At 58.5% G+C, this 115,343-nt stretch carries 86 protein-coding genes and 2 tRNA genes (1 of these 88 running past the window's edge); 38 read left to right on the forward strand and 50 right to left on the reverse strand.

Features of this window, described 5'->3' with window-relative positions; all coding sequences use genetic code 11:
* Positions 1-735, forward strand: partial view of a SulP family inorganic anion transporter gene (locus AC5S26_RS16505; RefSeq protein WP_494186004.1) — the 3' end only. The gene continues 810 nt to the left of window position 1, outside the view; 735 of the gene's 1,545 nt are visible here — the last part of the coding sequence; the start codon falls outside the window, past its left edge; it ends in the stop codon at positions 733-735.
* Between the two features lie 279 nt (positions 736-1,014).
* Here AC5S26_RS16505 and AC5S26_RS16510 read toward each other — a convergent pair whose 3' ends face one another.
* The 5 genes from AC5S26_RS16510 to AC5S26_RS16530 all read right to left on the reverse strand — a co-directional run bounded on the left by AC5S26_RS16510 (position 1,015) and on the right by AC5S26_RS16530 (position 5,361).
* Positions 1,015-2,025, reverse strand: a complete 1,011-nt coding sequence (locus tag AC5S26_RS16510) for a tagatose 1,6-diphosphate aldolase (RefSeq protein WP_494186005.1) — start codon at positions 2,023-2,025, stop codon at positions 1,015-1,017.
* A gap of 166 nt (positions 2,026-2,191) precedes the next feature.
* Positions 2,192-3,418, reverse strand: a complete 1,227-nt coding sequence (moeB, locus tag AC5S26_RS16515) for a molybdopterin-synthase adenylyltransferase MoeB (protein ID WP_494186006.1) — start codon at positions 3,416-3,418, stop codon at positions 2,192-2,194.
* Between the two features lie 184 nt (positions 3,419-3,602).
* Positions 3,603-3,923 carry a MoaD/ThiS family protein gene (locus tag AC5S26_RS16520; RefSeq protein WP_494186007.1) on the reverse strand — a complete coding sequence of 107 codons (321 nt, stop codon included), beginning with the start codon at positions 3,921-3,923 and terminating at the stop codon, positions 3,603-3,605.
* Positions 3,920-4,387, reverse strand: a complete 468-nt coding sequence (locus tag AC5S26_RS16525) for a M67 family metallopeptidase (protein WP_494186008.1) — start codon at positions 4,385-4,387, stop codon at positions 3,920-3,922. The genes AC5S26_RS16520 and AC5S26_RS16525 overlap by 4 nt, the downstream gene beginning before the upstream one ends.
* Before the next feature lie 5 nt (positions 4,388-4,392).
* Positions 4,393-5,361, reverse strand: a complete 969-nt coding sequence (locus AC5S26_RS16530; RefSeq protein ID WP_494186009.1) for a PLP-dependent cysteine synthase family protein — start codon at positions 5,359-5,361, stop codon at positions 4,393-4,395.
* 85 nt (positions 5,362-5,446) lie between these two features.
* On the opposite strand from AC5S26_RS16530, the gene AC5S26_RS16535 reads away from it, so the two are divergent.
* Positions 5,447-5,860, forward strand: coding sequence for a hypothetical protein (locus AC5S26_RS16535; protein WP_494186010.1), 414 nt, complete (start codon positions 5,447-5,449; stop codon positions 5,858-5,860).
* Positions 5,861-5,963: 103 nt separating this feature from the next.
* Here AC5S26_RS16535 and rsmI read toward each other — a convergent pair whose 3' ends face one another.
* Both rsmI and AC5S26_RS16545 read right to left on the reverse strand, forming a co-directional pair.
* Complete coding sequence (rsmI, locus tag AC5S26_RS16540; protein WP_494186011.1) at positions 5,964-6,857, reverse strand: 16S rRNA (cytidine(1402)-2'-O)-methyltransferase; 894 nt, start codon at positions 6,855-6,857, stop codon at positions 5,964-5,966.
* Positions 6,858-6,859: 2 nt separating this feature from the next.
* On the reverse strand, positions 6,860-7,975 hold the full coding sequence (locus AC5S26_RS16545) for a CBS domain-containing protein (RefSeq protein WP_494186012.1): 1,116 nt from the start codon (positions 7,973-7,975) through the stop codon (positions 6,860-6,862).
* Positions 7,976-8,013: 38 nt separating this feature from the next.
* Between AC5S26_RS16545 and rsmD the strand changes: the two genes are divergently transcribed.
* On the forward strand, positions 8,014-8,583 hold the full coding sequence (gene rsmD / locus AC5S26_RS16550; protein WP_494186013.1) for a 16S rRNA (guanine(966)-N(2))-methyltransferase RsmD: 570 nt from the start codon (positions 8,014-8,016) through the stop codon (positions 8,581-8,583).
* Between the two features lie 84 nt (positions 8,584-8,667).
* On the forward strand, positions 8,668-9,462 hold the full coding sequence (locus AC5S26_RS16555) for a double zinc ribbon domain-containing protein (protein WP_494186014.1): 795 nt from the start codon (positions 8,668-8,670) through the stop codon (positions 9,460-9,462).
* Here the strand turns inward: AC5S26_RS16555 and AC5S26_RS16560 are convergent.
* The 3 genes from AC5S26_RS16560 to thiL form a co-directional block, all read right to left on the reverse strand.
* Complete coding sequence (locus tag AC5S26_RS16560) at positions 9,459-10,028, reverse strand: hypothetical protein (RefSeq protein WP_494186015.1); 570 nt, start codon at positions 10,026-10,028, stop codon at positions 9,459-9,461. The two genes, AC5S26_RS16555 and AC5S26_RS16560, sit on opposite strands and share 4 nt — an antisense overlap.
* A gap of 14 nt (positions 10,029-10,042) precedes the next feature.
* Positions 10,043-11,164, reverse strand: coding sequence for a cystathionine gamma-lyase (locus AC5S26_RS16565; protein WP_494186016.1), 1,122 nt, complete (start codon positions 11,162-11,164; stop codon positions 10,043-10,045).
* 175 nt (positions 11,165-11,339) lie between these two features.
* The gene (gene thiL / locus AC5S26_RS16570; protein ID WP_494186017.1) at positions 11,340-12,365 is read right to left on the reverse strand and encodes a thiamine-phosphate kinase; all 1,026 of its coding nucleotides are present in this window, start codon (positions 12,363-12,365) and stop codon (positions 11,340-11,342) included.
* Between the two features lie 259 nt (positions 12,366-12,624).
* On the opposite strand from thiL, the gene AC5S26_RS16575 reads away from it, so the two are divergent.
* Positions 12,625-13,704 (forward strand): M23 family metallopeptidase, encoded by a 1,080-nt coding sequence (locus AC5S26_RS16575; protein WP_494186018.1) that lies wholly within the window; start codon positions 12,625-12,627, stop codon positions 13,702-13,704.
* A gap of 68 nt (positions 13,705-13,772) precedes the next feature.
* On the opposite strand, the gene AC5S26_RS16580 is transcribed toward AC5S26_RS16575, so the two are convergent.
* The 5 genes from AC5S26_RS16580 to AC5S26_RS16600 form a co-directional block, all read right to left on the reverse strand.
* Positions 13,773-15,014, reverse strand: coding sequence for a vWA domain-containing protein (locus AC5S26_RS16580; RefSeq protein ID WP_494186019.1), 1,242 nt, complete (start codon positions 15,012-15,014; stop codon positions 13,773-13,775).
* Between the two features lie 128 nt (positions 15,015-15,142).
* Entirely contained in the window at positions 15,143-16,231 is a 1,089-nt protein-coding gene (locus AC5S26_RS16585) for an alginate lyase family protein (protein ID WP_494186020.1), read from the reverse strand.
* 56 nt (positions 16,232-16,287) lie between these two features.
* Positions 16,288-17,808, reverse strand: a complete 1,521-nt coding sequence (locus tag AC5S26_RS16590; RefSeq protein WP_494186021.1) for a sigma 54-interacting transcriptional regulator — start codon at positions 17,806-17,808, stop codon at positions 16,288-16,290.
* Positions 17,809-17,856: 48 nt separating this feature from the next.
* Positions 17,857-18,348: an MgtC/SapB family protein gene (locus tag AC5S26_RS16595; RefSeq protein ID WP_494186022.1), complete on the reverse strand. Its 492-nt coding sequence runs from the start codon at positions 18,346-18,348 to the stop codon at positions 17,857-17,859.
* 91 nt (positions 18,349-18,439) lie between these two features.
* A complete protein-coding gene (locus AC5S26_RS16600; RefSeq protein ID WP_494186023.1) occupies positions 18,440-18,751 on the reverse strand; it encodes a tetratricopeptide repeat protein in 312 nt (103 codons plus the stop codon).
* A 65-nt stretch (positions 18,752-18,816) separates the two neighbouring features.
* Here AC5S26_RS16600 and AC5S26_RS16605 point away from each other — a divergent pair, with 65 nt between their 5' ends.
* The 7 genes from AC5S26_RS16605 (at position 18,817) to AC5S26_RS16635 (ending at position 26,990) form a co-directional block, all read left to right on the forward strand.
* Complete coding sequence (locus AC5S26_RS16605) at positions 18,817-19,338, forward strand: acyl-CoA thioesterase (protein ID WP_494186024.1); 522 nt, start codon at positions 18,817-18,819, stop codon at positions 19,336-19,338.
* 19 nt (positions 19,339-19,357) lie between these two features.
* Positions 19,358-20,191 (forward strand): Mrp/NBP35 family ATP-binding protein, encoded by an 834-nt coding sequence (locus AC5S26_RS16610; RefSeq protein WP_494186025.1) that lies wholly within the window; start codon positions 19,358-19,360, stop codon positions 20,189-20,191.
* 142 nt (positions 20,192-20,333) lie between these two features.
* Positions 20,334-21,413 (forward strand): heat-inducible transcriptional repressor HrcA, encoded by a 1,080-nt coding sequence (gene hrcA, locus AC5S26_RS16615; RefSeq protein ID WP_494186026.1) that lies wholly within the window; start codon positions 20,334-20,336, stop codon positions 21,411-21,413.
* Positions 21,414-21,512: 99 nt separating this feature from the next.
* Entirely contained in the window at positions 21,513-22,082 is a 570-nt protein-coding gene (locus AC5S26_RS16620; RefSeq protein ID WP_494186027.1) for a nucleotide exchange factor GrpE, read from the forward strand.
* Between the two features lie 32 nt (positions 22,083-22,114).
* The gene (gene dnaJ / locus AC5S26_RS16625) at positions 22,115-23,272 is read left to right on the forward strand and encodes a molecular chaperone DnaJ (protein ID WP_494186028.1); all 1,158 of its coding nucleotides are present in this window, start codon (positions 22,115-22,117) and stop codon (positions 23,270-23,272) included.
* A 660-nt stretch (positions 23,273-23,932) separates the two neighbouring features.
* A complete protein-coding gene (gene lon, locus AC5S26_RS16630) occupies positions 23,933-26,377 on the forward strand; it encodes an endopeptidase La (protein ID WP_494186029.1) in 2,445 nt (814 codons plus the stop codon).
* Between the two features lie 76 nt (positions 26,378-26,453).
* Positions 26,454-26,990 (forward strand): DUF488 domain-containing protein, encoded by a 537-nt coding sequence (locus tag AC5S26_RS16635; protein ID WP_494186030.1) that lies wholly within the window; start codon positions 26,454-26,456, stop codon positions 26,988-26,990.
* Positions 26,991-27,023: 33 nt separating this feature from the next.
* Here the strand turns inward: AC5S26_RS16635 and AC5S26_RS16640 are convergent, their stop codons facing one another.
* Positions 27,024-27,647, reverse strand: coding sequence for a hypothetical protein (locus tag AC5S26_RS16640; RefSeq protein WP_494186031.1), 624 nt, complete (start codon positions 27,645-27,647; stop codon positions 27,024-27,026).
* A gap of 163 nt (positions 27,648-27,810) precedes the next feature.
* Between AC5S26_RS16640 and moaD the strand changes: the two genes are divergently transcribed.
* The 4 genes from moaD to AC5S26_RS16660 all read left to right on the forward strand — a co-directional run bounded on the left by moaD (position 27,811) and on the right by AC5S26_RS16660 (position 30,668).
* Positions 27,811-28,062: a molybdopterin converting factor subunit 1 gene (gene moaD / locus AC5S26_RS16645; protein ID WP_494186032.1), complete on the forward strand. Its 252-nt coding sequence runs from the start codon at positions 27,811-27,813 to the stop codon at positions 28,060-28,062.
* Complete coding sequence (locus AC5S26_RS16650) at positions 28,059-28,646, forward strand: molybdenum cofactor biosynthesis protein MoaE (protein WP_494186033.1); 588 nt, start codon at positions 28,059-28,061, stop codon at positions 28,644-28,646. The genes moaD and AC5S26_RS16650 overlap by 4 nt, the downstream gene beginning before the upstream one ends.
* Positions 28,643-29,623 carry a VWA domain-containing protein gene (locus tag AC5S26_RS16655; protein ID WP_494186034.1) on the forward strand — a complete coding sequence of 327 codons (981 nt, stop codon included), beginning with the start codon at positions 28,643-28,645 and terminating at the stop codon, positions 29,621-29,623. The genes AC5S26_RS16650 and AC5S26_RS16655 overlap by 4 nt, the downstream gene beginning before the upstream one ends.
* 169 nt (positions 29,624-29,792) lie before the next feature.
* Positions 29,793-30,668 (forward strand): inositol monophosphatase family protein, encoded by an 876-nt coding sequence (locus AC5S26_RS16660; protein ID WP_494186035.1) that lies wholly within the window; start codon positions 29,793-29,795, stop codon positions 30,666-30,668.
* 49 nt (positions 30,669-30,717) lie between these two features.
* Here AC5S26_RS16660 and AC5S26_RS16665 read toward each other — a convergent pair whose 3' ends face one another.
* Positions 30,718-31,275, reverse strand: coding sequence for a sugar O-acetyltransferase (locus tag AC5S26_RS16665; RefSeq protein ID WP_494186036.1), 558 nt, complete (start codon positions 31,273-31,275; stop codon positions 30,718-30,720).
* A 202-nt stretch (positions 31,276-31,477) separates the two neighbouring features.
* Here AC5S26_RS16665 and AC5S26_RS16670 point away from each other — a divergent pair, with 202 nt between their 5' ends.
* Positions 31,478-31,831 (forward strand): PadR family transcriptional regulator, encoded by a 354-nt coding sequence (locus AC5S26_RS16670; RefSeq protein ID WP_494186037.1) that lies wholly within the window; start codon positions 31,478-31,480, stop codon positions 31,829-31,831.
* Positions 31,832-31,878: 47 nt separating this feature from the next.
* Positions 31,879-34,530: an ABC transporter permease gene (locus AC5S26_RS16675; protein WP_494186038.1), complete on the forward strand. Its 2,652-nt coding sequence runs from the start codon at positions 31,879-31,881 to the stop codon at positions 34,528-34,530.
* A gap of 6 nt (positions 34,531-34,536) precedes the next feature.
* Here AC5S26_RS16675 and AC5S26_RS16680 read toward each other — a convergent pair whose 3' ends face one another.
* The 12 genes from AC5S26_RS16680 to AC5S26_RS16735 form a co-directional block, all read right to left on the reverse strand.
* The gene (locus tag AC5S26_RS16680; protein WP_494186126.1) at positions 34,537-36,342 is read right to left on the reverse strand and encodes an ABC transporter ATP-binding protein; all 1,806 of its coding nucleotides are present in this window, start codon (positions 36,340-36,342) and stop codon (positions 34,537-34,539) included.
* A 97-nt stretch (positions 36,343-36,439) separates the two neighbouring features.
* Positions 36,440-37,132 (reverse strand): FKBP-type peptidyl-prolyl cis-trans isomerase, encoded by a 693-nt coding sequence (locus AC5S26_RS16685; RefSeq protein WP_494186039.1) that lies wholly within the window; start codon positions 37,130-37,132, stop codon positions 36,440-36,442.
* 137 nt (positions 37,133-37,269) lie between these two features.
* Positions 37,270-39,639: an LPS export ABC transporter permease LptF gene (lptF, locus tag AC5S26_RS16690; RefSeq protein ID WP_494186040.1), complete on the reverse strand. Its 2,370-nt coding sequence runs from the start codon at positions 39,637-39,639 to the stop codon at positions 37,270-37,272.
* Between the two features lie 66 nt (positions 39,640-39,705).
* Positions 39,706-42,354: an ABC transporter permease gene (locus AC5S26_RS16695; RefSeq protein ID WP_494186041.1), complete on the reverse strand. Its 2,649-nt coding sequence runs from the start codon at positions 42,352-42,354 to the stop codon at positions 39,706-39,708.
* A complete protein-coding gene (locus tag AC5S26_RS16700; protein WP_494186042.1) occupies positions 42,351-42,695 on the reverse strand; it encodes a PadR family transcriptional regulator in 345 nt (114 codons plus the stop codon). The genes AC5S26_RS16695 and AC5S26_RS16700 overlap by 4 nt, the downstream gene beginning before the upstream one ends.
* A 114-nt stretch (positions 42,696-42,809) precedes the next feature.
* A complete protein-coding gene (locus AC5S26_RS16705) occupies positions 42,810-44,528 on the reverse strand; it encodes a phospholipase D-like domain-containing protein (protein ID WP_494186043.1) in 1,719 nt (572 codons plus the stop codon).
* Between the two features lie 89 nt (positions 44,529-44,617).
* Positions 44,618-45,394, reverse strand: a complete 777-nt coding sequence (locus tag AC5S26_RS16710; protein ID WP_494186044.1) for a response regulator transcription factor — start codon at positions 45,392-45,394, stop codon at positions 44,618-44,620.
* Positions 45,391-46,365: a sensor histidine kinase gene (locus AC5S26_RS16715; RefSeq protein WP_494186045.1), complete on the reverse strand. Its 975-nt coding sequence runs from the start codon at positions 46,363-46,365 to the stop codon at positions 45,391-45,393. Before AC5S26_RS16715 ends, AC5S26_RS16710 begins: the two co-directional genes overlap by 4 nt.
* Positions 46,366-46,524: 159 nt before the next feature.
* Positions 46,525-47,250: a DUF3011 domain-containing protein gene (locus tag AC5S26_RS16720; RefSeq protein ID WP_494186046.1), complete on the reverse strand. Its 726-nt coding sequence runs from the start codon at positions 47,248-47,250 to the stop codon at positions 46,525-46,527.
* 244 nt (positions 47,251-47,494) lie between these two features.
* Positions 47,495-48,490 carry an acyl-CoA desaturase gene (locus AC5S26_RS16725; protein ID WP_494186047.1) on the reverse strand — a complete coding sequence of 332 codons (996 nt, stop codon included), beginning with the start codon at positions 48,488-48,490 and terminating at the stop codon, positions 47,495-47,497.
* A gap of 214 nt (positions 48,491-48,704) precedes the next feature.
* Positions 48,705-49,421, reverse strand: a complete 717-nt coding sequence (locus AC5S26_RS16730; RefSeq protein ID WP_494186048.1) for a nuclear transport factor 2 family protein — start codon at positions 49,419-49,421, stop codon at positions 48,705-48,707.
* Between the two features lie 130 nt (positions 49,422-49,551).
* Entirely contained in the window at positions 49,552-50,748 is a 1,197-nt protein-coding gene (locus AC5S26_RS16735; RefSeq protein WP_494186049.1) for an L-rhamnose/proton symporter RhaT, read from the reverse strand.
* 133 nt (positions 50,749-50,881) lie between these two features.
* Here AC5S26_RS16735 and AC5S26_RS16740 point away from each other — a divergent pair, with 133 nt between their 5' ends.
* From AC5S26_RS16740 to AC5S26_RS16760, 5 genes are all read left to right on the forward strand, one after another.
* Positions 50,882-51,622, forward strand: coding sequence for a (Fe-S)-binding protein (locus AC5S26_RS16740; RefSeq protein WP_494186127.1), 741 nt, complete (start codon positions 50,882-50,884; stop codon positions 51,620-51,622).
* On the forward strand, positions 51,619-53,076 hold the full coding sequence (locus tag AC5S26_RS16745; protein ID WP_494186050.1) for a LutB/LldF family L-lactate oxidation iron-sulfur protein: 1,458 nt from the start codon (positions 51,619-51,621) through the stop codon (positions 53,074-53,076). Before AC5S26_RS16740 ends, AC5S26_RS16745 begins: the two co-directional genes overlap by 4 nt.
* On the forward strand, positions 53,066-53,737 hold the full coding sequence (locus AC5S26_RS16750) for a LutC/YkgG family protein (RefSeq protein WP_494186051.1): 672 nt from the start codon (positions 53,066-53,068) through the stop codon (positions 53,735-53,737). Before AC5S26_RS16745 ends, AC5S26_RS16750 begins: the two co-directional genes overlap by 11 nt.
* A 316-nt stretch (positions 53,738-54,053) precedes the next feature.
* Positions 54,054-57,221, forward strand: a complete 3,168-nt coding sequence (locus tag AC5S26_RS16755) for a hypothetical protein (RefSeq protein ID WP_494186052.1) — start codon at positions 54,054-54,056, stop codon at positions 57,219-57,221.
* Positions 57,218-58,282, forward strand: coding sequence for a VWA domain-containing protein (locus tag AC5S26_RS16760; RefSeq protein ID WP_494186053.1), 1,065 nt, complete (start codon positions 57,218-57,220; stop codon positions 58,280-58,282). The genes AC5S26_RS16755 and AC5S26_RS16760 overlap by 4 nt, the downstream gene beginning before the upstream one ends.
* A gap of 20 nt (positions 58,283-58,302) precedes the next feature.
* On the opposite strand, the gene AC5S26_RS16765 is transcribed toward AC5S26_RS16760, so the two are convergent.
* A complete protein-coding gene (locus AC5S26_RS16765; protein ID WP_494186054.1) occupies positions 58,303-59,070 on the reverse strand; it encodes a zinc-binding dehydrogenase in 768 nt (255 codons plus the stop codon).
* 44 nt (positions 59,071-59,114) lie between these two features.
* Here AC5S26_RS16765 and AC5S26_RS16770 point away from each other — a divergent pair, with 44 nt between their 5' ends.
* Positions 59,115-59,285 carry a hypothetical protein gene (locus AC5S26_RS16770; protein WP_494186055.1) on the forward strand — a complete coding sequence of 57 codons (171 nt, stop codon included), beginning with the start codon at positions 59,115-59,117 and terminating at the stop codon, positions 59,283-59,285.
* Between the two features lie 39 nt (positions 59,286-59,324).
* On the opposite strand, the gene AC5S26_RS16775 is transcribed toward AC5S26_RS16770, so the two are convergent.
* The gene (locus tag AC5S26_RS16775) at positions 59,325-59,501 is read right to left on the reverse strand and encodes a hypothetical protein (protein ID WP_494186056.1); all 177 of its coding nucleotides are present in this window, start codon (positions 59,499-59,501) and stop codon (positions 59,325-59,327) included.
* A gap of 167 nt (positions 59,502-59,668) precedes the next feature.
* On the opposite strand from AC5S26_RS16775, the gene AC5S26_RS16780 reads away from it, so the two are divergent.
* Positions 59,669-60,610 (forward strand): alpha/beta fold hydrolase, encoded by a 942-nt coding sequence (locus AC5S26_RS16780; RefSeq protein ID WP_494186057.1) that lies wholly within the window; start codon positions 59,669-59,671, stop codon positions 60,608-60,610.
* A gap of 15 nt (positions 60,611-60,625) precedes the next feature.
* Here the strand turns inward: AC5S26_RS16780 and AC5S26_RS16785 are convergent, their stop codons facing one another.
* From AC5S26_RS16785 to AC5S26_RS16800, 4 genes are all read right to left on the reverse strand, one after another.
* On the reverse strand, positions 60,626-63,169 hold the full coding sequence (locus AC5S26_RS16785; protein ID WP_494186058.1) for a glycoside hydrolase family 95 protein: 2,544 nt from the start codon (positions 63,167-63,169) through the stop codon (positions 60,626-60,628).
* Between the two features lie 207 nt (positions 63,170-63,376).
* On the reverse strand, positions 63,377-63,499 hold the full coding sequence (locus AC5S26_RS16790) for a hypothetical protein (protein ID WP_494186059.1): 123 nt from the start codon (positions 63,497-63,499) through the stop codon (positions 63,377-63,379).
* A 58-nt stretch (positions 63,500-63,557) separates the two neighbouring features.
* A complete protein-coding gene (locus AC5S26_RS16795; protein ID WP_494186060.1) occupies positions 63,558-65,027 on the reverse strand; it encodes an ATP-binding protein in 1,470 nt (489 codons plus the stop codon).
* Positions 65,028-65,049: 22 nt separating this feature from the next.
* Positions 65,050-66,696 (reverse strand): FAD-dependent oxidoreductase, encoded by a 1,647-nt coding sequence (locus tag AC5S26_RS16800; RefSeq protein WP_494186061.1) that lies wholly within the window; start codon positions 66,694-66,696, stop codon positions 65,050-65,052.
* Between the two features lie 244 nt (positions 66,697-66,940).
* Here AC5S26_RS16800 and AC5S26_RS16805 point away from each other — a divergent pair, with 244 nt between their 5' ends.
* A complete protein-coding gene (locus AC5S26_RS16805; RefSeq protein ID WP_494186062.1) occupies positions 66,941-67,597 on the forward strand; it encodes a response regulator transcription factor in 657 nt (218 codons plus the stop codon).
* A gap of 158 nt (positions 67,598-67,755) precedes the next feature.
* Here the strand turns inward: AC5S26_RS16805 and pruA are convergent, their stop codons facing one another.
* Positions 67,756-69,348 (reverse strand): L-glutamate gamma-semialdehyde dehydrogenase, encoded by a 1,593-nt coding sequence (pruA, locus tag AC5S26_RS16810; RefSeq protein WP_494186063.1) that lies wholly within the window; start codon positions 69,346-69,348, stop codon positions 67,756-67,758.
* A gap of 231 nt (positions 69,349-69,579) precedes the next feature.
* Here pruA and AC5S26_RS16815 point away from each other — a divergent pair, with 231 nt between their 5' ends.
* Entirely contained in the window at positions 69,580-70,014 is a 435-nt protein-coding gene (locus tag AC5S26_RS16815; RefSeq protein ID WP_494186064.1) for a YybH family protein, read from the forward strand.
* A gap of 25 nt (positions 70,015-70,039) precedes the next feature.
* On the opposite strand, the gene AC5S26_RS16820 is transcribed toward AC5S26_RS16815, so the two are convergent.
* From AC5S26_RS16820 to AC5S26_RS16830, 3 genes are read right to left on the reverse strand one after another with little or no spacing between them, the layout of a single operon-like run.
* Positions 70,040-70,534 (reverse strand): hypothetical protein, encoded by a 495-nt coding sequence (locus tag AC5S26_RS16820; protein WP_494186065.1) that lies wholly within the window; start codon positions 70,532-70,534, stop codon positions 70,040-70,042.
* 3 nt (positions 70,535-70,537) lie between these two features.
* Entirely contained in the window at positions 70,538-70,999 is a 462-nt protein-coding gene (locus AC5S26_RS16825) for a hypothetical protein (protein ID WP_494186066.1), read from the reverse strand.
* A gap of 47 nt (positions 71,000-71,046) precedes the next feature.
* Positions 71,047-74,574 carry a glycosyltransferase gene (locus tag AC5S26_RS16830; protein ID WP_494186067.1) on the reverse strand — a complete coding sequence of 1,176 codons (3,528 nt, stop codon included), beginning with the start codon at positions 74,572-74,574 and terminating at the stop codon, positions 71,047-71,049.
* Between the two features lie 117 nt (positions 74,575-74,691).
* Here AC5S26_RS16830 and AC5S26_RS16835 point away from each other — a divergent pair, with 117 nt between their 5' ends.
* The gene (locus AC5S26_RS16835) at positions 74,692-76,116 is read left to right on the forward strand and encodes an ArnT family glycosyltransferase (protein WP_494186068.1); all 1,425 of its coding nucleotides are present in this window, start codon (positions 74,692-74,694) and stop codon (positions 76,114-76,116) included.
* On the opposite strand, the gene AC5S26_RS16840 is transcribed toward AC5S26_RS16835, so the two are convergent.
* The gene (locus tag AC5S26_RS16840) at positions 76,056-77,441 is read right to left on the reverse strand and encodes an FAD-containing oxidoreductase (RefSeq protein ID WP_494186069.1); all 1,386 of its coding nucleotides are present in this window, start codon (positions 77,439-77,441) and stop codon (positions 76,056-76,058) included. The two genes, AC5S26_RS16835 and AC5S26_RS16840, sit on opposite strands and share 61 nt — an antisense overlap.
* 117 nt (positions 77,442-77,558) lie before the next feature.
* Here AC5S26_RS16840 and AC5S26_RS16845 point away from each other — a divergent pair, with 117 nt between their 5' ends.
* The 4 genes from AC5S26_RS16845 to AC5S26_RS16860 all read left to right on the forward strand — a co-directional run bounded on the left by AC5S26_RS16845 (position 77,559) and on the right by AC5S26_RS16860 (position 81,525).
* Positions 77,559-78,278 (forward strand): SDR family NAD(P)-dependent oxidoreductase, encoded by a 720-nt coding sequence (locus AC5S26_RS16845; RefSeq protein ID WP_494186070.1) that lies wholly within the window; start codon positions 77,559-77,561, stop codon positions 78,276-78,278.
* A 320-nt stretch (positions 78,279-78,598) separates the two neighbouring features.
* Positions 78,599-79,294, forward strand: coding sequence for a lipid-binding SYLF domain-containing protein (locus AC5S26_RS16850; protein WP_494186071.1), 696 nt, complete (start codon positions 78,599-78,601; stop codon positions 79,292-79,294).
* Positions 79,295-79,487: 193 nt separating this feature from the next.
* Positions 79,488-81,017, forward strand: coding sequence for an aldehyde dehydrogenase (gene adh / locus AC5S26_RS16855; RefSeq protein ID WP_494186072.1), 1,530 nt, complete (start codon positions 79,488-79,490; stop codon positions 81,015-81,017).
* Positions 81,018-81,132: 115 nt separating this feature from the next.
* Entirely contained in the window at positions 81,133-81,525 is a 393-nt protein-coding gene (locus tag AC5S26_RS16860; protein ID WP_494186073.1) for a DUF779 domain-containing protein, read from the forward strand.
* A gap of 69 nt (positions 81,526-81,594) precedes the next feature.
* Here AC5S26_RS16860 and AC5S26_RS16865 read toward each other — a convergent pair whose 3' ends face one another.
* Together AC5S26_RS16865 and AC5S26_RS16870 are read right to left on the reverse strand one after the other, a co-directional pair.
* Complete coding sequence (locus AC5S26_RS16865) at positions 81,595-81,837, reverse strand: anti-sigma factor family protein (RefSeq protein ID WP_494186074.1); 243 nt, start codon at positions 81,835-81,837, stop codon at positions 81,595-81,597.
* A complete protein-coding gene (locus AC5S26_RS16870; protein WP_494186128.1) occupies positions 81,834-82,460 on the reverse strand; it encodes an RNA polymerase sigma factor in 627 nt (208 codons plus the stop codon). Before AC5S26_RS16870 ends, AC5S26_RS16865 begins: the two co-directional genes overlap by 4 nt.
* 236 nt (positions 82,461-82,696) lie before the next feature.
* Between AC5S26_RS16870 and AC5S26_RS16875 the strand changes: the two genes are divergently transcribed.
* The gene (locus tag AC5S26_RS16875; protein WP_494186075.1) at positions 82,697-85,129 is read left to right on the forward strand and encodes a lytic transglycosylase domain-containing protein; all 2,433 of its coding nucleotides are present in this window, start codon (positions 82,697-82,699) and stop codon (positions 85,127-85,129) included.
* Positions 85,130-85,404: 275 nt separating this feature from the next.
* Positions 85,405-85,668 carry a hypothetical protein gene (locus AC5S26_RS16880; protein ID WP_494186076.1) on the forward strand — a complete coding sequence of 88 codons (264 nt, stop codon included), beginning with the start codon at positions 85,405-85,407 and terminating at the stop codon, positions 85,666-85,668.
* Positions 85,669-86,443: 775 nt separating this feature from the next.
* On the opposite strand, the gene AC5S26_RS16885 is transcribed toward AC5S26_RS16880, so the two are convergent.
* The 4 genes from AC5S26_RS16885 to AC5S26_RS16900 all read right to left on the reverse strand — a co-directional run bounded on the left by AC5S26_RS16885 (position 86,444) and on the right by AC5S26_RS16900 (position 89,710).
* Complete coding sequence (locus AC5S26_RS16885; protein WP_494186077.1) at positions 86,444-86,668, reverse strand: hypothetical protein; 225 nt, start codon at positions 86,666-86,668, stop codon at positions 86,444-86,446.
* A gap of 60 nt (positions 86,669-86,728) precedes the next feature.
* Positions 86,729-86,851 carry a hypothetical protein gene (locus tag AC5S26_RS16890; RefSeq protein WP_494186078.1) on the reverse strand — a complete coding sequence of 41 codons (123 nt, stop codon included), beginning with the start codon at positions 86,849-86,851 and terminating at the stop codon, positions 86,729-86,731.
* 341 nt (positions 86,852-87,192) lie between these two features.
* Complete coding sequence (locus AC5S26_RS16895) at positions 87,193-88,449, reverse strand: ABC transporter permease (RefSeq protein WP_494186079.1); 1,257 nt, start codon at positions 88,447-88,449, stop codon at positions 87,193-87,195.
* A gap of 4 nt (positions 88,450-88,453) precedes the next feature.
* Complete coding sequence (locus AC5S26_RS16900; protein WP_494186080.1) at positions 88,454-89,710, reverse strand: ABC transporter permease; 1,257 nt, start codon at positions 89,708-89,710, stop codon at positions 88,454-88,456.
* Positions 89,711-89,826: 116 nt separating this feature from the next.
* Between AC5S26_RS16900 and AC5S26_RS16905 the strand changes: the two genes are divergently transcribed.
* Together AC5S26_RS16905 and AC5S26_RS16910 are read left to right on the forward strand one after the other, a co-directional pair.
* Positions 89,827-89,915: transfer RNA gene (locus tag AC5S26_RS16905), tRNA-Leu, on the forward strand.
* 231 nt (positions 89,916-90,146) lie between these two features.
* Entirely contained in the window at positions 90,147-91,547 is a 1,401-nt protein-coding gene (locus tag AC5S26_RS16910) for a DUF2252 domain-containing protein (RefSeq protein WP_494186081.1), read from the forward strand.
* 200 nt (positions 91,548-91,747) lie between these two features.
* Here AC5S26_RS16910 and AC5S26_RS16915 read toward each other — a convergent pair whose 3' ends face one another.
* The gene (locus AC5S26_RS16915; RefSeq protein ID WP_494186082.1) at positions 91,748-94,495 is read right to left on the reverse strand and encodes an MGH1-like glycoside hydrolase domain-containing protein; all 2,748 of its coding nucleotides are present in this window, start codon (positions 94,493-94,495) and stop codon (positions 91,748-91,750) included.
* 76 nt (positions 94,496-94,571) lie between these two features.
* Positions 94,572-96,104: an alpha-amylase family glycosyl hydrolase gene (locus tag AC5S26_RS16920; protein WP_494186083.1), complete on the reverse strand. Its 1,533-nt coding sequence runs from the start codon at positions 96,102-96,104 to the stop codon at positions 94,572-94,574.
* 594 nt (positions 96,105-96,698) lie between these two features.
* Between AC5S26_RS16920 and AC5S26_RS16925 the strand changes: the two genes are divergently transcribed.
* Positions 96,699-96,932 (forward strand): SulP family inorganic anion transporter, encoded by a 234-nt coding sequence (locus AC5S26_RS16925; protein WP_494186084.1) that lies wholly within the window; start codon positions 96,699-96,701, stop codon positions 96,930-96,932.
* A gap of 102 nt (positions 96,933-97,034) precedes the next feature.
* Positions 97,035-97,121, forward strand: a tRNA-Leu gene (locus AC5S26_RS16930).
* 381 nt (positions 97,122-97,502) lie between these two features.
* Here AC5S26_RS16930 and AC5S26_RS16935 read toward each other — a convergent pair.
* Both AC5S26_RS16935 and AC5S26_RS16940 read right to left on the reverse strand, forming a co-directional pair.
* Positions 97,503-106,727, reverse strand: a complete 9,225-nt coding sequence (locus AC5S26_RS16935; protein WP_494186085.1) for a Tc toxin subunit A-related protein — start codon at positions 106,725-106,727, stop codon at positions 97,503-97,505.
* A 53-nt stretch (positions 106,728-106,780) separates the two neighbouring features.
* Complete coding sequence (locus tag AC5S26_RS16940; protein WP_494186086.1) at positions 106,781-114,766, reverse strand: SpvB/TcaC N-terminal domain-containing protein; 7,986 nt, start codon at positions 114,764-114,766, stop codon at positions 106,781-106,783.
* Between the last annotated feature and the right edge of the window lie 577 nt (positions 114,767-115,343).

The raw sequence follows: 115,343 nt of genomic DNA on the forward strand, positions 1-115,343 counted from the left end.
TTGCTCTCGGCGGCTGCGGTCGAGCAGATGCAGACGCGCTGGAAGACGAATTACGATCGCGAACTGACCGCGCAGGGTGTCGGCAACATGCTGTGCGGATTTCTTGGCGCGCTGCCTATGACCGGCGTGATCGTTCGCAGCTCGACCAATGTGCAGGCGGGCGCGGAGACGAGGCGTTCAGCGATCCTGCACGGGATGTGGCTGCTGATTTCGGTGCTTGCCCTTGCTTCGGTGCTGCGCATGATTCCTACCGCCAGCCTCGCGGCGGTGCTGATCTTTGTCGGCATCAAGCTGGTGAAACCGGCGGAGGTGAGGAAGCTGGCGCGCTTTGGAAAAGCTCCGGTGGTGATCTATTTCGCCTCGATGATCACGATCGTTGCAACCGATCTGCTGACCGGCGTGATGACTGGCGTGGCACTGTCGTTGCTTCGGCTGCTGTACACGGTTACGCACCTTGAGGCTCGCGTCGTTGAAGAGGGCGGCGATACGCATGTGCACTTCTCCGGAATAGGGACGTTTATCTCGATCCCGAAGATCACCCATGCGCTGGACAAGGTGAAGCCTGAAGGCGCTGTCCATGTTCACTGTGCTCATCTCCGCTATATCGATCATGCCTGCATTGAGGTGATCGAAAACTGGACGGAGCGTCTCGAACAAAACGGACAGGTTGTCTATGTCGACATGAACAGGCTCCATTTGCGGTATCGCGCGCGTGTGAGCGAGACCCTGAGCTAGAGATTGATTTTTCGCAGGAGCGGGGCTGCAATCCCGTCGGCCCCGCTCTTTTTTTTACAAGTTTTCGAGGTTGTACGAGAGCAGTAGCTTTACAGACGATGCAAATGTAGTCCAAGTAAAAATAAAAGAGCGGCGGACCCTTGATGGGTCCGCCGCTTTTATATTTCGTCTACTGCGAAAAGACTGTATTTGCTTTCGTTGGAGTTCTTCGCCGGTGCGAGCGAAATACAGGGGATTCCTCGGCTTCGCTCGGAATGACGGCAATTGCTATACGCGATGCTATCCGAGTTCTTCGAGGCTCTTGGCTCCGAACTTCAGGTACCAGGGGCTTGCGGCTTCGAGAGCCTTGTTGACGTTGTGGATGTTCTCGACTCCGGTGGTCTCGAGCCAGTCGCGGAAGGCCTTCGTGCCCTGCTTGGCGTAGATGGGAATGCCTTCCTTCCAGGTGGCGCGGCCGCAGAGCACGCCGTTGAACTTGGTTCCGGACTCCCCGGCCAGCTCGAGGGTTTCGATGAAGACGGGGTTGGAGACGCCTGCGGAGAGATAGATGAAGGGCTTGTGGCTCATGGTCTCGGCATCGCGGAAGTGCTGCAGGGCCTCGGCGCGGGTGTAGGCTTTTTCGCCCTTGAAGGCCTTGGTGCCTTCGACGAAGGACATCTCAACGGGAACTTCGACCTTGAGGACATCGATGTTGTAGCGGGCCTTGCCGAACTCGGCCATGGACCCGGAGACGACCTCGGGTTTCTTTTTCGCGTAGGCGAGGGACTTCTCGTCGCCGCCCTCGGTGTCGTAACCGACGAACTCGGCGAAGAAGGGGATATCTTCGGCTAGGCACTCGTCGCCGATGCGCTCGATCCAGGCATGTTTGAGGTCGTTGACGGCGGTCTTTTCAAAGGGCGAGTAGTAGAGCAGGATCTTGATGCAGTCGGCTCCAGCCTCCTTGAGGCGGCGTACGCTCCAGACGTCGAGGAGGTCAGGGAGGCGGCCGGGGGTGGCGGCGTCGTAGCCGGTCTTCTCGTAGGCGAGCAGGAGGCCGGCGTTGTTGCGCTCCTTGGAGGCGGGAAGGCCGTACTCGGGGTCGAGGAGGATGGCGGAGGCGTGACGGGTGAGGACCTCAGTCACGTTGAGCTTGAACTCTTCGAGATCGTGCGCGTTGGCAGCGGCGCCACGCTCTTTGGCGAGGGATTTCTGAAGCGAGCCGCGCTGGTCCATGGCGGCGGCGGCGATGACGCCACGCGAGTCGGATACAGCTTTAAGTCCGGCGAGTTTCCCTGGGGTCAGCTTCGACATTGCTCTTATTCTCCTGAATTTAGATCTTAGAGGGCCATTTTACACAGCGAGGTTAAGATCTGGCTCAAGGCGCTCGTTAGACTCTTCCCCGTAAATCCATGGTTAGACTGACCGACTAAAAAACCGGACCCTGAGGTCCGGTTTTTTGATGAAGCATACTGTGAGTTTAGTACTTCGGCATCGAGGGGTCGATCTTGTCGGCCCATGCGAGGATGCCTCCGCTGAGGTTGAAGACGTTGGTGAAGCCCGCGGCCTTGAGGGCGAGCGCGGCCTTCTGGCTGCGGGCGCCCGAACGGCAGTGAACGATGACTTCGTCGTTCTTGTGCTCAGCGATCTCCGAGAGGCGCGACTCGATGGTGCCAACAGGAATCAGCGGAGCTCCGAGGTTCGCGATGGGATATTCGTGAGGCTCGCGCACGTCGAGGACGAAGATGTTTTCCTTCGCGTCCAGCTTCTTCTTGAGGGTTTCGACGGTGATCTGCGGGATGCCCTCGACAACAGGCGCATCGACGACGGCCTTATCGCGGGAGATCTCGAGCGGGCCGACGGAGGTGGGCTTCTCGATGCCGCAGAACTGGTCGTAGTCGATCAGCTCGGTGACGGTGGGATGCGTACCGCAGACCGGGCAGTCGGGATTCTTGCGCAGCTTGAGGGTGCGGAAGTTCATGCCGAGCGCATCGACGAGAAGCAGGCGGCCGATCAGCGGCTCTCCTAGCCCGAGGATGAGCTTGATCGTCTCCGTAGCCTGAATGACGCCGAGCAGGCCTGGAAGAATTCCGAGGACTCCACCTTCCGCGCAGGAGGGAACGAGGCCAGGCGGTGGCGGCTCGGGATAGAGGCAACGATAGCATGGGCCTTGCTCGGTGCCGAAGACGCTGGCCTGGCCTTCGAAGCGGAAGATGGAGGCGTAGGCGTTTGGCTTCTTGAGCAGGACGCAGGCATCGTTGACGAGGTAGCGAGTCTGGAAGTTGTCGGTTCCGTCGGCGATGACGTCGTAGTCCTTGAGAATTTCGAGCGCGTTGGCCGAGGTCAACATCGTGTTGTGCTTGATGACGTTGACGTTCTTGTTGAGGCCCTTGAGCATCTGCTCGGCGGAGTCCACCTTGAGCATGCCGACGGTGGATTGCGAGTGGATGATCTGGCGCTGCAGGTTGGACTCGTCGACCACGTCGAAGTCGATGAGGCCAATGGTGCCGACTCCGGCTGCGGCGAGATAGAGCGCGAGCGGAGCGCCGAGGCCCCCGGTTCCGACGCAGAGAACCTTCGCGGCCTTGAGCTTCTGCTGGCCCTCCATGCCGACCTCGGGAAGGATGAGGTGGCGGGAGTAGCGGGCGATCTCTTCGTTGGAGAGTTTAGGGAGCTGGACGGCTTCTTCGAGAGTGGCTGTTGGCATGGCTTTCCTTCGGTGTTGCCTTAATTCTAGATGCTTTCGCGGGTGGAAAGGGCTCAGAGCCCTGACCTGCCGGGAAGTCGTTGGTGCTGGAGGGATTGCCGCTACTGGCTTCCTGCAAAGAAATACAGGGATTCCTCGGCTTCGCTCGGAATGACGACTCTAATTTTTTGCGGGAAAGGAGAGGCTAGAGGAGGGGACAACAGCTACAACAAAGATCTTCGCGCGAGCTGCAGGCGCCGCCGGCGATGGAGGGGATGATGGTAAGTTCGTCGGTCGTGGCAACGGTGGTGGCTTCCTTGGAGGGAAGGTAGCGGAGGTCTTCGTCGTTGAGGTAGACGTTGACGAAGGAGCGGAGCTTGCCCTCGGTGGTGAAGAGCTGCTGCTTCAGCTCGGGAAACTGCGAGGTGAGCTCGGTGAAGACCTCTGCGACAGTGCCGCCGGGAACGGCGACCGTCTCAGCTCCGCCGGTGTACGTCCGGAGCGGCGTTGGGATGTGAATGTTCATGCCTGACCTTTCTGTTGGGAGATTTGTTCGGCCACGTCGATCTCTACGGCCTGATCTTCAAACTTCTTGTCTTCCTCGCCGGTTCCGGTGAGAAGGAAGGAATTGGTGATGGCGGCCTTGCCTTTTTCGACCGCGGTGATGATGTAGGAGCAGCCGATCCAGTGGGCCTCAGCGAAGTCCGTGGGGGACCACTGCGCGGGATGGTCGGGGTGGGAGTGGTAGAAGCCCACGATGTCGAGGCCGAGGCCTCGGGCCTGGCGCTGGATTTTAACCAGCTCCTGCGGGGCGATGTTGTAGCGGTTGTGCGCGGAATCGGTGCGGGTGTTTCCGGCGCGCACGATCTGATGGACGTGATTGCCCTCGGAGGTGGATTTGCCGAGGAGCACGCCGCAGCATTCGTGCGGGTACGTCTCTTCGCCGTGAGCGCGGAGGACTTCGTAGTCGTTGTAGTGGATATGCAGCATGTGTCTTAGTCCTGTTCCTGCCAGAAGCGATCGCTCATGTATTTCTCTGCTGAGTCGGGCAGGATTGTGACGATGATGGCTTCGCGGCCTGCGCGGGCCTCCTGCTCGGCCACCTGAACTGCGGCCGCTACAGCTCCCGCAGCCGAGATGCCGACGAGCAAGCCGTGTTTGCGTCCCAAGGTGCGGGCGGTGCGGTAGGCGACCTCAGTGTCCATGTCGATGTTGGCATCGGCGAGGGCGGGATCGTAGATGCGGGGAACGATGGCTGTCGCCATATGCTTGAGGCCCTCGAGGCCGTTGAAGGCGGAGTCGGGCTGCATGGATACGCAGCGAATGGCGGGGTTCAGCTCCTTGAGGCGGCGCGTGGTCCCCATGAAGGTTCCCGAGGTTCCGAGGCCGGCGACGAAGTGGGTGAGCTGGCCTTCGGTCTGCTGCCAGATCTCGTTGGCGGTCGTGCGGTAATGGGAGCGCCAGTTCTCGTCGTTGGAGTACTGGTCAGCATAGAAGTAGCGCTCGGGCTCTGCGGCGGCGAGCTCGCGGGCCTTGCGGATGGCGCCGTCGGAGCCGTCGGCGGGGTTGGTCCAGACGATGTTGGCCCCGTAGGCGGCGAGATATTTCTTGCGCTCGGGGGAGACGTTGGACGGCATGCAGAGCGTGACCGGGAAGCCGAGTGCAGCACCGAGCATGGCATAGGCGATGCCGGTATTGCCGCTGGTGGCGTCGAGAAGTCCCTTTGTCTCTTCTGAGCCGCGCGCGCCACCGATGAGGCCGCGCTCGAGAGCGTCGGCGACGATGGCCGAAGCGGCCCGGTCCTTGACGGATCCACCGGGGTTGGCCCACTCGGCCTTGCCGAGGATCTGGATGCCTGAAGCTGCCTCACCGAGGTGCGCGGTAAGGCCATCGAGGCGGATCAGCGGCGTATTGCCGATGCGTTCGAGGATGGTCGAGCCAAACGGTTTAACGGTTGTGATCATGGTTTCCCAGTGCGTTGCGCAATCGCAGATTGAAGCATGTCCGCGGATATGCGACAGTTAACTTCGAGTCTAAATGATGGCACTTATGGCGAAAAAGTCCCCGCGGCGCAGCTTCAACGATGTTCTCTCCGTCCTTGGCAGTCAACGATTTGATGTAGCTCCGGCCCAGGATGGTGCAAAGCGTACCCCGAACGCATTTCAGGTGAGGAAGTACGGGTGCGCGGCGGAGATCGCGGCGGCGCCAGACGGAAGCCCGGAGATTCTTGCGCGGCCGGGAATCCTGCTGAACGGCGAGATCGCGCGTCTGCTGGATCGCGGCTACCAGAAGTTCTTCAAAACGAGCAAGCTGGAGGTTCCTGCTACGGCGGATCATCTGCGCTCGCTGCACGAGTTCAGCGAAGAGCTGAAAAAGGCGATGGGGGCGACGAGTCTCTATAACGAGTCTCTGGGGACGACCAGCGACGTGTACCAGTACGACCGGGTGAAGGGTCGGAAGTAGCAGGCTATCTTCGCCTCGACCTTTTGGTTTCCTGTGAGATATTCGGTGTCACAGGCGAAATACAGGGATTCCCCGGCTTCGCTCGGAATGACGAGCTTACGGATCAGCGCAGACGGTTCTGTTCACGTTGCAGCTCACGGTAGGCTTCGCTTTTGCCGATGCCTCGTTCCCGGGCTACTCGCTTGAGTGCGTCTTTCTCTGACAAGGATTCGGATTGCATGAGCGCGGCGACTTCGGCGGCGATGCTGCGGGTTGCGGCTGAGGATTCGCCCTGCGAGGGAGAGAAGAGAAGCACCATCTCGCCGCGGATGGAGGGGCGCGCGGCCAACTGAGAGCGCAGGTCGCTTACGGCGCCGCGAAGGAATTCTTCGTGCAGCTTGGTGAGCTCGCGTCCGATGACGACAGGCTGCGTCACCCCGAAGGTGGCTTCGAGGTCGGCGAGGGTATCGAGAATGCGGTGTGGGGCTTCGTAGAAGATGTGCGTGGCGTGGTCCCGCGGGAGCTGTTCGAGAGCGGTGCGCCGTTGCCCCTCTTTGGCCGGAAGGAAGCCATGGAAGGTGAAGTGTTCGGTTGAGAGGCCGCCGGCGATCAAAGCGCTGATGGCCGCATTGGCTCCGGGGATGGGGTACACGGGGATTCCGGCGGCGATGGCGGCGGTGACGAGTTCATGGCCAGGGTCGGCGATGCCCGGGGTTCCGGCGTCCGAGACGACGGCGATGCGCGCGCCCTGTTTCAACTGCGCTACAAGTTCTTCGGCGCGGGGGCCTTCATTGTGGAGGTGGTAGCTGACCGTGGGGGTGGATATGCCGAAGTGGTTCAGGAGTTTCTGGGTCTGGCGGGTGTCCTCGCAGGCGATGCGGTCGGAGGAGCGAAGAACACGCAGGGCGCGGAGGGTGATGTCCTCGAGATTGCCGATGGGAGTGGCGACGAGGTAAAGGCCGGGGGCCAGGGGTGGGTTGTTACCGGAGGCCAGAGATTCGCGGTCGGAGGAGGACATCGCTAGTCGGTGGATTCCTGCTGACGCAGGCGGCGGCGGGCGTTGAGCAGGCCCATGGAGTGAGCGAGGTTCTGTGGCGTGATGATGCCGACGATGCGATTGCCTTCGAGGATGGGGACGAGTTGCGCACCCTGTCCTGCCATGATGCGGCGCAGCGTCTTTACGAGCGAGTCATCCGACTGGGCGATCTGGAAGGAGCGGGTCATCAGGCCCTGGACATAGCCGTTGCCCTCGGCCTGGAGAGCTTCGACGATACCCTGGCGAGAGATGGCGCCCACGAGATTGTTGCCGCGCACGACCGGGAAGACATCCTGCAGAGTATGGACGGATCGTTGCAGCGCCTCCTCCAGGGTGTCGGAGGCGGAGAGGGTGCTGTAGTCGGTCAGCATGACGTCGCGCATCACCAGAGGGTCGTTTTCGGAGTTCAATATGGTGTTTGAGTCATCCATGTGGGCGCCGATGAAGACGAAGCCGCCGATCATGAGGAGCCACATATTGGGCAGAACGCAGCCGGCGATGGCGAGCAGGATGCCGATGACCTGCCCGAGGCCGATCGCGGCGCGACTTCCTTTGAGCACGCCGTGGCTGCGTGAGAACTCGCCGCGGAAGATGCGGCCTCCGTCGAGCGGGGCGGCGGGAAGCAGGTTGATGGCGGCGAGCAAAAGATTGATCCAGACAACGGCTCGAAGCAGATGCGACGGGGTAAGCCAGGGGCGCTCCAGCAGATTGATCTCGGGAGCGACGGTGAGGACGACGGCGCCAAGAAAGAGGCCGAAGAAGAGATTGGCGAGTGGCCCGACGAGGCCAAGGCGCTTGCCGATTGATGGGGTCGCGGCCCGCTCGGTGGCCTCGTTGGTGGCGTACTGCTGCAGGCCCCCGGTGGGCAAAAGCAGAATGGTGCGGAGGCCGAGGTTGTACCAGGCGGCGGCGATGGCGCGGGCGATCTCGCGAACGATAACCGCGAGCAGCAGAACCATCCAGAGCGCAAAGCCGCGAGCCCCGGTGGACCCGGAGACGGACGAGTAGCTGATGGACAGGCCGAGCAGCAGAAGGAAGAAGGTGTGGATACGTATCTCCACTCCAAGAAGCCTGCCGATCGAGAAGGACCACGCGCGCATGCTTATCATTGTATGCGCTGGCTTTGTGCAGGAGTGAGATGCGCGTTATTGCAGGAAAATTTCGGTCGCGGCCGTTGGCTGCTCCCAAAGGAATGAAGACACGGCCCACCAGTGACCGGCTGAGGGAGACGCTGTTCAACGTGATCGCTCTACGGATCGCTGGAGCGCGGTTTGTGGACCTGTACGCGGGTTCGGGGGCGGTGGGGATCGAGGCGATCAGCCGCAATGCGGAGTTCGTCTGGTTCGCCGAGCGAGTGCCGGCCGCGGTGAAGGCGATCCGAGAGAATCTTGCCGCATTGAAGATTGCGGACGGCTATGTGCTTGAAGGACGAGGAGCGGCGGTCCTGCTTGAAGACCTTGTGCGCCGGGATGAAAAGGTGGATCTGGTGTTTCTTGATCCGCCGTATGAGGCAGAGGAGGAGTACTCGCGCACGCTGGAGTTCCTTGGGAGGCGAGGATCTGGCGTGCTGGCCGAGGATGCTCGTGTGATCGCGGAGCATCGGAGCAAGCTGGACCTGGCTGAGCAGTACGGTTCGCTGGAGCGAGTGCGGGTGCTGAAGCAGGGAGATGCGGCGTTGAGCTTTTTTGCGGTGAAGCCGGAGAGATGACGCTGGTAACCACAGTAAATTTCTGGACTTCTGAGAGAATGAACGAAAACACACGACCCTTATCTGGAGGCTGTAAAACCGAAAATGGCGATGATCGAGTTTGTCCGCAACTACTCTGACCACTCCACCGACCGTGGCTATCAGTTCGAGTTTCATTGTGACCATTGCTATAGCGGCTACATGTCTTCCTTTGCTCCCTCGATGATTGGCGCCGCTGGCGGCCTTCTTGAGGCGGCAGGCAGCATCTTCGGGGGTCTCCTTGGCTCGGCAGGCAATACCGCTTATGACATTCAGCGAGCGATCGGCGGCCCTGCCCATGACCGTGCCCTGCAGACGGCTGTTACCGAGGTCAAACAGAAGTTCCGCCGTTGTCAGCGCTGCGGCAAGTGGGTCTGCGCCGAGATCTGCTGGAACGAGAGTGCCGCTCAGTGCACAGGTTGCACTCCAAAGTATGAGCAGGAGGTGATCTCCATGCGCACCCAGGCACAGATCAGCGCCACCCAGGAACAGCTCCGCGAGAAGGCTTTGGGGACCGACTATGTCTCTGAGATCGACATGAACCCCGATGCCCAGGTTCGGATCAGTCCCGGTTCTCAGGCTCCACCTCCACAGCTGCAAGCGCAAAGTCCATCGGGGGATGGCTGGCAAACCGTGCCTGTCCAGCCTTCGATTGCCGTGTCCTCCGTCGGGCAGACCACCCCGACTGCCAACATCTCCGCATCCTCGCACTGCACAGATTGCGGAGCTACGCTTACGGGGGGCAAGTTCTGCGCTGGTTGCGGAGCGGCTGTAGCTGCTCCCAAAACCTGCGCAGGGTGTGGACATGTCTCTCCGCCTTCTGCCCGATTCTGCGAAGACTGCGGGAAGAAGCTTTCCTAGGAGAAGGCTCCGCCCTCGTGTTTGCCGGTGGAGAGATCGACGGAGAAGGGGACTTCCTTGTCGGTGAGGAGGTTCCAGCCGGTTCCCTGAAGGGTGTCGCCTTCAACGCCGGTGATGCGTATTCCCTCCCAGCTCAGACGCGACGTTTGCCAGGCTTCTCCGTTGGCTCCCCAGGCAAAGAGAGTATGGAAGCCTGCAAAGACGAGAAGGTGATGCGAGGGGATGGGAAGGACCTCGACCACTGGCTTCTGGGGTATGTGGGTCGAGCGATCGGGTTGCAGCGTGTCAACGATATAGGCATAGCCTCCGGCGACAGAGCAGAGCTCGTCAGGGTTGGGGCAGGAGAACAGACCCGTGGGCACAGAGGGATCGGTGAAGCCCAGGGCGCAGGTTGCGAGAAAGGTGCCTCCTGCGGGGGGGTGGACCATGAGCAGAAACGCGCCGCGGGCCAGAGCATCTTCTTCACCGGCGATCTGTTGTGGATAGGTGAATTGGCGCGCCGGGGCGATCAGCGGAGGCGTCTTGAGGATCTCGGCGGTCCAGTTGTGCAGGAAGCTGCTTTCCATAGTTAAGTCAGTAGTTAATGGGTTGCGTCGAGAGCCTGGGCGAGGTCTTCGAGTAGGTCGTCGATGTCTTCGCAGCCGGCGCTGAGGCGGATGAATCCTTCGGCGATCTTGTCGCCTCCCCAGCGAGCGCGACGCTCGGCGGATGAGGTGACGCCGCCAAAGCTGGTCGCATCGGTGAGGAGCTTCGATTTCGCAAGAAAGGTCTCAGCCGCTGTCTTATCGCGCAAGATGAAGCTGAGGACAGGACCGAAGTAGCGCATCTGCTGTTTTGCGATGGCATGGCCGGGATGAGAGAGCAGGCCGGGGTAGAGAACCTGTTCCACTTCGGAGCGCCTAGAGAGGAACTCGGCGATGCGCTGGGCGTTCTGGCAGGAGCGTTCGAGACGCAGCGGAAGCGTGGCGATAGAGCGGAGCGCGAGCCAGGCCTCCATGGGCCCGAGGACGCCGCCGGTGAGCGTGCGCCACTGGTCGATCTTCTGGCGCAGTTCAAGGTCGCGAACGGCGACGTGGCCGACCAGGATGTCGCTGTGGCCGGTCATAGCCTTGGTGTCGGAGGCGACGGAGAGGTCGGCTCCAAGTGCGAGCGGAAGCTGGCCGAGCGGTGTAGGGGTGGTGTTGTCGACCGCTACAAGGGCTCCGACGCGATGGGCGGCCTCGGAGAGCGCGGCGATGTCGCAGACGTCCATAGTTGGGTTGCTGGGAGTCTCAATCCAGAGGAGTCTTGCGCCTTCGAGGTGTTCGGCCTGGGCGTTGTTCGCCGTTGATGCGAGACGGATTTGAACGCCCATCTGGGCGAAGTATTCCTGTGCTAAGACGCGGGCGGCGAAGTAGGCATTGGAAGGGAGCACGACGACATCGCCGGGGCGTAGGAAGGCTCCGAAGACGGCAGTACAGGCGGCCATGCCGGAGGCGAAGACGAGGGCGGAGGCGCGGTAGCCTTCGGCAGATTCCATCTGAGCAATAGCTTTTTCAAGATGGGTCCAAGTGGGATTGTGCGAGCGCGCGTAAGTGTAGGGAATCGAAGAAGGGTCTCCGGGCGCGTGATAGGGAGCCGCAAAGACGGGGCCGGGATGGAGAGGCTCACCGGCCGCGGCTCGAGTGAGAGTGGAGCGGATGATCTTGGTCGCTTCGCGCATGGATTGATTGTATTGGGATGTGCTGGCGTGAAGCAGACTTGGGATCGTCGATGCTCGCAGGATGTGTTGGTAGAGAAGCAGATCTCTCCGCTCCGCGCTGCGCGCTCCGGTCGAGATGACAGGCTGCGGGATGGCTATGCTTCGGGCGGATTGCGGGATGTTGTGGAGTGGCGAATCAGGAGAAGTGCTGCCAGCCAGCGGGCTTCAACTTCGAAGAGCCTTTGCCGGGGTGATGGAGAGAGACGAGCGGCTTTCCCGGACGAGTGCGATGAAGTGTGCCGATGCGGGTAATGGGGACGCCCGCGATCTGACGAGGAATGCGTGTGGCAGAGGGTGCAGTGAAGAGAAGCTCGTAGTCCTCGCCTCCATGGAGGGCGGCGTGAAGCGCGTCTTCAGGGGGGAGAGGATGCGTAAGCGGGTGAAAGGGGATAGAGCCGCCGTCGATTTCGGCTCGGACGCGTGAGGCTTCGCAGAGGTGAGTGAGGTCGGTGGAGAGGCCGTCGCTGAGATCGATGCAGGCAGAGGCAAGGCGGCGGCGAAGAAGAGTAGAGCCGATGGCGAGCCGGGGTTGAGGGAAGAGATGCGGATGGTGTTGCGAGGAGGTAGCGCGTGATGGGCGATTTGCGGCTAGCAGTGCGGACAACTCGGCGTGGGCCCCGCCAAGCGCGCCGGTGACATAGAGAGCATCGCCAGGACGGGCTCCAGAGCGGCGAAGGGAGCGCCCTCGAGGGGCGGAGCCGATGAGAATGATGTCGGCCAGGATGAGATCAGCAGGAGATTCCGAGGTATCGCCTCCAGCGAGAGGGGTGCGATGTTGTTGGGCGAGCGAGCGAAGTCCGGCGAAGAAGCCGTCGATCCAGCTTCTTCCTTTTCGGCTGTGGAGCAGATCGGGGGGAAGAGCCAGGGAGAGGAAGGCTGCTATCGGCGTAGCTCCCATAGCTGCAAGGTCGCTGAGACCGCGGGCAAGGCAGCGATGCCCGACTGAAGGGGAAGGATGGAGATTGCGGCGGAAGTGCCGGTTCTCCAGGCTGAAGTCGGTAGTGACCAGAATCTCGTGTCCGGAGGGAGGGCGAAGAATGGCGCAATCGTCGCCAATACCAAGGGCGACCGTGCGGCTGCGGTCGGTCCCTGTGGAAAACGTTCGACGGATCTGCTCAATCAACGCGAGTTCGCCGATGGGTTTGTGAGCTTGGCGGGGCATCTTGAAAGAGAATAGCGTGCGTGCCAAGTGGGGCGGGAAGTTCAAAAAGTTGGCGATGCGCAAACTTTTGCAGCTTCAGACGTTATCCGGGGGTAATTGGTTGCATGGTAATCCCCCGTTTGTTACCCTCGATAGGACGCTCAAGAGAGTCTGTGATTCCGAAATGCCGATTAGTGAATTTGATTTGCTTGCCGGGATTGTGGGTTGCTAACTCTCCGTGTCGCCGTTTGGCGGCCATATTCTGAGCCCGGGTCGTAGATTGAAGCTTAAGAAGCGCTACTACATCATGTTCGTGAGTCGCGATGAGGATGGCAGCCTGAACAAGGTTCCAGTGCCATTGCACTACGCTTACCTCTTCGTTGCCGCGGCAGTGATTGGCATGTTTACGATCACCGGGTTGGCGGGTTCGTATTCGCGGATGCTGATCAAGACGGCTCGCTTCAATCAACTACGCCAGGACCACAACGCCCTGCAGAAGGATTATGCCCATCTGGAAGAGGCGGCGCATGAGAAGGACATCCAGGCAGCCTCGCTGGGATCGCTGGCGAGCGAAGTCTCAGCGCTCTATGGGCTTACGGCGAGCAAGCTAGCTATCCCGATGGGCAGGATGACGGGTAAAGCAGGACATCGGCACGCCGAAGCAGTGGCCGAGGCAGTTGCAAATGCTCCGCTGACCGAAACCGCCAGCCTAACGAACGATGGCTACTACAAGTCGGTGGATGCGTTTTACTCTTTACGGAACCAGGCGTTGAGCGGTGCGGCGACGCGCTCTTTAGGCTCAATGAATCGTCCAGGCTATGGTGTGGCATCGAGCCTGTTCGGCGGACTTTCTCCGCTGGATCAGGAGGCTTCTGCCTTTGCCCCGACGCTATGGCCGGTGATGGGACCGATTACGAGCAGCTTTGGGCAGCGGGAAGACCCTGTCCTGGGCAACGGCGAGGGCGAGTTCCACAAGGGACTCGACATCTCGGCGGTGAATGGAACCCCGATCCGGGCGACGGCAGACGGTGTGGTGAAGTCGGCCCAGGTGGAAAATGGCTATGGGCGCGAGGTTACGATCGATCACGGCCATGGCGTGGAGACGCTTTACGGGCACATGTCGGGCTTCGCTGTAATGGCGGGGCAGACGGTGACACGTGGAGAGGTGATCGGTTATGTGGGCCACAGCGGCCGCGTAACCGGGCCGCATGTCCACTACGAGGTTCGTATTCGGAATACCCCGGTGAATCCGCACAAGTATCTGCGAATGACGTTGGCGGAGCTGGGTGGCGAGGCTGCTCCGGCGCCGGCGGCATCGGTTCCGGTAGGTCCGGCTAAAGCAGCCGGGCTGGACAGATAAAAGCGAAAGTATTGAATAAGCGAAAAGAGAGGCGAAGTTCGCCTCTCTTTTCTTTTTGTGCAAGGACTCTAATGGACTGTCTTCATACGGCGTGACATGAAGTCCATCAAGAGGTAGTTGCCGAGCGTCTGGGGCGTGGTGAAGTAGGCCTTGCCCCGGCACATCGCGCTGACCTTCTGGACGAACTGCATGAGCGCGAAGTCGTTGGCAAGCATGAAGGTGTTGATCATGATGCCGGCACGTTTGCATCGCGCAACCTCTTCCAGAGTCTCTTCGATGACAAGCGGATCCAGGCCGAAGGCGTTCTTGTAAATGCGACCGTCGGGCAGCGAGAGCGCCGAGGGTTTGCCGTCGGTAATCATGACGATCTGCTTCATGTCCTTGTTCTGCTTGGCCAGGATTCGCTGTGCGAGGCGAAGGCCATCTTTGGTGTTGGTGTAGTGCGGGCCTACTTTGACACGCGAGAGCTGCGAGACCGGAATCTCTTCGGCGGTGTCATGGAAGAGGACGAGGTTCAGCGTGTCGCCCGGGAACTGCGTGCGGATAAGGTGTGCCAGAGCCATGGCAACGCGCTTGGCCGGAGTGAAGCGGTCCTCGCCGTAAAGGATCATGGAGTGGGAGCAGTCGAGCAGAACGACGGTGGCGCAGGAAGATTGGTAGTCGGACTGGTGGACGTGAAGGTCGGAGTACTCGACGTTGAGCGGCGTATGCTCTTCCCCTTCGACGGCGGTGCGGATGCCCTCACGGGCAAAGACGCTGGAGAAGGTTGCGGTGACATCGAGATTGAATGTGTCGCCAAATTCGTAGAGTTTAGACGAGCCGTTGATTTCGACACCCGCGGCTTCGTGACGCGTATCGTGTCGCCCGAAGTTTGATTTCCCAAGCGGTCCCAGCAGGTCGCGCAAAGCCTTGTAGCCGAGGAAATCCATGCCTTTGTCGGTGACCTCGAAGCGGGCGTTTTCGTTGCCTTCGCCGAAGTCGCCTTGACCCTGCTGAGGAGCCTCGGCGTTGATGAAGTTCTGTTCCTGCATCTTCTGAATGATCTTGTCGATCAACTCTTCGACCTGATCTTCCGGAAGCGTGTCGTACTTTTCCTGTGCCTCTTCATCGAAGAGCTCGCCCGACTCGAGCGCCTGTCGGATAGCATCGCGCAGGTTCTCAAGAGTCTGATCGCTGAACTCGTTGAAGTTGGAGTAAGGATCGTTGAAGCCGGAGTCGAGCAGGAAGTCCGACAGGGCCTGCATAAGATCTTCGAGGCCAAAGCTTGAGGAGAGGTCGCCGGTGAATTTTGTATAGCGGACGCGTTTCATCGATGGGGACCCTCCAGGCCGGGACGATGCGACTCCTGATCCTGATTCTGATTAGAGTGTAGACCCTGCCGTTTAGATTCCGCTGGCCTTGTAGGTCGGCTCTGTTGGCATGGCGTCGAAGACCGGCGCTAATGTTTGGAGGGCACGTACCCGTCGATCACCGTGGTACTGCCGCCGATGCGTGTGGCAAACGTAGGCTGTTCGAGTCCTTTGAGAATCGCGGGCGGTAAAGGAGAGGCCTTTGGGGAATGGGAGTAGAACTCCGCGAAGGCGAAAAAGTCCGAGCCTGCGTCATCGACGATCTGGGTCTCCGGGGTATACGCCTTGAGAATCTCAAGATCTCCGAGAGCCTCACCAAAGAAGTGGACCGCGTCGCCGATCGTACGGCCGGATGGTGAATGGTACTGGAAGAGCGAAACATTTTGCCGTTCGGCGAAGGCGGCGAGAGGGGTAAGTGGCTGCAGGGCGAACGATTGGTAGTGGATGGCGCGTTCGTGGCGTGCCATCTCTTTCGGAAACGCGCCACGTTGATCGAGTTCATCGATACCCTGTTTGTACACTCCAACGCCCCAGGTGAAGAGATCGTCATCCGACGAGACAACCCCGGTCGCGACGGCCGCAAGTCCTCGCCAGTAGTGATGATTGTTGAGCTGATCGCGGATCTTGTCGAACTCGACCGTGCGGTGCGCAACCTTGTTCATCCACTGGATATCGCGTTTGACCTGGACTGGGTCGAGCGATCTCTCGTTGAGCAGCACGGATTCGCTGATGGCAATGGAGCTGAGGGTCCACTCCACCTGAAACCATGCCTGGGTACTCTCTTTGGGGTCGTAGTCCAGCAGGGTGCCGGCTTGTGCCCAGACATCGATCTGCTGCTGAGCGCACTGCGCTTCCTCTTTCGAAGAGGTGACGAGCCACTGGTTCATTCCGGCAGTCACGCGCCGCTCAAAGTTTCCGTAGATGCGGGTGACCGGGGCTTCCGCGGGATTGATCGGCCCATGGCCTCCGCTCAGGTAATGCGGCGGGATGATCATGTGGCCGGACGGCGGCTGCACGACGGGCAGTTTGCTGCAGAAGCCAAGCGACGCGATTGCCTGTGCGACTCGAGGGTCTTTATTGTGGGCCAGCTCGGAGTGACGCTGCTTGACGTCGATATAGGAAGCTTTGGGGTTGGAGACGTGTTCCGCATGCGCCGTGGCTGCGACCGCAAATGCCATAGCCGCACACCATGCCCGAGATTTAAGCCACATCAGGTCGGTGTTCCTTTCGAGTTTTAGTTGAAGCCGCGACGGGTGCGGTTCCTCGGGTTGAATTCTTCCTGCTCGCGTTCGCGCATTCGCTCAGCATACTGGGCAGCCTGATCGACGCGCTGCTTCTTTTCCGCAGCCGTGAAGACTCGTTCCTCGGCCCGGCTGATGCGTTTGTGGGCGGTCATTCCCTCGAGTAGAAATTCAGCTGCGCTGACGGTGGTCTCCGACGCGGATTTGCCGTTAACATTGAGCGGCGTAAGTTTTTCGAGCAGACCCTGGATCTGCTTCAGCTCTGCCAGAGAGGCTGCGGCCGGCTGAGTGTCGTTCAACTGCACTGTGCCGCCAAGATTGAACCACTCTTCGATCTGCTGGGTCTCGGTTCCGGCGAAGTACTTGTCGAAGACGGCGGCGACGGCCGTGCGAATGATCTCGCGGACGACGGTGTCGGCCCCGCGCATCTCACCCTCATACTCGAGCTCGATCTTGCCGGTGATGCCGGGAAGCGCGGCGTAGATGTCGCCGACACGAGGAACGACGAGCGGCTCGCCGTGGATGAGGGCGCGGCGCTCGGCGTTGGAGAGCACAAGCTCCATCGTGGAGATGGGGAGCCGCTGCGAGACGCCGCTGCGTTTGTCGACCTTCTTGTCTTCACGAGCCGTGAAGGCGATCTGCTCGATGATCTGGCGGATGTAATGGGGAATCTCGATCGTCGCGGCGGGGCGGTTGGACCAGGCTTCCTGCGTGGTGATGCGGATGCCTTCTTCGATGTCCTCAGGGTAGTGCGTGCGAATCTCCGAGCCGATGCGGTCTTTGAGCGGGGTCACGATCTTGCCGCGCGCCGTATAGTCCTCGGGGTTCGCGCTGAAGACGATAGCGACGTCGAGAGGGAGGCGCACCGGATAACCCTTAATCTGCACGTCGCCCTCCTGCATGATGTTGAAGAGCGCGACCTGGATCTTTCCGGCGAGATCGGGAACTTCGTTGATGGCGAAGATGCCGCGGTTGGCGCGGGGAAGAAGGCCGTAGTGCATGGTCAGCTCGGAGCCAAGGTCCTGGTTGGAGCGCGCGGCCTTGATGGGGTCGATATCGCCGACGAGATCCGCGACCGTCACGTCGGGTGTGGCAAGCTTCTCGACGAAGCGCTCATCGGGGGAAAGATATGCGATCGGGGTTTCATCGCCGAGCCTCGCGATCAGGTCGCGAGAGTATTTGCTGATGGGCGCGTAGGGATTGTCGCGAACTTCGGAGCCGGCGATGTACGGCGTATGCGGGTCGAGAAGCGTCGTCAGCGCGCGCAAAATGCGCGACTTCGCCTGGCCGCGCAGGCCCAGCAGGATGAAGTTATGCCGCGACAGAATTGCGTTGACGATCTGAGGAACAACCGTGTCTTCATAACCGACGATGCCGGGGAAGATCGTCTCTTTCGTGCGCAGTCGGCAGATGAGATTTTCGCGAAGCTCGTCCTTCACACTGCGGGCGAGCCGTTCAGGAGTGTATTCGCTGTTGCGGAGAGCGCCTAGGGTGTTGGGAAGTGAGTTCGCCATGTCTAAGTATAGATGTTGGATGGTTGGCGATGGGCTCAAGCAGGAATTTCATCCGCGCCAGAGAAGGGAAGAAACAGAGGGAAGCGTTGAGAGCTCGTGGATTCGCGCCGTAGTCTCCGGCTGAATATGGCCGCGTATAGGCCACTCCAGTTCGCATTGAATGGAATGCAGCCGGGCATCGGAGTAATGGACGGTCCAGTCTTTAACGGCGAATCCGGCTGCCTGCAGGCGCTGACGAAACTCGATCTCGCTGAGAGGCTCGACGGGGGAGCCGGACTTCTTGAATCGGACGGAGAGAGAGCCGGTGCGATGGGTCGGCATATTGTTCTCGACCCATCTGAGGCTCCAGAGAATGAACAACGCGAGCGCCGTGCTCACAATCCCAAGCTTCAGCTGGCCGCCGTCGAATAGCAGTCCCAGAATCGTCACGAACCACATCGTTGCCGCTGTCGTAACTCCCCGAACCATGCCGTCTTTATGCAGGATGGCGCCAGCGCCGATGAAGCCGATGCCCGACAGGATGCCGAGGGGAAGTCGCATCAGGTCGAGCTCGACGAACGAATCGGACGGCTTCCGGTCGTGTTCATCAGCAGGTTGTCAGGGTGACCGGCATGGAGGTTTATATGTGGATTCAGCGGCTAAGGTCTTCCCGGAGAGCCTCCATCTCGGCCAGCGCGTGCTGATTTCCCGTGCGGTTGGCGGCGGCGATGCCATTGTGCAATCGCTCCAGTGCCTCGTCGGTGCGGCCTTGTTTTGCCAAGGTTTGAGCCGACATCTGGAAGGCGGGGACGTAGTCCGGATTGTGCTGGATCAACGTCGTGAACTCGGAGAGCGCTGCATCGATGTTGCTCTCGGCAAGATGCGCCATGGCGAGGCCGTAGCGGGCAAAGGCATCGGAGGGATTCTGTTCCAGCACCTGGGTGAGGAGGGCAATTCTGTCCATGCGTTCGATGTTCCGATGATGCACCGCAAGTTGGCAAGCTGTTTGAAGATTTACACTGGTAAGACATGAGCGAAGTCGTCCTGGCAAGAACCGTGTGTGAGTCGCAGTCCGAGCGCAGCGAGATTATCTTTCCCTCCGACGCCAACGCCTTGGGGAACCTCTTTGGGGGCAGGCTGATGCAGTACATTGACCTGGTTGGTGCAATGGCGGCTAGCCGTCACGCCCGCGCCATCACGGTGACCGCGAGCATGGACCATCTGGACTTCGTCGCTCCGGTCCGCGTCGGCGATCTGCTGATTCTGAAGTCCAGTGTCAACCGCGCCTATCGAACCTCGATGGAGATCGGAGTGAAGGCAATGGTAGAGGATGTGCGGCATAACCGGATGCGCCATGTCTCCTCGGCCTACCTTACGTATGTGGCGGTCGATAAGGAAGGAAGTCGGCTGATGGTTCCGCAGGTGATCCCGGAGACCGAGCACCAGAAACGACGATACGAAGATGCGGGCCGTCGCCGCGAGATGCGCGCTGGCGAGACCCAGCGCAAAAAAGAGATACGTGCAGCGCTCGGCGACGAGTGGCACGTCTGACAGGTTCAGGAGAAAGATTATGGGACACATGGGAGCAGGAACTCCTCCGGCGCCGCAGCCTTTGCCCGGAGTAGCGCATGTCGTAGCAGTCGGAAGCGGTAAAGGCGGCGTAGGCAAGACCACCGTCGCGGTCAATCTTTCGGTTGCGCTGGCGAAGCTTGGGTACAAGGTCGGGTTGATCGACGCAGATATCTACGGCCCCAACGTGCCGACGATGTTGGGTGCAACAAGGCAGCCAAACATCGTGGGCGAGAACCGCATTGAGCCGATTCTGGCTCATGGCGTGAAGTTCATCTCGATCGGATTGATCTCCCCGGGAGACAAGCCGTTGATGATGCGCGGCCCCATGCTGCACCAGATCATCCGCCAGTTCCTGCAGCAGGTGGAGTGGGGAGAGCTGGACTTCCTGATCATCGACCTTCCTCCCGGAACCGGCGATGTGGTGATCTCCCTGGTGCAGACGGTTCCGCTGACGGGAGCGATCGTGGTCTCGACAGGGTCCAGCGTGGCGCTGGAAGATGCTCGCAAGGCGCTGGAGATGTTCCATCAGGTGAAGGTCGAGGTCCTGGGGATGGTCGAGAATATGTCGCAGATGACGCTGCCTTCGGGAGAAATCATCGACGTCTTTGGAGCTGGAGGAACGGAACGCACTGCGGCGCAGTTCGGGCTGGATTTTCTGGGGGCGCTGGAGTTGAACCCTTCGATCCGTGAAGGTGGAGACAAGGGATTGCCGGTTTCGCTTGCGGGGCCCGATTCAAAGCTTGCCGCGGAGTTCTACGCGGTCGCTCATCGCGTCGCGGACAAAGCCAAGGAAGTTGCGTCTAAAAATCAGGATGTCTTCGAAATCAGCTAGGAGATCCGCTAGCGAGATTCTCAGGAGAAAAAGGAGAGTTCTGTCCTGAATTGTCATCGCCGGGTTTATCCGAAGCGTTTTGTTTTTGAAACAGGAACATCTTGACGCGAAGGGTAGACTGGTTTCAATCAGGGAGGGCGAGATGGCGGATGCATGGCGGATTACAGCACGGCAGCGGGCCATTCTGACAGCCATCATTGAGAGCTATATCGAGACGGGCGAGCCTGTGGGGTCAGGCACGATCGCTCGATTGCAAAGCCGCGAGCCCTCGGGAATGAGCTCCGCGACGATACGGAACGAGATGGCTGAACTTGCTGATGCGGGCCTTCTGGAGCAGCCACATACCTCTGCCGGGCGTGTTCCTACAGCTCAGGCGTTCCGGATGTATGTGGAGCAGTTGAGTGGCGGGACACACCCCAGGGTCGACGCGAAGCGCCTTACCGCCCGGTCGCGTCACCAGATTGACTCAAGTTTTGTTGGAGTTGCGGGCACGCAGGCCGTTCTGGAACGCACCTCGCACGTGTTGGCGACGCTCTCGAGCGGCGTTGGGGTGGCAGTGGCGGCGGTGGCGGAGGGAGATTTTCTGGAGCATGTTTACTTCTCCCGTCTGGCTCCCGCAAGCGTTCTTGCTGTTGTAGTGACCCGGTCGGGAATGGTGCGTGATCGCGTTCTGACGCTGGATCGGGACCTGACGTCCGTGGAGTTGAACACCGCCGGCAATTTTCTCAATGAGCACTTCCGCGGGTGGAGCGTGGAACAGGTGCGCCTGGAGCTGGCGAAGCTGGTAGAGCGGGAGCGCAGTGAGTATCAGCGCCTGTTGAATGCTGTGCAGCAGCTTTGGGTGAAGGCGGTTCCTTCCACCGATTCCTCCACGCCATCGGTGTACGTGGAGGGCGTGGCAAACCTGGTCGGAGTGAATGTGGATGGTGAGCGTCTACGGGAGATGTTGGCGGCGCTTGAGGCCAAACAGCGTCTCGTCGACCTGCTGAACGCGTATATCGACGCGCACCAGCAAAGCGTGCGCGTGATCTTCGATCTTGAGCAGCAGGCTCCGGAGATGGCAGGTCTGGTTCTGATTGCGGCCCCGGCGCGGATGGCGGGCGAGAGCCGCGGAACGATCGGCGTGATTGGGTCGACGAGAATGGACTATGAAAACACGATGAACGCGGTGAGCTACCTCTCCCGCGTCTTCGATCGGATCGCGCCGCATCCGAATGAATAAGCGGAAGCTTGGCGCCGGCCCCGGTGAAATTGCTCCGTAAGGCCTTTCCGGCGGAGTGCGGGCTTGCGCTATCGGCGATAATAGAAGAGGAAAGCAACGATGAGGAGACATAAATCCATGCAGGACGAGACGACTGTACAGGCCGTGCAGGAGGGAGAAGTTGTGACCAGCCCTTGCGAGGAGCCAATACAGGACGCAGCCTTCGCAGGCGCGGAGCTGGAGCAGGTGAAGGGGGAACGCGACCAGTTGCTGGATAGGCTGGCACGACTCCAGGCAGAGTTCGACAATGCGCGGAAGCGCGAGGCCAAAGAGCGCCAGGATGCCCGCGATTACACGGTTTCAAGCACCGTAGAGCCATTTCTGGGCGTGATGGATAACTTCCAGCTTGCGCTGAAATCCGGCGGGTCGGCCGATCAGCTCAGGACCGGTGTCGAGCTGATTCTAAAGCAGATGGAAGAGGCTCTTCGGGGATTGAACGTGGTCGCGGTTCAGAGCGTGGGGGCCCAGTTCGACCCCAGAGTCCATGAGGCGCTCGGAAGCGTTGAAACCAAGGAGTTCCCCGATCATCAGGTACTAGAGGAGATTCGTCGCGGGTACAAGGTCCGCGAGAAACTGCTTCGTCCAGCGCTGGTGAGGATTGCTTCGAATCCGGCGATGGTGAGTGATTAACCGTCTAAACGGCGATTGAAGGTTAGTGAAAGATGAGTGCGACGGCAAACGTGACCAAAGTTGATTTCTATGAAGTGTTGAGCGTCTCCAGGGACGCCTCCGATCAGGAACTGAAGACGGCCTATCGCAAGCTGGCGATGCAATATCACCCGGACCGCAATCCGGGCGACGCAGCTGCCGAGGATAAGTTCAAGGAGTGCAGCGAGGCCTACCAGGTGCTGAGCGACCCGGAGAAGCGCGCGGCCTACGATCGTTACGGGCATGCGGCGTTCAACGGCAGCTCGAGCGGCGCTGGTGCAGGACCGTTCGGCGGCGGCTTTGGCGGAGCGCAGGACCTGGGCGACATCTTTGGCGATCTCTTCGGCGAGATGTTCAACATGGGCGGCTCGGCTCGCGGCGGCAAGGCTTCGCGGGTCCAGCGCGGGCGCGACCTGCGCTACGACCTGACGCTTGAATTCGAAGAGGCGGTCTTCGGGATCGAGCGCGAGATCAAGATCCGGCGCAGTGAGACCTGCACGGAGTGCCATGGGAACGGCGCCGCGCGAGGCAAGCAGCCGGTGACCTGCACCCAGTGCGGAGGGCGTGGACAGCAGAGATTCCAGCAGGGCTTCTTCTCTGTCGCCCGCACCTGCTCCGTATGCGGCGGAACCGGAACCCTGATCGTCGATCCATGCCCGACCTGCCATGGGGAGACGAGGGTGCAGACCGAGCACAAGATCCTGGTGAAGGTTCCCGCGGGCGTCGAACAGGACACACGAATCCGTTACCAGGGCGAGGGCGAGGCCGGCAAGTTCGGCGGACCCTCCGGCGACCTGTATGTCGTCCTGAACGTGAAGGCGCACAAGTTCTTCGAGCGTGACGGCGACGACCTGCACTGCGTGATGCCGATCTCGTTCCCGCAGGCGGCGTTGGGGACCGAGCTCGAGATCCAGACGCTGGAGAGTGTCGAGACCATCAAGATCCCCGAAGGCACGCAGAGCGGGCGCGAGTTCAAGCTGCGCGGCAAGGGTGTTCCGCACCTGAACGAACGGGGCAAGGGCGATCTGATCGTCGAGATCCGGGTTCAAACTCCCAACAAGCTGAACAAGCAGCAGAAGGAGCTTCTGCGTCAGCTTGGAGAGACGATGGAGGTGGAGAATACTCCTACCTCACGAGGGATCCTCGACAAGGTGAAGGAGATGTTTAACTAGCCCCTCTCCCCTATACTTTTTGGTGCAAAGTCTTGGAAAGTAATGAGTTAGGTTCGGACCGCAGTCTGGATCGTATCGATTTGAAGCAAAGCCCCGGATCTCTCCGGGGCTTTGCTTTCTACTTCCATTCTAGCAAGGTGGCGGAAACTGATCGGCAGGGATATTCCATTTAGTTTGTTCGTGTTATGGGATTAATGGCTTGACAGCTTCCTTTTGGAATCGGTGGTGGCTCGAGGGAAAATACAGGGATTCCTCTGCTTCGCTCGGAATGACGCTGCATGTGGGGCTTCAGTTGGAATGACGCTATATATGGGGCTATGGTCGGAACAACACTTCGGGAGGTTGTGTTTTCCTGGGGAATTCTGTGGTGCTTCGAGCGAAATGCAGGGATTCCTCGACTTCGCTCGGAATGACATTGTGTTTGGGGCTTCGATCGGGGTGACGCGTCATGCGGAGCGGATGTCATCTGTCACTGAGTTAAGAAAATAGACTTTTGGGCCGATGACACGAAGGATAAAGCAGGCGTCTTACAACCCAAACCGGTTGCCTGCGGATGCTCTTTTAAGTTGAGAGTCCGCTTTCTGGGGTTGATTTTGATGTTTGCGACTTATACAAGAGTTGCTGCATCGAATAGCTAATAATTTGATAGAAGGACACTCAATGGCAAACGACTTCGTTAGTGTAATCAAGCCGACAGCAAAGAATACCGAGGGTGGCGAGGGCGCGGACGGCAAGCTGCCGGTTCCGGTGTTGCCAGTCCGTGATACGGTTCTCTTTCCCCACGCGGTGCTTCCTCTGACGGTGGGCCGCGAAAGCTCTATTCAGCTGATTCAATCCCTGGGCGAGGAGAAGTCGATTCTCGTAGTGGCCCAGAGGGATGCGCGTCAGGATACTCCGCAGGGTACGGATCTCTATGCGGTAGGAACGCGTGCGACTGTTCACAAGGTCGTGAAGATGCCGAACCAGAGCCTTTTTGTGTTTACAGAAGGTAATGAGCGTGTGCACCTGGGCGAGTTCACACAGCTGCAGCCGTTTATGACGGCCGAGTTCGAGGTGATCGCCGAGACCGAGCCCGAAAAGTCCCCGGAGACGGAGGCTTTGCAGCGGAACGTGGTGAGCCAGTTCCAGCAGATCGTGACCTCGTCGCCTACGCTCTCCGATGACCTGCAGACGATCGCGATCAACATCGAGGAGCCGGGACGGCTGGCGGATTTTATCGCCTCGTCGCTTCCGTTTTTGACGACGACCGACAAGCAGGACCTGCTGGAGACGCCGGACATCACCAAGCGGCTGGAGCGGATCAACCAGCACCTGGCCAAGGAGCTGGAGGTTCAGCAGCTGCGGAACAAGATCCAGACCGAGGTACAGGATTCCGTGCAGCAGTCGCAGCGGGACTACTATCTTCGCGAGCAGTTGAAGGCCATCCAGAAGGAGCTTGGGGACGTAGACGAGACCCAGAAGGATATCGCCGAGCTGAAGGAGAAGATCGAGGCTGCCGGGATGCCGGAGGAGGTCAAGAAGGACGCTCTGAAGGAGCTTAGCCGCCTGAGCCGGATGAATGCGATGGCCGCCGACTACAGCCTCACCCGGAATTACGTGGAGTGGCTGGCGGTTCTGCCGTGGTCGAAGAGCTCGGCCGGCGCGGTGGACATCAAGAAGGCGAAGGAGATTCTGGATACGGATCACTATGGCCTGAAGAAGGTGAAGGACCGCATTCTGGACTACCTGAGCGTACGACGGTTGAAGCCGGATATGAAGGGGCCGATTTTGTGCTTTGTCGGGCCTCCGGGCGTGGGTAAGACCTCGCTGGGACGGTCGATTGCAAAAGCATTGGACCGGAAGTTTTCGCGCATCTCGCTGGGCGGCATGCACGACGAGGCGGAGATCCGCGGACATCGAAGGACCTACATCGGCGCGTTGCCGGGACAGATTATCCAACACCTGAAGAGGGTGGAGGTGAATGATCCGGTCTTCATGCTGGACGAGATCGACAAGCTGGGGCGTGACTTCCGGGGCGATCCGGCGAGCGCGTTGCTCGAGACGCTGGATCCGGAGCAGAACAATACGTTCCGCGATAACTATCTCGATCAGCCGTTCGACCTAAGCAAGGTTCTGTTTATTTGCACAGCCAACCAGCTGGACACGATTCCGGGACCGCTGCTGGACCGTATGGAGATTATCGAGCTCACGGGTTACACCGAGGAGGAGAAGGTCAACATTGCGGAGCGGTATTTGGTTCCCCGGCAGGTGAAGGAGAACGGTGTCGATCCGGAGATGATCGAGTTTCCGACAGAGAGTGTGGCGATGATCGCACGGCACTATACGCGTGAGGCCGGAGTCCGCAAGCTGGAGCAGAGGATCGGAACGGTTGCGCGCAAGGTGGCTCGCAAGATCGCCGAGGGCGCTACCGAGAAGATCACGATCACTCCTGCTCTGATCCATGAGTTCCTTGGAGGGATCAAGGTTCGCGTGGATACGGAGATCGCAGAGCGGACAAAGCGTGCGGGCGTGGCGGTTGGCCTGGCGTGGACTCCTGCGGGCGGCGACGTACTCTTCATCGAGGCAAACAAGATGAAGGGCAAGGGCGGATTCACGATCACCGGTCAGATCGGCGACGTGATGAAGGAGAGCATGCAGGCCGCGCTGACCTGGGTGCGCTCGAACGCGGGCAAGTTCGGCCTGGAGGAGGACTTCACGAAGGAAACGGATATTCATATCCATGTTCCTGCGGGAGCGATTCCGAAGGACGGACCCTCGGCGGGTGTCACGATGGCGACCGCGCTGGTGAGCCTGTTCACGGATACCCCGGTGCATCCGCTGACCGCGATGACCGGCGAGATCACGCTGAGCGGCAATGTGCTGCCGGTGGGAGGCATCAAGGAGAAGTTCCTTGCGGCCAAACGCGCGGGAGTGCGGGACGTGGTTCTTCCCCTGGAGTGCAAGGTTCAGGTGGAAGAGGACCTGACGCCGGATCAGATCGAGGGCGTGAAGATCCACTACGCCACGCGGATCGAAGAGGTACTGGCGGTTACGTTGCCGTCGACGGTGCAGGAAGAGGCCGAGGATGAGGCAGTGCGTGAAGAGGTGATTCACGCGTCTGCCTAATCGGCAAGAGCAGGATGGAGAGGCGGTTCGGGATTCCGGGCCGCCTCTTCTCTTTTGGAATGGGAGACGTCTGGCGATGATGACAATTGGGCACTCCACGTTAAGCATCGAGGCGTTTTTACGGGCGCTTACCGAGAGCGGAGTGAAGACGCTGGTGGATGTGCGGCGATTTCCAGGATCGCGGCGGCATCCTCAGTTCTCACAGGCTGCGCTGTTTGCTTCCCTGAAGAAGGCGGGGATTCGCGGGGTGTGGCGCGAAGGCCTGGGCGGGCGAAGGGAACCGCAGCCGGAGAGCGTGAATACGGCGTGGAGGAACGAGAGCTTTCGCGGGTATGCGGACTACATGCAGACGCCGGCGTTTGTAGCGGAGATTGACTGGCTGGCAGGGCTGCCCGAGGTGGAGAAGACGATCGTAATGTGTGCGGAGGCGTTGCCGTGGCGATGTCATCGATCGCTGATCGCGGACGCGGTGCTGGCCCGCGGACAGGCGGTAGAGGACGTCTTCGTGAAGCCGGATGGAGAGAGCTCGCGAAAGCCGCATGAGATGACGTCTTTTGCGCAGGTGCAGAACGGCAGGGTCTGGTATCCGAAGGAGCCCGTGCTGTTTGGGTGAGCCGCCTGCAGCCGGAGCCTTTTGGTCCGTTTCCTACTTTGCGCGGCTACGTGATGGACGCTCGTTGCGTACCTTGGCATCGTAGATTCGCATCTGCCGGGTGACGAGTTCGTCTGTCTTGAGGATGGCTTTTTGGGTTGTCTCATCGAGCTGATCCCACGTCCTGAAGACGGAGGATTCCTGAACCGACTCCGGAACAATCTGCCCATCCGCATCGACCATGGCTGCAGTAATAAGCTGAACCGACTTCTGGTTGGGGTCGACGGTGATCTGGCGAACCCTGTAGCCGATATCATTGCAGGCGTTCAGATGCGCCTCATCGCCCATGCCCCAGCTGACCTGGTTCGCGCGACAGGCCTTGACGGTCTTGTACAGAGTGAACGTCGAAAGCGTGTACGTCCCATGGTTCTGAAAGTCGGAATAATTGCTGCTGAGCCAGGCGGGCGCGGTCACATCGGGGATGTAGATTTCGACGTCGTGGTCGGAGGAGACAAGAAGGGGGGTGGTCCATTGCTGGGTCTGGTCAAAGACCTGCGTTGGCTTGTTGAACGGGCCTCGCTGGACGACCTGTTGTCCAAAGCTCAGAGCGGGAAAGAGCAGGAGGAGCAGGGATGCAATTTTGAAAATCTCAAAGGTTTGGCGGTTACGCAAGTCCATGGGTGCCCGTTTTCTCTTACGTCAAATATATAGGGATGGCTGGGGCAGGATGCTACTTGATTGTGCGCCTTTTGTAAAAACCAGGAGATCTTTGGTTGGGGTTGTGATGTTTTCAGAGTTTGAGCCGTCCAACCGCCGGGCTCGCGTATTCTTTTTGAGATATATGCAAGTGAAAGTTCTTTATTTTGGGGTCTTGAAGGATATGGTCGGCTACCGCTCTTCGGAGATGGAGTTGCCGGAGGGCGTGTCGGTTGCCGGGCTGGTGAAACGTCATGAGCTACAGCTCAAGTCGTCCGCGGAGTTTTGGAGTTCCATCGCGGTGGCAGTGAATCAGCAATATGCGAAGGCAGAGGATGTACTGCACGACGGAGACGAGGTTGCGCTGTTGCCTCCAGTGAGTGGAGGGCTGCGGTGAGGGTTGAGATTGTGGATGGGGTGATCCCCGCAGCGGAGATTGTGGCCGGGCTGAAGGCAGGGGCCGATGGAGCGGTGTGCGTCTTCGATGGAATCGTTCGGGACAATACGCGCGGGAGGAAGACGCTGCATCTGGATTATGAAGCCTATCGCGAGATGGCTCTGGCGCAGATGCATGGACTTGCCGGCGAGGCTGTGGCGAAGTTCGGCGTGCGCGATGTGGCGTTGGTGCATCGGCTGGGACGGCTGGTGGTGGGAGAGACCAGCGTGCTGGTCGCGGTGTCCTCAGCGCATCGAGGGGCTGCATTCGATGCCTGCCGCTGGCTGATTGACACACTCAAACGGACGGTGCCGATCTGGAAGAAGGAGCAGTTTGTGGATGGGGCAATTTGGGCCGATGGGGAGCCTTTCCCTGAAGGCATAAGCGTTGCTCCTGCATCCGAGGCGGTTGGGCAATTGGCCGACGGCGAGCCATCTCCTAAAGGCATTGGCGTTGCTCCTGCAACTGGGGCCACTGGGCGGTTGGCCGACGAAGAGCCGTCTCCGGAAAGAGGAACGGCGGGGGCGATGGAGCGCAAGGAATGAGAATCGATGGAGTTGTATTAGGAGCGGTTCTTCTTCTGCAGGCTCCCATTGTGAGGCGGCCACCGATGCAGCCGGTGGAGCCGGACGCGGATCAGCAACAGCAGCCTGCGCCGTCGCAGGGGCAGGTTCCGACGATTCGGGTGGAATCAAGGCTGGTGAATATCGCCGTCAACGTGGTCGATAAGAATGGCGCTCCCGTGGGTGGGCTGGGCAAAGACGACTTCGAGATTGCGGAGGATGGGAAGACGCAGAGGATCGTTTATTTCGATAAGGAGTTGTCGGCCCCCTTGTCGATTGTGCTCGCGATCGACGCCAGCGAGAGCGTGTTGCGGGATGAGCGGCTGGAGAAGGATGCGGCGAAGCACTTTGTCCATGCTCTGCTGCGCGATCAGGATGAGCTGGACCTGATGGATTTCTCGGACTCGGTGCGGGAGATCGTTCCGTTCACGAATCAGAAGAAGAAGATTGATAGTGGACTGAATCAGCTGCAGCGTGGGGACGAGACTGCGCTTTATGACGCGATCTATCTGGCCTCGGAGCGGCTGTCGCAGACGAAGAACGAGGCCGGACGCAGGCGCGTGGTGGTGGTGATCACGGATGGCGTGGACACTGCGAAAAAGTCGCGCTACGGCCAGGCTTTGGAAGAGGCGCAGAGGGCAGCAGCGATGATCTATTCGATCATCATCGTTCCGGTGTGGGAGGACGCAGGAAGGAATACCGGTGGAGAGCATGCGCTGATCCAGATGTCGAATGACACCGGTGGCAAGTACTTCTACGTGGAAGACAAGAAGGACCTGGAACCTGCGTTCGCGCGGGTCTCGGATGATCTGCGAACGCAGTATGTGCTGGGCTACTATGCGCCGCAACACGGAGGCGATAGCACGTTCCGTTCGGTTCGGGTTCGGATGAAGAATGCTGCCTTGCAGGATAGCTATCAGCTGCGGCATCGCAATGGGTATTACTCGGGCGGACGATAACAAGTAGCTATCTTCCTCTGCGATGGCTGTGGCGCAGGAAGCGAAATACAGGGATTCCCATTCGACTTCGCTTAGGGCAGGCTCTCGGCTTCGCTCGGAATGACGGGCAAGTGGGGGGCGGCGAGATGAGTTTTATGCTCTGCATTTAGAGTAGAGGCAGAGGGATTTCGTGAGCCAATTTGAATTTGCAAACAAGGCGGAAGAGATTGCGCGCGAAGCCGGTGCGCTGCTGAAGGGATTTTACGAGAAGGGCGTCACTGCGGAGTACAAGGGCGATGTGGACCTTGTGACCGAGGCCGATAAGGCAAGCGAGAAGCTGATCCGGGCGAGGCTGCAGGCGGCGTTTCCTACGCACGGCATCTATGGCGAGGAGGGGACGCGGGATGCTCTGGACAGCGAGTATCGCTGGTATGTGGACCCGCTGGACGGAACGACAAACTTCGCGCATGGATTCCCGGCGTTCGGCGTGGTGCTGGGACTGGAGCATCGTCCGGCGGGATTGAAGCCCGGCGAAGATGGAACGATGATCGCGGGCGTGGTCTACGATCCGCTACGCGATGAGTTGTTCGTGGCCGAAAAGGGTAAGGGCGCATGGCTGAATGGAAAGCAGATTCATGTCTCGAAGACGAAGACCTTGCAGGAGTCGTTGACGGCTACGGGATTTCCAAGTCATAAGCGGCATCTGAATCCAAACGCGTACTTCTACTACCAGATCACGCTGCGTTCGCACGGGGTGAGGCGCGCGGGCTCGGCAGCGCTGGATCTGGCTTATGTCGCCTGCGGCAGGCTGGATGGGTTCTGGGAGTTCAACCTGAATCCCTGGGATACCTCGTCGGGCGTGTTGCTGGTGACGGAGGCGGGTGGTACGGTGTCGCACTTCGATGGCGGGGAATTTACGCTGGACAGCCGCGAGGTGCTGGCGACGAACGGGCTGATCAAGGACGAGATGGTTCACATCTTCAGCGAGATGTTTGCAGGGAGAGAGCTGGATCCGATCCCTACTCCGGCTGAGTTTGCGGCGCGGCGGACGGCTGAGGGACGGTAGAGCGATGATCCGGTAGTGGGTCGAGTTTCGATCTCTCGCTGAGATTTTCTCAGTCACCTATCGAACGAATGACCCGCGCCGGATTTCCTCCGACGAGGGTATTCGGGGGAACGTCCCTGGTGACGACCGAACCCGCAGCCACAACCGAGTTTTCGCCTACTGTCACTCCGCCGATAATCGTTGCTCCGGCTGCGATCCAGACGTTTCTCTCAATCACGATGGGCTTGCCGATTGTGATGGCACGGCGCTGGGAAGGTTCAAGGGGATGCCCCGTCGTGATGAGGCTCACGTTCGGCCCGATCATTACATCGTCCGCGATGTCGAGCCCGCCAAGGTCATAGAAAGTGCAGTTCTGATTGACGAAGACATTCTGTCCAACACGGATTTCGTTCCCGCCGGCTGTGTAGAACGGCGGAATCAGTAAAAAACTCTCGTCTACTTTTTTACCGATGAGTTCGCTGAACAAGGCGCGAACTTCGTCCGCATCGTTGAACGTCAGACGGTTAAGTGTGGCGGTGATCGCCATCGCTCGTTTGACGTTTGCCACCATGGCCGCCGATTCCGGCGTCCTGCGGTAGATGATCTTGCTACTGTCCTCATTCGACATTCGTTATTTTTTCTCGGCTCTGGGGGGATCGTGCGTTTCGGCGCATGAAGGTTGCGCCAGGATTCTCTGAGTGTAGCCTCCAGAGAGGAAGAGCCGGAATCCGGCTAGAGCGGTAATTTTCGAAGATCATCCACTACCGGTTTTCTTTCTTGTTGACGAAAATCTCACCCTATTTTACTCTAGGCCTGTTTGAGACAAGCCTATGACCTTTTCTGCAAAGAAGACCGAACAACGTGATCTGTTTCGCGGGGCGCTGGAGATGATGATTCTCCAATCCCTTCGTCAGCAGCCGATGCATGGCTATGCGCTGGTGCAGTACATCCGGCAGCGGTCGAACGAGCTGCTGCAGGTGGAGGAGGGGTCGCTTTACCCTGCGCTGCAGCGGCTGTTGAAAGAGGGGCTGGTGAAGGCGGAGTGGGAGCTTTCGGCTTCCAACCGCAGGGTGCGCACCTATCGGACAACGCCGGCGGGGGTGAAGCATCTGGAGCGGGAGATCTCCAGCTTCGAGCGGATGATGGAAGGCGTGACGCTGGTTCTTTCTCCGGTGAAGACATAAGTCCATGGTTGGCGCTTGAGATGTCGATGTAGCCCCAGGAGGGACAGATGAATTGGCTCAGGCAGATTTTCTTACGGCGCAGAATCTTTGACGATCTCTCCGAGGAGATTGAACAGCATCTGGAAGAGAAGACTGAAGCCCTGATGGCTGAGGGGATGAGCCGCAAGGAAGCTGCAGCGTCGGCTCGACGGGAGTTCGGCAATGTTGCGCGGATCGAGGAGCAGGGCCGGGAGCCGTGGATGTGGGCGACAATGGAGAGCATTGTTGCGGATGCGAAGCTTGCGGTTCGCCAACTGTGGAAGAACCCCGGCTTTGCACTTGCCACGATTCTGACGCTTGGCCTTGGCATCGGTGCAACAACCGCCATCTTCAGCCTGGTGAATGCAGTGCTGTTACGGCCTTTGCCGTTTCCCGAGCAGAACCGGTTGATGTGGGTGAAGCAGCAAGACCATTCGCTGCCGGGAATAGTGCCGGAGTCATTGAGCTATCCGGACTACTTCGACTGGCGCGCGCAAAATCATACATTCAGCGGGATTGCTTCCTACGATGGTGGTGGGGTTACGCTCGAGATGGATGGCGAGGCGCAGCGTCTGGATGCGCAGATGGTATCGGCGAACCTCTTTCAGGTGCTTGGTGTGGCTCCGGTACGGGGGAGGGACTTTCGGTGGGAGGATGAGAGGCCGGGCAATCGCACGGTGATGTTGAGCTACTCGCTCTGGCAGTCTCAGTTCGGTTCGGCGAAGGACATTGCCGGAAAGACGATCAGGCTGGACGATCACAGCTACGTTATTGCTGGGGTGATGCCGAAGGGGTTTCAATTTTCGCTTGAGGGGCCGACGCCGGCCTTATGGATCTCACTCTCAGACGAAGCAGACAGCAAGAGCCCGGTTACGAGCCAACGGGGCTACGATTTCCTCAACGTGGTTGGACGGCTGAAGCCCGGGGTGACGATCGAACAGGCCAGAGCGGATCTAAGCCTGATTGCCAGCAATCTCGCGAAGCAATATCCCAAGGAAAACAAGTGGTACACGTCAGCCCTGGTTGAGCCTGAGCTGCAGCATATGGTTGGGGACATCAAGCCAGCCCTGCGCGTGCTGTTTGGCGCGGTTACGCTGGTGCTGTTGATTGCGTGCGCCAATGTTGCCGGGCTGTTGCTGGCGCGCGGCTCACGGCGGAGCGCGGAGTTCGCGTTGCGCGCTGCTATCGGCGCAAGCCGTGCCAAGATTATCAGGCAGTTGCTGGTGGAGTCGGTGGTGTTGTCCTTCTGTGGAGGGGTCGCAGGTGTAGGTTTAGCGTTTGGCCTGTTGCGAGGCATGGTGAGGCTGATGCCGCTCAATATCCCGCGTATGGAAGGTGCCACGATCGATGGAACCGTGCTCGTGTTTGTCGTGGCCGTGTCTGTTGTTACGGGCTTGCTGTTCGGAGTGCTTCCTGCGTGGCGCATGTCCCAATTGGAGCCTGTGCAGGCGATGCGCGAGGGGACTCGGGGTGTGGCAGGCGGGCGTGGACAGCATCGTATGCACAATGGACTGGTTGTTGCGCAGACGGCGATTGGACTGGTGTTGCTGGTGAGTTCCGGCCTGCTGATTCGAAGTTTCGTTCGTATATTGAACGTCGATCCCGGCTTCGACCCGAAGCATGTATTAACTGCGAGGATGAGGGTGAGAGTTCCGTTTGACCCCTTGAACCACGATCGGCATGTCCAGTTTTATAGCCAGTTGTTGACGCGGCTCTCCGCGTTGCCTGGTGTACAGTCCGCGTCGGCAGGGTGGCCGCTGCCAATGAGTGATACTAACGCCACTATCCGGTTCAGCATTGTGGGAAGGTCGATTGCCGAAGCCGACCTTCCGAGCGAATCGGTCAGTGCTGTGATGCCAGGCTTCTTTGAGACGATGCGTATTCCGCTTCTCTCCGGGCGGATGTTTGGAGAGAAGGACGACTCAAAGGCAGCACCGGTGATCATGATCAACCAGGCTTTTGCGCGCAGGTATTTTCCTGGTGAGAATCCGATCGGCAAACATATTCAGGTGGCACTGGGCGATGGTGTGATTGAGAAGCCAGTGCGCGAAGTTGTAGGGGTGATGGGAGACATAAAACGCAAGGGATTGACTGCTGATGTGGAGCCCCAGTATTTCCTGCCCTATGCGCAGGCGGTGATTACGAACCCGTTTCTTATGATACGCACGAGCGGCGATCCGTCGAACTTGGAGGGCGCGTTGCGCGCGGCCGCGCGAGAGATGGATAAGGGGGCGCCCGTCTACCAGGTTTCTACGCTGGAGAACTATGTCTCAAAGTCAGTGGCGCAGCCACGCTTCCAAACCCTGTTGCTGAGCTGTTTCTCGGCGATCGCGCTGATGCTTTCTGCGATCGGATTGTACGGCTTGCTCTCATACATGGTGGCGGAACGCACACTGGAGATAGGTTTGCGCATGGCGTTGGGTGCAAAAAGGACAGATGTGTTGCGCATGATTGTCCGGCGAGGTTTGACGCTGGCACTGATTGGTTTGAGCGCCGGGCTGGCGATCTCGGCCTTGATGACGCGGTTGCTATCAGGGATGCTGTACGGCATCCGGCCCTCTGATCCGATTACCTTCGCTGTGGTGATGGGGGTCTTGCTCTTGGTGAGCCTGGTAGCGAGTAGCTTACCAGCGTATCGTGCGGCGCGGCTGGATTTGATGGAGACGCTGAGGGAGCAGTAGAAGTATTTAAGTGGCGACGGAGATCTCTTCTTCGAGGCGCTGCTTTTCAAACAGGCTGGTGTAGTAGCCGTTGCGGGCGATGAGCTCGTCGTGCGTGCCTAACTCTGCAATGCGGCCTGCGGCGAGGACGGCGATCTGGTCGGCATTCCGTGCGGTGGAGATGCGGTGTGAGATGAAGATCGTCGTGCGGCCCTGCATGACCCTGGCGAGTCCCTGGAGGATGCGTTCCTCGGTGTAGGTGTCGACTGAGGCGAGAGCGTCGTCGAGGATGAGAACGCGAGGGTCGCGGAGGATGGCGCGAGCGATCGCAGTGCGTTGCTTCTGGCCGCCGGAGAGAGTAACGCCCCGCTCGCCGACCATGGTCTCAAAGCCGCGGGGGAATTCGAGGATCTCCGTGCGGATGTGGGCGATGTTGGCGGACTCTTCGACCTGCTGGTCGGTCGCCTTGGGTGTGCCGAAGGAGATGTTGTGGCGGATGGTGTCGGAGAAGAGGAAGGTCTCCTGGGGGACGAAGCCGATGTTGGCGCGAAGCTCGGCGAGGGGGAGGGAGCGGATGGGCGCGTCGTCGATGAGGACCATGCCGGGGTCGGCATCCTGCAGGCGAGGGATGAGTGAGACGAGAGTGGATTTTCCTGAGCCCGTGGGTCCGACGATGGCCAGCGATGAGCCGGAGGGGATGGTGAGGTTGATGTTATGCAGGACCGTGGGGCCGCCAGGATAGGCGAAGGAGAGATTCCGGAGTTCGATGTCGCCGTGGATGGTACAGACGGGAAGAGCGGATGGGACCTTTGAGGGGTCGGGAGACGAGGTTTCAGGGTTGGGTCGACAGGCAAGGAGTGCGGGGTCGTCGGCGATGGAAGGCTGCTGCTTGAGCAGCTCGTCGATGCGAACGACGGAGGCGGTTCCGCGCTGGAAGAGATTGACGACCCAGCCGATGGCGATGATGGGCCAGATCAGCTGCACCATGTAAACGTTGAAGCTGGTGAACTCTCCGACCGTGATGCGATGCTGGACGACCTCGTGTCCTCCGATGAGGAGGGTAATCATCAGGGAGAGGCCAAGGACGAACTCAAGTGTGGGCCACAGCATTGCCATCAGGCGGACGAGATGGAGGCTGCGGCGGATGTATTCGCGGTTAGCCAGCTCGAAGGATTCAATCTCGGCTTCCTCCTGCGCGAAGGCGCGGATGAGGCGCGCACCGGAGAAGTTCTCCTGGGCCTTGGCGGAGATGTCGGAGAACATGGACTGGATGCGCTCGAAACGCCGATGGATTCGATTGCCGAAGTATTGGACGATCACCGAGGCTGCCGGAAGCGGCACGAAGGCGAAGAGGGTCAGCTTGGGGCTGATGCGGTACATGAAGGGCAGCGCGGCGCAGGCGAAGACCACCGTATTGGCGCTGTACATAATCGCAGGGCCGAGCAGCTGACGGACGGCGTTCAGGTCGTTGGTGGTGCGGGCCATGATGTCGCCGGTGCGATGGGTGTTGTAGAAGCTGGGCGACTGACGCTCGAGATTGGCGAAAAGGTCGTTGCGCAGGTCGAACTCGATCTCGCGCGAGGCCCCGATGATGACCTGACGGGTGATGTAGAGGAAGATAGCGGAACACGCGGCGACGAGAAGAAGACGAAGGGCGTGGAAGAGAATCTTCTGCTGCGTGATGCCGTGGCTCATATCGTCGATGGCGTGGCCGATGACGACGGGGATGAGCACCTTGATGACGTTATAGAGGATGACGGCCACGCCGCCCCAGGCAAGGGACTTCCAGTAGCGCTTGAGGTAAGGATTGAGAGGTTTAAGCCGGTCCATCATCATGGGAGAAAAATTAACGCTACGTCAATTAGATAGCCGGAGCGAGGTTTGAGGTTCTAAGAATTGTCCCTCGCTCCGATCTATGGTTTGCTTCCATTTACGGGTTGGGGCTGGTCCTCGGCTCCTGGGCTGGCGAGCTGGAGGGTGGAGGCGACGCGGGCTTGCTGGTGGAAGGCTCCGGGGTCTCGGATGGCTTGCCTTCAGGCTGTGCTGCAGGCACGGGTTCCTGGGGTGGGGTGTCGGACTGCGCGACCAGCTCCAAATCGAAGATAAGGTCGGCCTTGGGTGGGATGACCGGTGGCCGGCCCGATTCACCATAGGCGAGCTGATAAGGAACATACAGCCGGCGCTTGCCGCCTACGTGCATCCCCTCGAAGCCGGTGTCCCAGCCGGGGATAACCCTGCGGGCGCCGTACGCGAAGACGAAAGGCTCACCGCCGGGATGGTCGTTGGAGGAGTCGAACTTGGTGCCATCGGTAAGCCATCCGGTATAGCGCACGCTGTAGAACTGGCGGGACTTAGCGAGCTCACCGGTGCCAACCTGGATGTCGACGTAGCGGAGAGCATAGAGATTTTGCGGTGCGCCGGACACAGGGGGCACGTTTGGAGGATTATCCGCGGGATTGGCGGCTTGCGCGGCAGCAGGTTTTGCCGCGGCGTGCGATGCCGTTTTCGTCGTGGACGAAGGAGTTCGACGCGCCGCTGGTTTCTTTGGGGGAGCGGTTGTGGTTTGAGCCGCGGCGGCGGCGGTGATGAGGGTCGCAAGTGCGAGAGAAGATCGAAGTGTCATCTTCGCTCTAGTTTAGGCCAGTTGAGTCTTGGAATGCGGCACGTCGGGCAAAGTTTGCCGATCTCCCCGCAGAATCGACTTCCGAGGGAGGCATTCGCAGGGGAGAAGAACGTTCTTTAGAAAGGCAACCCAAAGGGTTAGGTCGAGGTGCGGAGCAGAAGATACGTTCCGGCGATCCCGAAGAGCACATCCGGGGTCCAGGCAGCGAGGACAGCAGGAAGCGTATTGACGTTACCCATAGCCTGAAAGAGACCGTCGACGACCCAGTAGGCGATGGCAAGGCCGATGGCCGTGGCAACCCCGGCAAGCGATCCGCGTTTGCCCATGGAGAGCGCAAAGGGTATGGCGAGAATCGCCATCACGAGAGTGATGAGCGGGTAGGCGAGCTTGCGATTAAGCTGCACGCTCAGGCGCTTGGTGTCGAAGCCGGATTGATTGAGGTCGGAGATGTAGCGTGAGAGCTCGTTATAGCTCATCTCCTGGGCCGGGCGGTCTTCCTTGACGAAGTAGGAGGGCTGTTCGTGGATATCCGGAAAGGCCGTAACGGTGAACGGCTGGTAGGAAGAGATGGTCTCTCCCTCGAAGGTGCGCTGCCATCCGTTCTCAAAGACCCATTGGTCGACGCGCTCGTTCCAGTGTGCAGAAGAGGCGAAGATCCGACGCTTGAGTGCAAAGGTATTTGGATCGAACTCAAAGACCGTCAAGTTGGCGAAGACGTTTTTGGCGGCGTCGAAAAATTGGTAGTAGAAGATGCGGGTGGGCGAATCCGAGGGGCCGGCCTGGCCGGAGATCCATTTGCGATCGGGCCGGAGAAAGGTCTGGGCCGGCTTGTCCTTGATGATGGAGCGCAGGGCTTCCTGGCGTCGATTGGCGGCCGGAAGGTAGAGCTCGTCGAAGGCGAAGAGGCATCCGGCGATGAGCAGGGTGGTGAAGAGAACGGGAGCGATGATGCGGTAGAGGCTGATGCCCGTAGCCTTCATCGCCGTAAGTTCGGAGGAGCGGCTGAGGGCTCCGAAGGTGACGAGCACCGCGACCAGCGCGCAAAGAGGAGTGACGTTGTAGAGGATGAAGGGAATCAGGTTGATGAGATAGTCGCCAACCGTAACCAGCGCGGTGCGGTTGCGGATGATGTCGCCAATGAGCTCGAAGAAGGTGAAGATGAGGAAGAGGGTCGAGAAGGAAAACAGGATGAGCGCGAAGTTGGTGGCGTATTCGCGCATGACATAGTCGTCGAGAAGCAGAGGAAACTGAATGCGAAATTTACTGCGAAATTTTCGCATGGCAGTTGAGAGGCTCAGGCTGCTGCCGGTAGCGAGTTTTCGCCCACGGGGGAAGCGGGTAAGCAGCTTGTTGATCCATACGCCCATCGAGGAGGCGAGGCCGAGTGCGATGCTGCCGCGGGACATCTGGTAGAGCAGCAGAATGCCGGCGGCTGCAAAGAGTACGTTGGCGCCCCATACCCCCGCGACCGGTGAGAGCTTGCCGTTCTTGGCGAAGGCGATGCCAATCTGCGAAAGGAAGTAATAGATGAAGACCAGCGCGATGGTGAGGACGAAGCCCGTGGACTTTCCGCCGCGTTTGGAGGAGAGGCCGAGGGGAACGCCGATCAGCATCAGGACGAGGCAGGCGAAGGGATAGGAGAATCGCCGGTTGAACTCAATGCGATAGATGCGTGCGTGGTGGCTTGGAACTACGCTGTCGGGTGAGTTCCCCAGCCGCCACAAATCCGAGAGGGGCAGCGCGAGAATGGGGGTGTCGGAGCGTCCGAGATGGGGATCTTCCTGCATGCCCGTCTGAATGGGAAGATCTGTCGAAGAAAAAGTGGAGATGTTGTATTGATTGGGATCGGTGGGTGTGGTCTGATGCTGACCACCCTGGATCAGGTGCAGACGAATGCTTCGTGGATCGTTCGAGACGACGACGGCCTGGTCGGCGGTGGTGATGTTGGGATTTGCCGGCTGGGTGAGATCTGCGAGGAAGACGTGACGCCAGAGAGCGGCTCCTGCGGCGGGGCGTACGTCCTGGATGTAGAGAACGTAGTTGTGAAAATCCTCGTAGAAGACGCGAGGCTGCACCTCGAAGGAGGCCTGTGTGGATCTCAGAGAGTTCTCGAGCGCCAACGTGGCGGCGGCGGATTTCGGCGCAAGATAGAGCGAGTTGAACAGGCCGAGCGCAACGGCGACCGCGGAGACGATGGACACGATCCGGACGAAGCTGAGCACGCCCATTCCTGAAGCGCGCATGGCGGTGATTTCAGAGTCGGCGGCGAGGCGCGAGAGGCCAAGAAGGATGCCGACCAGAACCGCCATCGGGATCGTGACGATGAGAAAGTTCGGCAGAAGATAGGCGAAGATGCGAAGGACGTCGGTGAGCGATGCGGAGTCGCGGACGACCAGCTCGAGAATATGCCCGAGGTCGCGCATGAACAGCACGAAGGTGAAGAGGGCTCCGCCGAGCAGGGCGTGGGAGGTGACTTCGCGGAGGATGTAACGGGTAAGGATGCGCATGCCGACGGGGTTCGTTCCCCTCTTCGAGTGTAGCGGAGAACGAAGCCACGGGTTGAATGCGAGGGCTTACTCGGAGCGGAGGGCCTCGACCGGATTAATGGAAGCTGCACGGTGTGCGGGAATGTAGCTGGCCACAAGTGCGGCAGCCCCGAGAATGAACGCGACGAGGACGAGAGTGGACAGATCCCACGCGCGAATTTGAAAGAGCACACCCCGCAGCATGGTGGAGGTCCCAAGCGCGCAGACGATTCCTCCGGCAATTCCGAGCGCGGTGAGCAAACTGGCCTCTCCGAGGATGAGCTGGTAGACGGAGGCGCGCTGCGCACCCAGCGCCATGCGGACGCCGATCTCGCGAGTGCGCTGGCTGACCGAGTAGGCGATGACTCCGTAGAGGCCAACGACGCCGAGCAGAAGGGCAAGAGCGGCGAAGCCTCCGACCAGCCACGCGGCGGAGCGGTGAAGGTAAGCCGTTTGGGAGTTGCCGATGCGGTCGGCCATTGCCTGTGGATCGGATGTGCCGATTCCGGGATCGACCTGGCGGACGGCGGCGGTCAGAGCGGGGAGCAGCGACCTCTCATCGCCAGAGGTGCGAACTGTGATGGCGAAGTAAGAATTAGCGTCCTGATTGTATGGCAAATACTCGGCGGGCCAGATCTCCTCGTCCAGCGAACTCTCGCGGATGTTGTCCACGATTCCGATCACCTCGCGAAGAGACTCCGGAGACAGGTCGCCGTTGCCATACTTCTTCCCAATCGGATCTTCCCCTGGAAAGTATCGATCTGCAAAAGCCTTGTTGATGATGGAGACACGAGGCCGGGTGCTGTCCTCCTGCTCGGTGAAGAGACGGCCACGCAGGAGATGAGCCTGGATGGATTTGAAAAAGTCGACGCTAATTTCGCGTTCATTGACCTCATTGTGTTCCCCATGGAAGGGATGCCCCAGGACGCGAATCCAGTCGGTGTTTCCATTGCCGTTGACGGGGAGCATGCTGGTGACGCCCACGGAGGTGACACCGGGAAGTGCAGAGGCTCGATCGATAATCTTGCGAACGACAGGGACCCTGGTCTCGGTTTTGCCATAGGTGGTCTCGGGTAAAGAGACAGAAAGAGTCGACAGGTGGCTGGGTTCGAAGGCGAGTTCGACGTGAAGCAGTCGGTAGAAGCTCTTTCCGAGCAGGCCCGCGCTGACGAGAAGCACCACGGCAATGGTGAGTTCGAGAACGACGAGTTTGGCTCCCAATCGTCGCCAGAGCGTTCCTGCAGAGCTGCGGCTACCCTCGTTGAGAGCTTCGCGCATTGCAGACGTAGGAAGGCGCAGGACGGGAGTGATCGCAAAGATCGCACCCAGGAGCAGGGCAACCGCAGTTGCAAAGACCAGCAGGTGCGAGTTGATGGCGAGGTGATTGAGATAAGGCATGCTTTCCAGCATGTCTTTTGAGAGGAGGCTCAGCATGAGGCGCATGGCCGCATAGCCGGCCGCCAGTCCGGTGAGGGTTCCAGTTGTGACCAGTACGACGGCCTCGGTTGCAAATTGACGGATAAGGCGAGCGGGCGAGGCTCCAAGAGCGCCTCTCACCGCAAATTCGCGACGGCGGCTTTCGGAGCGCACCAGAAGCAGGCTGGAGACGTTGACGCAGGCAATGATGAGAAGAAGGCAGGCCCCGGCGAGTAATACAAGAAGGATGGGACGAATGCTGCCGACGATCAGTTCGGCGAGTGGTGCGATGTGCGCTCCCTGGTCGCGATTTGAGCCGGGATACTGCGCTTCAAGCTGCTTGGCGATCGTCGCCATGTCTGCCTGGGCGGATTGAAAGGACGCGCCGTCCTTCAATCGCCCCACGGCAAACAGGTTGTGGCAGCTGCGACGTTTTTCGCAGTTTGAGAGCTCGTGAACCGTTGTCCAGAATTCGGCTCCCCCACGTGGTGCGAACTGGAAGTCTTCCGGAAGCACGCCAATGACTACGGTGGGCACAGCATTGAGGGTGATACTTTGGCCAACGATATCTTTACGGCCGCCGAAGCGGCGTTGCCAGGTTCCATAGGTAAGCATGACCGAAGCGGCCGCGTTCGGATTATCTTCTCCGGAGTGAAAGTCGCGGCCCAGCATCGGGTGCACGCCCAGGGTGCGGAAGAAGCCATCCGTAATCCGCGCTGCCGATACAGGTTCTACACCGGAGGAGGTCGTGAAAAGATATCCGCCGCCTGTGTACGCATCGAGGGAGGAAAAGGATTTATTAAGCCGACGCCAATCGAGGAAGTCCTGATACGAAATGTTGGAACGGGGGAAGGCGACGCCGCGCTCCGCGACGTCGGCGAGCCGGTTCGCGTCGGCATAGGGCAGAGGCTTCAGCAGGGCTGCATCGACGAAGGCGAAGATGGCAACGCTGGCTCCAACTCCGAGAGCGAGCATGAGGATGCTGGTGACGGTGAAGCCGGGGCTGCGACGAAGCTGGCGCAGGGCGAAGCGGATGTCCTGAAAGATGGTCTCGAAGAACGGAAGAGTGCGCCGGTCGCGATGGGCCTGTTTGGTCGGCTCAATGCCTCCAAGGCGCCGGATCGCATCTCTCCGTGCCTCCTCAGGCGACATCCCCGAGCGCAGATTGTCGTCGATGTTCATCTGTAGATGACTCTCGAGCTCTGCGGAAAAATCCTGCTCCTGTCGTTGCGTAGGCACGACACCGGCGAGTCTGTGAAGCCATGCGCGAAATGGATTCATGATGGATCCTCCGAGGGAGAGAGAAACCGGGAGAGAATCTCTGTGGTCTGTTCCCAGCTGAGGGTTTCCTTGTGCAGAAGGCGTCGACCGGAGCGGGTGAGCGAATAGAACTTCGCGCGCCGATTGTTCTCCGACTGGCCCCACTCCGAGGCGATCGCGCCTTCCTGTTCCAGGCGAAGCAGCGCGGGATAGAGCGTGCCGTAGTTCAGCGAGAGCAGATCCCCGCTGGTCTGCTCGATGCGGCGCGCAATGCCATAGCCGTGAAGAGGTCCCATGCTCTCCAGAGTTTTGAGAACCATCAGGGCTAGCGTGCCCTGCCAGACATCGGTCTTGTCACCCATAGATCTCCTATTGCCTCACCATAGGAGTATGAGCAGCTTTTCTATGGCATGGCAATAGGAGAACGAGGAAATGTGACGAATTTCTTTAAAGAGGCAATAAGAGGAACTGTAACTTTAGTGAGCGAAGAGAAGACGATTCCGTAGAGCCTGATCCCCCGCCAGATATGAGGTGGCGAACCAGCTTTGTTTCAGGCCGCTGATGGCAATCGGCTTTTGTAGTGTGAGCACCTGTTTCGCGGCGCGCGGGGCTAGCGCGGAAGCCTGGCTCATACGAGCGCGAAAGTGGAGATGGTCGAAGATCCTCAGAGCGTCAATCGCATAGGAGGTCGCAATCCGCTGGTCCTCGATGACGACGAGGTTATCTCCATTCCTGGTTTCCCCCGAAGGCGAGAGGTTCGAAGATCCGGTATAGACCCGCGCAGTGGGTAGATTGAAGTCGGTGACGACAAATTTGTTATGTTCGTTGATTCCCGAGCCCCCGCTCCATTCAGCGGAGAATGGCGGCGGCGCATTTTTCGCGAGATAGCTGAAGGGAACCAGCGCGACGCTCCCATCAGGCTTGGTGATCTCAAGGGAAGATGTCTTGTCGGAGATCCCATAGCAGAAGACCTCGCTCTTCATCAGGCGATCGATCGCTTCGCGGAGCGCTCCTGATTTCGTCTGGTAGAGAAATGCGATCGCAAAGAACACGGAGGAGGTGGCGTCGTCGATGGCTTTTCCAACAGGCCCCAGCGAGAGATCCGCAGACGCATGCGGCGCGAAACAGAACTGGAGATCAGGCCTTCCTGTCATCTTGACGGAGTGCCAGGCCGTGAACAATGCGTTGGAGGTGAATCCGGGCGAGTTCTCAAATGCAAGATCGAAGTACTGAGAGAAGAGACCGGCAACATTGCTGCTGGTGAAGAGCAGCGCGTTGTTGGCCTGAATATAGATGCCGCGAAAGCTGAAGTTCGTCGAGCCGAAGAGCACTTTCACCGGCTTCTTGTTCTTCTTCACGATCAGCACCTTGTTATGCTGCAGGCCGATGAAGTGCATGCGGTGAACGTTCGCGGCACCAGCGGAAGCGACAAGTTTCTTCGCCGCAATCGACGCATCATTGGTTGCCTTCGCATGGTCGGCGGAGTCGTCGATGATGATGCGAAGACGCGAGCCGAGGCCGGCGAATTTGCCGACAATATCGGGTTCATCGAGATCGTAGGCAAAGACGTCGAGCGATAGGGTCTTGTCGTTGGCGACTTCGTCGAGCACTGAGAAGAGCAGGTCGTAGGCTTCGAAGCCGAGCCATTCGTAGACTCCCGCAGGGGATTTCGTCTTGTCGAAGGCGAGCCCTGAAGCCCCGCTGGAGGGGATCACGTTCGGATCATTGTTAAATTTATCGACATAAGCCTGCGACGATGCAAAGCTGCGGGTAAATCCGATGTCGAGAAAATCGCTGTAAATCTCCTTCGAGAGTGAAATGTCGACTGTTTTCGTATCACCGGCCACAAGTTTGTTATCGGAGGGCATGTGCTGCTTGGTGATTCGATATCGATAGATGCCGTCCTTCGGATCATAGGGAAAGTGCGTCCAGCGGAATTTTTGAAAGGGCGCTTCAAGCGAAGGATAGTTGCGAAAGCCATTCACGGCAGCGGTAGCCGGTTTGTCGTAGGAGAAGGCGATGCGGTTGCGCAGAGGCGAGTAGGTTCTCTTGCCGGGGCTTTTGACTTCAATGGAGAATCCGACGAAGTCGTCCTCGGGCTCAGCGACGTCCATGCCAATAAGGCACATGCGTTCGCCGCGCCAAAGCTTGGCGGTGAGACTACGGGAGGTGCCGGAGTTTACAAAGTCGCTCATTGGGGGGCCCCTTAAATCAATCTGCAAGAGCGATTTGAATACGGCCAGATTAAAGGACGGTTCATCGTCTTCGAAGAAGACGTTTTTAACTATGGATTAGCCAGGAAACGGTAACCGACGCCGCGAACTGTCAACAGGTGTTGCGGGTGAGCGGGATCATCTTCGATATAACGGCGCAGGCGCACGATGAAGTTATCGATTGCCCGGGTGTCGGTGTCTTCGTGGACCCTCCACACCTGTTCCAGAATCTCCTTGCGGGAGACAATCTGTCCTTCGCGATCGGTCAGGTAGCGAAGCAGATCCGCTTCCATGACGGTAAGTTGTGTTGTGCGGTTTGGAGCGACGAGTTCGAGCTCATCGAAGCGAATCGTGCGGTGATTGAAGGCGTATTCGGACGCAGGTCCGGCTGGCTCAGAAGTGCGGCTGGGTGATCCGGTTTCAACGAAACCTGACGTCTGGCTGCGATGCCATGCGGTACGGCGCAGAAGGGATTTAATCCGAATTAAAAGAATGCTGAGGTCGAAGGGCTTGGGGAGATAGTCGTCCGCGCCGGCATCGATGCCTTCGAGAACCTCCTCAGGCCGCGAGCGGGCTGTGAGCATAAGAACGGGAGTGAAGCGTTGCGCCTTGCGAAGGGTTCGAACGATCTCGAAGCCATCGGTTCCGGGAAGCATGCAATCGAGTATGACGGCGGCGATGGCTTCGTCAGGACGAAGAAGGTATTCGAGCGCGGCGTCGCCGTCGGCTTCGTGGTGGGTACGGTAGCCTTCGGCCTGCAGGTTGAAGATAAGCCCCTGCGCAAGATGCTCTTCGTCTTCAATGACGGCGATGAGGGGAGCATTGTCGCTCGGATGGGAATCGCTCATGCTCTCTCCTCAACTCCTTCCTGCTGTCCCTTTTTGATCGATGCAGTGGATGGCTCCGTGGCCGATGCCGGATTGGCCAGAGGAAGCGTCAGCGTGATCGTGGTGCCCTGGTTGGGGCCGGGGCTTGTGGCGACAGCGTTTCCTCCGTGCTGGCGTGCGATATTGCGGACCAGGAAGAGGCCGAGGCCGGTGCCCTTGATGCGTACCATGGAGCGGCCAGGGACGCGGTAAAAGCGCCGGAAGATGCGTTTGTGCTGATTGGGCGGAAGACCAAGCCCGGTATCGGTGATGCTGAGTGTCGCCCAGGTGTACTGCGTGATCGAGAGGGAGCAGTGCACATGGACTCCTTCCGGTGAGTATTTGACGGCGTTGTCGAGCAGATTGAGGATCGCAATTCGGAGGTCTTCGGCGATCCCCATCACGCGCAGATGGACAGCGCCAGCAACAGGCTCGAGCACGATGGAGTCACGGGAAAGGTGATGTCTCTGGAGGGTAATCGCGATGCAATCGGTGACGAGCGGCTCGAGATCGATGAGCGTGCGGCTTTGCTGGCGCTGGCGCTGGCCAAGCTGTCCTGCCTTGAGAACCTGTTCGACGGTGGCAAGCAGGCGGTCGGAGTCTGCCAGCATGTTGGCATAAAACTGCTGTCTTTGCGCCTCGTCTACGGGGCGGCGCTGAAGCGTTTCAAGGTAGAGCCGGATGCTGGCGATGGGAGTTTTGAGTTCGTGGGTGACCGCGTTGAGGAAAGAGTCCTGACGCTCGTTGCGGCGAACTTCACGCACAAGAAAAACCGTGTTGAGAACAACTCCGGCGATGAGCAGCGCAAAGAGGATAATCCCGAAGACGGCGAGCGCGACGGTCCGCTCGTTCAGGACGACCCAGCCGATATTGAGCGTAACGGCGAGTCCAACCAGAAGCACACCGAGGGTGATGAAGAATGCGATGGTTCCGCGGCGTCGAGTGATGTTCATGCCCAGGCTCTCTGCGAAGTATATGTCGTCGCCAGCCTGTATTCGCCTCGTTGAATTACTGGTTCTATCGTCAAGAGCTACAGATTGGCTTTGAATCATAAAAAAAGGCCGGTGTGAGAGGAGTAATTCCTGTCTCACACCGGCCTTTTTGTTTTTGAATTAGCGCGTGCGGAACTCAGCGCGGCATCCGCGGTCTACCCACAGGCCGCGGCGGTCTGTTCCCCAGGTCTGTCCCTGAACGCAGGCAGAGCCGCTGATCTGGCGGGACAGGACAACGTTGTTGGGATTGCCGCCGTTCGGGATCGAGCAATAGTTGCGACTGCCATTGTCTGAGGAGCAGGTAAACGTCCTGCTGCCACCTCCACCCCAGTTACCGCCATTGCCACCGCCGTTGCCTCTTCCGGAGACGAATTCGGCGCGGCATCCGCGATCGACCCATACGCCCCGGTTGTCATAGCCCCAGCTCTGACCCTGGTTGCAGGAAGAACCACTGATCTGACGGCTCAGGCGCACTCCGCCCTGCGTGTTCATATTGCAGTAATGGCGTTTTCCATCGTCGGAGGAGCAGGTAACGGTCTGGCCACCGCCCCCGTTATTTCCTCCACCCCAGCCATTGCCACCGCCACCACTGTTGGTGATGAATTCGGCGCGGCATCCGCGATCGACCCAGATCCCACGGTTATCCCAGCCCCAGGTCTGGCCCTGAATGCAGGCGGATCCGCTCCGTTGCTTCGTCATCTGAACCCCGCCACGCGTATTGGCGCTGCAGTAATTGCGATGGCCATCATCGGAGGCGCAGTAGATGGTTTGTCCGTGTGCAGTCGCGGGCTTCATGAAGGCTGCACAACCGAGCAGGAGAAGGAAGACGAGTGGCACGAATCGCATTTTTAAAATCATGAACGCCCTCAATTCGGAAGTAAGTACAACAAACCGCGGAACATTTGGTCCGGAGACCGTTCGCTGGAGGACAATACTCCAGCTGGAGTTATCTGTCGAATGGGATGCAGGATTTTGAGACAAGTATGTATCAGAGAATACAGGTTTTGTTTGACGGCAAGCAGTCTCGGGTTCAACAGAAAAGGCGCAGATCAAGTCTGCGCCTTTCTATTTGAAGAGGATGTAAAAAGCGTTACATGCCAGCCGGTTTTGGGTCCGCGGGATCGAACTTCGCGACCTGAACCTTTTTAGCCAGGCCAATCTTTTCCAGCAGCCAGATGCCGTAGTAGTTGATGTCGAACTCATACCAGGCAAGGCCATGACGCGCGCTGACCGGATGAGCGTGATGGTTGTTATGCCATCCCTCGCCGCCGGTGAGGATCGCAACCCACCAGTTGTTGCGGGAGTCGTCGCGAGTCTCGAAACGGCGCTTGCCCCACAGGTGAGTCGCCGAGTTGACCAGCCAGGTAGCATGCAGGCCAAGGGTCACGCGAAGGAAGGTGCCCCAGAGCATCATTCCGATAGCGCCAACGATGCGATGGCCGGGAGCGGCGAGTGCGGCGCCGAGAGCGAGCTGCAGGAAGCCGGCGATGGTCAGCGGTAGCCAGTGATACTTCGAGAGCCAGACGTGAACCGGGTCGCGCGTGAGATCTGGAGCATAGCGGCCGAGCAGCGCGGTCTCCGAGTGCAGGGCGCGGCCGGAGACAATCCAGCCGACGTGAGCCCACCAGGTGCCATCGTGCGGAGTGTGGGGATCGCCTTCCTGGTCCGAGTTCTGATGATGGACGCGATGCGTCGCCACCCAGAAGATAGGTCCGCCTTCAAGAGCCATCGTGCCGCAGCCGGTCAGGAAATACTCAACCCACTTGGGAGTCTTATAGCCCCTGTGCGTCAGCAGGCGATGATAGGCCATGCCGATGCCCACGTTGATCGCGAAGAAGTACATCACGGCGGCGACAGCGAGATTGGTCCACGAGAAAAAGAAGAGCGCCGCAATGGCGCCGATGTGGAAAAGCGTCATTGCCACGGCCGTGATCCAGTTGATGCGGCCTTCCTGATGCTCACGCCCCATGCGGAGGTCCTCACGAACCTTGCGGGCAGTCTGAGCGGCGGGCGCAACGTTCGCATGCGGAGCTTCGGCGATGGTCGCCTGTGTGATTTCTTCAGTAGGGATCAATGATGGGCTCATAGTGTCTGTTCGCTTCCTTCTATTTCGAAGCTAACAGGATGTGGGAGTTGTGGATGTAAGACTTTTGTAATGGGTAGGAAAGCCAAAAAACAGTGGGTTAACGAGCCTCTGTGCAGCCGGAAAATCGCAGAAAAATAAGGACGAAAAGGATCGTCGCTCGACATATACCTGTATAGGAATATATGGTATTGCGCCGGCGAAGTTCACAGTCTTTCTATAGCTTCTTCCAGACGACATCTTCATTGTTCCGGCGATCGATCATGGCATCGACCCTGCCGGAGGCATCGCGGTGAAAAACCCGCCTGCCTTCGGAGCCGGGTCGGAAGAACAGGTCAGCCACCTCCGGAAGAAGAGGTTCGCGAGGCCGCTGGCCGCGTTGGGAATAGAGCTTGTCGACGTCTCGAAGAATCGTCAGGGTCACGCCGGGAGCAAGCTGATAGGTGCCGATGTAGTCGTTGAGAAGCGTGGGGTTGATGCTGCCGAGCGCGGGATCTTCGTAGTAGCGCATCATCTGCGTGACGACGATCTGCCATCTGCCGTTGCGGTACATCCAGGTATCGGCGCCGTGGTAGCGCGCATGAAGCTGTTGGCCGAAGATAATCTCCGTCTCATCGAGATCGTAGGCGAGGATCGCCGTGTTGCCCAGCAGGCGGCTCTGTGGTTTGACGACGCTGATCTTGCCGGAGTAGCCATGAGGCAGCGGAGCAACGTCAGCGACCAACGCCGTTTTGTTCATCGCGCGCCCTTTCTCATCGAAGTAAAGGGCGTCGTCCGCATAGTAGAGCTTCCAGGGACCCTGATCGCCGATGGCGACCGAGTCGGAGAGCAGCTGGGTACGATGGACCAGTTCCTCCTGCGTGATAGAGCCTGAGTCGGATTGGGCGGTAGAGGCGGTTGCGGTAGCAAGAAGCAGCAGCAGGAAAAAACGCATCGACGAAACTCCGGGCTGGGCTTAGCTGGGTTTATCCGAGAGTGTAGCCAACGCGAAAGCGATAAGGTTCCCGGCCCTTGAAGAACCGGGATAAAGTGTGACGACTTGCTGACCCGTCCTCATGCCGAATTTACCGGCTTAGCATCGCGGTCGTTCCCGCCACCTCGCCTACCTTGAGGTAATTTCCATAGCCCACGATGACGGTCGAGCCGATGAGCAGCAGAAGCCCGAGCGTGACCAGCACCTTGGTGCGCATGCTGGTTCCGCGCCATTCTTTAAGGGCGAGGCCCCAGAGCGTGGCGAAGATGATGATCGACGCCATGTGCAGCGTCCACGAGGAGAAGTCATACTTGCCCATCTTGGTCTGGCCCATCGAGTAGAAGAAGAACTGGAAGTACCAGATCACTCCGGCCATGGCGGCGAAGAAGTAGTTGGACGTAAGCGTGCGCCGGGAAAGGCGGTCGTAAGTCGAAGGGTCGAGCGGATCGAAGTCGACCATCGTGTCGCCCGAGGCATGGCTGGCGCGCATGGGATTCAGGCCCGGTTCGCCAAAGAACTGCTTAATGGAGCTGTTCTTCAGGATCAGGATCACGGACCAGACAAAGTTGGTCAGGAAGCCTCCCCACAGGACGACGATCAGCACAGGAAGGTTCTGCCAGAGATCGAGGCGGTTATGGGCCAGAAGCTGTTCCTTCGCGACCGCAGCGATCGGTGCGCCTGCTTTGAGCCCGAATGCGAAGAACGAGCTCATGATGCCGGCGAAGATCGCGACGGCGAGGCCCTTGCCGAAGTTGTAGTCCCGCTCACCTGCCTCGGCCATCTCTTCTTCCGTGATCTCGCGCTCTTTGGAAAGGCCAGCGGCTCCGTTGACCGCGACCGCGATGAGGCAGACGGCTACGCCCACCAGGATGATCTGGCCGGAGTGCTCATGCAGGATGCTGGACATCTCGCCGCTGTAGATGGGAGGGATGAGAGTGCCGAAGACAGTGCAGAGACCGAGTGCGATAGCGTAGCCCAGGGCGAGGCCGAGATAGCGGATGGCGAGGCCGAAGGTGAGGCCGCCCATGCCCCAGAGAATTCCCCAGAGGATCGCGTAGTGGATGCTGGAGGGATCCAGCCGATAAGCGGTGTGGAGCACGCTGGAGAGATTGGGGACGAAGATCCACGCGAGCAGAAGCGGAGCGACGATCCATGCTGCAAATCCCTGGATCAGCCAGTAGATCTCCCACGACCAGCGCTTGATGCCGCGAAAGGGGATGAAGTTGGTGGCGGAGGCGAACCCACCTATCCAATGGTAGATCACGCCGATCAAAGGATTTGGTCCCACGAAGTCTCCAATTTGAGGAATGATAAGAAAGGCTCCAGGGGAGCGCGTACTATCGTAGCTGACAATGGATTGAATCTGGAAATAAACTCTCTATTGAACAAGCAAGTTGCTGCACAGCCATTGGAGGTCGGTCCTGCAAGTCTCTCTGTTTATTACCTGCTACAACGACACCTTGTTTCCCGAGACAGGCAAGGCCGTCGTCAAGGTGCTTGAGCGACTGGGCCATACGGTCCATTTTCCCGCAGGGCAGACCTGTTGCGGACAGATGCACTGGAACACAGGCTATCAGGCGGAAGCGCTTCCACTGGTGGGAAGGTTCGTTGCTCAGTTTCGCCACGCCGAGGCGGTGGTCGTCCCTTCCTCCAGCTGTGTGGCCATGATGCGGGACCATTACCCCAAAATGGCTGAAGAGATCGGCGACCGCAAGCTGATCGCGGAGGTAGAAGAGCTACTGCCGCGCGTGTACGAGTTTTCAGAGTTTCTCACCAAGCGGCTGGGACTGAAAGACGTGGGTGCGTACTACCCCCACCGCGTGACCTACCACGCCAGCTGCCATGGTCTGCGCAATCTCGAGCTGGGAGATGGGCCGTTGAATCTGCTGCGATCGGTGAAGGGAATCGACCTGGTCGAGATCGAAAGCCCGGAGCAGTGCTGCGGCTTCGGAGGAACCTTCGCGGTGAAGAACGCGGACGTGTCCAGTGCGATGCTGGCCGAGAAGACCACCGCTGTGCTGAACACCGGAGCCGAGGCCTGCACCGCCTGCGATAACAGCTGCCTGATGCATATCCAGGGAGCGCTGCACCGGCAGCGCACCGGCGTCAGGACCGTGCATCTGGCTGAGGTTCTGGCCGGGGGGGAGGAGGCAGGACTGTGAGTTCATCGAGCAACGTACTCGATCCCCGGACCTCGCCCACGTTTCCGATAGCGGCCCGTGCGACCCTCGGAGACACCCAGCTTCGAAAGAACGTCCGCCATGCGACCGAGGTGATTCAGAGCAAGCGCGCTCGTGTCGTAGGCGAGATGCCCGACTGGCAGGAGCTTCGCGAGAGCGGACGCCAGATTCGCGAGCACACCATGGCGAACCTCGACTACTACCTTGAAGAGTTCGAGCGCAACTGCATCCGCGCCGGTGGTCAGGTTCACTGGGCCAGGGACGGCGAAGAGGCCAAGCGCATCGTAACGGCGCTGGTCAAGGCGCACGCATCTTCCACCTCGCCAGAGGTCATCAAGATCAAGTCGATGACCACCGAGGAGATTCACCTGAACCTCGCGCTCGAGGCCGAGGGAGTTCGGGTCTACGAGACCGATCTCGCGGAGCTGATCATCCAGCTGGGCCACGATCGGCCCTCGCACATCGTGGTGCCCGCACTACATAAGAATCGCCAGCAGATCCGCGAGATCTTTCAACGCGAGATGAATCTTCCCGATCTGGGCGAGAAGCCGCAGGATCTCGCCGATGCGGCGCGAAAGTTTCTTCGCGAAAAATTTCTGCGGGTGGACACGGCGGTCAGCGGAGCCAACTTCCTGATCGCCGAGACCGGTGGCGTCTGCATCGTGGAGAGCGAAGGGAATGGCCGGATGTGCCTTACCCTGCCCGAGACCCTGATTACCGTCGCCGGAATCGACAAGGTGCTTCCGCGCTACGAGGATCTGGAGGTCATGCTGCAGCTTCTGCCACGCTCGGCCACCGGCGAACGGATGAACCCGTATAACTCCATCTGGACCGGAGTGCATGCGGGGGATGGGCCGAAGAACTTCCACGTCGTGCTGATGGACAATGCTCGTACTGAAGTTCTGGCCGATGGAGAGGGCAGGCAGACGTTGAACTGCATCCGCTGCGGAGCCTGTCAAAACGCCTGCCCCGTCTACCGGCAGACCGGAGGCCATGCCTACGGCTCGGTTTATGCAGGGCCTATCGGAGCCATCCTTACGCCGCAACTGCAGCAGCTGCATCATGCGCAGACGCTGCCGTATGCCTCGTCGCTGTGCGGAGCGTGCTATGAAGTTTGTCCGGTAAAGATCAACATCCCCGAGGTGTTGATTCACCTGCGCAACAAGGTCGTGAAGCAGAAAGGCGCTCTGAACCCGGAGGCGCTGGCCATGAAGATGGCCGGAGCGATCTTCCAATCGGAACGCCGCTTCCGCGCTGCGCAGCGCCTGGGCCGGATCGCCGAGACTCCTCTGGTGCGTAAAGATGGAAGCGGCGAAGGATGGATCGGCTGGCTTCCCGGGCTGCTGGGTGGCTGGACCCAGGTAAGGGATCTCAGAGAGATGCCGAAGGAGACCTTCCGCGACTGGTGGGAGAAGAGAGGAAGCCATGGCAACTGAGGTCGGCAGCATCGATTCTTCGGCGGCGCGAACCGAGGTTTTGCGGCGAATTCGTGCAGCCAATAAAGGAGCTGCCGATGGCGCTCGCGCCTCTCAGCAATGGAGCCAGATCCCCCGTAACTACCTCCGTGCGCCGAGCTTGTCGCGCGAGCAGATCCTCGATCTGCTTGAGGATCGCCTCCGCGATTACGATGCCACGGTTGCTCGCGCAGCCGAAGCAGAGGTCGCCGCCACGGTCGCCACGATGCTCACGGAACGTGGACTGCGAAAGATCGTGATTCCGCAGGGGCTGGATGCGTCCTGGCTGCCGCCGGGATTCGATTTTGTCGTGGACGACGGAGCCTCGTCGGCGGAGTTGGACGGTTTTGAAGGCATTCTGACCGCGTCGACCTGTGCCATTGCATTGACCGGTTCCGTGGTGTTGCAGAATGTGCCGGGGCAAGGCAGGCGCGCCATATCTCTCATCCCTGACTATCACCTTTGCCTTGTTCGAGTTGAGGATGTGGTGCAGACGGTGCCGGAGGCAATCGCCCGCCTTGGGTCGTCCTCTACGCTGCCGACGACGTTTTTCGCCGGGCCATCCGCTACGGCCGACATCGAAATGACCCGCATCAAGGGCGTCCATGGGCCGAGATTTCTGGACATCATCCTGGTGGGTTAACGTAACCCCGGGTGTCGCGCCAGACCTCAACGTCTTATGAGAAGATGGCATCCTATTAACACGCGTTTCCACCCACTGGAGCAAGTTTTTACATTCTCTTGACTCCTGCAAGGGAAAAACGCTGGTGCAGTTCGGGCCTGATGTATATATTTGTCCGACAAACGTGAAACCGAGAGACACACTCACGAGTCGCAGCTAAAAGCCGGTTGTGGTGGGCTGGTAATCTTCAATCGCGCCGGCAGCCTTTGAATCCTTCGGGCTTGCTGCATGCAAAAGTGTCCTGTAGTTCTCTCAGGGGTTTGATGAGGTGTCTGCGATGAAGTTCCTTCTTCGGCGGCCTACGCTCCTTTCCACAGGCCTGATATGCCTGCTCGCTTGCCCGCTTGCGGCCTGGACCCAAACGAGCTCTTCCTCTCCGCGAAGGCCTTCGCGAACTACCCCCGGCGGCAAGTCGGTCTCACGCGCTGCCGATGGCGTCGTGATCCCCGGACCCCTGCGATCATTTTTGCGAATGGCCGGTATCAGCCAGAAGATTCCCGCCGATGAGGTTCTGCCGCTGCTATCCCGCAACGTTTTCATGCAGGGCTACAGTCAGCAGAAGCCCACGGAATTCCTGGTACTGTTGGACCGGTATGTCCAACAGGCGCGCGAGCTGCAGATCCTTGCCGGATCCAGTGGAACGATCAATGTCAATGGCTGCGGCGACGTCGGAACCCTGATCCAGATCCTCGGATATCGCGTGGTCGGCAACTGTCAGGACAAGAACCTTACCTTGGCAACTTCGAATCCGGACCGCGCTTTTCTGACCATCGACTCGGGTTTTCCATTGATGACGCTCGAAGAATCCCTTCAAAAAGGAACTCCATTCCACTACGCCTTTCCTTCAGCGCGGGTTCCGGTGTTAATGAAAGAGTCGGACTGGATGTCCCTCAATCGCAGGCGGTCCGCTAACAATCTGGTAGATCTCCTGATTCACGAGCCCGCAATCGCCCGGCTCTACTGGGCCTTGTCCCGCAATGACGATGAGACCAACCTGGCTTTGGCGAAGTCTCCCGGACTCTGGAAACTCTCGGCCTATGCCCCGGTGCTGGACTTCTATGGAAGCCAGATCTCGATCCGTTCCGGCAGAGTGATTGTGCCGGGAGGCAGTAAGGCGGAGCCCGTCTGGAAGGATCTCGCAGGAGCCAGTCCCGACAATCCGGGTGAATTCGTCCTGCATCTGGTGGCGAAGGACAATGGCTGGCTCGCCGCGTACTACGATGCGCTCTCCCGCGTGAGCCAGACCCAGCAGGAACACCTTACCGAGTCCCCGCGCATGAAGCACGTCTATGAAGCCTTCCGCGCTCCTCAAATAGACCCGCCAGCGACGGCCAGCGTCTTCCGCAAGGCTCCCGGTCTGCTGGTGCTCTTCACCCGCGTTGAATGGGAGCCCAACGGCCAGCCTCATATTCCGGGCGATCTCAGCGTCTGGAAGGAAAACCTCGCGCAGAAGTCGGACTCCAAGGTCGTGCGTGCGTGGGGCAAGCATGCCCGCGGCTGGAGTGACTCCGAGCACGAGCAGTTGCTGGAGGCGATGGCCTCGATCTCACGATTTGATTCCGATACCGGCCCGCTTCAGACCTATCTCACCCTCGCTGAAATCGATGCTCGCCGGCCCGCCGGCAGGAAGCTTTCGCCCGAGACTGCGCGTCTGCTGGCCACCCGCTTTCAGAAGTTCGGAACCTGGTATCTGCTCTTCTCCGAATTCCCCGAGTTGACCGACGAATCCATCGCCCGATTCATGAACGTAGCCGATGCCATCGGCAATATCTCTAACTCGACCCTGCGTGGCAATGCCGTTGGAGCGTTCCAGGCGAATGTAGGGATCTGGCAGGTCCTCGCACGACAGGAAGAGATTCCTTCCAGCGTCCTGAACTCTTCGTGGATGAACGCCGTGGGTCCTTTTGCGAAGATCACTTCATCGTCGCAGCTCTTCGACGCATCGCGCTCTTCTCTGGGCGATATCGTGAAAGCGGCCGGCGGGCAAAGCCTCTCGCAGGAGGCGTTGATCAATCTGATGGCGGGTCCGCCTCAGCAAAGTGCCGAAGCACAGCGAGCCCGTCAGGAGATCGCGGATCGCATTCGAAATGTGCTTGAAGATCAAAGGCTCGTCTCTCTCGATACGCTGTTTGCCTTGAGCGATGGCCTGGGCGCGATGGCGCAGGGATCGCCCGCTCCGCACAACATGCTTGGACTCGCCGGAGAGCTGCGCGAGTTCGAGATGCCTCGCCCCATCTTCACCAACAGCGAGAAGGTCAGCTGGGCTCCCGGCGTATATTCCAGCCATCACGCCGAGCTGCAGATCAAGACCGATCTCACCAAGGTGATCAAAACCCCGGGCACCAAAGCACAGCTCGAAAATGCGAGAGGGCAGCTGACTCCGTTTCTGCGAGATGCTCTCGTCGGGTTGAACTACGCCTACTACGAGCCGCCGGGCGCGCAGGTGCTGCATAACAACTCTCTGTTCGTGCGTTCGCACGACTTCTCCGGCCTCACCGTAGTCTCAACCGAGCGTTCCTGGATGTCGCCTGAGCTGATGGGCGTCGGAACCCCGGCAGGTGGCGGCGCCTATCTGATGGGTTCGCTCGCCGACCTGCCCTATGCGCTTGCCTCGACCGAACAGGACTTCATCGCTCCTGAAAACGTCCAGGCACTCATCTGGAAGGAGCTCGTCCCTGACCTGCTCGTCAGCGCGACCGTTCCCCGATGGTGGGGAGTGAGCCCGCAGGAGCTTCATGCCGTGACACTCTATCAGCGTTCAGGCGAAGAGCTGCTGCTTGCGGCAGAGACTGATGCCGCCCTCCGCGGCCAGGTCACCCAGATTCTGGCGGATCGTATGGCGCCACAGAGGCTGGAGACGCTCGATAAATCGCTGGCGAATAACGAAGATGCTATCGCGGTGCTCGCTCAGACGATGCCCGCCGATACCTTCTATCTTGCAACCGAATTTCGTCGCAGGTATCCAGGTCACGCTGCCGTCGGATCGCAGAGCCAGCAGCTTGACGCCCTTTGCGCGAAGTATCCGGAGCAGACGACGCCAGAACGTCTCTCTCGCGACTTCGGTGTCCCCCATCCCGTGCTCGCGCGCAGCTACGCTCCGGTCTTGTTATACGTGAAGCCCTTTCCGTCCTTCGGAGGAGAGTCCAGCCGGCTCTTCGGCGAGTCCTGGGAGTCGAGCAATCTCTACTGGGCTCGGCTCGCGGATGAGAAGGGCTACGAGCCCGCCAGCTTGAATCGCCTGGTGCCGGAGCTCACCCGTCGCATGACCGCGAAGATCTTCGCCACCGATCTCGAAGACTGGCCCGCGCTCGAACGAGCCATGCAGGAGACCGGCGAGGAGTTCCGCCAGGGAAAGGTGGCTCCGTTGCCGATGGCGGCTACGGCTACATCGTTGCAGACTCCTAATGGGAAAGCACAGGAAACCGCGATTGGAGGAGTACGGTGAAAAATTCTCTTCTCTCCGTTCTGTTGTTGTCGTCTTTACTGGTTCTCGGGGGTGGGCGTCGGATCGCCGCCCAGGACGACTCCCGGATCCTGGTCAACGTGGTGCTGGTGCAGCTGAACGTCGCTGTCACGGACCGCAAGGGGAACTACATCCGTGGTCTCAAGCCCGAGGACTTTGCGATCACCGAGGACAAGATCCCTGAAAAAATCGCCACCTTCGAAGAAGGCAATGAACCCACCACGCGCCTGGTCTTAAGCGGGCCCGAAGGCCGAATGGTGCCGCGCCAGATTGCGCAGCCTTCCAATCCGGATGCGGATCAACCTGCCGCAATCGGCCCCTCCGTTACCGGGGCCAACGTCTTCATCCTCTTCGATACCAGCAACTATATGTATCGCGGCTTTGTCTTCGCGCAGGACGCTATCGCCGACTTTATCCGTTCGCTCGAAGGCGTCTCTAACGTAGCTTTTTACTCTTATAGCCGCGACCTCTCACGCGCGGTTCCGCTTACGGCAGAGCGCCCGGCGGTTTTGCGTGGCGTGCGCAGCACGGTCGCCGGAGATGATGCGGCGCTCTATAACTGTCTTCTGATGACGGTGAAGGACGCGGCGCAGTTCACAGGCCGCAAAGCCATCGTCGTTTTTTCGAACGGCCCGGATAATGCCAGCCTGGTTCCGCCCGAAGACGTCGCGGAGCTCGCGCAATCGACCGGCACCATCATCTACATGGTCAGCACGCGCGATGCGCAGGCAGAGCCCATATCAACGGCAGTCTTCGAGCGCATGAGCAAGGCTACCGGCGGCAAGGCCTACTTCGCCAAGAGCTGGAAGGATGAGAAGGATGCCTTTGCCTCGATTCGCGAAGACCTGGCTCACCTCTATTCGTTCAGCTACTATCCACAGCCCAACCCGAATCGCGGCTGGCGCGCCATCACAGTTAAGCTGGTCGGAGAGAACGCGCAGAAATATCGCATCCGCACCCGCGACGGATATCGCGTCCTGAAACCGGCACAGATTGCCACGGTAGCGAATCCTGCCGCCACGTCCGAAGCCACGTCGCGGTAGGCGTCGCGAGCTGAAATCGATCAGGGGTGAAAGACCAGCCGATCCCCCTGGCTCGTTTCATTCCACAGCGTCTCTACGTCGCGAAGCGGTACAGCACGGAGCTTCACATCGAACGGCTTCACTGCCGCGACCGTGAAGAATTCACGGATCGCTTCACGGATCTGTTCCATCGAAGCGCTTCCAAACCCGCTGCCCAGCAGCTCCAGGCCCGAACTGCGCAGCGTTGCCGCGGGAAGCGTCACGGTCGGCCCCGCGCTTCCTCCTATCTGGATATAGCGGACTCGCGGAGCCGAGTGGCTGAGCCCCTTCTGGGCGATCGCAGCAAGCACCGTCTCGGCTGGCTGGCCCCATAGATAATCCAGCACCACATCGATGCCATGGTCGCTCCACTCCTTTCGCAGCGCGGCAATCAGAGCGTCACGCTCCAGAGTAAGAGAGAACACTGAATCCGCTCCCTGCGCCTTCATCTCCTCTTCATTCACACGTCTGGCGACGCCGACAATGCGCCTTGCACCCAGCCGCTTCGCGATCTGAATGGCAAGCTGGCCTGCGGAGCCCGACGCGCCCAGAATGAGGACACTCTCTCCCGGAGAGAACTTTGCGCGGGCCTTCAGTGCAACCCACGACGACATCCCCGGATTCGCGATCGCCGCTGCCGTAGCCTCGTCCAATCCCTTCGGGAGTGGAGTCAGAAGGCTGTCCCCGGCAAGCGCAAGCTCCGAGAAGGTTCCGAAGGGAGGACGCGCGGCCCCGAAGTAGACAGAGGTTCTGTCCTCGAGCCTGCCCACACCATCCACGCCCGCGATGAAGGGAATTGACCGGTGCTGCCATAATGACTCCCATTCGCCAGCGACTTTACGATTGGATGCAGCCCAGCGGCCACGACTTTTACAAGGCGTTCACCCTGCTGAGGGACCGGATCGGCAAAGGTCTTGTAGCGTGGCGGACTAGTGTAGCTTTCAACGACGGCTGCATGCATGTGTGGGCTGCCCTCTATGCCTAGCATAGATGAGAGCTGGCAGGGCAGATGCACGCAATGCGCTTACTCTTCTTCGGTCAGATAGCACCGCAGCAACCCGCAGACCACCGCGATGATTCCACCCAGCAGCATCAGCAGGGGAGCGGTCGAAGCCTTGCCGATCGCATAGGGGAGTAGAAAAATTCCCACGCCCGCATACATCAGAATCGTCAGCAGTGTCCGCATGGTACTTCTGTTCACGCCAACCTCCTGCGTTCCGCTCTCTACCTTTTCTCCCTCGCGAGGCAGCGGCCATCGATGGTGTAGAGTGGCGATATCGATCCGCCAAATCCCTTGCCGGACATATATAACCTATAACCGGCAATTTCCATGCTGTGCAAGCCCTATCTCACCGTGGAAGGTGTCGCATGCCGCACCTGGTTCGCTTACGTCCTTCGCGCCGTCTCCTTGCTCTTCTGTTCGCCGTATTGCTCGCCGCGCAGATTTCAGGCGCCCAGGCAAAGCTTCCCTCGCCGTTGGACGATCGCATCTCCTCGCAGGTCATCAAGCTGCGGAACGGCATCACGTTGAACTATGCGGTCCAGGGAGATCCGAAGGGGCCCGTAATCGTAATGCTGCATGGGGCCGGAGACTCCTGGCACTCCTTCGCTCGCGTGCTTCCCCTTGTTCCCTCGAGCTATCGCGTCTATGCAGTTACGCTGCGCGGCCATGGCCTTTCCGACCATCCAGACACCGGCTACTCCCGCGCCGACTTCGCCGGAGATATCCTCGACTTCCTCGATCAGCTCCATATCCAGCACGCAACCCTCATCGGACATTCACTTGGCAGCTTCGTCGCCCAGAAGGTCGCCGAACAGGATAACGGCTATCTCGACCGCCTGGTCTTGATCGGTTCCGGTCCCGGGACTCGCAAGGCAGGATCGTCAGAGGAGACCATCACCAGCCCATTTGCAAAGCTCACCGATCCGGTTCCGTACACCTTCGCCCGCGACTTCCAGGCCAGCACCATCTACTATCCGGTCCCGGCATGGTTCTTCGAGATGATGGTGGGCGAGGCACAGCGTGTACCGGCTGCCACCTGGCACGGCCTCGGCGCAAGTATCAGTGCAGGCGATTCTCTCGATGCGCTGAAGAAGATTCAGGTCCCGACCTTGCTCTTGTGGGGGGAGAAGGACTCCATCTTCCATCGCGACGACCAGGAGACTCTCCTCCACACCATTCCGCAGGCATCCCTGAAGGCCTATCCGGAGACAGGCCACGCACTGCACTGGGAGAGACCGCAACGGTTCACCGCGGACCTGTTGGCCTTCATTCGATCCAGCGGCAGTTCAAAGAAGCCGCAACTCTGACCGCGGCGCGTCCGTTCAGGAGAAGCGAATGGTAAAACTCTCCCCGGCCTTGACCGGCAGGAACAGCTCGTCAGGGCCAGATCCGGGAATCGGTTGCGTCGACATAGGCGAAACGGAGGTCACCCGTTGTCCTTTCGGCGAAAGGATGTGGTGAGTCAGATCCAGATGCGCGCGCAGGGTCGCGGTCGTGGCCTTGCCGTTTTCCCACTCAAGGTCGATCTCGAGACCGCCGCGGGCGCGCAATCCGCGAAACGAGCCGTTCTGCCAGCCTTTCGGAAGCGCCGGCAGAAGCCGAATCACATTGGATGCCGACTCCGCTCCGCGCAGCTGCGCAGCTTCACTGCTGCCTCCGCTGGCGTGGGACTGCAACAGCATCTCCACCATCCCCGTCGGGCCTCCGATATTGCCGTCGAGCTGGAAGGGAGAGTTCGCCTTTTTGCCGCAGACATCGAACATGTTGCCGCGTGTCGAGTCCGCCAGAAGACGCAACAGGCTCTGATACGCCGCATCGCCATCCTGCAGGCGAGCCATGCAGCAAAGGATCCAGGCACGCGACCATCCTGTGCTGCCTCCGTCGTGCGCAAGCCTTCGGTCGAGCGTCACGCGTGCTGCCTTGGCCAGGTCGGGAGTTCGTTGCGGCGTAATCTGATCGTCCGGAAACAAAGCGAACAGGTGGGAGATGTGCCGGTGGCCCGGCTCATTCTCCGCGTAATCCTGCTGCCACTCCTGCAGGTTGCCTGCCTTGCCGATCTGGAAAGGAGGCAGCTTGATCAGGGCCAGACGGGCGCGGTTGTGCAGCTGCGCATCCGTCGTGGCCTCCCAGTCAGGGGAAGCTGCAAGCACGGCGGCTGCCTGCAGCAGTCGCGTCAACACCGCTCGAACAATTTCGATATCCATCGTCGGAGCCATGCAGACGTTGTGAGCGGTTCCGTCCGGCAGAAGATACTTGTTCTCCGGAGAACAGGAAGGTCCGGTCACCATGCGCTCGGTCTTGGGATCCGTCACGATGGAGTCGAGAAGAAAAACCGCGTTGTCGCGCAGGCGTGGATAGGCACGGTCGCGCAGGAAAGAGATGTTGCCGGTGTAATCGAAGTGGTCCCACAGATGAAGCGACAACCATGCCGCGCCCATCGGCCACACGCCGCCGCCCAGCGCATCCACCGGCGAGGCGTCGCCCCAGATATCGGTGTTGTGGTGCACCACGTAGCCATCCGCGTTGTAATACTTTCGTGCCGTGACGTGGCCGGGGGAGCGGGTGCGGTCAATCAGGTCGAACAAAGGCGCGTGCAGGTCCGAGAGGTTGGCCCGTTCCGCAAGCCAGTAGATCATCTGGATATTGATGTTGATCGTGTACTTCGAGCCCCATGGCGGATCGACGGATTCGTTCCAGATTCCCTGCAGGTTGGCCGCGAGCGTCCCCGGACGCGAGCTCGAGATCAGCAGATAACGGCCGAACTGGAAGTAGATCCCCAGTAGCCCCAGGTCCTCGCCTCCGGATTTGATCTTCTGGAGCCGTTTGTCGGTGGCAATCGCGGCATTCGCATCTTCGGCAGACCCAACCGTGATGGCGGAACGCCGGAAGATCCTCTGGTGATCGGCGATATGACGCGCGCGCAGCTCGGCATAGGGGCGCGATGCAGCGGCAAGGATATTCTTTACGACGACCTGCCGCATCATCGCCTCGCCTGCCGGATAGCGAAAGTTCGTCGCGCAATCGAGGAACAGCGTTACCGCGGTTGCATTGGCTACTACCAATGCATTGTTCTTGGTCGAGGTAATGCCGTCGGTCGATACCGCCAGAAGCTCCGCATAGTAGCGAACCCCGACCTGGCGTTCCTTGACCGGCAGCCCCGGATTGTCATTGACCGGGAGAGCCTGTCCGAAGAGCTTCAGCCGATTTTGCGCCAGCGCAGCCGTCTCGAAGTTCGCCGGCCGATCCAATGCGGCGGTAAAGCTGAGCTTTCCGACCTTGTTCGACGTAAGCCGTATCACGATGACCTGGTCCGGCGATGAGCTGAAGACTTCGCGCCGGTATTGCACGCCGCCGTGAGTGAAGCTCGTCGTCGCGATGGCGGTATCCAGGTTCAGCTCCAGCCGATAGTCGGTGAAGCCATCCATCGGCCCAAAGTCCAGGTGCAGATCGCCAAGGGTCTGGTAACAGGGAAGACGCCGGGGGATGGAGAGGTAATCCGTCAGCACAAGCGCCTCTGCCTCCGCGACCTGTCCGGCGAAGAGCAGCTCGCGCATCCGCTGCACTGTCTCGCCTGCCAGCGGGTTATTGCGGTCACGCAGCTCCCCGTCCCAAATGGATTCCTCGTTGAGCTGGATTCGATCCTTGCCCGGCTGGCCGAAGACGCAGGCTCCCAGTCTGCCGTTGCCCACCGGCAACGTGTTCGCCCACTCCGCCGCCGGTTGATCGAAGAAGAGTTTGTAAGGCGTCTGTTCGTCAGACGTTGCAACTTCCTGCCAGGGCACAGCTAGAGCCTTATGCTGCGAGATCGCTGCGGCCGCGGCAGCGGAGGTTGCAAGAAAGCGGCGGCGCGTGGGGCGATTCGGCATCTAGGTCAGGCTCCAGTGCTGGCTCGGGCATTTGGCCCGGCTGGCGTTCCTCTTTGGCAAGAGTGGTTCAGAAATTTCAGTTCTTCCATCGCGCAACATTTGCGCCTCGATCATTCTAAGTGCCTTCACCAGAATGGTAATGTCTCGGCGTCAGGAACGCGAACCTCGAAGATCCCGGCAAGCGCTTGATCCACAAAAACTTCGCAGTCACTTTGCGCTCCACTGCGTGGAGCTTCGCCCCTCAGGACAGTCCAGCGGGCCTCCATGGAAGGCGCGGGCCGCGTCAGGATCGTCGACAGGAAGTGCGATATGGAATGGTGTAAGCGGCACCCTGAAATCTCCCTGGGTTCATCATACGATGATGTTCCGGAGAGCCGGGCTCGTGGGTTCAGACAGACTGAGGAGTCTGCGCCGGCAGCCGAACGATGAACTCCGTGTTGCCGGGGATCGACGAGAAGCGGATCACTCCGCCGTATTGATCCACGATGCGGTGGACGATTCCGAGTCCGAGTCCCGTGCCGACACCCACCGGCTTGGTTGTGTAAAAGGTATCGAAGATGTGCGCCTGGCTGTCCAGCGGAATGCCGCTACCGTCATCGGCGATGCGGATGCAGATCTCGGTGCGATGCTCGTCGGTGTGAGACTTCTCCGTCCAGGTCTTCACGCTGATCTTTCCATGCGGCCCGACGGCGTCGATGGAGTTGTCGAGAAGGTTGGTCCAGATCTGGTTCAGCCCGGTGCACTCGCTCTGCAGGGGAGGAAGATCGGAAGCAAAGTCCTTCTCCACCGTGATCTCCTTCTCGCGCATCTTGTGGCTCAGGATGACCAGCGTGGCATGGATGCTGCTGTTGACATCCACAGACTGCTTCATGCCCTTGCCTTCGTAGGCATACGATTTGACTGCCATCACTAGATCGGAGACGCGTCCGATGCTCTCCTCGATGGTTCCCACCAGCTGCATGCTCGATGCCATCGCCTCAATCCAGTTCAATGCGTCCGAAAGCGTGGATCCCGGAAACTCCGATCGCGCACACTCCAGGTCTTCCGCCTTGAGGCCGATCGAAACCAGCGTGGGAGCCATCTTCCAGGCATTCTCGATATTGGCTCCCTCCATCCACTCCGCCAGTGCCTCTTCAGCGTCGCTCTGGTCCAGCGAGCTCATCACGATGGTCTGTCTGGCGGCCAGAGTATGCTCCTGCAGATCGTGGAGGCACTCCTTCTGCTCCCGGCTCAGATCGGTCTTGCTGAACTTCGCGGAGAGCTCATGCATTCGCATCAGGTTCGAGCGCAGCTGCGAAGCCGCCCTGCGAGCCGCGGTACCGGGGTTGTTCAGCTCGTGCATCAGCCCGGCGGCCAGGGTTCCGAGGGAAGCCATCTTTTCCTGCTGAATCGTTGCGCTCTGCATCTTCTGGAATCGTTTCGCCATATTCCCCAAAATCGCCTTGCGCACATCCGGGCAGGTCGTCATCAGGCTCCAGAAGCCCTCTTCGCTGAGCTGCACCAGGTGGCAGGGGCCTTCCGCCTTCAGGTTGACCGCATTGGGAATATTCGCCAGAAGCGGAAGCTCGCCGAAGGCATTCCCGCTGGGAATGGAGGTCACCTCCATCTCGCGTCCATCCGGCATGGTCTGGGAGAGCAGAAGCTCGCCCTCCAGCAGAACCCAGAAGTTATGAGCCGCCTCTCCCTGGCGGACTAGAAGGTCGCCCTTGCTCAGATGGATCTCCTCCAACCCGTTCAGGCAACGCAGCTCCTCGTCTTTCAGAGAGGAGAAGATCGACGTTGTTCTCAACTGTGCGAAGAGAGCATCGCTGATACGCGCTGGAGTGGGCTGTTGGACGACCTGGGATTGTTGGCTCATGGTGGTGGTGACGTTAGACCTTTCAGAGTGTTGCTAGGTATTGGTGGACAAACTGGATCGCAATGGAGCCCTCTCCAACAGCAGAGGCGCAGCGTTTTACGGAGTTGTAGCGAACGTCGCCGGCGACGAAGATGCCCGGCACACTGGTCTCCAGAAGATAGGGTTCACGTTCGAGCTTCCAGCTTGTCGGAGCCTTGGCCTTCAGCTCCGGACCGGCGAGGATGAAGCCCTTGCTGTCGCAGGCAACCTGCGCTGGAAGCCAGTCGGTCTTGGGCGCCGCGCCGATGAAGATGAACAGGGAGCTGGTTTCGCGCGTCTCTTCGCCCCGTGGGGTCTTGAGTGTCACCGATTCCAGGTGGCCATTGCCGAACATCCCGGCGATCTCAGTCTTCGTCTCGACCACGATATTCTGCGTTGCCTCGATCTGGTCGATCAGGTACTTCGACATGCTCTTGGCCAGCGAATCCCCGCGAATGATCATATGAACCTTGTCAGCATAGCGGGAGAAGTGCATCGCGGCCTGCCCGGCAGAGTTGGCTCCGCCGACGATATAGACGGTCTCGTTCGCGCAGCCCATCGCCTCGCTCAACGCCGCCCCATAATAAACGCCCGCGCCGGTGTACGCAGTGGCTCCCGGAACATCCAGCATGCAGTAGTCGACGCCGGTCGCGATCAGGCAGACGTGGCAGGTAATCTCCTGACCGTCGTTCATCACGACAATCTGGTAATTATTCTCCGAACGGATGCAGGTCACCCGCTGCAGCAGGAATTCGGCTCCCAGCCTTGTCGCCTGCAGATACGCTCGCTTGGCCAGCTCTTCTCCGCTCAGGCCGGAGGGAAAGCCCAGGTAATTCTCGATCTTCGAGCTTGAGCCCGCCTGCCCGCCCGGGGCGTTCGGCTCCACGATCAGCGTGCGAAGTCCCTCGGAGGCTCCATAGACGCCTGCGGCCAGGCCCGCTGGACCCGCGCCGACGACGACGATGTCGTAGAACTTCTGCTGGGCCTGGGTCGGCATTCCCAGCTTCGCGGCCAGATCGGTCGAGCTGGGTTGAACCAGCGCCGTCCCATCCCCGAAAAGAACGACAGGGAGCTTCGCATCGTCCGCGCCCTTTTCCTTCAGAAGAGTCAGGGCCTCAGGAGTCTGCTCCGGATTCAGCCACTGGTAAGGGATGCGGTTGCGCGAGAGGAAGTCCCGTACCGCATGGTCCTTCGCCGACCAGCGCATCCCCACCACGCGGATTCCCTCGAAGGGCGGACGGTATCCCTGCTTCCAGGCCTCGAGAAGATCGTCCAGAACTGGATAGAGCTTCTCTTCCGGGGGATCCCACGGCTTGTTGAGGTAGTAGTGAATCTTGGCCGAGTTGATGGCCCGGATCGCAGCCTCGGTGTCCGCATAGGCGGTCAGAAGCACGCGCTTGGCATCGGGATAGACGCACAGGGCCTGTGAGAGGAAATCGACGCCGGTCATTCCCGGCATGCGTTGGTCTGAGAGAAAAAGGGCGACCGTGTCGTTGCGTTCCTTCAGCTGGCGGCAGATATCGAGCGCCGCTCCGCCGGAGGCCGCCCGGACGATCCGGTAGTCCTGGCCATAGTGGCGGCGCAGGTCCTGGACCACCGCCTCAAGGACGCTGGTGTCATCGTCGATGGCTAGCAAGATTGGCTTCGGCATACCCTTGTTATACTTCGCGGACCGGTACATGTGCACACTGCACCTGTGATTTGATTGGTACTGGAACCCCCGGGATTCAGAAAACTGGAAACTGTTTCCAATGTGAGAGAGGATGGAGCCGTAAAAAATGGTTGCTACGGACCCGCAGAGTAATTTGTCCGAATTGAAGACACAGCGGTTACGCCGGCGAGGAAGAGCCGATGAGAAGAATACGGGGCAAAAGACCCCACCGCAGGAGAAACGTATGAACCGTATTATTCTCGCTGATAACCAGGTCATCTTCCGGGCCGGAGCGGCACGGGTTCTGTCGCTGGAAGACGATATGCGTATCGTCGCCCAGTGCGAAGACCTGCCCAAGCTGTGGAGCGCACTCGATAGCCTGCGCGGCTCGATCCTTCTGATCGCCTCAAGCCTTCATCCGGAAGTCCCGGCCCTGGCGGAACGGGCAAGGATGATGGGAAGCCGTATCATCCTCGTCGCCGAAAACACCGAACAGGTTCCTGACGAGGTAACTTCGCTCGTCGACGGAGTCGTGTGCCGCAATGTCGGAGGAACCGACCTGGTCGAGGGGGTTCGCCGTATCGCCCGCGGACAGCGCTACATCCAGCGCGCGAACGTTACCGCCATCCACTCCACCGACAGCGTAGGAGCCCGCGTCCGCGACCGGCTCACTCCAAAAGAGATGCAGATCGTCGCCCTGATCGTGCAGGGCTGCAAGAACAAGGAGATCGCCCTCCAGCTGGGGACCAAGGAACAGGTCATCAAGAACTACCTTCGGGGAATCTATGACAAGACCGGAGTCTCCGACCGCTTGGAGCTTGCCCTGTTCACAATCCACCATCGCGTGCTCGCCGAGGCAGCCGCAAAGGCAGGAAACCTGATCGAGATGAAGACCGCGTAAGTTTCCGCGGCCTACACTTACAAAACGTCATTCTGAGCGCAGCGCAGCGGAGTCGAAGAATCCCTGTATTTTTTGCAGGATGCCTGCTCTCCACCCACACACTCCGCTCCCGCCCGGGATGCAGCATGAGGCTACAACCCTATCCTCGCCGCCCCGCCCTACCCCACCTTCTCCCCAATGCTCTTGGCCTGGGTAAACAGCAGCAGGTAGTCCGGGCCGCCCGCCTTGGAGTCGGTCCCGCTCATATTGAAGCCGCCAAACGGATGTGCTCCCACCATCGCCCCAGTCGACTTCCGATTGAAGTACAGATTGCCGACGTGAAACTCTTCCCCGGCGCGCGCCAGCTTTTCACGCGAGCTGGAATAGACGGACCCGGTCAGCCCATACTCGGTGTTATTCGCAATCGCCAGCGCATCGTCGAAGTTCTGCGACTTGATCACCGCCAGCACCGGCCCAAAGATCTCCTCCTGGGCGATCCGTGCCGTAGGGCTCACATCAGCGAAGACGGTGGGAGCGATGTAGTAACCCTCTTCGGGCGTCTTGACGGCTGCTCCTCCGTTCAGCAGGCGGCCTTCGCCCTTGCCGATCTCGATGTATTCGAGAACCTTCTTGTGCGACTTCGGGCTGATCACCGGCCCGGTATAGACGTTCTCCACCGGGTCTCCCGTCTTGATCTGGGCAACCCGAGCCTGCAGGCGGTCACAGAAAGTGTCGTAGATGCTCGCATCCACAATGGCGCGGGAGCAGGCCGAACACTTCTGGCCATTGAAGCCGAACGCGCTGGCGACGACTCCTTCAATCGCAAGGTCAAGGTTGGCATCGCTGTCCACGATGATCGAGTCTTTTCCGCCCATCTCGAGGATGGTGCGCTTGATGAACTTCTGCCCCGGTTGGGTGCGCGCTGCGCTCTCGTGAATCTCCAGTCCGACCGCCTTTGATCCCGTGAAGGCGATAAAGCGCGTCTGAGGATGCGCGACCACAGCGGAGCCGAAGCCCGGACCGTCGCCCTGGCAAAAGTTCACGACTCCGTCCGGCAGCCCGGCCTCTTCGAGCAGGCTCACAAAGCGCGCGGCGATCGTAGGGGCATCGACCGAGGGCTTCAGAATGACAGTATTTCCGCAGACGATCGCCGCCGCGGTCATTCCCGCCATGATGGCGAAGGGGAAGTTCCACGGCGGGATCACAGCTCCGACGCCAAGCGGAATGTAGCGAAGCTGGTTGCGTTCGCCGGGAAACTGGATCGGCGTTGTCGCGGCGTCCAGCTTCAGAGCCTCGCGGCCGTAGAACTCCAGAAAGTCGATGGTCTCGCCTACATCGGCGTCGGCCTCGGCCCAGTTCTTTCCGACCTCAAACGTAAGCCATGCGCAGAACTCGAAGCTACGCTGCCGGACAAGGTCGGCGGCACGGAACAGCAGTGCGGCGCGCTCGGCGACAGGAGTGCGGCTCCAGGCAGGGAAGGCGGCAAGAGCGGCCTGCACAGCCTCCTCGGCAAGATCAGCCTCGGCGCGCTGATGAATGCCTACGACCTGCGCCGGGCGTGCAGGATTCACCGAGACGATCTTGCCCTCGGTCTTCAGCCGCCGGCCTCCAAGGATGATGTCGTACTCGCGCCCGAGTTGGCTCTCAACCTCAGCGAGCGCGGCCTCCATGGCCCGCTTGTTCTCAGCCGTGGAGAAGTCGATAAAGGGCTCGTTGACGAAAGGAGTCTCAGCGGTGCGCGGCGATGGAGCGGCAATGTCTGCGGTGGCCATAATAGTTCAATTTTAGTCCCGTTCGAAGATTGAGTCCTTCACCACGAAAACCGCTTCTTCGCGAACATAAATGACGCAATCAACCTACCTGTTATCAGTTCTGTAATCAATTTCATTGAAGTTTAACTTCATGCCTGTCGCCTTGGGAAATGTGAGGATACGGCAAAACCTCGCGGACCTTCAGTCGCGTCGAAAGAGGAGGTCCCAAAACGGGTTCCCGAGGTGAGATTTATGCAGAGCATCGACGATGTGAAGGCGACTCTCGACGATTTCCTGGATGCGTTGCGCTCCAAAAATACGGAACAGGTTGTCAGCCATTACGATCCTTCGAACACGATGTATGTCCTGTCGCCTCCGTTGCAATCGACTCCTGAAAACTCTCAGGGCGCCGCCGGAGTGCAGGCATGGTTCGATACCTTTACCGGCGATCGAATCGACTTCGAAGTGCGTGACCTGCACATCGAATCCTCCGGCGAGATCGCCTTTGCCTACTTTCTATGCCGTATGGCCGCAAAAAAGAAAGAAGGCCCGGACATGGACATCTGGGTACGCAACACGCTGTGCTTCGGAAAGAAGGGCAGCGAATGGAAGATCACCCATCAGCACGAGTCGGTGCCGTTCTACATGGATGGAAGCCCCCGAGCCGCAATCGACCTGAAACCCTAAAAGGAATCACTAGCCCGACGCGCGGTTACAAGACGTTGTCTTTGAACCATCCGAAGATGGCCGAGACAGCGGAGAGCCCCATCAGAATCCACGTAAAGGTTGAAACGCAATGCAGGCCGGAACAAGCCTGTGCCGACGATGCTCCATGCTGCGCAGCATTGACGGAAGCTCCGGCGGCAAGGAGAACCGACAGCAGCAGCGCGACGAACGAGGTGCGCGCCTTGGTTGATCCCATGGCTTTGTGCAGGCGGTAACGAGTCTCCGAGATTCGACGGAATCTTCCCGTCTCCGACTCAACTGTCCCATGAAGGATGACGTTGTCGCGATTGGCCAGATCGGTGATCTTCGTCGTCTTCGTGACGTTCAGGTAGTAGTTTTTGCTGCCGATCTGAATCAGGATCTTGGAGTCTTTTTGTGCATTGATGGTGTTGTCTCCCGTAAGAATGGCTTCGCCCTCGGCTACGTCGGGCCGAAACGAGATTCTGCACTCGCGTCCAGGAAAGAGAGTAAGGAGCGGCATTCGCTACACGCCCGCAATATCGGCGACGGCCTCGAGCAGGCGGATGCGGAACTCTGCTACCCCTGAGGCAGCTTCGTAGGCAGCGGCGGCAACCTCGCGAGCTTCACGATTCATCCGATGCGGCCCTGGCCGGTCGTAAAAGTACTCCGCGAGTTTGCGGTCGACCTCTTCGCGGATCTCGAATCGAAGTTGACTGTAGGCGTTGACGAACTCTTCCTTAGTCGGGCCGGGGTCGGTAGGCTGCTGAGGATCGTCCCCTCCCGGGCCATGTTTTTTCATCCCGGGACCGACGCACAGAGCACACTGGTACTCGTCGGGAGTCTCGTGGCGGAAGCCGTGTCCGGTACAAACGGCGATGCTGCAAAGTTTGCAGAGTCCCCAGCATGCATTCTCCGGAGACACGCGGCCAACAATGAATTCCATCTTGGGCCCGGGACCATCACAGATATAGCATGCGAGATTCATGGCTGCGGATCATACGATGGCCTGAAACGAAGCACAAGAAAATTTCCTTACCGGTGTTCGGCGAGCGCTTCGGTTTGCTTCGACATCTTCGCAGTGCGTTCGAGCTTGTCCCAGCTGAAGGGCTTGCCGTCGACCGCCCGCTTCATGGTCTTGAACAGCACGACGGAGAAGACCTGCCGATACGTGAAGCGCTGGATCCAGATATGGACCAGCAGCCACGCGTCGCCGCGGCTGGCGGGATGTTTGCGCTCGAGCGCGAAGGCCAGGGCCGAGGTGAGGAAGTCGATGACAAGGAAGGCGAAGAAGAAGAGCAGCAGTTTATGAAAGCTGGCTGCAGATGCCGTATCGGGGTGAAAGTGCTTGTCGATGAAGTAATGAATGAAGCCGGCGACGAACATCAGGTCGATGAGCGGCGAGACCAGCGGAAGCAGAATCTGGAAGATCAGAATGTTGGGGAGCGCAAAGAGGCCCATGGCGCGGTGTTTCGCGATCGCTCCACGATGTTTGAAGACCGCCTGAAGAATTCCGAAGGACCACCGGAAGCGCTGGCGCATCAGGCCGTTCATATTGACGGGAGCTTCGGTGAAGGCAAGGGCCTGATCCTCGTAGATGACCGAGTAGCCCTGTTCGAGGACGTTCATGGTGAGGTCGGCGTCTTCGGCGACCGTATCCGGATGATAGCCTCCGCCATCGCGAACTGCGGCGGTGCGCCAGGCCCCAATGGCTCCGGGCACAACCATCACGACGTTGAACAGATCCAGTGCGCGGCGCTCGAAGTTCTGCGAGGTGATGTACTCCAGGGCCTGCCAGCGGGTCCACAGGTTCACGCGATTGCCGACCTTGGCATTGCCTGCCACAGCACCGATCTTCGGGTTGGCGAAATGGCTGACCAGACGGGTAATGGCGTCGTGGGCGATCACGCCATCGGCATCGATGCCGATGTAAACCTCTTCGTCGGTATGGTTGAGCGCGAAGTTCAGAGCCTCGGCCTTGCCACCGTTCGGTTTGGTGAGCACGGTAAGACGGCCCGAGGCGATATCGGCCGGATAAGCATCGCGAGCTGCCTCGAAGGTGTTATCGGTTGAGCCGTCGTCGATAACGATCACGCGGATGTTCTTGTAGTTCGACATCATCACCGAGCGGATGGTGCGGACGATGACCTTCTCCTCGTTATAAGCCGGGATCAGTACGGCAACGCGGGGAGCGTAATCGGGGGCCGCGAAGTTCTTGCGGGTCCGCAGGCGGTCGATAAGGGCGAAGACGCCAATGATGATGAGGCGCGCGCTCATGAGGATATCGCCGATGAAGAAGACGGCAACGACGAAGTTATTGAAGAAGCCGAAGAGGAAGAAGGCGACCGAGTCGGCGCGGGCCTGCCAGCGTTGATGCGGCGTCAGCGGAGGCATGACCTCCGCGCGGGTCTTGCCGATCAGGTCGGAGACGGGAACGATCTCATATCCGCGCTGACGCAGCGTGGTAATGAGCATGGGCAGGGCGGCCACGGTTGCGGAGCGGTCGCCGCCGCCATCGTGCATCAGGATGATGGATCCGCGTGTCCATGGCTGCTTGTCCATGTTGGCGATCTGCTGGAAGACGCTGTCGGTGATCTCCTGCGGGGTCTTGCGCGGATTCTCGTCCCAGTCGTGGGTGTCGATCTTGTTGCCGAGGATGACGTAGCCAAGGCTCTGAATACGGTCGATTGGAGCCGCCTGGTCGTTGGTGTCAGGCTCCTGGTCGATGGAGTAAGGAGGGCGGAAGTAGAGAGGCTGCACGCCCAGCTTTGAGGCAAAGAGCCGCTCGGTCAGGTTCAGTTCAAGATCGACCTGTCCTTTGGAGACCTCGGCGATATCAGGATGGGTAAAGCTGTGGTTGCCGATCTCATGGCCCTCGCGATAGATGCGCTGCATGATCCCGACATTCTTTTCAGCCTCTTCGCCAATCAGCAGGAAGACGCCCTTGACGTCGTACTTCTTGAGCACATCGAGGATCTTGGGAGTCCACTCTGAGTCTGGGCCGTCGTCGAAGGAGATGGCAACCTTCTTGGGGCGATAGCCGTACTGGGTGATGGTGTAGGACAGCGGGTACGACTCCATCTGTTCCTGCAGAACCATCCGGTAACGCGCCGGAATGGAGTCGTCATCATCCATGGTCAGATCGCGGGAGCCGATCTGAGGTTTACGGGTGACGCGAAGGATGTCGCCCTCGCCTTCTGTATCGACCTCGTAGCCCGGGGGGACGCTAGCCAGTTCTTTAGCGGGATCCGCGCTAAGAGGGGTGTCCCATATCTTCCAAAGCGAATTGTCTTCCGATCCAAGAGCCCAGAGTGCGTAGGTTTGGATGCCGAGCTCGCGCGCAGCCCGCATCTCGTTCACTACGGTGACAGCGTCCAGGAACCAGACGTAGTGACGAACGTGAGCATCGTCATCGTCATAGGCGAAGTGGACGTTCAGCGAGTCGTCGTCAAGATCGATGTGCGATTTGGAGTCGTAAGCCTCCTGCCAGGCCTGTTGCGTCGAGATGCTCACAGCCGAGAGGACCTTCTCAGGAACAGGCTTCTTCCCCTTTTTACGGGGGGCAGGAGACGTCGTAGTCCAGTCGTAGCCGTAGCTTCCGATCGCGCAGATGATCTTTTCTTTGGGAACGACCTTAAGGATGGCCTTCAGGTTGTCGGTGAACCAGTCCTGAGAGGCGATAGGGCCGGGACCGCTCCCGGTCTCGTGCTCGTCGTAGTTCATGACCAGCAGACCGTCGGAGTTGTCGGCCAGGAACTTGTAATCGAAGTCCGCATCATGCGCGGGAACGTTGACGTAGAGACGGAGATGGCGCGGATGAAAGTCGGCGTAGAGAGCAGCCACCAGGGTGCGGAAGCTGGGTTGAGCCTCGTCGGGGATCTCTTCAAGGTCGAGCGAGAGACCGAGATAGTTGGGATTGGCGGCGAGAAAGACGTCAATCTGATGAATGAAGTTCGCCCGGGCGGCGTCATTCATCAAAAATTTGCCGACCTCGGGAGTAAAGATGTTTTTAATCGGATCGTAATTGTTGACCAGCGGAAAGAGATCGAGATTGACGTGGCTGTTGGCAATGGTTGTGCCGACCTCGTTGTCCCGATCCACCGACTTGACGTCGCCCTTGTCGACCACCCTGTAGGGGGAGTTGTTGATGGTGTAAGCCATCAGATTTCCCTCGGGAGAGACCACGTGTAGCCACTCCGGAAAGAGAATGTCGATCTGGCTGATGTGCTGTTTCAGTGAGGAGTAGCTGCCCGGATCGTCCGCCACATAATAAGCCGCACGCAGGCCTTCGCCTGAGTTCAGAGGAACGTCCGAAGGCTTCAGGTCGGTCTTGCGATGCGCGGAACGGCGTAGCTTCTGGAACTTCGTCGACTGCTGGTTGGCGAGCGTTCGATAGTTGCGCTTCTGCGCGGCCAGTAAAAGTTCTGGCAGAGGCTTCATACGTATGGCGCCGACCAGGAAGATGATGCCGAGGAGAAGCCCCGCAAGCGCGAGCGAGTCGAAAAGAACCCGGAAACGCTTCCAGCGCTTGCGTTGCGGGTCGTAAAAAATCTGTTTGGCCATCAGGGAGTGAGATGCGGTTCCACGGCGGGTGCCTTCGCTACATCCTATGCAGGGGGATGAGTGGAGTCAACGCGTCGTCGCAAACGTGTCTAAAGCTTCGCAGTATGATGCAGTTGCATGGCAAAAATTCAACGGAATGGAGCGGCGCAGTTCTGGGTGGCGCTGGCGATCGGTCTTGCCCTCAGACTGTTATTCATTCTGCACGCCCCCCGCATCGCTGGCGATACGTTCCTTTACGGCGACATCGCCAAGAACTGGATGCATCACGGAGTCTACGGCTTTGCGGAATCGGCTTCGGGCGTACCCATTCCCACGCTGATCCGTCTGCCGGGCTACCCGCTGTTCCTTGCTCTGTGCTTCAAACTCTTCGGCGAAGACCAATACAGCGCGGTGATGCTGGTCCAGTGCCTGATCGATCTCGGCACCTGCATTTTGCTCGCCGCCCTCGCGCGACGCATCTTCGGCTCCCGTGCCGGGATGGTCGTGCTATGGTTGGCGGCTCTCTGTCCCTTCACTGCGAACTACGCCGCCTCTCCTCTTACTGAGACCCTCACGCTCGCCGGCATCGTGGTAGCGTTCTATGCTCTGGAGCGCTGGCGAACCGAAGCGACCCTCTGGAACCGGTGGCTGTGGGTGATTGCTCTGGCGCTGGCATATTCGGTGCTGTTGCGGCCCGAGCAGGGATTGCTGCCCGCGGCGATCCTCCCAGCCATGGCATGGCTGGCTATGCGTCGTGAGCCGCGTAGCCTCCTCCCAGCCGGCGGACCCATCCTGGCAGTCGCGCTCTGTATCCTTCTGCCGCTGATTCCCTGGACCGTGCGAAACTGGCGGACCTTCCATGTCTTCCAGCCGCTCGTTCCCCGCAATGCGACCGATCCGGGCGAACTGGTTCCCACGGGCTTCAATCGGTGGTATCGCACCTGGGCGATCGACTTCGCCTCGACCGAAGAGGTCTATTGGAACTGGAATACCACGACCATCCACATCGACGATATTCCGACACGCGCCTTCGACACGGAGGAGCAATACAACCGGGTCGAGGCGTTGCTGAACCAGTACAACGAGACCTCTAACGCAACGCCCGGTCTGGATGCAGCCTTCGCAGCGCTGGCCGAAGAACGCATCTCCGACGATCCGGTGCGGTATTACCTCGCTCTACCTCTGGCGCGGCTGGCCAACATGGTGCTCCGGCCGCGCGTGGACATGATGGAGATCAAGCTGGAATGGTGGAAGTGGAACCCACATCCGACGCAGACCATCTTCGCCTTCGCCTATGGTCTGCTGAACCTTGCTTACTTCGTCCTCGGTGGCATTGGTCTGTGGCGCTGGTGGCACCGACGATGGGACGGCCATACTGCTCTGGGGTGGTCGCTCCTGGCCTTCTTCATCCTGCGCTGCGCTCTGCTGCTGACGCTCGATAACTCCGAGCCGCGATACACCATAGAGTTTTTTCCGTTGTTGATGCTGTGGGCCGGCGCGATCTACTCCAACGGCTTCAGATCGCCCAGCACCGTCGGAATCAGCTCCGATACCGTGGGATGAATGTGCACGGCGCGCTGGATCGTCGTATAGGGCGCGCGTGCGTACATCACATCCGTAATGCAGTGGATCGCTTCGTCCCCGTTGAGACCGAGAATCGACGCGCCCAGAATCTGCTTGCTCTCCGCATCCACCAGAACCTTCATGAAGCCGTCGCTCTCGCCTTTTTCGACGGCGCGACCCACCTTGGTCATGGGACGCGTCCCGATCAGCGCAGGCTTGCCCGATTCGCGAACTTCGCGCTCCGTCATACCGACGCGTCCCAGCGGAGGATCCATAAACAGTCCATACGTCGTGATCCGGTCTGAGACGCGCCGAGGATCGTTGTCCAGCACATTCGCTGCAACAATCTCAAAATCGTTATAAGCAGTGTGCGTGAAGGCGCCTTTGCCATTGCAGTCGCCCATCGCCCATATTCCCGGGACGATGGTGCGAAGCTGATCGTCGACCTGAATATATCCGTGCTCATCGACGGGCACCCCCGCCTTGTCCAATCCAAGATCGTCCGTGTTCGGTACGCGCCCTACTGCCAGCAGAACGTGCGAGGCAGTTGTGGGACTGGCATCTTCATCGCAGGTAACGTGGACCTCCACCCCCTCCGGGCAATCGTGAAGGCTGATGCACTCCGCGTTCAGGCGAACGTGGATCCCTTCCTTTTCGAGGATCTCCTTGATTGCCGCCGATACATCCTCGTCCTCGCGCTGCGTCAGGCGTGGACCCATCTCAATGATGGTGACTTCGCTTCCGAACCGCCGAAAAGCCTGCGCGAACTCGATGCCGATATAGCTTCCTCCAACCACAGCAAGGTGGCGAGGCAGCGTGTCGAGCTCGAGCATCGAGGTGTTCGTTAGAAAGGGAATCTCTTTCACGCCGGGCATATCAGGAACCCGTGCCCGTCCGCCGACATTGAGGAAGATCTCCTTAGCCTCAAGAAGATCCTCACCCACACGTAGCGTCGTAGCCGATTCAAAGCGCGCCTGGCCGGTGAATACGGTGCAGTTCTCCATGCCGCGTAGCCAGCTTTCAATGCCGTTGCGCGACTTGAGCAGCACGGAATCCTTCCGCGCTTTGACCGCCTTCATGTCCGTGCTCACGGGCCCGGCTACGTCGATGCCGTAGGCCTTCGCGGTGCGTGCTTTGTGGGCCACATACGCGCTCGCGACCAGCGTCTTGGTCGGGATGCAGCCAGTGTTGACGCAGGTTCCACCGAAGAGCTTGCGTTCGACAATCGCGACCTTGCGACCCGCCTGCGCGAGGCGGCCTGCGAGAGAGGGGCCAGCCTGGCCTGCCCCGACGATAATGGCATCGAACTGTTTCGGCGTCGTCATAGATGCGAGACTATCAGCAGGTCGCCGAAGATGGCGATTGCGTTCCCGATAAGTTCACCGAAGGTCCTTGCGATCTCGCAAATCTTTGCCGAAACATTCTTCAGAAAGAGAGAGTCGATGCAGATCAGTTATGCAGACAAAGTTGTGCTGGTGGCGGGTGGAACAGGTGGACTTGGCCGTGGGGTGACGATGGCCCTTCTCTCGGAGGGCGCAACCGTCATCGCGACCTACCGCAACCCGAAAGCGTTCGCCGGGCTTCAAGCTCTCGCAGGCGCCCAGGCAGCACGGTTCGAAGGTGCGCAGATCGATGTAACCGATGACTCCGCAGTCGCCGCGTTAATAGACAGTCTCGCGGCGAAGCATGGTCGGATCGACGCCGTCATCAACACCGTTGGAGCCTATGCAGGTGGCGTGAAGTTGTGGGAGCTTGAGCCCGAGGTCTTCGAGCAGATGCTTGACCTGAACCTGCGCAGCGGCTTCGTGCTCGCGCGCAGTGCCATTCCTGTAATGCTGAAACAGGGAAGTGGCGTGTTGATCAACGTCGCTGCAAAAGCCGCATCCGATCATGCCGCGGGAGCCTCGGCCTATGCAGCCTCGAAGGCAGCAGCGGTCGCCCTGATGGACAGCCTCGCAGCCGACTTGAAGGGAACATGCGTGCGGGTCAACTCGGTTCTCCCAAGCATCATCGATACGCAGGCGAACCGCAGCGCCATGCCTGGAGCCGCATTCGACAAGTGGCCAAAACCCGAGGAGATCGCCCAGGTCATCCTCTTTCTGGCAAGCGATCAGGCGCGTGTCGTCCACGGAGCTTCCGTGCCCGTATACGGCCAGAGCTGAACCATGCTTGCCTAAACGTGGCCGGGGCTAAACCCGACTGCAGCGTGAGAGTTCTCTCGTCTTCGAAGAAGAAGAATTCCGCGTGTCTCCGAAAGGTTGCCTGCGGAGATCTTCGCCTGTGATAAGCTTGCGCCGTTTCAGTTTTTGTACTGAAATCTCCGCCTGCCTTTCATCACCAAGCAACTGGAATAAAGAAAGATACGTCGTATCCGCAGCAACGTTCCGAAATCAGCAACATGGTTCTGAGGCCGCAACCGCATCAAACCACCTCAGGGTTCGCCCTGGCGAATGAGAAAAAGAACGCTACAAGGAGAACGAGAATGAAACGAATTGCATGTCTATCGCTGGGCTTTCTGCTGGCTCTGCCCGTAGTGGCCAACGCTCAGGACAAGGAAGAAGACCGCGTGAAGGCCTCCGGCGAAGTTTTGAGGGACATCCTTGAATCGCCCGATAAGGGAATCCCGCACGATCTGGTGGACAAGGCTGAGTGCGCCGTCGTATACCCATCCGTCAAGAAGGCAGCTTTTGTGGTTGGCGGAAGCTACGGCCGTGGAGTGATGACGTGCCGCACCGGCCAGAACTTCATGGGACCCTGGAGCGCACCGACAATGATGGCGCTGGAAGGCGCGAGCTTCGGATTCCAGATCGGCGGACAGGCAACCGACTTTGTTCTGCTCATCATGAACGAGAAGGGTGCGAAGTCCGTTCTCTCCAGCAAGGTGAAGATTGGCGGCGACGCCTCGGCGGCTGCCGGTCCGGTTGGACGGAATGCCAGCGCGGAGACGGACATCGTGATGAAGGCTGAAATCCTCTCGTGGTCGCGTGCCCAGGGGCTTTTTGCAGGCATCTCTCTCTCCGGATCCACCATGCGGGCGGACAATGGGGCAAATAAAGCCCTGTATGGAAAGGACATAACGGCACAGGACATCGTGTTCAAGCACGAGGTCAAGGCTCCCCCCTCGGCCAGCACGTTGCTTACAGAACTGAACAAGATCTCGCCGAAGCGTAAGCCTTAAAGGCTACCGGTCGAATTCTAACCATCATCCAAGGGCTTCAGCCTGTCGGGATCGTCCCGATGGCTGAAGCCCTTGATTCGTCTGGGATTTGTTTGGGCCAAAAGAAAGAAATGGCTCGCTGTGACAGAGACCGTTCCATAGGTCTACAATTTCGCCCGCGCCGGGAATCGGCGACGCGGAGGAGTGAACGAGTATGGCAACGATGACTGCGCTTCGGCCGGGAGAATATGGGTTCCCGGTATCGATTAGACCCAGGTACAACAACTTTATCGGCGGTGAGTGGGTGGCTCCTGCCTCAGGACAATACTTCGAGAACGTGACCCCGGTTACCGGGCAGGTGCTCTGCGAGATTCCCCGTTCCAACGCAGCCGATATCGACCGCGCCCTCGATGCCGCGCACGCTGCGAAGACGGCGTGGGGCAAGACCTCACAGGCCGAGCGGGCACGCCTGCTTGAAAAGATCGCGTCGCGGATGGAAGAGAACCTTGAGCTGCTCGCGACCATCGAGACGTGGGACAACGGCAAACCCATCCGCGAGACCCTGGCCGCCGATCTTCCCCTGGCCATCGATCACTTCCGTTACTTCGCCGGGGCCATCCGTGCCCAGGAAGGCTCCATCGCCGAGATCGACGAGAACACGGTCGCCTATCACTATCACGAGCCTCTAGGCGTCGTCGGCCAGATCATTCCGTGGAACTTCCCCATCCTGATGGCAACATGGAAGCTCGCTCCCGCACTGGCTGCCGGCAATTGCGTTGTCCTTAAGCCCGCCGAGCAGACGCCCCTTGGCATCCTCGTCCTCGCGGAGCTCATCCAGGACATTCTTCCTCCGGGCGTACTGAACATCGTCAACGGCTTCGGTCTTGAAGCAGGCAAGCCCCTGGCCTCCAGCCCTCGCATCAATAAGATCGCCTTTACCGGCGAAACCACCACCGGCCGCCTGATCATGCAGTACGCCTCGCAGAACATCATCCCGGTCACGCTCGAGCTCGGCGGTAAGTCACCGAACATCTTCTTCGCCGATACCATGCGCGAGGACGATGACTTCTTCGACAAGTGCCTCGAAGGCTTCGCCATGTTCGCGTTCAACCAGGGCGAGGTCTGCACCTGCCCCTCGCGCGCACTCGTCCAGGAGTCCATCTACGACCGCTTCATGGAGCGCGCCGTCAAGCGAGTCAAGGCGATCAAGCAGGGCAATCCGCTCGACAAGTCCACCATGATCGGAGCGCAGGCCTCCACCGAGCAGATGGAGAAGATCCTCTCCTACTTCGACATCGGGAAGCAGGAAGGCGCTGAAGTGTTGACCGGCGGAAAGCGAGCCGCACTCAACGGCGACCTTGCCGAAGGCTTCTATATTGAGCCGACCGTGTTTCGCGGCAACAATAAAATGCGCATCTTTCAGGAGGAGATCTTCGGCCCCGTCGTCTCCGTCACCACCTTCAAGGACGACGAAGAAGCTCTCGCCATCGCGAACGATACCCTCTATGGTCTCGGTGCCGGCATCTGGACCCGCGATCTTAACCGTGCCTATAGCTTCGGCCGTGCCATTCAGGCTGGCCGTGTCTGGACCAACTGCTACCACCTCTATCCGGCGCACGCCGCGTTCGGAGGTTACAAGCAGTCCGGCATCGGCCGCGAGAACCATAAGCTCATGCTCGACCACTACCAGCAGACCAAAAACCAGCTCATCAGCTACAGCCCCAAGGCGATGGGCTACTTCTAAAGACCTCGCCCGCCTCATTTTTTCGAGAAGACGTCATTCCGAGCGGAGCGCAGCGAAGCCGAGGAATCCCTGTATTTTTCTGTGCTGCCTATCTTTTCGATTGAGGCAATCGTTCATGTCATCTGCAAACACGACCGAGACTCCACTCCAGGTGATCGCGACTCCGGCCGCGATCACCCTCATGGAGACGCTGAAGGCAAAACATGGGGAGCTGATGTTCCATCAGTCGGGAGGTTGTTGTGACGGCAGCTCCCCCATGTGCTATCCGCGCGGAGAGTTTCTTACCGGCGACAGCGACGTACTGCTAGGAGAGATCGACGGCACGCCCTTCTATATGAGCCGCTCCCAGTTTGAATACTGGAAGCACACGCAGCTTCTCCTCGATGTTGTGCCGGGAAGGGGAGGGATGTTTTCGCTGGAGGGACCGGAGGGCGTGCGCTTCCTTATTCGCTCAAGAGTCTTTCAGGACGAAGAGATCAACGCCCTGCGCCAGGCAGGACGAATCTAGGTACTCCGAAGAGTCCGGCCAAAATTTAAAAGGAAAAGACAGCCGAGGAAACCCCCACCCGGTAGAACCTCAGGCGCGTTTCTTCGCAAGACATTTGGCCATGATGGCCGAATGCAGGTGTTCACGCAGATCGTCGGAGATCTCGTAGACCTCGTTGCCGCGATAAACCTCGATCGTCTGTCGAGTCGTGTTCAGAACGACCTCGCAGTGATGGCAACCTGCAAGATGGGTGCGAACCTCTTTCAGAAGCTCAGGGCTGATCTGGCCGTCGAAGTAATCGGTAAGCTGGCTCAGGAAATCGGTGCAGTTCATGCGGGTTGTCCTTCCTTCCGTTGCCGGAAGTACCTGCTCAGGCGTTCGCGCAATTGTAGACGAGCGCGCAACAGACGTGATTTGACCGCGGGGATGCTCAAGCCGAGAGCCTCCGCAGTCTCTTCCGTAGAGAGGTTCTCAATATCCCGTAACGTAAAGACGGTTCGGAATCCGGGAGGAAGCCCCTGGATCGTCCGTCGAAGTATGTCATTGAGTTCGTTCTGATCGAAGATCTGCTCCGGATTGGGCCGCCATTCGGCGAAATCTCGGGGAATCGATCCCTCGTCGGTCTGGACGTCTTCGTCCATGGAGACGGTCTTGCTGGTCTTGCGCTTGCGCAGCCGCATAAGGCTCTCGTTGACTGCGATCCGGACGAGCCAGGTCGAAAACTTGGAGTTTCCCTGGAACTGCTCCAGCTTCTCGTAAGCCTTGAGAAAGGTATCCTGCGTGATGTCTTCGGCGTCTTCACGGTTTTGCGTTATATGCTGCGCGACCCGGAAGATCTGGCGCTCGTACTGCCGGACCAGCTGCTCAAAGGCAGCTGTATCACCATCCTTCGCGCGCGCAACCAGCGCTACGTCTGGGTGGATCTCTTCCGTTCCTGGGGATTGGATGGCGGGCATGAGCAAAAGGTGCGTCAATTCTACCCCTGAGCCTTGATAGCTCAGGTTTTTCAATATCTAACGCTTCAAACATAGTAAATGGCGGGGCCGCTTCGGGCAAAGGCCCCAGGAGCCTCCGGCAGCCTCGAAAACAGGCAGCATCCATGTACCTGTCCAGATTCCACTTCGCGGAGTCCAACTCTCAGGCACGGTTCTGCGGCTTACAGTAAAGAAGTGGGCTTCCGCAAAGAGAGGCAATGTTGAACGTTTTTTCCCGGTTTCAGGCTGCTGTACTACTTGGTTCTCTGCTGACAGGTTCTTCCTGGGCTGGAGTGCGCGAGATGGCGCCCCAGGCCCAGACCTCCTCCTCGCACCCCTCCACCCAGAAGTCCTCCAAGAGCTCCACGACGAAAAAGCCGTCGGCAAAATCTTCTGCGAAGACCACGAAATCCTCCAGCCGTAAGACTGCGGGATCGTCGAAGACCTCGAAGTCCACCACCTCCAAAGCCGGTAGCAAAAAGCGCGCCGCAGCAAAACGCACCTCGCGCAAGCCCACCGCCGAGACCGTCCACCTCACCAGCGCCTTCCACGCCACCGAGCAGCTCCGGCCCATGGCGCAGCAGCTCATTGCCACCCGCTCCGGCGCCGCCTACGCAGGAGTGCAGGCCTACGCCCGCTCGCATCCCGGTGAAGGAGCCGCCGCCGCCTGGCTCGCGCTCGGCCACGCTTACATGCTCGACCGGCGATACAGCGACGCCTACACCGCCTTCCAGCAGGCCAAAGCCAGCGGCAAGGCGCTCGACGACTACGCCGACTATCTAGGTGCGCAGGCTGCCCTTCAAGCCAGTCGCGGAGCCGATGCTTACGCCTTGCTTGATCGCTTCGCCGAACGCCACCCCGACAGCATCTTCGTCGCCAACGCTCCCGTCCTGCTGGCGAATGCCTACCTCCAGCAAAACAATCCCCAGGGTGCTCTGACCTCGCTTCAGCCGCTTCAGGATTCTCCCGTCGGAAGCCACAGCGACTTCCGCTACATCCTCGCCCGCGCCTATCAGCTCACCGGAGACACCGGTCACGCGGCCCCCATCTATCGCAGCATCTACGCGAACTTTCCTCTCAGCCCCGACGCTGGCCAGGCCCGCGCGCAGCTCGACGCCATGAGCGTTCCCCTCAACGCCACCGAGCGCAAAATCCACGCCGACTTCCTCTTCAACGCAAAGCGCTTCAACGAAGCCGGGCAGGAGTATCACGAGATCGCCCGCAACGACTCCAGCCTCTCCCAGTCCGACCGCGACGCCCTCGCCATCTACGCCGCCGTCTGCGACTACAAGCTCAAGCGCATCAGCCGCCGCGACGTCGAGCGCCTTCCCCAGACGAATGACGACACCGCCGCCGCCAAGCTCTACCTCCTCGCCGAGATCTCCCGCAGCGAGAACGACCAGCAGGCCCACGCCTCCACCCTCGACCAGATGATCAAGCGCTTTCCTAACAGCCGCTGGCTCGAGGAGGCGCTCTACTCCGGCGGCAACATGTATCTGCTCAAGCGCGACTACGAGCAGGCCATTCATCACTACAGTCTCCTCGTCCAGATGTTTCCCCGCAGCAGCTACGCGCCCTCCGCGCACTGGCGATCGGCATGGATGAACTATCGCCTGCGCCGCTTCGGCGAAGCCGCTCGCCTTATGGACGAGCAGATCCTTCGCTATTCCGCCGGAATCGAAGCTCCCACGGCTCTCTACTGGCGAGGGCGCATCTACGAGGACGAAGAGCACAACCCCGGACAGGCCGCCAACTACTACCACGCTCTCGAGACCAGCTACATCAACTACTACTATGCGGAGCTCGCCCGCAAACGCCTCGCCGTGCTGGGATCGCAGGCCCCGAAGGTGCCGGACTCCCCGGTCCTCGCCTCCGTCCTGCAACGCGAGATTCCCACCCTCACCGATGAGCTCCCTGAAAACGAGCCGCACCTGATCAAGGCCCGTCTCCTCGCCAACGCCGCGCTCAACGAATACATCGGTCCCGAGATTCAGGCCAGTCCCGACGCCGACGAATGGGGAGTGCTCGCCGAAGCCCGCATCTACGCCTCCTACGGCGAGTACACCCGCGCCCTGCAATCGCTCAAGCGCAGCAAGATCTCCTTCTTCGCGCTGCCCATGGACCAGGTTCCTACTCTCTACTGGCAGCTCCTCTTCCCTCGTCCCTACTGGAGCGAGCTCGTCTCCAACTCGGAGAAGAATGGCGTCGATCCCTTCCTCGTCGCCTCCCTCATCCGCCAGGAGTCGGAGTTCAACGCCGGAGCCGTCAGCCGCGCCCACGCCTATGGCCTCATGCAGATGCTTCCCTCGGTCGGCAAATCCATCGCCCGCAAGCAGCGAATGCGCGGCTTCAGCACGGCCCAGCTGCTCAACCCCACCATCAACCTCCAGCTGGGAACCGTCAACCTGAACGAGGTGCTCGCACGCTACGGCGGCCAGCAGGAGTACGCCCTCGCCGCCTACAACGCAGGAGACGTCCCCGTCCGCCAGTGGATGTCTTCGGGAGACTATAAAGACATCCCCGAGTTCGTCGAATCCATCCCCTACACCGAGACCCGTGAGTATGTGCAGGCCATTCTGCGCAATCGAGTCTTCTACCAGAAGCTCTACGGCAAAAGCACCAAACAGCAGGATCCGGAGCTGCCACGTTAAGGACGCAGCTTCAGCCGTCGCTGAGGGTACGGCTCAAACATAGGTAGGGCTGCAACAGGATGAGAAGTCGCAAAAAACTCTTCTGGGAACCAACCGGAATTCCACCGAAACTGACCATTGACAGGCGACAGATTTCCGATATGCTTTGCACCATAGTTGGTGCAATCCCAGCAGCAAAAGGAGATCCTGGCAGGTAGAAGTGCATACCATTCCTGGCGCCAATCCGCGCCGCAGCGAACCCGAACTCAATTTGCGTTTTAAGAAGAGGCGTAGACATGATCGCAGACTTGAACTTCCTCGATGAGTGGATTCCGGAGCAGATGGAGCCGGGCACGATGTTTGTCTTGGAGAAGGCTGGAGAGTTGGGAAAGGCGGACAATCCTTACTGGGCCGTCCTGTCCTGTCCCTCCTGTGGAGCCCTCGGACTCATCACCCGGCAACAGTGCGCGGGACTGGAAGCGATGATCTGCGGATCGGAAACCTGCTCGGCCGAGTATTTTCTAGCCGACGGACAGATCTATTATCGCCAGCCAAACTAGAGCCGGCTTCCTAATCTTTACGTCATTCCGAGCGAAGTCGAGGAATCCCTGTATTTCGCTTCGGCAATGATTTCTTGCGCCTCACCTGCTTCCCCTGAGAGCATGGCTAGCATGGAAAGAGGTGGGTTTTCTTGGGGCTATATGGCTGGATTCATGCTGCTGATCGCGGCAGTATTCTATGCCGTCCAACACCCCCAATCGCCCTTTTATTACCTAGTTAAGATGCTATTGATACCAATCCCGTAAACCGATTGGGTTAGCCAAGTTATTTATTGCCTTTGCTTCTGCCGCCGCAGAGGCCCGGGGGCGGGGCGCACCATCTTCGGCACAAGCCGGGTACTCCAATCATGCGGCTTCATCGCATGATTGGGCCATTCGAGCGAAGCTCGAACAGCCTCTAGGTACGCCAAGCCTTCAGGCTTGGCCTTCTCACCCGCCCCAAAAATGGGGCTTTAGCCCCTGGGGTACATGCACTTTCCCCGAATCGAAAATGCATAATTCCATCCAGAAAAACGACCGACTCGGCGCCCCTAAAAACCCAACAAAACCGCACCCCAAACCCTCTTTTCCACACCCAATTCCTTGACACCCCCTGCTAGCCTTTAATCAGAGACAACAAGGAGCCCGGCCACCGCGCCGGGCTTTTCGTTTTTAACCGTCCGCCCACAAGGTCCGGACCTAAGCCTCATATTTCCAAGATTTTGCACAAAAACAACCCAAGGGGGTGCCCATGAATCAGCAGGAAACAGTCGAAGCCACTCAAATCCCGGAAATGTCAAAGATCCTCGATCAGATCCCCGAGCAGCCCACACCCGCCTCCCGCCGTTGCCGTCATCGCAGCCCCGAAGACCACCGCTGTGGCAGTCCGTCCATGCGCGGCGAGAGCTTCTGCTATCACCACCACCAGACCCGTCGTCCCGTCGAAAACCTCCGCTTCCGGCGTGCCCGTCAGGTGACCTTCTCCCTCGCAGTCCCAAACTCTCGCCTGGAAATCCAGCATGCCCTCGGAGAGATCATGCTCCGTATCGCCTCCAACGACATCGACCTCCGCCGTGCCGGCCTACTCCTCTACGCTCTCCAGATCGCAAACTCCAATCTCACCCATCACCAGATCCAGAACGCACAACCCAAACCAGCTCTCCAGGCAGTGCAGGTCGAGGAAGAATCCGCGCAGTCGAAGCACCCGCAATCCCATCCTGAGCCTGAACAAAAGTGTCATCCTGAGCGAAGCGTCGGGGCTCCCGACGAGCTTGCTAGCTGGGGTGGAGCGGAGTCGAAGGGACCTGCGGTTAACAGTCCATCCCGAGTCCACTCCGCCCAGCGTTCATTACGGCTCTGGCGCGACCCCCGACCTGATCCACAGCCAGCCCGAACCCGCCCCGCACAGCATCGACTTCACCCCGCCGCCTCCCGTCTGGTGCCGTCTCTCCAAAGCCACCGGAGCCGCCCTGCTCGAAACCCTCGCCCGAAGCGAAGGCGCGGAGCCTATCGATGCTTCTTGCGAAGATCGCGTCCTCGCAGCGTCTACTCGTGCCGCAGCGCCACTACCGGATCCATCCGCGCCGCCCTCATCGCCGGAAGCAGGCCGGAGATCACCCCAACCGTCGCCAGAATTCCGAACGCCGCCAGCATGATCATCGGCGAGGCTCGCAGGACGATGTCTCCCTCATGGTTGGCAGTCTTGTAGATGTCGGAGTAAAGAGGCATCGGCGGAATCAGGTATCCGACAGCGATCGCCAGGATCATGCCCACGATTCCGGCGATGAAGGTCAGGGTCAGGCTTTCCAGCAGGAACTGGGTCAGGATGTCCCGTCGCCGCGCACCGAGCGCCTTCAGCAGACCGATCTCGCGGGTGCGCTCCGTCACCGAGACCAGCATGATGTTCATCACTCCAACGCCGCCCACGCCCAGGGTCATGGCGCCGATGATGCCCAGCAGAAGCTGGAGCGCGATGGAGAACTGCATGATCTCCTGCGAGTCCTCGACCGTATCCCAGGTAGGAGTCGCCTTGTCGTCCTTGGGATCGAAGTGGTGCCGGCTTGCCAGCACCGCCCGAACCGCCTGGATCGCCTTGACGTGAAGGTCGGGTGAGCTGGGTTGAAAGACGATGCTCCCCGGATCGCGTTCATCGCGAAGCAGCCGCATCATGCCGAAGGGCACGAAGGCGTTCTCGTTGTCGGGCCCGTTGTTGGAGGAGTCCTGGATCTTGGTCGCGAGCACGCCGATCACCTGGAAGACGTGGCCTTCGATCTGGACGGATTCGCCCACGGGAGGGAAGCCGTTGAAGAGCTTCTGCGCCGCATGTGGACCGAAGATGACAACCTGCCGGTGGTCGGTGAAATCTGCCAGCTCGAAGTATCTCCCCTCGGCAACGTTCAGCTTGCGCATCCCTCCGTAAGGAAACTCAACGGCCTTGGTTGAGATATTGACGACCTTCGGTCCGTACTTGAAGCTGAAGCCGTCGTCGCTCTCGGAGCTGACGGCGGTGAGGAAGGGGACAGCATCGCGGACGGCCTCGGTATCGCCGTCGAGAAACTTGATCTTCTTGCCGGATCGCTCGCCCCCGGCCTGCATGCTCGTCTGTCCGCCCCACATCATGATGACGTTGTTCCCGAGCCCGAGAAACCCGTTCAGCACTTCTCTGCCAAGACTGTTGCCGTAGCTCAGCAGCAGCACCACCGTTACCAGGCCCCAGACGATGCCCAGCATCGTCAACCCGGAACGCAGCCGGTTTCGCAGAAGCGACTCGATGCTCTGGCGAACGATCTCGATAAAGTTCACGATGTTACTCCGATCGCAGGCATTCGATGGGGCTGAGGTTGGAAGCGCGCATGGCCGGATAGGTTCCGGCGAAGAGAGTGATCGCAGTCAACGTAGCCAGCGAGGCGAAGACAGCGATCGGAGAGATGACAGGATGCGGTACGAAATCCGGCAGCGGGACAAACCGCAGCAGCAGGCAGAGTCCAACACCGCTCAGCAGCCCGCCGATACCGCTGACGATGGTGATGATCGCCGACTCGACCAGGAACTGCCGCTTGATATCGACAGCGGTCGCGCCCAGCGCCTTGCGGACGCCGATCTCGCGGGTGCGCTCGGTGACGGCAACCAGCATGATGTTCATGACGCCGATCCCGCCCAGGGCCAGCGTGAGCAGGGCAACCGCGCCGAAGAACAGCGTCATCACCCCGAAGATGCGCTCCGTGAACTTCGACCCAGCGAGCGTGTCCCAGATCCACAGCGCCTCCTTGTCGTCCGCGCTGTAGTGATGCCGCTCCGCGATGATGCGCCTCACCTGCTCAAGCGCCTTCTCGTGCAGGTCGGGTGAGACCGGCTCGACAACGATGTTGTTGACGTAACCCTTCGTAATCCCCGGTCTTTCTGGAGGAGGGAAGTCCCGGGCCATCGCGGAGTAGGTTGTGAACAGCTGCGTGTTGTCCGGGCCGCTGCCATAGCTGCCGTTCTGCTTCTTCTTCGCGAGCACGCCGATGACGATGTACTCGTATCCGTTGACCATGAGCGGCCGCCCGATGACAGGCTTGCCTGGAAAGAGCTGCCGGTTCGCTTCGGCTCCCAGCAGGACGACGCGCGCGCCCTCAGCTTCATCGCGCTCATTCATCAATCGTCCCTGCTCCACAGTCAGCGAGCGGAAGCGCTGATACTCAGGCCAGACGCCACGGATCGGACGATTCGCCGCGTTCCACTGGCTGACCTCGGAGACGTTGCGCCGCAACTCGGGACTGACGGTCTTGACCAGAGACGCCTGCTGTTGAATCGCGATCGCGTCATCTACGGTGAGGCGGATATCTCGTCCTGCAGCGTAGCCTCCCGCCTGCATCCCCGTCTTCCCTCCGAAGATGATCGCGATATCGGTGCCGATGGTCTTGAGATGTTCTTTCTGATCGAGATTGAAGCCGATGCCCAGGCCGACGAGGAGGATGACGGAGGTGATGCCCCAGACGATGCCGAACATGGTGAGAAAGCTGCGGAGCTTGTTCTCCCAGAGTGCGGCCAGCGTCTGCTTCAGAATCTCGCGAATGGGCATGAATGGGTCCACAGCCTTCCCGGCTGCACTGCTTCATACGCAGGGAGACCCACCCCGGTTCCCGTTCTTTGCAATCGATGGGTTAGCATGAAAAGGGTTGTTGCGAAGACTATCGTGCCCGGATGGTGAAATCGGCAGACACAGCGGACTTAAAATCCGCAGACCTTAACCGGTCGTGGGGGTTCAAGTCCCCCTCCGGGCACCAACTTCCGCTTGACCCTTCCCGTTTCGAAATCAGCTTTTGATTCCTATGGATCAAGGGAAGCCGCCCTCCTCAAACCAGAGGGAGCCGTCGAACCAGCTAATTCGATTAGGGATTTCCCCAGTTGCGGAGACTGGACCTGCTACCTAGCATTGAGCCGTTAACCCTGAATCTGAGACGACGCTTGGCACACGCTTTCGAAAGCGAGTGCACTCAGGGGGCGAAGGAGGATTCATGGCCAGGACGACCAAGGCTGAATCGGGTGTTATTACACGAGAGTCAATGAGCACCCACGCGCAACTGTATGCCAAGGGAAAGGCGCTGCGAGATATCTGCCCCCGGGCGGCTCACGCCGAATGGAAGGCTCCCAAGGGCCGGCGCGATCCGGTCGACATGGTGTTGGTGTCGGAGAAGGGGCGCATCCCTGAGCTCCTGCCGCTACGCCACGGGCGCATGGTGCAATCGGCCTTCACGTTTTATCGAGGGTCGGCCCTCGCAATGGCAGCTGACCTTTCGTCCACGCCCTCAACGGGAGTCCGTGTCCAGTGTTGCGGGGACGCTCATCTCAGTAATTTCGGTGGTTTTGCTACAGCTGAGCGGAAGATCATCTTCTCCATCAACGATCTCGACGAGACACTGCCCGCACCGTGGGAATGGGATGTCAAGCGCCTCGCAGCGAGCTTTGTGGTCGCTTGCCGGGACAGGGCATTGGGCAATGGCACCGCGAAAGATTCCGCCTTGACTTGCGTGAGGAGCTACCGGGAATCGATGGCCGAATTCAGCCAAATGAAAACCCTCGAGCTCTGGTACTACGCGATTGGGCCGGAAGAACTGCTCGCTCAATGCAGCCCGCAATTTCGCAAGAGGATCATAAAGCGGATCGAACAGGAAAAGTCGAAAAGCCGCGCGGAGGAACTCTTCCCCAAGCTGGTCGAGCACAGAGAAGAAATGCCAATCATTAAAGATCAACTCCCCACAATCTTCCACAACAAGGAGAATCCTCCGGGGAAGATAAACAAGGTCCTTCATGACGCAATCGCCGATTATCGCGCCACCCTTCCAGCTGCCTACCAATCTCTGTTGGATCGCTTCGAAGTCCGAGACGCTGCAATAAAGGTTGTTGGAATCGGAAGCGTTGGGACCTCCTGCTGGGTATTTCTTTTTATGGCCGCGGGTGACGATCCACTCTTCCTTCAGATCAAGGAGGCACGGGCTTCGGTATTGGAGCCGTACGCAGGTAAGAGTGTGTTTCCTAACCGTGGGCAACGTGTAGTGGACGGCTATCGGATTATTCAGCCTGCCGGCGATATTTTTCTGGGATGGTGTCGAGGGCCTAAGCGCGATTTCTTCATACGTCAGCTCAGAGACACCAAGATTAGTGCGCGCATAGAAACCTTCGGATGTGCAGAGATGAACCTCTACGCCCAATGGTGCGGGAGGGCCCTCGCGCTCAGTCACGCCAGGTCTGGACAGCGCGCCATGCTCAGCGGGTACATGGGGAACAGCGATGTGTTCGATCAAGCCATAGCAGCGTTCTCCCTCGCCTATGCTGACCAGAACGACAAAGATCACGCGGCCCTAGTACGCGCCGTCCGGAAGGGCAAGTTGAAGGCTGTTTTTGAGGAGGATCGGTGAGCGGACGCCGTTGCAAAGTACTTGGGAACTGCTGCGAACCTAGGTATGAGTTAGATCCCCGGCGTGGTTCGTTATTTAAATATCTGTGTCCGTTTCCGCTGAGATCGAGCAGTTCTCGGTCCTGCACAAGGAGCCGGGCTTCCTCGTGGCCCTTTCTCATTGCGGGGAATAAATAGCCGCTTGCCCCGATTGTTCCTGGCTCACGCTTTCTGCCCGCCAACCTGCTCGCGAGTCATCTGAGCTACTGCCGTCTTTGGTGTTTCCATAGCCATCTCCGGAGTCACTCGCGCGAACAGATCAAGACTGCGAGCGACGAGCCCGGTCCACCCGGTCTGATGGCTGGCCCCTAATCCGGCGCCGTTGTCGCCATGGAAGTACTCGTAGTACAGGATGTAATCGCGCCAGTGAGGATCGTCCTGGAACTTCCTGGTTCCTCCATACACCGGACGATTGCCGTTGGCATCGCGTAAAAAGATGCTCGACAAGCGGCGGGCGATCTCATGCGCCACTTCAAATAGCGTCATGTATTTGCCCGAGCCGGTTGGGCACTCGACTTTGAAATCGGGACCATAGAAGGGATACATCTGTAACAGCCCACGGATGATGAGGCCATTCACCGGCATCCATACGGGCCCGCGCCAGTTGGAGTTACCGCCGAACATGCCGGTGTTGGACTCGGCGGGAAGATATTGAACTTTGTATTCCTGCCCCTGGAGGTAGAACACGAAGGGATGATCGAGGTGAACCTTCGAGAGGGAGCGGAGGCCATACGGGCTTAGAAACTCTTTCTCATCGAGCATGTAAGCGAGAATGCGCTGGAGCTTCTCCTTATTGCAGATCGCCGCCAGCCTGCGGCCCTTGTACCCGCCGAGTTTTGGATCGTCGGCTGTGGCGATCTTTGCCGCGACATCCGGATGACGCTCGCGGAAAAGGGCAATCATTTCCATAAGGCGGGGATTCTTCGCAGCAGTACCCTGCTCGAATACAGTTGAAGCGCCTAGCGGCAGCAGGCCGACCATCGAGCGGATCTTCAGGCGGATGGCATCGCCGTTGGGGAAATGGAGCAGGTCGTAGAAGAAGCCATCTTCGTTATCCCACATCTCGTCCTGGTTATCGCCGATACGATCCATGGCGTAGGTGATCCAGGCAAAGTGCTCGAGGAATCGGGCGGCCATCTCGTCATACATGGCGTCGTACTCGGTAAGAATGAGCGCAATCTCGAGCATACAAAGACAGTAGAATGCCATCCATGCGGTGCCGTCAGCCTGGTCCAGATGCCCACCGGTCGGCAACTCCGCACTGCGATCGAAGACCCCGATATTGTCAAGTCCCAGGAATCCGCCAGCGAAGACGTTGCGGCCCTGTGGATCCTTACGGTTGACCCACCAGTTGAAGTTCAGCATCAGTCCCTGGAAGGAGCGCTCGAGGAAGCGCAGGTCGGCCCGGCCCAACTGCGTCTCAATCCTGAAGAGAAACAGGGTTGCCCATGCGTGGACGGGTGGGTTCACATCGCTGAAGTTCCACTCGTAGGCAGGGATCTGCCCATTTGGATGGGAATACAGACTCCTGAGCATCAGCAGGAGTTGCTCTTTGGCAAAATCGAAGTCCACGAGGGAGAGCGAAAGCGTGTGGAAGGCCAGGTCCCATGCCGCATACCACGGGTACTCCCACTTGTCGGGCATGGAGATGATATCGCTGTTCAGCATGTGGTACCACTCCGTGTTGCGAGAGGTTTTCTTCCCAGATCCCAGTAGGGGATGGGTGTCATGCTCTTCCAGCCATTTGTCGAGATCGAAGTAGTAATACTGCTTGGACCACAGCATTCCTGCGAGCGCCTGACGATGGACGCGACGTTCATCCTCGCTCAACGTTCCTGGAGTAATGCGCTCATAAAACTCATTCGCATCCGCGAGACGGCTTGCAAAAACCTCGTCAAACTTGCTGAACGCTTTGCCCGCCGGCTTGGCACTCAGTCGCAACCGCACCGCCTTGCTTCCTCCAGCGGGAACCTCCAGAACATAATGCGCGGCAGCCTTCGTCCCCGAGTTCGACGGATTGACCGCGTCCCGCTTGCCTGCGATCACATATTCGTGAAACGCATCTTTGACGTAAGGCGAAGAATTCGGCTGTCCCCACAAGCGACCGGCATTAGATTCGTTTTCGGTGAAGAGGAGTTCCGGACCTCCTTCACAGTGCAAGGTGTAGTCGCCAAGCTTCGGGTGAGAGGCTTGTATTTTGTCCTTATCGATCTGACCCAAAACAGGCTTCTCTTTTCCGGCGCCCCAGGACCACGTATTCCTAAACCAGAGTGTGGGAAGCAGGTGAAGTTGAGCTGTTTCCGGACCTCGATTGTGGGCGGAGATCCGGATGAGCAGGTCTTCCGGACCGTCCTTGGCATATTCCACAAAGACATCAAAGTATCGATCTTCATCGAAGATCCCGGTGTCGAGCAGTTCGTATTCCATCTCTTCGCGTGAGCGTTTCCGATTGGTTTCTATCAGGTCGCGATAGGGATATTCCAACTGTGGATACTTGTACAGGTACTTCATGTAGGAGTGCGTAGGAGTGCTATCAAGATAGAAGTAGTACTCCTTGACGTCTTCGCCATGGTTGGACTCGCTGTTCGTTAGCCCAAACATGCGTTCCTTCAGAATCGGGTCACGACCGTTCCACAGAGCCAGCGCGAAACAAAGCTGTTGCTTGTCGTCCGAGATTCCCGCTATCCCATCCTCGCCCCAGTGGTAAGCGCGAGATCGCGCCTGGTCATGGCTGAAGTAGTCCCAGGCGTTGCCGTCTTTGCTGTAGTCTTCGCGAACGGTGCCCCACTGTCGCTCGCTAAGGTATGGTCCCCATTTCTTCCATGGAACGCCCTGCTCACGAGCAGCATTCAACCGTTTCTGTTCGGTCACTTCAACATAGTTCAGTGGAGGCCTACGGTCCGATTCCATTGGTTTCTCCTTGTGTGAGCCATGCCGGCTCGTATGATCTTTACCCTTCTGATATCCCCAGATAGCGATCGATGTCTTATTCGGCCTTATTCACACGCTGACAATCGAAGAAGTGGAAGTTCCACGGGGCGAGTTCCACGTACAGGCCCGGCGACTGCATCTCGTCTCCAGCACGCTGATAGGTCGCGCCCGACATCATATCCAGCAGATGCCACTCTCCGCCACCTGAATCCACCCAAGAGACTTTTACCTGACTCTGAGCTGGATAGTCGCTGAGATTGACTATGATCAGGTATCGCTCGTCGCCTCCCAACCAGCTCCAGGCCACCAGATTTAGACAGCTGACATTATCGGCCCACCCTGTTCGTTCACACAGGCTCCACTCTCCGTCGCGAAAAACAGGCTTATCGATCGCCTCGAGAAGCTTCTTGTAGAAACCTTGCATGTCCCGGTCCACAGGCTCTTGCGGACGCCTGCCGAGAAACACAGGCAGTCTCACGGTGCGTCCATCGAACTGTCCTTCATGAAAAAGCTTGATTCCCGGGAGAGTAGCAATGGTCAGCGCCGCAGCCTTTTGCTTCGCCGAGGAAAAGGTGGCCGCTGCGCGCGGCTCATCATGGTTCTCAATAAACCGGAGCAACTTCGTCAGATAAGGTGGATCTGCACAGAGATGCAGACGAATCTTCTCTGCGTCCCCGTGCTCCAGACGATCGTAAAGCTTCTTGTCGTAGCAGAAATCAAAACCCAGCTGCTGCAGTTGCCACTCCAAATCCCAGTACGCCTCGGCGATAAATAGGAAGCCGGGATAGTTTTTCTTGACAGTGAGGATCAGGTCAGTCCAGTACTCGGTTGCGGGGCGCTGCCCTGCACGGCCATTCCAAGTGCGTTCGAAGATCTCGTTCAGGAAAAGCATCGCCATGTCACAGCGGATCCCATCGCACTGCTGCGCAATGCTCGATACCGTATCAATCGCGGCCTGCCTCAGTCCCGGTGCAAAAGCGTTCAACTGCAAGACGTCTGGCCATGCTGGAAAGAAGGGATCTCGCCCGAGAGCGAAAACCGTTCCGCCGCTCTCAATGTAAGAGGAAGGGTCATTCCTGGCGTCGTTGGCATTGCCATGGATGAGATACTCCGGGTGTTCTGCAACCCACGAATGATCGAGCGCCACATGGTTGGGCACGAAGTCCAGGATCAGGTTCATGCCCCGCTTCGAGAGCTCTCGCCGCGCAATCGCAAGACCATTTGGCCCTCCTAAATGCTGGTCAACGAGGTAATCTCGCACGCAATAAGGCGACCCCACGTTGTCGTCGGTGCGAAAGTCAGGAAGGGCTCGCATAAAGTCGTGAAGCAGTCCCTCATTTTGATTGGCGATCGCAAGACCCACCGGGCTTCGTTCCCAGACTCCCATGAACCAAACTGCATCGAAGGCAAATGCGGCAATCTCATCCCATTCCGCCGAGGGCACCGAAGCTAGCGTGACATTCTTTCCATATTTGGCGCTCAGTTCAAAAAGCCAGACCCACGTGTTGATCTCGTAGACACTTGGATATCGATGCCACGTAGACAGGTGGGGCGGGGACTCCTTCGTTGCAGTGAGACTCGTACTCATGATTCCTCCCGTAAACCAGTAGGATGCCTGAGCGCACTCCATTCTACCGAGGTTGACTACCTGGAGGCTGAGCTTCTCTACGGAGCTGTACGGAACGGGCCCTGCGGACTTGTCACTTTCACATGGGAACCGTAGACTTGCCGCTCGAGCAAATCAACTAGGGAAACCCCTAGCGATCCATAAGTCGTAGAACTGAACGATCCGTTCGGCCTGTCCCAGAGTGTGCCGCATCCCGCGATAGGCTCTCGGCTCGAGAACGAGTTTCGATGGCCAAATTTTGATTTTAGCTCTGGTGTCTAGAACTTGCGGTGTCGAGATTGCAAATGAATGTGAGGTGCAGAAGATCGTCTCTTTCGTGAGGAGCTAAGGCCGCGGTGTCGCCGGAGTCGCTGGTGCCGGTGGTTGATCCTATGATGTCGGTGCCGGTGAATTTTGCTCCTGAGACGATGAAGGAAGAATCGATCGAAGTATTGGAGGGAATATAGGCCAGCTCGAGCTGATTGATCCCCTATAGGAGCGTTCTGGACATTCGCGGGTCGGTGAATTGCGCGCGAGCAGGCGTGGGAGTGCAGGACGGCAATAGTAGGGCAGACGATGATCGGTCGTTTACCCATCATGGCTATTTGGGGAAACCTTCTGATCGCTCATCTCTCGACGATCAGGTTCTCGATTTTCGTGGCGCTTACATTGGCTTACCTGCTGCCTCTTATCCGCAACCTGCCAGAAGCTGTTCTCGGAGCGATCGTCGTCCACGCAATCGCCCACCTCGCCGACGTTGGCACCCTCAAGCATTACGCTCATTACAATCCAGCGACTATGCGATACTAATAGAGCTTTTGAGCGAAAGTGACACCAACTGACACTGGAGCTTTTTGAAGCCTTGCAGTGATGTAGCCAACGAGTTGTAAAACACTGCACTCGCAGTGCAGAGCCGGGATGGCGGAACTGGCAGACGCAGCGGACTCAAAATCCGTCGGAAGCAATTCCATGGGGGTTCGATTCCCCCTCCCGGCACCATCTATCCGATTTAGTTTCAGTGCCTTGGGAGAGGTGAAATTGAACTTTCTCGAACAGTTTAGGTACAAAATTGGGTACAGTGCGCATCCTGCGTATTTTCAATAGGTTGAAGATCTCTGGCATTTACTCTTCACCAGCAATCTATGTATAGTTAGCGTCGTTTACGCTCGATTACGGAGTGCGCAGCGGATAATCGGTCTGCTAAAGCCTACCTTGACTGAACTCCGAACGCAGTCACCGTACCTGACAGCAATGCCCCACCATCCGCGACAGGAATCTCGGATTGGCAGAAAACACTCTGGCTCGAATATTCCTATAGACCCTGTCTGTCTGCGGCATTCGGATACCGATATTGGTGAGGGGTATGTCAACGTCCTCGTCTTATGTCAGTGTATAGCGGTGGACCATCCACATCTTGTCGATCAGAGCTTGCGTGTCGCTAATCTTGATTTGAATGCTGTCCATTGCGCAGTCAATACCCCCCGTTGCGACAAAACATTTTAGTGTGCTGCCGGCTCCCGGCGAAGGGCCATCGCCGAACGAGATATCACTATGGTCTTGAATCGCAGTGAACGCCGTTGCCGGCAAAGAACTTTTGCCAAACGCGACAAATAAATAGAGATCGGTCGCACGAATCTTCGATACATCGCGACCTTTAGTAAAGAGAGGAAGTTTCTCGCTGAGCTTGTCGATAGTCAGCACTCGCACGGCGGCAGCGGAAGGTGGATGATTTGCTGTGTACCATGCGTCAGAAAAGTCATTTTTCAAATCGAACGCCGCAAAAAGACCCTCGTCGCGACTCAGATCTTCAACGCTTTTGATGTATTGGAGGACGGATTCCGACGCCGGCTGCTTTAGCTTGCCATCATAATTGGATGTGTACCGCAAATGAATAAACACATCTTTCATGGTGTCGTAATCCCACTGCCGAAATTTGTCGGGCATCTCGATGCTCCAGGTGCTGATCACCCCCGCGCCCTCGAACGGCAGGTATCGCTCATCATGGAAGTTCAGCTCGAATACGCCAGACTCGTCCTCCAGCGAATTCACGGCAATGGCGTTGATGGGTATGTTGCAAGTGCTAAAACGCTCATCGCCGGGCTGCTCAGGGTAGTCAGTTTTACTTTTGGCAATCGTATTGGTTCTAAACTTATGACTCAGCAGCCGAAGCGTACAGTTCAGGCCGGTATGAGCACCCAGCACGCAGGGGATGCGCAGGCTTAATGACTTTATGCGACGGGAGAAATGCCCAAGAAAATCCATATCAAAAAGGATTTCGGGCAGTGCGAACTCGCAGGCGCCCGTCTCCCGAAGCTGAAGGAGCGCCAACGGGTTTAGTTGGAGCAATGAAATCGATTTCGAAATTTCAAAGTCGTGCCCGCGTGTTTCCTGATACGCCGCTTCGAGCTGCTTCAAGCCAATGTACAGCCGCTCACCCGAAAACAGACCGTCGTAGGCGGCATCCCAGTACCCATATTGGATGAAATTGGAGGTAGTGAGCCCACGCTCGAAACGAAATACCTTCTCCGCTCGCTTAGCCAAGTCATATGCTAGGTTGTAAGCCTGATGGTACAAAGTCCTGATCTGATTATCCATCCAGGAGTACAGGTCTTGATTCGTGTACTTGTTGCGCAAGAACTCTTCTACCTCTTGAGCATTGTCGATCTGCTTCTGCTGATTGGTAATTTCTTGCTCCGCACTTTTGATGCGGAACTCCTGCGTAAGAATCTGCTTATCGATATTTTTGATGTCATACCCAGCCTGGTTGGCTTGCTGCACTCGGTCATGCAGTTGGCGAGAGAAGGCGCCTTTCCGGCCCGCATTGGTGGACGAAAATGAGCGATTTCCCACTACCACTTGATTAGCTCTTGCCACAGCTTGGGTTGCGCTCCCGGCGTTCGAACCTCCAAGAGTAAAAGGCACCGGAACAGGGATATTGAAGTTCGGCAGCGCGTGCAGAATGCCCGCCAGAACCTCTGTCCGGCCAATGTCTTCCTGCTTGTCATTGGCCTCGGCAGCCTTATCCATCTCCTCCTTCTCATACTTAATTAGCTTCAGGCCACCCTCGTCGATGGGTTGTTCAACCGCGAAGTCAAGATCTGTCCAATCCACGGAGGCCCCAGGCACTTTCCGGAGAACCTCCCCGATCGAAGCCAGCCCTTGCGCAAGCTTTGACTCCAATCCTCTTCGGCTTTGTTGCAGCGCATCCTTCGAGGTATTGGCCTCGGCAAGTTGGTATTTCTTCACTTCCATCACCAGGTGGTGAATACTACTTTCGTGCCTGGCGCGCAGTTCGGATAACGCTTCCGCATCGCCCTTTTCTTTCGCTGACAAAAAGGCGTTACCTAGCGCCTTCACTTCCGAACACAACTCCAACGCCTTTTGCAGCAGGTAATAGAAACGGTAATTTGGCATCGGGCTGCTCAGATCATTCAGGACGCTCGACAAACTGAGCCCCTGAGCGGCGGCCTGCACTAATAGGGCCGGGTCTATCGGTGGCTCAAACAATGGCAGATGTCGGAAAACACCGTCAATGTCTTCGCAATGCCGAATCTTGAACAGCCGGTCATCGATGGTATCCCGCAGCGCCCGTAACTGCGGGTTATCGGGAAGGCAAAAATAGAGCGCGCTTGCAAAACCAAAGACATTCGCAATCCCCACCACGCCATTACTCGAACCGATGGGTAAAGTCGTTTGATTGCTGAACGGGAACACCAGCTCCAATTCAACCATCGCGTTGCCGAACGCATCCCATTTGTCCAAGAGAGCGTTGTACGTCTGTGGCGCAGTCTTGCCGCGTTTCGGTATCTTCTGCCCGCGCTGCCCGTAAACATGCGACGCAAGGACGTAGCATTGAATGGCGAGCGGGATGGTTTCCAGCGTGTTCTGACGGAAGTAGTAGTCGCCATAAGCAATCAAGATCTCGATATACTTCATCGCCACCCACTTCATATATGCAGACGGCCGGGAACGAGCGACGACATGAGGCTGGAACGGGTGATTGCGCCATTCATTGACCTGACCGTTCGGCGGGTCTGGTGTGTTGGGTCGCAATCCGAGAAACAATTGTTCAAGTACATTCTTCGCTGTAATTTCAGTGAAAGGGAAGAATTGCCAGAACCGCTTGTCACTCGTGCCTGCTGCATACGGATTCAGGACGTATTGGCACATCTTGAGAGCTTGGTCGAACTGTTGCGCCGCTAGCAAGCGGTCCACCAGCAACATCGGCGCGTGGAAAGCGGCTTCCCAGTTATAAAGAGAATAAGCACGTTTCAGTTCGTGATAGGTGGCGTCCTCCCCTCCGAAGGCGTCATCCTTGTCCGACACTGTTTTGAGGAAATAATCAAATAGGTCATCGAGATTGCCGGTCGCAAGTTTTTCCAGCAGTTTGTGAACGAACGGGTGAGAAAACGGCAACTCAACATTGACGTTGGGGTTGGCTTTTACACTGACTCCAGTATCTTGAAAGTACGGCTCTCTATTCCAGAATGGTGGAACACCCTTATCTATCGCCTGCAGGGAGTGAATCTGAATTGGATTCTCAACTTTGAGATATTGAAAGCTGGTCTCGGGAATCAAGTTGCTAAAAGCAGTGATCAATGCTTGGCCAACCGAAACCTGGCTCCCAGAAAAATGGAATGAATGGGATTTGTCAAAGCTGACATTGCCGTTGTATACGTCGATAACAAGCTCTGGTTCGGGGGTGGTGACGACACGCGGGTAGAACTTGTATCCTTGGAACGGAGAAGACGTATCGGTGATTGGTTCTAAGTCGTAAATCGCCGCCGATGAAATCTGCTTCTGTGTCCACTTTCCATTGCGATACTCTGTCCAACCCATCTTAAGTTCCCGTATTTGATCGATCTTTCCGGGGGAGGAACCAGGTGCCTGTTTTTTCACGAACTCCGGAAAGAAAAGAAGCAGCCTTCGATTCCAGACTACGGGAATTAAATAGGTGCCATTCTCTTCCAGCTTACCGTTCCATGGTTTCCCTTCAACGTCATAGCTTGGAATATCCACCTGCACTCTCTCCCACGGATACCAGCTTTTTTCGTCTATCTGCAAGTAACGGTAGTAGAAGAAGTATGGTGCATTACGCGTTCGCGAAAAGACGTGCAGTCTATTTTTCGCTTCATCCAGAAACAATCCGGCCACTTTCAGGTTGGCCACCTCGTCGACCTTGAACAGATAGTTCTTCAGTGCGTCTTCGACGGTTTGCTTGTTAATATCTTTCTGCAGCAGCTCCGATTCCAATTCTTTGAAGAACGGGCTCTTGTCATCTCGCAGTTCCGACTTGGTCCAGTTTTCCGGGTAGAGAAAAACCTTGCGATTGGCCTCCCAGACGCGGTACTTTTGCATCCAATCCCATCGGCCGCGATCCAGCGCATCACTGGAAACTCCGTACTTTGCCTCTAATCCAAGCAGACACCGCTGAACAAACAGCTGCACCGTGGAGATCGCCTGCTTAATGCGTGACGTTTCCATGCAGGCGGCCATCTGCACGTCGATCAAGAAGAACTCGAACAGGCTGTCGGCATCCACCGCGCCCCAGTCGATCAGATCCTGCTGCACCAGCAGATAGCTGATTAGCGCCTGCTTCTGGTCTTCACGCAGTTGGTCGTTCAATGGTTTTACCACCTGCTCCCAATCCTCCTGGTCATAGCGGGCGCGCAAGGTGGCGCGGATACCATCTGCAATCTGATGGCAGACCGAAAACCTGGAAGCTGGATTGGCCCAGGCGAATAGCCTATCGATATCGGTCCCGATCGCGCCAGCAACCCGCAATCCTTTTTGCAGCTTGAGCAGGTTAACTTCGTTTCGAAACGCGTCTGGCTTGTCAAGATCGAAGTGTCCCGGCGCGATGAGCTTGGTGATGGAAACCGCCTCCCATTGCGTCGCAGCGGCAATTTTTTCGCTCAACACGGTCGTCGCGTCTGGCTTGGTTGCCCACTGAAATAGATCCAGCAGGCTGGTTAAGGTCTTTGGCAATTTGTTGCGGAGGTTCGCATAGGCCTGCAACCGGCGGACGTGTTGTAGCGTGACGGCATTGAAGTCGAACCCATCGAAATCTGTGGCGTGGTCCTGCCAATAGCTCACTTCATCAGCCGCCAAATTGAAACCGTTGATCATCAGTGCGGCTTTGTACAGCTTTGCGATGACCTCCTCCGTGCCGCTCGACGTGTAATCGGGTAACAGTGCCGAGGCAGGAATAAGTGCCTTGGGCGAGGAAGAGGTCTTCCACAGAAGGCCGGTGGCAGGCTGCCCCATCACCTCCAGCAGATAGGGCTTGCCGCCCTTTAGTTTTAATGGGGTCGCCGGGTCGGTAGACCAGAAATTTGTGGGGTCTTCCTGCTGAACCGTAAATGAGATCGATTGGTCATCGATCGCAATAGCCGGCGGTTGAGTATCTTTGACCAGGCTTTGAGCGACAAAAGTATATGCGTCATCAATCGATGGGATCAGATAGCCTTTCCAGTCGTCACCGCTGCTCATCGCGGGTTTTTGGTGAATCTGTTCCAATGCGGTAATGGCAGGCTGCCCTGCTGCACCGGCTCGTAACACATCGGTCAACAGCACATCTGTAACGTCGGTCGCTAGGCTCGCCGCACCCGAGAGGGTATCGACAATTAACCGGTGAGCCAAACGCTGCCTCAGGAAAGGCAGGAAAAACTGAAGGAAGTAGTAGCGTTTGATTGGGGCCGTATTGGCGTCGGTTGCGGCAGGATTGCTCGGATCGGTCGGGACGTTGATGTCACCCGCCAGCATGTGCGGGTTTGCTGTTGGCTCACTATTGTTGGGGAAAATACCAGCGAGGTTATCGTTGAAGAACTGTCGTGCTTGCTTGCCGACACGGTCGATCGCTTCGGCCCATCCGGAATCGTTTGAAAGTGTTTTGGCCCGGATCTTTTCTGCATCGGTCAGGATGCCCGTGACTTGGATGGACGCAGTCGGGACCGGCTTAGCGTCCTTCTGGCTGATGTACTTCAGCTTTTTTGCCAGGGAATCCGTATCTGGAATCTTGATGACTTGATTGGGCGGCGCGTTGGTAGTGTAAACAGATGCTCCTTCCAACAGGCTGATGATCCGCTCCACAACAGATGCCTCGAACAATAGCCCCGTTTTGGCGCGGATTAGGTCAGCAGTGGCGACGTCCTTCTTCTCAGGTGGTACATCTTGATGGTCGATGTCGATAGCATTTAGACCGTCGTAGAGCGTCTTGCTGATTTGCAGGATGGTCTTCTCCGACGGAGCCAGTGGGCGCTGTGGATCGTCGTGGTCCTGAATCAGGTAGTTGAGCTGGCGGAAGGTGAAGCCCGCATCCTCCATTTTTCCCCAGTCGTAGAGAAGTGCCAGTGTGTCCTCCGCGCTATTGAATGGATCGCCAAACAATGCAAATACCTCGGCCAAGCTCGCGACTGGCACATGCAGACTTCTTGCGAGCAGGCTATGGCGATAGAGCGCGGACACATTGGCCAGAGTCAAGGCATGGGACAGTTTGCGGAAAGCAACGACCGCCATCACGTCGTCGGCCTTCATTTTCAATGCGGCCATCACCACCGGCATGTGATCCGATAACTTGGCATCTTGAGTTAAATAGTTACCGTTCGCATCCGATTTGAAAACCTTGTCGATAGCGAGCAGGTTATGAGTCAAAAACAAGCGGGAGTATAGCGACTTTTCTCCTGAACTACTGACGTCGGCCCAGAATGACAACAACTTGTCGAGGGGCAATCCTGTGAGGTCGAGCAGTTTCCGAACTGCCACGAGCTGATGCAGAAAGCCAACTGAGACATTCTCCGGTACTCTTGCAGTTTTAGGGCAGCTGGTGTCATCGTTGGCCTCCGATGTGTCGCAACATCCGCCCTCCCCCCCATCCATGAAATCGTTGCAATCTGGTTGAAACATATCGAAACCTACTGATCCACCTTCGCCGGTAAACGGTATTGTGCCGCCGGACATGCTGGACGTAGCGCTCGAGAGGGGGGTGGAAGTCCCTATCAGAGCCAGATCGGTCTCCGATATCGTCCAGCCCAACTTGTGCCACAACCGGATAAAGCGTTGTATGCGGTCGTATTCGTCGACCGAAAGAAGGCTACCGTCAAGGTGGCTCAAGCGCACTTTGTCAAGGTTGCAGGTGTCGCGTGCCGGGAGCCAGACGACTAACTTGTCAGTTCTGATATCGATCAACCCTTTGCCATTGATAAGGCCGATCAGCTCACCATCTGCATCGTTGATGCGCAGTTCAAATACTCCGAACTCCTCAATAAATGGTTTGCCCTCTTTTCCAATTACCTGCCCATTAGCGGTGACGGTGCCAATGACGGTTCCGTCCTTATCACCAGTAATCCTGCCGTCATTGTGTAGCGAGCCAATCGACGCTAAGGTTCCATCGAACAAACGTAACGGACCTTCAATCGGCAGGTGCGGCCCTTCACCCGACTCCAATACAATCAGCTTTCCGATTCTCTCGAAGTAGCAGTACACCCAGCTTTGGAAATCCGTCTGCGCCAGGCGGTCTTCGGAGCACTGTTGATGGCAAGGGTCTGGGTGCAACAAGGTATTAATCTCAGGGACCAGCGCTTGCGCGTCGTTCAGAAAATCGATCAACTTGGCAAACCGTTTTTTGCGGTCGGTGCTCGCGGTGTCTACGAGTGTCTGCAGGAAGCGGTAGCTGAATCGTATGCTCTCCAAAATCGTCAAAGCTCTGCCTTGCGGGAAAGCCGGATTAATAAAGCGCGTCTTCAGCAGGTCGACCAAATCGGTGTATTGAACCCCGGTCCGCGGCAGGAATTGGCTCTTGACGAAGGTGAGACCCAGTTTTTTGGTCTCGTCAATGCTGAGCATGTCGGCTTCGACTTTGTACCCGTAATACTCGTTAACCGGCTTGACGCCGATCTTCTGCTGGTATTCATCGTTTGTATTGACCTTCTGAAGCGTAAAGTCGAAATAGGCTTTCGGCCAGAAAGCCTCCCGCGTGAGGATGATGTGTTCCTCTTGCGTGATGCCGAGAAACTCCGCATCTGCCGAGCGGTCCAGAATCATCGCGTGCAGTACTTGTAGTTCCTGCTGCCGCGCGGGAGTAAGAACCACGTCGGAAATGGCTTCGGTGGCGGTGCGGAAGGTGTCCAGCAGTTCGTAACGACTGGTGCCGAGATACTTGAGCCAGATCCGAATGGCATCGATGGGCTGGTGGTAGGGGAGCGTGAACGGATAGACCGCGTCCTTGAGAATGCAGTACGCCTGGTAGTTGACATGCTGCGGCTGCGCCAGCAGTTCGCTGGTGGTTTCATCCATTACGTTGAAGACCTCCAGGGTCGCCTGCTTGGGCACATTTGGGTTGGTATGGTACTTATCCAGGTGTACGACAAAGCTTTCCATCACCTCGTTGACGAGATCGATGTAAGGCAGCACAGTAAATGTGTTTTCGCACGTCAGTTCCAGGCAGCCCAGGTCCGGGCGCCGACGGAACAGTTTTTCCAGTGGCGTATTGGAAATATCCTTAGGGTCTGTTCTGATGCCCGGATTGAGACCGCTCGGATTGGTCGGATCAGGACCTAGATCGTTGTTCCGCAGATATTGCAGAATCTCCACGAAATATGCCGCTGGACTGTAGACCGAGAGGCAGTCATCGCATTCGCAGTAATCCATGCTTCCGAACAAGGCTTCGAGGTTCAGAGGAACATTGTTCGTGTCCGCAACCTGCTGCAACCTGGCCATTCGGGCTTCCGTAGTTTCCGGGCCGTCGATAATGGCCAGACCCGATCCACGCATCGTTTCACGCATGGTCATCATGGCGTGTTCGTTTCGGATGTGCGAGTTGATCGAAGTGGTGTAGACCTGTCGAGCAGCCTGTTCGCCGATCGCCGGCCCGTAAGCTTTCAAGAATGTGGATTCCGGTATCTGGGCAACGCGGAACGCGGAGGTCAAATTCGAACTCATTAAAACAGGGACAGCGGCGGGTATGGGGCTGATTGCCTGCACGCGCTGTAGCGTCTTCAATTGCTCGACGACGCCCGCACGATGTTCGTCGGCGATGCCCTTGAACGCGTCAGGCTGTTTCAGCGCGGTGTAGAGCGACGTGGTGCGGATGTTGAATGCAGGCTGGTTGCTTAGGAAGCTCACCACGCCTGTCCGTAGATTCTTGTCCGCAATCGGAACTTCGGCGTCCTGCACCATCCGGTGCAACACAGCAGTGGGTTCGGCCGTGAATAGCTTGTTTTGCAGCCCAATGGCGAAGTTCTTCTTCTTCTCATCAGCGGTCGTGCCGGCGGTGTTTTCCGGCAAAGCCTGCGTGTCCACCAGCCCGGCCAGCTTATCGACGTTGAAGTGCAGCGCCACATCGCGCAGGTTGGTGATGTCCGCTTGCCCGGACAGGGCTTTCACGACCGCGGCGTGGTCGTTAGACCAATCGGCGAGCGAATGAGCCAAACCTATTTTTTGTAGAGCAGCGTTAGGTAGCTTTCCCTTCAAGCTAGATAACGCAGCGGACATGTCGCCCTTCGCCGCGCGCATCGCTTCGTCTACATCTTTACGTTGATGTTTGTCGGTCAAAACCGTGTTCAGGGTTTTGATTCTGGCTTCGAGGCTAACGTTTTCTGACGGCATGACTCATGTGCTCCCGAAATCCAACTACTCTCGATCACAACTCGCGTCCGTTGCTACTGCGGGCGGTTCGTATGCCAGACGTGAGGGGGCGAACCCGGCTGATTCCACTGCGGCTCACAGTTGCCAGCGCACGCCGGTCGCGAGGTTCCGACTACCACCCCGCGTGCCCCTTCTGCCAGCAACCCCAACGGCCCTTCGACCTCGACGTGACGCATCGGATCCAGGTTTCCATCCGGCGCGATCGCTGGCGGTGGGCCCATTTGCAACCCCGCGGGCAGGCGTCCCTGGTTGGCATTCAGGACGTTGTAAGCGTTCATGTCAGAAACAGTTACCCGATATTCCATCCGGCCGTTAATCGCCGCTGCACTGACCGCCACCGTAAGGCGCGGATTTCTTGCCCCAAGATCTGCGGCGATGCCAACTACATCTGCGGACAGCTGGTTGAGCATCCGACCTTGCGAGGCATAAAAGGCTGCGGTAAAGCCTGGAACATCGCGGGGCAATCCGCCCCCTGCCGACCCGCCTCCGCTTGGGGGATCGGCAGGCCCAAGAGGTGGCCCTCCGGAGTCCAAGTATGGTTTTCCCGCCGGCGCGCGACCGATGGCGTTTCCGCCTGTGGTGCCATTCGACGGCGGGCCATCTTTTTTCGGTGGACCGCTGCTCGAAGTCACCGTATTTGGACGGGTAGTTTGCTTCCACTGCTGGTTCAGTTGCTCGTTGCGGCCCCGAGCAGCGCCCGCAGCGCCGACGGCGCCCCCGAGACCGATGAATATCTCCCGGTTTTGCTGCTTGAATGCGGGTGCACTCAACAAATCGTATTGATCCTCCGTCATCATGAAGACCACGCCACCCGTAGTTACGGTGACGCTGCCTTCCTCGGCCGGCGTGATGGGTTCTGCAACAGGCGACGGCTTGCTGGTGTCGGCCTTGTCTAAGCCTGGTACGGGCCTGCAACCTGGATCCACGGCGACGCGTTTGGGCTTCGGACGGGGCGGAGGCTCGGAAGACAGCGCGGACGCATATGCAGCGATTGCGTTCTTGTCGGCCTCTGTCGTCTCGAGCATCGGGGCGGACGTCGGCGCCATACCGTCATGATCGACGAAGAAGACCGGGTTCGCTCCCGCATACCGATAGAGATTGATGCCTCCGCTTATTCCCGTTGGGTCACAACTCGTCCACCTCCCTAACCACGCTGCGTAATACCGCGCCCCGTGATACGTAAACCCCGTCTCCTCATCCCGCTCCTTCCCTGTGTACCGATACCGCTTCGCCGTCGCTTTGATACTCTGATCCACCGCCTGATACGACGTGCTGCCGGACGGGAAATACTCCTCGTAGGAAATGACGCTGGCCTTGTCATCCAATTCAAGACTCGCCGACCCAAGGTGATTGCCGAGCTGATAGCGGATGAGCTGCGCCGATGAGCCATCGGAACCCTGCGTTCGCGTCTCCACCAAGGCAATCCGCTGCTTGTCGTCCATGACGTGCAACGTCTCGCGTTCGAGAGAGATGCCATTGCCGCTAGCGTTTAACTCGCGGTAAATCTCGAAGCCGCCAAGGTAAATCCGCTCCGTCTTGCGTGAGCTGTTCTGACGTTCGGTTACCTTACGGACGCGCTGCCCTCCGGCGTCGTAGACATAGAAGGTCGTCTCCGGCACGTTGCTCGGCGGCGGAGTCGGGTTCACAGCCTGTCGCGAGGTCGCACTCAACTGGTTCTTGAAGTCCCATTGCATCAGCGTGAGGTGCGGCATGCCGGTCATGTTGCCGTGGGAATCGTAGGTGTAGGGCTCTATCGTTGGGCCGACAGTCGTGGTGCTTAGCCGGTTACTCTTCCTGGCGGCCTCGATCAGGCTCCCTTCGTTGTAGGAGTAGGCGCGCGTCCAGTTGCCATTGGCCGCTTGATGCACCACCCTTTCGAAATTGCCGACTGCGTCATAGAAATACTGCTCGGTATAGCTCCGCATCGCCGGACCATCATTGGGATGAGGAAGGTTCGCGCGGAACTCGTCGTTCCAAATGCTTTGCGGCTGTGCGAGTTGGCCGATGTGCTCGCGGCCGGTTGCGTTGATCAAACGGTAGATGGCGTCGTAGGCATAGTCGCATTGCGGTGGCACAACCTGGCCTTTGAAAATGATCGTCTGCTGAGCATCGTCGCGGATATGGGTGATGTTGCCAGCGGGGTCATAGGTGTAGAACAAATCCTGAAATATCGACGTCACCTTCGGCGCAGCCGCGCCGATCAGTCTCCGCGCCAGGTTCTGCGGTGCCAACACGGTGTGGCTGGTCTTGAGATGAATCAAGCGAAAGGTCTGGTCGTCATAGGCATATTCAGTAAGTGCGCCGTTGCCATATTCAATCCTGGTGCGTTGGCCTTTGGCGTCGTAGTCAATGTTGGTGACGGCACGAAGGTTAGCCGTCGTCGCGACCAACAAGGCCGTCGGCACGGCGACTTGTCCCAACCAGACGTCTACGCCTTCGAGCAGGTTGGCCCCGTTGTAGCTGAGCTGGATGACGTTGATCTTGCTGCTCGCCAGGCTGCTGTGTGGCGCGACCATCTGGAGTGGCCGATTGATCGCATCATAACGGGTGCTGCTGGCAAAGATTTCTGTTTCCACAACAGGCGGCGGGTTTTGCAACCAATCCGGAATGGACTTGTAGTCTCGCACCAGTTGCCGAGTGCTGCGCAAGAGATTGCCCTTGAAGTCATGAGCTTCGCTGGTCACGACTCCTGCAGTGTCATAGTGCCTATAAGACTTGCCACGCAGGTTGGCTTGCAGGACCTGAGCGGGGGTGAGGCCGCTATCTGTGGATTCGCTGTAGACGGTTTCTTCGAAGCAGATTTCGCGCATCGAATTCAACGCGTCTGCGCCGATGACAAATGACCGCAAGGGGCGGCGTAGCTCGTCGTATTCGGTGCGGAAACTGTGATCGCGGCTATCCCAGGCGCGGATCGGCTTGCCGACGACATCGTTCAGCATCCAGCGCTGGCCAGCTTCCATGCTGGATTGATGGATACGGTTGCTGAGCATGTCATAGTCGTAGCGCATGACGACGCGGTTCTTCGCGTCGGTGACCTCGCGCTGATTGCCTTCAATGTCCAGGGTTACCCGCGTCGCGTACTTCTGCGGAACGCCGTTCGCGTCCAGACCGTTATCGGCGATCGTCAACATCGCTCGGCCGAGAGTGTCGAAGTATGCAACCGTTGGGGTCGCAGCATGCGCGGCGGCCTTGCCGGCCGCACTCTTTTCGTCCGGACCCTTTTGCCCGTTCCGTCGCTGGTCGTGCCAGGTGGGCAAGTAGTCGGCCAGTGGAAGAAGCTTGAAGAAGCCGCCGACATCTGCGTCGAGCTTTGGGTCAGCTTGGGTCACCGTATCGTTCACATCCCACGTCTCCTGGCGCCAGGGGTCGAAGACGACCTTTTCGTAGGTGTGGTTGGGATGTAGAGTGGCGACCACGCGCTCCATGGGGTCGTAGAACAGGATCGGTGTGACCCCGGTGTCAGTCATCTCCGGTTCTGGCTCGTACAGGTGTGTGCTGGTAAAAAATGGCTCGTATTGTTTAACGGGCCTGCCTTTGTTGTTGTAAACCGTACGGCCTTTGCCGACCCATCGCGGATTGACATTGCCTATCGTCGGCGCGCCGCTGCCATCGAGCGTCAGCGAACCAGGCTTGATGTCGCCTGCTTGCGTTGCACTATTCGGGCCTCGAAGGGCGGCATCGCCTGGCTCGGCAGGAATCTTCGATTGCAGATCACGGCCGAAGCCGTCTGAGTAGGCAAAACTCACGTGAATCTTTAAGCCCTGTGAGGGGAGCGGGTCGCTGGCATGGGTTTCGCGGACTATCGTTGCGGCGAAAGGCGGTTCGCCGCAGCGTTGGAAGCGGTCCAAGTCGTAGATGAATCGGCTGGTTGCATTTTTCAGGAGCCCAGGCGCCTGGGATTGGGGACCCGCGATGAATTGTTGAATGTGCGCCTGGGTGGGGTCCGTATCGAAATCGCCGAATTCGTCCAGAGAATCCCCTAGAGTCTCACTAATCTTCCCTCGGACCGCGGAAGCTACAGGCATGCCGACAGCGTCGAAGCAAAGGAAGGACTGGTTGCCGTTTGGATCGGTCGTCAGCTTGGGCTGCAGGACACGGTAGTCGTATCCCGCTTCCACTGAATTTCCAAGTGGGTCTTCCGTTTTTGCTGGGAGGAGGTCGTTGACGTACTCGACGATGGTGTCGTGAGAAAACGGATCGCGAAAACGCCTCGGCACGAAGAAATGATTCACGGCCTCCGCAAGCTCACTTGCAGTGCTTTCACTTGGATCGGGATGAAAGAACACGTTGCCAGAAGGTATCCACCATTTTTCATCGCTATCGAGATCAACATATCCGCCTCGATCCGACCAAGTTGAGGCATCGGAATGTAGAACGGCGCCAGGATTGGTAAGGAGATTCTCCGTAGGCTGGCCGGGATGCGGGCGCTGATATACCGAGCTGAGCAGTCCGAGAGAGAATGCGAGTTTGTAGCTTTCGCCCGGAATAGCCAGGGAATGAAGAGCTTTGAGCGGCAGTAGCTGCGCCAGGGTATTGCTCCGGTAGCGGGTGCGGAATCGCTCGATCGGGCGACGGTAAGGACCTGAGCCTGTCGCGCCGGCAGCATTGAAATCTTCATACGGGAGATCATGGGCGCCGTCGCTGGCCAGGGCAACGAGAGCGACAAGCTCGTCGAAGTGAAACAGGTTGGTTATGGCCGGTTCTGCGGACGTTGGCATCAGCTTCAGCAACTCATAAGTAGCAACTTCGGCAACCAACGGTGCGCGATACGCATCCGGCGCAAACACCGCATTCGAGAAGCTGGATTCGGTAAGGGTGAAGTGCAGTAGTTTTTGGTTGTTTCGGTCTGTCGCGGTCAGAGCTGGATCGGGATCGTCGAGTCGACGTCCGTATGCGATCGCGACAAATTGCAGCACGTTGCCGTATTTGTCTACGGCCAGATTGATGGTGTGCGAAACCCGCGGATCGGCTTGAATGTTCCCGCTTGCTGTGGTGAATAGTTTCCGCTCGTAGTGAAAATCGATGGTCTCACGAGAGTGCGTGAAGAAGACGGAGTGGAGATTCGTCCCCTGCGGTTGTATGGCTTTGATGGTGTAATTGCGTTCTGAGACGAAGTAGGGGCGGCTGGATTCATCTTTTTCATCGAGCGCGTATGTCTCCTGACGCAAAATCGTACCCTTTAGAGAGCGGACCGCTTCGCGCCGTTCGGAATCTTGTAGATCTGGCGGCAGGATTGTATCGACCAGCAGTATCGCTTTGGTTTGATTTGGACTGAGGCCCTCCTCGCGGTAATACTCTCCTTCGAAATGCCGCGATACACGTTCGCCGGCCCGGAAGTAAGCGCCGGTATGAAACCAGGTCTTGGTGAGTAGCGGGGGCACGTGAAAGGCCTGGTCCAGATTTGTTGTAGGAGCCAATACGGCGAATCCTTCGGTGTCTAGCTGTTCCACTCGCCCGAAGCCGCGAAACTCCCGTTCAGCAGTATCGAAATAGCCGTGATGATAGGTGTAACTGGAAGCGAAACGATTGCTGCTTATCAGATCGTTTGTCTCGACGCGGGTGACAACATGAACTGGGAATGGCAGCCGAGTAATCCACGGTGTTCCCGCAGCTTTGTCGGCAAGGTAGAACTCAGTGGACGACTTATACTCAAGCCGCGTCTCCGTTCCCAAATTGTTGCGAATCAACGTGAGCAAATGCGGTTTGATTCCGCCCATTAGATCCAGATAGCGTAATGGCCGACGTGCGTCACCGGGTAAAGGGCTCGACCACAAGAGACATGCGGTTCCTCGCCCAAGAAGATCGACAACGGATACCGTAGTGTGACTGTCAGCGCGTGGCACACGGTGAAGAATTCGCGCCTCAGACAAACTATTTCCATGCTGGTTCAAATAAACTCGAACATCGTCCCGGCCGAGATAGATGATGTCGGTAGGTCCCGATCCATCAGTGTCAGTCAGGTGAACACGACGCTGATCGAAGGATTCGGTATCGTCGAACCATGGAACGGTGTTGAGCGTTACCTTTGCGCCGAAGCGGCCGTATCCAATGTTGGGCCAGTAGGAGACTTCGCTTTTGCGAACGCGAACCAGATCGGAAAGGCCATCACCGGACATGTCGGCGACATAGATTGATTGCGTTCCATCGGCAAACACAAGCCTCGGCCCTGCCTCTTCGTCCAAGGGGTTAGTAACGTAAACTGCTGTGCCGAAGCCCTCCTCGGCTTGGGATTCGAACCAAGAGGAGAAAGCCTGATCCTCGGTGAGCAGGACATCCGCATGGCCGTCGCCAGTCAGGTCTATGAAACGCAGGTTGGGATCTTGCCAATCGATATTGGGCAGGGTGGTGAAGGTCCGGAACCTATCCCAGGTGGCGTCATCGGCACGGGAAAAAAATCCTTGTGTACTCGATGCGAAGTCGACCAGATCGAGTCTCCCATCTCCGGCGAGATCGAGAAGCTGTTGGCGTCCGCTGTTTAGCGCGGCGAGGGAAGGACGCATGGGAAGGCTCTCGACGGGACCGAAGCGGCCACCGCCCAGGTTAGGCTTGTAGAACCATGCGTAGGCATCCTCCGTTAGGACCCCCGAAATTCCTTCGCCGTCAAGGTCCACCCAACGGCACTTTCCGGTGTCGATACCCCAGGGAAGATTTTCAAGGCTGACAGAATCGACCTCCTGGAGCGAAAGTCGGTCGAAAGTCAAATCGTCCAGCGGACTGACGGAGTATTGGAATTCTAGCGGTGGCAGTGACCGCTTGAGGTAAGGCGGGATCGAAGAAGCAATTCGTTTGAAGCCTGATTGAATGACATGAGAGATGAACGAGCCGGTGGGCTTTTCCAAGTAGGCGAATTCGGTAGATCGGACGAGATAGTCCTGGACGCCCAACTCGTCAGGAAAGTGGTGAAATTGCAGCACACGCCGGCATAGACGGTAGCTGCGCACCTCAAAGCCAGACCTGTACACGGAGAAAGGATCCAGCCGCGCCGGCCAACTTCCAATGGCCGGTACTTCCAATGTCGCTGATGCGAAAGTCCGTCCGTCTGCGCCCCTCGACTGCTCCAGGTAGTGACCTTCACCATAATCAAAGACCAGCTCAAACATCCAATCTGCAGGAGTGAAATCGGGCACAGGAAGATGAGCGCGACGGAAACTAGGCAAAGTGGGATCGATGAGGATGGGCGTGCGATTTCCGTACCGAATATATTTAACGTAGCGGTTTGCTGAACGCATGCGGTTGCGCTCGTTGAGCCTGGAAAGGTCAACATTGTCGCTGTTCTCGGCGGCGTATGTATAGGCGATCGCGTTTCCCTTGTCATCGTAACTCTCGCAGATCAGCCAGCTAAAGATACGATTGGGATCCGCAGGGTCTGCTATGCGCGACTCGGACGTGCTGCCGTAAACTGTAAGAACATTGTCTTTCGATATCGAGCGCCAATGGGTGTCGCCGTCGCTTATGCGGGTCCAGCGTTCTATACGGGCGAAGAGTCCTTCTATTCGAGGCCTGTAGCGTTTTACGGAGTAACCGCCGCGTTGCTCTTCGTCGTAGACGGGGTTCCCTTGTTTGTCCTGGACCCAGGTTCCATCCAGGTTGCTCTCAAAGGCGAGAACTAGATCTTCTGAGCCGGAGAGAATATACACGTCGGACTCGTCCGCATCCCGGTATTTGGGCAAACCCTTGTCGGTTTTTCGTGTGATAGAGGGAAGGAATAGATTCCAACCGATTCCAAATGGACCGTTGCCGGCACCCGAATCGTAGGAGAGATTCAACTGAGGCCCGAATCCCGAACGTCCTGGCGAAACGGCAATGGGAACAGTGAGGGATCCGGTTCCGGTTACAGGATTTGCAGCGAACTTCTCACCAATTCCGCGGATTGCCCCCCCACCTTTGGGAAGACTGATCGACGGAGCAGAAATGCCCGAAGTCTGAGGCGCACTCGCAGGAGTCTCGCCCGGAGGCGAAGTCGATCGTCCGGTCCCCACGGGTCGTGAGTTGGGGTACATGCGCCCTCGATATAGTAGTTGTGGACGGACCCGGGGGAAGTGATGCCTTTTACAATTTGTACAGAACGAGGACTCTATCACAGAACCGAATCCTCGTACTTTAAAATTCTTGTTTTCTTGAGACGAGGTACAAAACAAACATCAGTGTGGAGACTCGGATCCGGGCCGTCTCACTTGACGAAGAGCACCGCCTCGATAGGCATGAGTCACCAGAATCATGAGAGACGGTTTCTCGAGACGCAGACGTATTCTGTCTGATGATCGGCGCGAATGCCGCAACCAAGTGGCTCCTCTAACTTTGGAGCGATGCACATGTGTTCACTAGTTTGAGGGTTGTGATCTCGACGGATTTCTTGAATGGCATTTCTTCCACCTCTCCTGTTCGGTATTCCTCACGGGCCCGCAAACCGCGGATATTCGACAAGAAGCTGTCACTATCACCGTTGTAACAAGCATTGTGCAATCCACGCGGCTCTACGGCCACTGGCAAAAGTGCTAGCCGTGAAGTTGAACTTTCAAGTGCGCCGATTTCTTATCTTGCCGACGTCAAACTGAGTCCCTAACCAGTGCCGTAATC

It is taken from the genome of Edaphobacter sp. FHG110511_03 (assembly GCF_059115365.1).

Excerpts from the sequence above, each read along its gene's own strand:
- AC5S26_RS16595 (WP_494186022.1), bottom strand. The coding sequence starts at position 18,348 with ATGCGACTTCCCCTCGGCATCCTGTCGGGCATCGGCTTCATCGGCGCT.
- AC5S26_RS16675 (WP_494186038.1), top strand. The coding sequence starts at position 31,879 with ATGAATTGGCTCAGGCAGATTTTCTTACGGCGCAGAATCTTTGACGAT.
- AC5S26_RS16845 (WP_494186070.1), top strand. The coding sequence starts at position 77,559 with ATGCAGATCAGTTATGCAGACAAAGTTGTGCTGGTGGCGGGTGGAACA.
- lon (WP_494186029.1), top strand. The coding sequence starts at position 23,933 with ATGGCAAACGACTTCGTTAGTGTAATCAAGCCGACAGCAAAGAATACC.
- AC5S26_RS16510 (WP_494186005.1), bottom strand. The coding sequence starts at position 2,025 with ATGTCGAAGCTGACCCCAGGGAAACTCGCCGGACTTAAAGCTGTATCC.
- AC5S26_RS16640 (WP_494186031.1), bottom strand. The coding sequence starts at position 27,647 with ATGGACTTGCGTAACCGCCAAACCTTTGAGATTTTCAAAATTGCATCC.
- adh (WP_494186072.1), top strand. The coding sequence starts at position 79,488 with ATGGCAACGATGACTGCGCTTCGGCCGGGAGAATATGGGTTCCCGGTA.
- AC5S26_RS16885 (WP_494186077.1), bottom strand. The coding sequence starts at position 86,668 with ATGCTGGATTTCCAGGCGAGAGTTTGGGACTGCGAGGGAGAAGGTCAC.
- AC5S26_RS16755 (WP_494186052.1), top strand. The coding sequence starts at position 54,054 with ATGAAGTTCCTTCTTCGGCGGCCTACGCTCCTTTCCACAGGCCTGATA.
- AC5S26_RS16710 (WP_494186044.1), bottom strand. The coding sequence starts at position 45,394 with ATGAGCGATTCCCATCCGAGCGACAATGCTCCCCTCATCGCCGTCATT.
- AC5S26_RS16680 (WP_494186126.1), bottom strand. The coding sequence starts at position 36,342 with ATGATGGACCGGCTTAAACCTCTCAATCCTTACCTCAAGCGCTACTGG.
- thiL (WP_494186017.1), bottom strand. The coding sequence starts at position 12,365 with ATGCCCCGCCAAGCTCACAAACCCATCGGCGAACTCGCGTTGATTGAG.
- AC5S26_RS16935 (WP_494186085.1), bottom strand. The coding sequence starts at position 106,727 with ATGCCGTCAGAAAACGTTAGCCTCGAAGCCAGAATCAAAACCCTGAAC.
- AC5S26_RS16635 (WP_494186030.1), top strand. The coding sequence starts at position 26,454 with ATGATGACAATTGGGCACTCCACGTTAAGCATCGAGGCGTTTTTACGG.
- moaD (WP_494186032.1), top strand. The coding sequence starts at position 27,811 with ATGCAAGTGAAAGTTCTTTATTTTGGGGTCTTGAAGGATATGGTCGGC.
- AC5S26_RS16560 (WP_494186015.1), bottom strand. The coding sequence starts at position 10,028 with ATGGAAAGCAGCTTCCTGCACAACTGGACCGCCGAGATCCTCAAGACG.
- moeB (WP_494186006.1), bottom strand. The coding sequence starts at position 3,418 with ATGCCAACAGCCACTCTCGAAGAAGCCGTCCAGCTCCCTAAACTCTCC.
- AC5S26_RS16840 (WP_494186069.1), bottom strand. The coding sequence starts at position 77,441 with ATGACGACGCCGAAACAGTTCGATGCCATTATCGTCGGGGCAGGCCAG.
- AC5S26_RS16695 (WP_494186041.1), bottom strand. The coding sequence starts at position 42,354 with ATGAATCCATTTCGCGCATGGCTTCACAGACTCGCCGGTGTCGTGCCT.
- AC5S26_RS16525 (WP_494186008.1), bottom strand. The coding sequence starts at position 4,387 with ATGCTGCATATCCACTACAACGACTACGAAGTCCTCCGCGCTCACGGC.
- AC5S26_RS16900 (WP_494186080.1), bottom strand. The coding sequence starts at position 89,710 with ATGCCCATTCGCGAGATTCTGAAGCAGACGCTGGCCGCACTCTGGGAG.
- AC5S26_RS16875 (WP_494186075.1), top strand. The coding sequence starts at position 82,697 with ATGTTGAACGTTTTTTCCCGGTTTCAGGCTGCTGTACTACTTGGTTCT.
- lptF (WP_494186040.1), bottom strand. The coding sequence starts at position 39,639 with ATGCGCATCCTTACCCGTTACATCCTCCGCGAAGTCACCTCCCACGCC.
- AC5S26_RS16820 (WP_494186065.1), bottom strand. The coding sequence starts at position 70,534 with ATGCCGCTCCTTACTCTCTTTCCTGGACGCGAGTGCAGAATCTCGTTT.
- AC5S26_RS16915 (WP_494186082.1), bottom strand. The coding sequence starts at position 94,495 with ATGGAATCGGACCGTAGGCCTCCACTGAACTATGTTGAAGTGACCGAA.
- AC5S26_RS16730 (WP_494186048.1), bottom strand. The coding sequence starts at position 49,421 with ATGCGTTTTTTCCTGCTGCTGCTTCTTGCTACCGCAACCGCCTCTACC.
- AC5S26_RS16585 (WP_494186020.1), bottom strand. The coding sequence starts at position 16,231 with ATGGCATTTGCGGTCGCAGCCACGGCGCATGCGGAACACGTCTCCAAC.
- AC5S26_RS16870 (WP_494186128.1), bottom strand. The coding sequence starts at position 82,460 with ATGCCCGCCATCCAATCCCCAGGAACGGAAGAGATCCACCCAGACGTA.
- AC5S26_RS16590 (WP_494186021.1), bottom strand. The coding sequence starts at position 17,808 with ATGGCGAACTCACTTCCCAACACCCTAGGCGCTCTCCGCAACAGCGAA.
- AC5S26_RS16925 (WP_494186084.1), top strand. The coding sequence starts at position 96,699 with ATGATCGGTCGTTTACCCATCATGGCTATTTGGGGAAACCTTCTGATC.
- AC5S26_RS16545 (WP_494186012.1), bottom strand. The coding sequence starts at position 7,975 with ATGCGCGCGTGGTCCTTCTCGATCGGCAGGCTTCTTGGAGTGGAGATA.
- AC5S26_RS16580 (WP_494186019.1), bottom strand. The coding sequence starts at position 15,014 with ATGAAACGCGTCCGCTATACAAAATTCACCGGCGACCTCTCCTCAAGC.
- rsmD (WP_494186013.1), top strand. The coding sequence starts at position 8,014 with ATGCGCGTTATTGCAGGAAAATTTCGGTCGCGGCCGTTGGCTGCTCCC.
- AC5S26_RS16780 (WP_494186057.1), top strand. The coding sequence starts at position 59,669 with ATGCCGCACCTGGTTCGCTTACGTCCTTCGCGCCGTCTCCTTGCTCTT.
- AC5S26_RS16830 (WP_494186067.1), bottom strand. The coding sequence starts at position 74,574 with ATGGCCAAACAGATTTTTTACGACCCGCAACGCAAGCGCTGGAAGCGT.
- AC5S26_RS16610 (WP_494186025.1), top strand. The coding sequence starts at position 19,358 with ATGGGACACATGGGAGCAGGAACTCCTCCGGCGCCGCAGCCTTTGCCC.
- AC5S26_RS16795 (WP_494186060.1), bottom strand. The coding sequence starts at position 65,027 with ATGAGCCAACAATCCCAGGTCGTCCAACAGCCCACTCCAGCGCGTATC.
- AC5S26_RS16805 (WP_494186062.1), top strand. The coding sequence starts at position 66,941 with ATGAACCGTATTATTCTCGCTGATAACCAGGTCATCTTCCGGGCCGGA.
- AC5S26_RS16815 (WP_494186064.1), top strand. The coding sequence starts at position 69,580 with ATGCAGAGCATCGACGATGTGAAGGCGACTCTCGACGATTTCCTGGAT.
- rsmI (WP_494186011.1), bottom strand. The coding sequence starts at position 6,857 with ATGTCCTCCTCCGACCGCGAATCTCTGGCCTCCGGTAACAACCCACCC.
- AC5S26_RS16535 (WP_494186010.1), top strand. The coding sequence starts at position 5,447 with ATGGCGAAAAAGTCCCCGCGGCGCAGCTTCAACGATGTTCTCTCCGTC.
- AC5S26_RS16700 (WP_494186042.1), bottom strand. The coding sequence starts at position 42,695 with ATGGGTGACAAGACCGATGTCTGGCAGGGCACGCTAGCCCTGATGGTT.
- AC5S26_RS16685 (WP_494186039.1), bottom strand. The coding sequence starts at position 37,132 with ATGACACTTCGATCTTCTCTCGCACTTGCGACCCTCATCACCGCCGCC.
- AC5S26_RS16520 (WP_494186007.1), bottom strand. The coding sequence starts at position 3,923 with ATGAACATTCACATCCCAACGCCGCTCCGGACGTACACCGGCGGAGCT.
- AC5S26_RS16940 (WP_494186086.1), bottom strand. The coding sequence starts at position 114,766 with ATGTACCCCAACTCACGACCCGTGGGGACCGGACGATCGACTTCGCCT.
- AC5S26_RS16555 (WP_494186014.1), top strand. The coding sequence starts at position 8,668 with ATGGCGATGATCGAGTTTGTCCGCAACTACTCTGACCACTCCACCGAC.
- AC5S26_RS16715 (WP_494186045.1), bottom strand. The coding sequence starts at position 46,365 with ATGAACATCACTCGACGCCGCGGAACCATCGCATTCTTCATCACCCTC.
- AC5S26_RS16725 (WP_494186047.1), bottom strand. The coding sequence starts at position 48,490 with ATGAGCCCATCATTGATCCCTACTGAAGAAATCACACAGGCGACCATC.
- AC5S26_RS16605 (WP_494186024.1), top strand. The coding sequence starts at position 18,817 with ATGAGCGAAGTCGTCCTGGCAAGAACCGTGTGTGAGTCGCAGTCCGAG.
- AC5S26_RS16565 (WP_494186016.1), bottom strand. The coding sequence starts at position 11,164 with ATGCGCGAAGCGACCAAGATCATCCGCTCCACTCTCACTCGAGCCGCG.
- AC5S26_RS16530 (WP_494186009.1), bottom strand. The coding sequence starts at position 5,361 with ATGATCACAACCGTTAAACCGTTTGGCTCGACCATCCTCGAACGCATC.
- AC5S26_RS16825 (WP_494186066.1), bottom strand. The coding sequence starts at position 70,999 with ATGAATCTCGCATGCTATATCTGTGATGGTCCCGGGCCCAAGATGGAA.
- dnaJ (WP_494186028.1), top strand. The coding sequence starts at position 22,115 with ATGAGTGCGACGGCAAACGTGACCAAAGTTGATTTCTATGAAGTGTTG.
- AC5S26_RS16705 (WP_494186043.1), bottom strand. The coding sequence starts at position 44,528 with ATGAGCGACTTTGTAAACTCCGGCACCTCCCGTAGTCTCACCGCCAAG.
- AC5S26_RS16880 (WP_494186076.1), top strand. The coding sequence starts at position 85,405 with ATGATCGCAGACTTGAACTTCCTCGATGAGTGGATTCCGGAGCAGATG.
- AC5S26_RS16865 (WP_494186074.1), bottom strand. The coding sequence starts at position 81,837 with ATGAACTGCACCGATTTCCTGAGCCAGCTTACCGATTACTTCGACGGC.
- AC5S26_RS16910 (WP_494186081.1), top strand. The coding sequence starts at position 90,147 with ATGGCCAGGACGACCAAGGCTGAATCGGGTGTTATTACACGAGAGTCA.
- pruA (WP_494186063.1), bottom strand. The coding sequence starts at position 69,348 with ATGGCCACCGCAGACATTGCCGCTCCATCGCCGCGCACCGCTGAGACT.
- AC5S26_RS16835 (WP_494186068.1), top strand. The coding sequence starts at position 74,692 with ATGGCAAAAATTCAACGGAATGGAGCGGCGCAGTTCTGGGTGGCGCTG.
- AC5S26_RS16720 (WP_494186046.1), bottom strand. The coding sequence starts at position 47,250 with ATGCGATTCGTGCCACTCGTCTTCCTTCTCCTGCTCGGTTGTGCAGCC.
- AC5S26_RS16785 (WP_494186058.1), bottom strand. The coding sequence starts at position 63,169 with ATGCCGAATCGCCCCACGCGCCGCCGCTTTCTTGCAACCTCCGCTGCC.
- AC5S26_RS16670 (WP_494186037.1), top strand. The coding sequence starts at position 31,478 with ATGACCTTTTCTGCAAAGAAGACCGAACAACGTGATCTGTTTCGCGGG.
- AC5S26_RS16860 (WP_494186073.1), top strand. The coding sequence starts at position 81,133 with ATGTCATCTGCAAACACGACCGAGACTCCACTCCAGGTGATCGCGACT.
- AC5S26_RS16665 (WP_494186036.1), bottom strand. The coding sequence starts at position 31,275 with ATGTCGAATGAGGACAGTAGCAAGATCATCTACCGCAGGACGCCGGAA.
- AC5S26_RS16800 (WP_494186061.1), bottom strand. The coding sequence starts at position 66,696 with ATGCCGAAGCCAATCTTGCTAGCCATCGACGATGACACCAGCGTCCTT.
- AC5S26_RS16850 (WP_494186071.1), top strand. The coding sequence starts at position 78,599 with ATGAAACGAATTGCATGTCTATCGCTGGGCTTTCTGCTGGCTCTGCCC.
- AC5S26_RS16600 (WP_494186023.1), bottom strand. The coding sequence starts at position 18,751 with ATGGACAGAATTGCCCTCCTCACCCAGGTGCTGGAACAGAATCCCTCC.
- AC5S26_RS16620 (WP_494186027.1), top strand. The coding sequence starts at position 21,513 with ATGAGGAGACATAAATCCATGCAGGACGAGACGACTGTACAGGCCGTG.
- AC5S26_RS16750 (WP_494186051.1), top strand. The coding sequence starts at position 53,066 with ATGGCAACTGAGGTCGGCAGCATCGATTCTTCGGCGGCGCGAACCGAG.
- AC5S26_RS16655 (WP_494186034.1), top strand. The coding sequence starts at position 28,643 with ATGAGAATCGATGGAGTTGTATTAGGAGCGGTTCTTCTTCTGCAGGCT.
- AC5S26_RS16770 (WP_494186055.1), top strand. The coding sequence starts at position 59,115 with ATGACTCCCATTCGCCAGCGACTTTACGATTGGATGCAGCCCAGCGGC.
- hrcA (WP_494186026.1), top strand. The coding sequence starts at position 20,334 with ATGGCGGATGCATGGCGGATTACAGCACGGCAGCGGGCCATTCTGACA.
- AC5S26_RS16920 (WP_494186083.1), bottom strand. The coding sequence starts at position 96,104 with ATGAGTACGAGTCTCACTGCAACGAAGGAGTCCCCGCCCCACCTGTCT.